We start from the raw sequence: 115,343 nt of genomic DNA on the forward strand, positions 1-115,343 counted from the left end.
GTCGCGGACACTTCCTTCGCCCGTGAAGCGTTTTGTATCGAGCTCCTTGCGCTGCATGCTCAGCACGCCCAGGCGATATAGCTCCTTGTCGTCAGAGCCGGCATGCGGTGATTCGACGATGTATTCCTGCACTCCGCCAGCTAACTGGTTGCCGGATGGGCCTTGATTGGCCTGGCCTGGTATTTCAGCGGCCATCCCAGGAATGCTTCCCGGCCGCTTGTAGTCCCAGCTGAAAACGCGGACGCTGCCCGCCTGTAGCTTGCGTACCGCGCTCCAACGTGTGACCGAATCACGCTGCTCGGTGGCGTTGTCGCGGTGGTAGCGTACGACGCCGGCCGCGTTCTGCTTCAGGTCACGCTGGTTGTCGAAGAGAACGAGCGTATGTGCCGGCGATTCCGTATCGTGAGCTGCTTGCTGGTGTGCTGAGTTAAAGCCGGGGCGAAAGAACCAGGCAACTCCGGAACGCGCCAACAGACGACGGATAAAGGCTGCATCCGATTCATTGAACTGTATCGTCTGTTCGTGCTCGGGATACTTCTCCAGGCGGAATCCAGGTGCAAGTTCGAAGTCGAAGTAGCCACTCAATGCGCTGTTCAATTGCAGCCATTCCCGCAACACGACAGTCACGATCCGCGGCCAGCTCATTTTCCTGAATACGCGGGTGTTGACGCGTTGCTCCATGATCGCCATGGCGTCGCGAATGACGAGTTGGTAGCTGGCAATCGCGCCGTCGCACTCGCCCGAGCTTGCCTCCGTTACCAGGCCACATACCTTGCGCAACTGGCCTCGGTCGTTGACGAACTCAAGGGCGGCAGGCACGCCGATAAATTCCTTCAGTGGCAAAGTGTTGGAAGTGGCAACGCAATTGATCTGATACTCGAATCCACCGCAAATGGATTCTGTACCGCTGACAAACTGAGGAAGCAGGACGTCGGCGATCTGTTTCTTTTGATAGACAAGTGTCAGGCGGATGGGACGGTTGGTGGTGATCAGCTTCTTTTCCGTCAGCATGAAATTGACGAATTCATTACCATTCTGCATAGCGTGCTCCCTCAGTTTCCAACCGGAACAATCCATTTTGGCATTTTCAGGCAAGCGCGGAATTGAGGATCGATAAGCTCGACCGTCATGAACAATGGGATAGAGATTCCTTGGACGGCCCTCCGCGCGCTGCGGTAGATTGGCGATCTTCGGACGCTCCGGTTCGTAAACTGACCAGAGGGCGTCATTATGGGCAGAGGGGAGGACTGGATGGTGCGGCGGACGCGCACCTGACACGGGCGCAAGTTGCATGTCGCGCGGCGGTAGTGGCCAGGCTGCTGCGCGCCACAAGCACGGCACAGTAGGTAGAAGAGGGGGCTGCCGCAGATACAAAAAAGGCGCCACGATTACTCGTAACGCCTAGATTTGAGTATATGCCGCAAGTTCTCCAGCAACTTTGGATAGGCTAATGCCTACGTTGCATCGGTTTCGCTCGGAAAGAACTCGGCGATGTTACCCCAAGGTTCCATCGGGTTCACTGCGGCGTTGATGACCCGGTAGGGAACTTCGACAACGTCGGGGTTATACATAGGCGGCCGGCTCGATGAAACGAACGGGTTGCAGTCGAGGGCAGTGTCGCTGAGCGAGTGATGGACCCTGCAGACCAGCGGCCGGTCCTCGTACACCGAGCATCTGCTTTTCACCAGGAAGGGACACGGTTGAAAGTTGTACTTGTTACCTTCCGCGATTCAGCTCATGAGGCTTTTTATCACTCTCGCCTGCGCTCGCTATCTGGCTGACTGCAACGAAAATTAACAGAACCAGTTTACACATATTTATCCTATTAAAGCTACGTGGAAGTGGTCATCGTGCCGTCTGGCCGCCTGGACAAACGGAATGCTTAGATCGTTGAAAAGAACGAAATCAACCGGCGCGAACGTGCGGAACAATTCGATCACCTTGGCTGTTGCCTCCTTGTCATAATGGCGGGTATCTTGCCAAACAATAGGCAGTTCAGCCCCGTCCTTTCGTATCGGTCGGATGTCCACTTGAAGGCCGTCCTGGTGGGAGCGGTGAGGTACGCTGATTTTTTCGGACACTCTTGTTTGGTAAAGTTCACCAACAGGAGCCTTTATGAAGACATTGAAGAAGACGTACACCCCGGAACTCAAGGAAGAAGCCGTGAAGCTGGTGCTGGCGCAGGGTTTGTCCATTGAGCAGGCAGCAGCACGAGTAAGTATCCCAAAAGGGACGCTGGCCAATTGGGTAGCAGCCGCCAAACGCGGGCCGGCCGCAACAGCAGCCCCTGGAAGCCGCTCTGTGGCCGAGCTGGAAGCGGAGAACGCGAAGCTGCGCAAGCAGCTAGCCCAGGCAGAGATGGAGCGGGACATCGTAAAAAAAGCGGCGGCGTACTTTGCGCAGGAGTCGCTGCCAAGTACGCGTGGATAAAGACAATGCGACTCGATTTCCCTGGCTATCCTGTGAAGCTGATGTGCCAGGTATTGGACGTCTCGCGCAGCGGCTACTACAACTCGCTGCAGGCCAAGCCATCGACACGCGAGCAGGAAGACGCTCGGTTGAAAATCCTGATTACGGCAGTGCATCGGCAAACCCGAGAGACCTACGGGGTGCCTCGGATAAAGCACGAGCTTGCTGCACAGGGTCATGAAGTTGGTCGCGACCGTGTGCGCCGACTTCGCCAGGAGCTCAATCTGCGCTGCAAACAACGGCGCAAATTCATCGCAACGACAAACTCGAATCACAACCTTCCCATCGCTGAGAACTTGCTGGAACAGCGGTTCGCGCCGAACAGGCCTGACGAAGTGTGGGTGACCGACATCACCTATATCTCCACTGCCGAAGGCTGGCTGTATCTTGCCGGCGTAAAGGACGTTTTTACCTGCGAGATCGTCGGCTACGCGATGGGCGAGCGCATGACGCAGGAGCTGACGACGCAGGCCTTGTGGCGCGCCGTGAGCCACAAGCGGCCGGCGCCAGGGCTGATCCATCATTCGGACCGTGGAAGCCAATACTGCGCCCATGCCTACCAGGAGCTGGTGGCGCAGTTCGGCATGCGCGCGTCGATGTCGCGCCGCGGGAACTGCTATGACAACGCGCCGATGGAGAGCTTCTGGGGCACGCTGAAGAATGAGCTTGTTCATCATCGCCGCTATGCCACCCGTGCTGAGGCAAAGGCCTCGATTCAGGAATACATTGAAATTTTCTACAACCGACAGCGGCGCCATTCCCGCATCGGCTTTGTTCCGCCAGCGTTGTTCGCCGAATCCTTCAGCGAACAGCCGCAGGCGGCTTAAGACGAGCGTGTCCGTTATTGACAGTACACCTCACGGTGCTCCCCGTCGTAGAAGCCTTCAGCGCGGCTGATATTGCCAATTCCGATCCGGCGCCGATCAATGGCTTGCCACTCCAAGGCCACGCGAAGTATCGCTTGCATCATGATGGGATGCGGGTACTGGTATCCACCCCGGTCAGGCTTTTTGTCCATGGTCCCGTAGGTGTAGTAGCCTGATTCCACCGGCGACCGTGGGAGCATGAAGAAGCCGCGCGAGTCCAGGGTTAGGCCTGAGCGGGTCGTCTTTTTGATTGGCCATGGTTCAACTCCGTCACGCGCATGACTTGTTGCAGCCCAGGTCCCAGCCACCTGCAGTCTGGCCACCAGTGCCACCGCCAATGCGCTGCTGCGTGTACTTCCACTTGACCTTGGTAAAGTGGAGGGAAATGTGATCGCGCAAGATGCTCCCCTCGGCCACCATTTGTTCCATATTGCCGATCAGTACGTTTTCCAGTTCGACTTCGTAATACTTCACCCGATTGCCGTCGCCATCGGCCCGCATGAATTCCATCTTCGCCTTTGGGATGGTTTTGCCGTTCGAGTAGTGCTGCATCAGTACCGGCGATGCCAAGTCAGCGAGCTTGGCCAGCGACAGCGTGCGGTATTCGCTGCACACCGTAGTGCGGCCACCCGTAGCCGATCCGGGCGAGCTGACAGGCTGCGCCATGCCCCATTGAGCCGATGTAATCTCGATCCAATCCTTGTGTTTGTCGTCATGGGATTCGCCTTTGATGCCGTCGATTTGCAAATATACGTCGATTGCCATGTCTATTCCTCCGATGGTTAACTACACCGGCCATTCTTCATCGGCAGGTCTAGCGGCCGATTGGGAACCCGCAACAGGATGGTGTGACGGCACGCAACCTTTCTTGCGGGCGGTGGCAGCGCCGCCTTGGTGGGGCCATGGCGGTCGCCCTGGTGCCGGGGGGAGCTCACCGGACACGCGAAAGCCGCATGGATACTGGGTTGAGCGGGTTCCCCTCAACTGCTCCGGGTGTCAAAACGCACGCTCCCCCACATGGGATTCGAAGCCTCGCGCATACTTGCGCGAGGGGCGGCTCGCGGCACATGAGCGAATCCTGTCTACCGTTCCAGCAGAGGTGTACTGCCTCCCAACACGCCCCCGTCCTTGTTTCTCAGGCCGTCCGCGATGGGTCGAGCCCCCCCCTGAACCAATCAGCCCGCTGAGCACTTCCAATCCAACCCCGAAATAGTTGGAAATTTTTCATTCCTGGTTGCACACTGACCGCTAGTCCCACTCGGCCAGCAACCAACCATGTTGAAACCACTCTTCGGCATCGCCCTCCTGCTCAACCTGGCGCCCGCCGGCGCACAAACGCCGGCCGCGCCCGCGGAATCGCCCGCTCCCGGCCAGGTGGTCAAGATCACCGGTTCCAGGTCGACACCGACCGGCGAAAGCGCCAAGGTCTACGCCGTCAAGCGCCGCGTCCTGCGCGGCACGCTGGCGCAGAAATGCGCCCTCGACAGCGTCTACCTGTCGCAGCAGGACGATGAGGAAACCTATATCGAGCAGCTCGAGCAGATGCAGGAGCCGGGGGAACTCAGCGAGACCGGCACGCCCATGCCGTCGCCGACCCTGCAGAAATTCAATCCCAACGCCCCCGACGGCGACGCATCGAACGTGGTCGATTCCTCGTCGATCACGGGCGCCGCATCCAGCAATAACGTGGGCCCGTGCGGCGTTGGCGAGCGCCGCTTCGCCTCGGGCCGCGAACTCATCATCCGCAACGACAAGTCGTTCGCCCGGGCCCTGGAGCACCTCGATGCGAAGGAATACGACAAGGCGGCGGTCCAGCTGGAGGCCGCCTACGACAAGATCGGCTATCCGGAAGCGGCCGTCCTGCTGGCGAAACTGAGCCTGAATGGACTGGGCGTGCCGCAAAGTACCGACAAGGCTCTGTACTGGCTCGACCGCGCCGCGGGGCAGCGCTTCGACGCGCGACGCGACGCGCTGCGCTTCAATCCAAAGGAGCCCGACGCCCTCAACGGCATGATCGAAGCGGCGCTGCTGCTCGCGCGAATCCACCAGCATGGCATCGGCGGCGTCAGGAAGGACCAGGCGAGCGCGCGCAAGTGGTACGCCAAGGCCGCCGAGTTCGGCTTCGTGCCGGCCCTGAATACCCTGGGACTGGCGTCCCAGGCCGGCGCCGGCGGGCCGAAGGACCTGAAACAGGCGCGCGGCTATTTCCAGAAGGCGGCGGAAGAGGGCTATGTGCCGGCCCAGTTCAACCTGGCCAGGCTGTATTACGCCGGCGGAGAGGGCGTGGCGCAGGATTATGCGCAGGCGGGCGCCTGGTTCGCCGAGGCGGCCAGGTCCGGCCACGCCAGGTCGCTGTACGCGATGGCGCGCATGTATGACCTGGGCGAGGGCGTGAAGGCCGACCAGTCAAAAGCCATCGTCTACTACAAGGAGGCGGCCCTAAAGCTGGTGCCCGAGGCGCAGAGCGCCCTGGCCACGTATTTCTACACCGGCGAGCAGGTGCCGCAGAACCTGGCGACCGCGCGCCAGCTGTTCAAACAGGCGGCCGTCGGCGGCGACCCGGACGCCATGTTCAGCCTGGCCGCCATGCTGGCCAAGGGCGAGGGCGGTGACAAGGACCTGGGCATGGCCCATGTCTGGTTCAGCCTGGCCCAGGCCAGCGGCATCGAGCGCGCCGGACTGGCCCTTGCCCAGATCGCGCCGACACTGTCGGCGCAGGACCGCGCCAGGGCCGATGCGATCCTGAAGCCGCCTCCCGGGAAGTGATGAAATATTATTTCAATCTGGATCGTTCGGTGAAATATTATTCCGTTGCCTTTCAGGCGTTGATATGATGGAACAGTTTCGTCTTCCACAATCGGAAAACAGCCGCTATAATGCGGCCTCGCTGACAAGCGACCACGCAGCACCGATTTAGGAGAGGTGGCAGAGTGGTCGAATGTACCTGACTCGAAATCAGGCGTACGGGTGACCGTACCGTGGGTTCGAATCCCACCCTCTCCGCCAGTAAATAAAAAGGGCTCCCTCGGGAGCCCTTTTTATTTGCTCGCGGAGCGGAGCAAGGCCCCTGCGGGCCTTGCGTGTGGGATTCGAAGCCTAGCGCATACTTGCGCGAGGGCGGCCCGCGGCACGTGGGCGAATCCCACCGCGAACAGGGCCCTCAATGGGGCCCTGTTCGCTTTACAGCCAGCCGCCCGCAGCCGCACCCCGCAGTCCGAGCCACTTCCCAAGCGCACTTCACCGCCCCAAGCTACACTGTCGGGTGCGCACCGCCGCTCATCCCGACCCCGCTCTGATGGAGGAGTTCTTCATGGTACAGAAACGTTCTTTCCTCGCCACGCTTGCCGCGATCGCCTGGTCCTTCATCGGCCTGCGCCGCAAACGGGATTTCGACGTCGATGCGGAAGGCGCCTTCAACCCGCTGTATGTCTTCATCGCCGCCTTCCTGGCGCTGCTCGTCTTCATCGGCGCCCTGATGCTGGCGGTGCGCTTCGCGGTGTCGTGATCGTCCTTGCGGCCGCTAGCGCAGGAAGATGAAGTCATTGCCCACCCGGTGCCGCCAGGTCTGGATCAGCTCGCGGTAGGCTTCCCCGACGGGCCGCACGCGTCGCTCCAAGTCGCACAGGCCGTACTGGTTGACCATGCCCGCATCCAGGGTGAGCGCGCTGTCCCAGTCGACCTGGTCGACCAGGCTGTACCAGGTGAAGCCCAGGATCGGCACGCCGTCCGATTTCAGGCGCACCAGGTTCGACCACTGCTTGTCGAGCCAGGCGCGGGCGTCCTTTTCGCCGGTACCGGCGTCGCGGTTGTTGGTCTCGGTGTGCATCACCGGGATGCGGTAGCGGTGGTAGTACTGCTGGGTGATCACGTAGTAGCCGAACAGCTCGCAGGAGGTGGTGCTGCCGTCCGGCTTGATCACGTGTTCGTTGGTGGCGTAGTAGTCGTTGCCCATGATGCAGACGGGCTTGACGCTGCGGTTGAGGAAGAAGTGGTAGTCCTTGCGCGTCATGCCGTGGTCGAACAGGTACTCGTACATCCTGCCGCTGACGTCGTGGCCGTAGGTCAGGTCCAGCGCCAGGAAGCGCAGCTCGTTCATGTGGCGCGCGATCTCGGTGGCGTCCGGGCCGGCCGGGTGGTAGTACTCGGAGGACTCGCTCTGGATGAACTTGGCGTCCGGGCGCACCATCATGATCGCTTCGGTGGCCAGGATGTTGGCGCGCGCCAGGTTGCGCATGGCGGTGACAAAAGCCCGGTCCGAGCGCAGGCGCTCGTTCCACAGGCCTTCATGGGCCGAGAACTTGGCGGTGATGTAGATCTCGTTGATCGGCGTATACAGGTCGACCCAGGGGTAGCGCCTGGCGAAGGCGGCCGCATATTCGGTGAAGTAGGGCACGAACTCCGGATTCTGGAAGTTGCCGAGCCAGTCGGGCACACCGAAGTGGCACAGGTCGACGATCGGCTTGATGCCGCGCCGCTGGATTTCGGCGAACACCTCGTCGGTGAAATCCCAGTCGTAGCGCCCCGGGCCCTGGTGCACGCGGTAGTAGGGCGGTCCATAGCGCAGCGCGTCGATGCCGAGCGCGCTGACCAGGGCCAGGTCTTCCTTCCAGTGCCGGTAATGACCGGTCTTTTCCATCTCGTCGACGCGCAGCCCGGCGCCGTTGCGTCCGGCGACGACCGGGTAGCTGCCTTCGATCCCGGTCGCAAACATGAAGCCTTGCATGGCGCGCGCTCCTTAATGAATCGCCCCTTCACTGGCGAATCCATCATCTCGCCAAATCGGGGCGTCATGCAAGCGCCAAGCCGTAACAATTGGTGTCCGCGGGCGTCCGCGCAACACTCGCCAAGCTGCCCGCAAGCCCGGCTCAGCGGGCGTAGCTCGGCCGTTTCGGATCGTAGGTCCAGCCCGGGAACAGGCAGCGCATCGCGACCGCGTCGTCGCGCGCGCCCTGCGCCACCTGCTGGTACAGGGCGTGCGCCGCCGCGATGCGCTCCAGGTCCGGCTCGATGCCCAGACCCGGCCGGCTCGGTACGGCGACCGCGCCGTCGACGATCTGCAAGGGCGCGCGGGTCAGGCGCTCCTCGCCCTCCTGCCAGATCCAGTGGGTGTCGATCGCCGTGATGCGTCCCGGCGCGGCCGCCGCCGCATGGGTGAACATGGCCAGCGAGACGTCGAAGTGGTTGTTCGAATGCGAGCCCCAGGTCAGGCCCCAGTCGTGGCACAGCTGGGCCAGGCGCACCGACCCCTGCATTGTCCAGAAGTGCGGATCGGCCAGCGGGATGTCGACCGCACCCAGCAGGTGCGAATGGCCCATCTGGCGCCAGTCGGTGGCGACCATGTTGGTGGCGGTGCGCACGCTTGTTGCGCGCTTGAACTCGGCCATGATCTCGCGGCCCGAATAGCCCTGTTCCGGGCCGCAGGGGTCTTCGGCATAGGCCAGCAGGTGGCCGTATTGCTTGCCGAGCGCGATCGCATCACGCAGCGGCCAGGCGCCGTTCGGGTCGACCGTGCAGCGCGCATCGGGACGGCGCCGCTTGATGGCGGCGATCGCCGCCAGCTCGTCCTGCAGCGCCATCACGCCGCCCTTGAGCTTGAAGTCCTGGAAGCCGTAGCGCTCGGCGGCCGCGTCGGCCAGGTCGGCGATCGCCTCGGGCGTCAAGGCTTCGCGCCCGCGCATGGCGTACCAGTCGTCGCCGGCGCGCTGGGCGGCGTAGCGGAGGCCGGTGCGCCGGCTGTCGCCGACATAGAACAGGTAGGCCAGCATCGGCACGTGGCTACGCTGCTGGCCGCTGCCGAGCAGTTCGCAGACCGGCACGCCGAGGTGCTGGCCCAGCAGGTCGAGCAGCGCCGCCTCGACGGCGGTGATGACGTTGTCGAGCCGCAGGTTGATCTCGTGCGGCTGGCGCAGCACGGCCGCTTCGGCGGCCGAGCTGACCTGGTGCTGCATGCTGCCCGTGTGTGCGCCGTGGCTGGCGCGGATCGCGTTCAGGGTGCGCTGGTAGCGGGCCACCTGGCTGCCTTCGACCAGCGCCACCGCCTTCTGCAGCGCCTTCAGGATGCCCTCGCCGCCGGGCACCTCGCCGATGCCCACGCGACCGTCGCTGGACTCCAGCAGCACCAGGTTGCGGATGAAGAAGGGGCCATGGGCGCCGCACAGGTTGAGCAGCATGCTGTCGCGGCCCGCCACGGGGATGACGCGCATGGCGGTGACGGTGGGGCTCGAGGAGCGAAGCAGATGGTTCATGGATCGGATGGCGGCATGCCGTAGTAGTGGGGGGCGCCGTCCATGACGACGTCGATGCGGTCGAGCACGACGCCGGGATCGAGCGCGTACACGCGCAGCCTGTGCACGCCGGGCGCGAGCCGGGCCAGCGCGCGGCTGCGCACCGCCGTGTTGGACAGGACGTTGCGCTTCCATTCGTCGCTGCGGCCGACCGTGGTGTAGTCGAGCGTCTCGATGGGCCCGTCGTCGAGCTGGACGGCGATGCGCAGCCGGTGCTCGGCGCTGAGGGCGTGCACGGGCACCGCGACGAAACGCAGCAGGGCGCCGCCTTCGCTGCGGGTCTGGAAGCGGTACTCGAGCGGGGTGGCCTTGCCGAGCGATGCGGCGCCGCGCCTGGGCAGGTCGAGGCGCGCGCGCATCGCCTTGCCTGACGTGCCCAGGCCAGGTTGCGGCTCCCAGTCGCTGCCGGCTGCGGCGGCGCCGGCGGCCAGACTCACGATGCGCTCGCGCTCGCCTGGTAGGCCCTGCGCGTGCGCGCCCTGTACCTGGGCGTTCAGCCTGAGCGGCTTGCCGCCGCATTCGAGCGCCAGCTGCGCCTTGTCCGAACCGTCGTAGTCCAGCGTGATGCGCTGCTCGTAGCCATTGGACGCGTCCAGCCTGCCGCCTTCGAGCCGGGCGCGTAGGCCTTGCGCGCCGGAGACCGACCACGCCGCCGCTTCGCCGCCATAGCTGACCAGGGTGACGGTACGGCTGGCCTGGTGGCCGGCCGGCAGCACCAGCGTGTTCGCCTCGGCCGAATGCGGCGCCGGATAGACCAGGCCGCAGCCGCGCCGCGCGGACGGCGTCCAGGACGGGTAGACCGGTTCGGCGAACACCGGAAGCCGGCGCGGCGCGATGTCCATCATGTGGGCCCACTTGCCCCCGCCGAGCGCGTTGTAGGCGGCGGCGTCGCGCAGCAGCGCCGCATGCGCCTCCCGTGCCTGGCGGGTATACAGGGCGGAGGAGGGGCGCTGCTGCAGCGCGTACTCGCCGGCCAGCTCCAGCTTCAGGATGCGTTCGTTGAGCCTGGCGCTGGAGCGCACCGGGTAGAGCACCAGCTGGAAGTAGGCGTCGCGCAGCTCGGCGGGCAGGCCCGGTTCGACCGCCTCGGCGCGCGCCACCAGCGCGGCGTACTGCGCCAGGCGCCGCTCGGCCTCGTCGCCGCCGCTGCGCACGTACTCGGTGGCGCGCACCGGCCGGGTCGGTTCGGTCTGGCTCCAGCCCATGAACTCGGGGCGGCGCTCCCAGGCCAGCCGGTAGTATTCCTGCTGGATGGCCGCGATCTCCGGACCGTGTTCGGCGCCGAAGACCTGCTCGGCCCAGGCGCCCAGGTGACGCGCAGGGTCCTGGCGCAGCACGCCCGCATCGAACGCGGCGTCGAGGAAGTACTGGGTCAGGTACTCGTTGGGCTTGATGTCGCCCACGTTCACGACCCACATGCGGCGCGCGCCCGCGCTCCAGGCGCGCTCGAGCTGGTCGCGGATCAGGGCCGGGTGGGTCGTGCCCAGCCACAGGTAGTCGTGCGGCCGGCCCCAGTACGAGAGGTGGTAGTAGATGCCGTTGCCCCCGGCCCTGGCGCGCTCCTTCGCCGTGCCAAGCTGGTGCAGGTAGCCGTAGTTATCGTCCGGCCACGCCAGGGTGACGTCGCCGGGCACCTCCAGCCCGGCGTTGTAGTAGTCCAGTACCTCCTTGTACATCGTAAACACGGTGGGGATGGTCGATGCTGGCTTGCCCAGGCTGCGGGCCAGCATGTCGCGCTGCAGCCCGATGACCTGCTGCACCGTGTCGCGTGCCTGCTGCGGGCCGGCCGCGCCTTCCATGGCCGAGTCGTGCACGCCGCGCAGGCCCAACGTATACACGTTCTCGAAACCCTTGACCTGGTCGATGCGCGCCTGCCAGTAGCCGAGCAGGCGCGCGCGGTTGCTGAAGAAGTTGAACGGGCCGTCCGACTTCTTCCATTCGCCGACGTTGTTGCGCATCATCGGCTCGGCATGCGAGGTGCCGACCAGGATCGCGTAGTCGTCCGCCACCTGGGCGTTGCCGGGCACCGTGTAGAAGGCGCGGGTGGAATCGTGCATGGCCGGCCAGACCAGGTTGGCCTTCAGGCGCCACATCAGTTCGAACACGCGCGCGTAGGTGGCCGGGCCGATGTCCCCGGCCGGGTCGTAGGTCTTGGCGGCCCAGGGCTGCAGGCCCCAGTCCTCGTCGTTGATGAAGATGCCGCGCCAGGCCACGGATGGAGCGGGGGACAGGCGGCGCGCCCCATCCAGGGACAGGCCGCTGCGGCGGCGCGGCTTGACGTCGGCCCACCATTCCCAGGGCGAGACGCCCAGTTCGCGTGTGGCGTCCACCACGCCGTACACGGCGCCGCGGCGGTCGGCGCCGGCGACCAGCAGCACGCTGCGGCCGTCCACCGTGCCGGCGGCGCGGAGATAGCGTTCCTGCTGGCCGGCGAGCGGGGCCAGGTCGACGCCCATCGCCTGCGCGACCCGCGTGACCAGGGGCGAACCGTTGGCACCGATCACGATGCAGCGGCCGCGGCACGCGTCCAGGCTGTCGCTGCGCCTGCTGGTCAGGCCGGTGAGCTGCTGCAGGTCGCGCGCGAGCAGATCGCCGGCAATGCGGAAAGTCGGTCCGGCCTCGGTGACGATGTCGGGCAGGCGCTGGCCGGCATCCAGAGGGAAGGGCGCGGCATGGAGCAGGCCGGGTGCGAGCAACAGGCTCAGGGCGAGAAGGTGTGGTGTCATGGCGGGCGCGCAGGGCGGGTCTGCACGGAGCTAATGTATTAGTGCATTGTAACGAGTTTATAATCAGGAATTCGTACGGATCGAAAACGCTCAGCGAACTGAGTGACCGCGGCGTGGGGAAGAGGATCGCTCCGTCGGCGCTCGCTGGTCCGCCCTCGTTCGACCCGTGCTAATGTGCTAGCATCTTGTCAATTCGGCAGGTGTTTTGTACATACTCTGCCGCCACGCGCCGCGTGGAGATTCGAATAACAATCATGCAGCCTTTAAAGGCTTCACCAATGGAAACAATCGCATTCAGCGGCCCGTTCACCCTCGACCGTTCGCGCCAGGCCGCGGTCCAGGTGTACGAATACCTGCGTGAGGAAATCGTCAACCTCACGCTCAAGCCCGGAACCCTCCTGTCGCGCAACGAGTTGTCGGCGCATTTCGAACTGTCCGTCACCCCGATCCGCGACGCCCTGATGCGCCTCGAGGAAGAAGGGCTGGTCGACATCTATCCGCAGCACGCCACGCGCGTGCGCGGCATCAGTATCGCCTCGGCGCGCCAGGCCCACTTCCTGCGGCTGTCGATCGAGCTCGAAGTGGTGCGCACGCTGGCCCGGAAGAACGACGCGGCCCTGGGCCAGTCCCTGCAAAGCCTGGTGCTGCAGCAGCGTGCGGCGCTCAAGGCGCGCGACCTGGAATCCTTCTACCGCGTCGACCATGCCTTTCACAAGCAGCTCTACGTCGCGGCCGAGGTCGAGGAGCTGTGGCGCCTGATGCGCCACCGCAGCGGCAACATGGACCGCCTGCGGCGCCTGCACCTGCCGCTCAACGGCAAGGCCGACCAGATCCTGAAGGACCACGCCGCCATCGCCGACGCGATCGGGCAGGGCGACGCCGCCGCGGCCGAGGCGGCGCTGCGGCGCCACCTGTCGGGCACGCTGTCGGAACTGGATGCGCTGCGCGAGCAATACCCGACCTACTGGATGCCCGGCGCGGACTGATGAGCCCTGCGCATGAATCGCCGCCCTGATTGCTGAGCTAAATTACTGAATCCCGGCTCAGGGCAGCAGCCCCGCCGCGCGCGCCGCCTCGTCCAGCGTGTCGCCGCCGAGCGCCATGTGCTGGATCGCCGCCAGGCCCCACTGCGCGGAGGCGTTGGTGCTGATGCCGCTCATCTCGTCGAGCGGACGCAGCACGGCCGGACCGTCGATGCGGCGCACGCCGTGGCGCGGGCTGCCGCGCTTGAGCCAGTCCGAGGCGAAGAACTCGCGCCAGGCCCGCAGCGCCAGCGTGCGGTCGCGCTCCTGGTAGGCGGCGTAGGCGGTCATGCGCGAATTCGTGTCGCTCATGCCGCGCCCGCCCGGAGCCTGTCCCAGCAGCGCCACCACCTCCTCGCGCGGCGCATTGTAGGTGCGGCAGTACTGCAGCCAGGTCTTGCGGTACTCGGGCACGTCGACCAGGGTCAGGAGCTCGGAATTCATCTCGACCACGCCGAACACGCCGTTCAGGTTGGAGAACGAAGGCTTGTCGCCGGGGCCGTGGAAGCGCCCGGTCGTGTGGTCGTAGGGCGCGCCGGCCGCGAACCAGCCGACCTTGAGTGCCGCGATGCTCTTCATGCCAGCCACGATCTTGTCGCGCCAGCGCACGTCGCCCGTGCGTTCCCACTCGGCCAGCCAGGCCGAGATCAGGGAACCCCAGACGGTGCCGAAGGAGGCGCCGACGAAGGCGTCCGGACGCGCGCCCGCCACCTTCAGCTTGCGCGCGATGTCGACCTTGTGCAGGTCCTTGTCCGAATCGAGCAGCTCGCGCATCAGGTCGCCGACGCGCTCGTCCGCCGTCAGGAAGTAATAGATGCGGCGGTAGGCCGCGTTCGAGACGCGCGGCTGCTTCGACGAATCGGCCCAGTGCTGCACCGCGTGGCGGGTGCCGAAGCCCTTGAAGGGGCCCAGGTGGTAGACGTCGACCTCGCCGGTATGGCGGGTCATCGCTTCGGCGTAGCGGAACAGGTCGGCGCGCCCGGTGCGCAGGTAGCTGTACCAGAGCCACAGGTCAGTCGACAGTTCCGAATTGTCCCAGGCGTAGCCGCCGATGTCGTAGCGCCACATGTGGCGATCGGGGTCGTAGCTGTGCATCACGTCGCCATAGGACCAGAAGCCGTACCAGCGGTGCTGCTCGGTTTCACGCAGGTACTGGTCCAGCTGCAGGGCCAGGCGCTCCTCGATCAGCTTGCGCGCCGGGGTCCCGGCATCGACCGGGTCCCAGTCGCCGAACACCCCGCACTGATGGATGCGCTGCGGCGTGAGCGCCAGGCGCGCCGGCCGCGCGCTTTGCTCGGCCATGTCGGACAGGGCCCCGTGCGAGGGCGTCGCGCCCAGCACCCACAGCTGCAGCTCGGAGGTGCGGGCGACGCCGGTGGCCGAATCCCAGCCGGCTTCGTAGTCCTCATACGTGATGTTCAGGCCGGCGATCTGCTTCTCGTGCGTGTCCATGCCGTCTTCGGCGCGGTAGGAGCGCACGTCCATGGCGGGCGCAGAAGGCGCCCACATCCAGGCCGTCACCTCCGCCATCGGGCTGGCCGCGTTGCGCACGTCCAGCTGCACCGGGGCGCGCTGCCAGAAATCCTTCAGGCCAAGCGCGATGCCGCCCGAGGCGCCGCCGGCGTACACCAGGCCCTTGCTGCGGGTGCCGGCGTTCGCGTCGATCCAGGCGCGCCCTGCGCGCAGGCGCTTCTGCAGGGTGAAGCCGTCCGGCGACAGCTGCGCCAGCGTGAAGTCGCCCCATTCGGGAATCCACTGCAGCCCGTCCTGCACCGGCTTGGCCATTCCGGCGAGCGGCGGCAAGGCCTGGCCGGCCACCTGGGCCGCGCGGTAGGCGTCGCCCGGGTCGCGGCGCAGGCCGGTCACCGGCCGCACCGCCTCTCCCCAGACGCCCACGCCTTCGCCCGAGAAGCGCACGTGGCGGTCGTAGGTCTGGTCGCTCATGGGCACCTGGGCCGTCACGCCCAGGCCGGCGATGAAGTCCTGTTCCGGATTGCCGTCGTAGACGAAGGAGTGCACGATGCGCACGCTGTCCGAACCGGTATAGAAGTACAGGCGCACCGAGAACGGCAGCCAGTCGCGGCTGCCGTCGCTGTGCATGCCGTCGAACTTGACCACCGCGCGCACCGGGCCGCTCTGTTCCACCGTGACGGCAAGGAGCTTGCTGGTGAAGGCCTGGCGCGCGACGCTGCCGCTGCGCTCCGGTTGGGCGCCGTCCTGGCGCAGCGCCACCAGTTTCATGTTCTGCATGCTTACCCGGCCGGCGCGGGCCGCGCTGCGCACCAGCACCTCGCCGCGGCGCGGCAGCATCCATGCCAGTTCGCCGGCCGTGACCAGGATGCCGTCCGCGCTTTCCTTCACCGAGACCGTGCCGCGCGCGGGTGCGCCGCGTTCCAGCCTGTAGCCGTCGGCAGCGCCGTTGTCCGCGACCCCGCCGGCGACCGCGTGCGCGGTCCACTTCAGCGAACCGTCCGGCCAGTAGGCCAGCGGCCAGGATTGCATGGCCGGGCCGTTCGCGCCCAGCGTGAAGTCGAGCCGTTTGTTCGCCGGCAGGCGCAGCGTGCCGCGCGGCCAGGGCACGCCCAGGGTGCAGCCCTCGAAACGGGCCGGGGCATGTCCGTCCAGCCAGCGCAGCACGGTCTCTGACACGGGGAGCGCCCTCGCGCCGGTGTTGGCCGTCACCGCGCCGGCCAGGCCGGGGAAGGAGGCAAGGAAGGGAAGGGCGCTGGCCGAGCGAAGGAAATGTCTGCGCGATGAAAGGGGCACTGTCGGTCTCCGTGCCGGCGCTGCCGCTGGGCGGCGCGCCGGTCTGTCGATGAGGTGAAAGCGAGCGCGGGCGCTGCTGATATATTAGTTGCTGACGATCATACTAGTTCGCCTCTTGCCCCTGGTCGATATGCGACGCTCAATTACTCAAGTCGATGACTGAACGCGGCCACGCCATCCGATCACCAGATTGCGTGCATCGACGGCGATACGCCCTGTACACTTATGTGGCATACTAATATATCAGCGCCCGTCAACCGACTACCCTGTCCCCATGAAAACACTTCTCGCAGCATTCTGGATCTTCATCGGCGCGCTCGCCGGCCTGCCGGCCGTGGCGGACGAGCTGCGGCCCGCGTTCCTGCTCACCGGCGCACAGCAGCGCGACGGCCAGGACCTGTCGGGCCAATGGACCTATTCGAAGGACCTGTACCGCACCGGCCTCACCGACATCAACGGCTGGGTGGCCAAGTCGCGCATGCAGCGCTACCGCGACCTCGACGTCGCCGCCATCGAGGCCAGGGGCGGAGTGGATTTCTTCGAGTTCCACCTCGACCGCGGCCCGATCATCAACGTGCCGGGCGCCTGGAACGCGGCGGCCCCGGAACTGCGCTACTACGATGGCCTGATCTGGTTCCAGCGCAAGTTCAACGCGCAGGCGCTTGGCGGCAAGCGCGCCTTCCTGCGCTTCGAGGCGGTCAACTACCGCGCCTGGGTCTACCTGAACGGCAAGGAAATCGGGCGCCACGAGGGCGGCTTCACGCCTTTCGTGCTGGAAGTGACCGAAGCCCTGCGCAGCGGCCAGAACCGCCTGGTGGTCGGCGTCGACTCGAGCCACGACGCCCAGTCGATCCCGACCTCCATCACCGACTGGGACCTGTACGGCGGCATCACCCGTCCCGTGCGTTTCATCACCACCCCGACGACTTTCATCGACGACGCCATGGTCCAGCTGCGCCCGGACGGCCGCATCGCAGGCGAAGTGCGCCTGCAGGGCCCGCATGCGGCGAACCAAGTGGTCAGCGTGGCGATCGGCGCGCTCGCCACCGCGCGCGCCACCACTGACGCCCATGGCCGCGCCAGGTTCGAGCTGGCCGCGCCCAGGGGCCTGGAGCGCTGGTCGCCCGAGAAGCCGACCCTGTACGAGGTGCGCTTTGCCGCCGCCGGCGACGCCGTGCGCGACCGTGTGGGTTTCCGCACCATCGCCGTCAAGGGCAACCAGATCCTCCTGAACGGCAAACCCATCTGGTTGCGTGGGATCTCGCTGCACGAGGAAGAGTTCGGGCCCAACCCGGCGCGCAACATGACGGAAACGGCCTCGCGCGCGCTGCTGCACGAGATCAAGCACGGCCTCGGCGCGAACTACGTGCGCCTCTCGCACTACCCGCATTCGGAAACCACGGTGCGCCTGGCCGACGAGATGGGCCTGCTGGTCTGGAGCGAGATACCGGTGTACTGGACGGTCGACTGGGACAACCCGGCCGTGCTGCGCAAGGCGCTCGCCATGCAGGCCGAGACCATCTACCGCGACCGTAACCGCGCCTCGGTGATCATGTGGAGCGTCGGGAACGAGACCCCGGTGTCGCCTTCGCGCACGCGCTTCCACAGCGCCATGGCGGACAACGTGCGCCAGCTCGATCCTTCCCGCCTGGTGAGCGCGGCCCTGCTGGTCAAGCAGGACGGCGACGCGCTGGCGATCGACGACCCGCTGGTCGGCAAGCTCGACGTGCTGGCGGTGAACATCTACGCCGGCTGGTACGGTTCCGACACGCTCGATGCGGTCGCCAAGCTCAAGTGGAAGGTGCCGGCGGACCGCCCGCTGATCCTGTCCGAGTTCGGCGCCGACGCGCTGGCCGGCTACCGCAATGACGGCATGAAGAAGTTCACCGAGGAGTACCAGGCCGAGTACTACCGCCAGACCCTGGCCATGGCCGATGCGATCCCGACCCTGCGCGGCATGTCGCCCTGGATCCTGAAGGACTTCCGTTCGCCGCGCCGCGAGCACCCGGTGTTCCAGAACGGCTGGAACCGCAAGGGCATCGTGTCCGAGCTTGGGGTACGCAAGCAGGCCTTCGGCGTGCTGGCCGATTACTACCGCGGCAAATAAACCAACACCTACCTGGAGTCATCATGAATTCGAACATCAGCGGCGCCCCGGTCATTACCGCGATGCGGGTCGTCCCCGTCGCCGGCCAGGACAGCATGCTCATGAACCTGAGCGGCGCCCACGGCCCCTGGTTCACCCGCAACGTCTTGGTGCTGCTCGATAGCGCCGGCAACACCGGCCTGGGCGAAGTGCCGGGCGGCGAATCGATCCGCCAGACCCTGGAAGACGCGGGTCCGCTCATCATCGGCAAGTCGCTGGGCGACTACAACGCCGTCCTGAACGCCATGCGTACCAGCTTCGCCAGCCGCGACGCCGGCGGACGCGGCCTGCAGACGTTTGACTTGCGCACCACCATCCACGCGGTCACCGCGGTGGAGTCGGCCTTCCTCGACCTGCTGGGCCAGTTCATGAACGTGCCGGTCGCCGCCCTGCTGGGCGAGGGCCAGCAGCGCGCCGCGGTGCCGATGCTGGGCTACCTGTTCTATGTCGGCGACCGCACGCGCACCGAACTGCCCTACCGTAGCGAGGCGGACGCGGACGATGCCTGGTTCCGGCTGCGCAATGAAGCGGCCATGACGCCCGAGGCGGTGGTGGCCCTGGCCGAAGCGGCGCAGGCGCGCTACGGCTTCCAGGACTTCAAGCTCAAGGGTGGCGTTCTGTCCGGCGACGCCGAGATGGAAGCGGCCGTGGCCCTGCACGAGCGCTTCCCGCAGGCGCGCGTCACGCTCGACCCGAACGGCGCCTGGTCGCTGCGCGAGGCGGTGCGCCTGTGCCGCGACAAGCACGCGGTGCTGGCCTATGCCGAAGACCCCTGCGGCGCCGAGAACGGCTTCTCGGGCCGCGAGGTGATGGCCGAGTTCCGCCGCGCCACCGGATTGATGACGGCCACCAACATGGTCGCCACCGACTGGCGCCAGATGGCCCATTCGATCCAGCTGCAGTCGGTCGACATCCCGTTGGCCGACCCGCACTTCTGGACCATGCGGGGTTCGGTCCGGGTGGCCCAGCTGTGCGAGATGTTCGGCCTGACCTGGGGCTCGCACTCGAACAACCACTTCGACATCTCGCTGGCCATGTTCACCCACGTCGGCGCCGCGGCGCCGGGCCGGGTGACGGCGATCGACACCCACTGGATCTGGCAGGACGGCCAGCGCCTGACCAGGGAGCCGCTGCGCATCGAAGGGGGAGAGGTCAAGGTGCCGCGGCGTCCGGGCCTGGGCATCGAGCTGGACGTCGATGCGCTGGAGGCGGCGCACCAGGCCTACAGGAACATGGGCCTGGGCGCGCGCGACGACGCGGTGGCGATGCAGTACCTGATTCCGGGCTGGAAGTTCGACAACAAGCGGCCTTGCATGCTGCGTTGACGACACGTTGTGGTAACGCATGCTTTAGTCGAACGCGCGGACGGCGAAGCCGTCCACCCTACGAGGATCACAAGGACGGCGGATTCTTCGGAATCGGGTGTTCCGAACGGAAGGGGACGGCGGGCAGCCCGGCCCCATTGACCAGGTTGGGCGTGGCCGCCTCGTGCCAGCCGAAACGCACCGAGGTCGGTTCGTTCACGAGCGGACTGCCGACCAGCACCTCGCTGCCCCGGATCGTGGCCGTCGCCGGATGGTAGCGGCCATCGCTGCCGGCGATCTCGAACCAGTCCAGCGGCTTGCCGTCGCGCGCGGCCAGCCCCTGCGCATGGTCGAAAGCGAGGATCGCCTGGCTGCCGGCGAAGCGGATCGCGCGGTAGCTTGGTCCGTCGGCTTCGATACCGGGGCGCTCATAGGTGCGTGCCAGTGCCAGGCTGGCCAGGCGCAGCCCGACGCTCTGCTTGTCGCGCGGATGGATGTCGCGCAGGTCGTCGGCCAGGTCGGTGGTGACGATCATGCCCGTATGCGCGATGCGCAGCGCGCCTGCCTGGGCTTCGCGCAGGCGCGGCAGGGACTCCGGCCCCCCGACGCCCTGGTCCGCGCGCAGCACCGAATACAGGTGCGGCGCCAGCTGCACGTAGTAGAAGGGCAGCTTCGCCCCGAAGGCGCGGCGCCAGCCGCCGATCAAGGCTTCCATCTTTGCCGTGTAGGCGGGACCGTCGTCGGTATGCAGGATGTTCGATTCGCCCTGGTACCACAGCGCGCCCTTGAGTCTGAAGGGCGCCAGGCCGGCGATCATGCCGTTGTACAGCGAGGCCGGCTTGTCCTTGACCGCGGGCGGCAGGTTCACTTGCCCGAGCAGGTCGGATGGCGTCCACGATTCGATGCGGGTGCCGCCCCAGGTGGCGTCGATCAGGCCGACCGGCGTTCCCAGTTCCTGCCGCAGACGCCGCCCGAAGCTGTAGGCGGCCGCCGAGAACTGGGTGGCAAGGAGGGCGGCAGGCGTGCTGCGCACCCAGGCCCCGCCGACGTCCTCGCCCGGCTGCGCGGCCTTGCGCCTGGCCACCTTGAACAGGCGAATGTCGGGCTGCTCGGCGCCGGCAAGCGCTTCCTCCGAGCCGAAGGTGGGCAGCTGGCCCTTCTTGTCGCCGAAGGGCTTCTCCATGTTCGACTGGCCCGAGGCCAGCCATACTTCGCCGACCAGCACGTCCTGGACGACGATCTCCTTGCTGGTGCCGCGCACCGACAGCACGCCCGGCGTCGGCGGCGCCTGGCTCAGGTCGAGGTGGAGGCGCCAGCGCCCCTCGCTGTCCGCGACCGTGCTCAGCGCCTGGTTCCCGAAGCGCACCGAGACCGTCTCGTTGGGCGCCGCCCAGCCCCAGACCGGCACCCAGGCCGCGCGCTGCAGCACCATGTGGTCGGACAGGATGCCGGGCAGGCGCACCTCGGCCCAGGCGGGGAGCGCCAGCAGCGCGAACGCGGCCAGGCCGGCCGCGCGGGCATGAAGGGAGTTCATGCGGGGTACTTCGGTCCGATGTTCAGGAAGGGACCGCCCTGCAGGTAGGTGGTGAGATCGTCCGCCGGCGGATACGCGACTTCAAGGGGCAGCTTGTCCTGGAATTGCGCCGAGCTGTCCTTGGCGACGAAGGCCAGGTGGCGCGAATGGCGCGCGTCCCACCAGCTGCCCGGGTTGCTTGAAACGCCGAAGGCGATGGTGTGGCCGACGCGCGGCGTCACCAGGGAGCGGCGCAGCAGTTCGACCAGGTCGTCCAGGCTGAGCCAGGTGACCATCTGGCGGTGGGTGGCGGGCTCCGGGAAGCAGAAGCCGATGCGCAGGCACACGGTCTCGATGCCGAAACGGTCCCAGTAGTAGCGCGACAGGTTCTCGCCCCAGACCTTGGACAGGCCGTAGTAGCCGTCGGCGCGCGGCAGCATGCCGGCGTCGACCCGCTCGCTGGTCGGGTACATGCCCATCGTGTGGTTGCTGCTGGCGAAGACCACGCGCCGAATGCCCAGCTTGTGCACGGCTTCGTACAGGTTGACCATGCCGAGGATGTTGGCCTGCATGATCGGCGCGAATTCGACTTCGGTCGAGACGCCGCCGAAGTGCAGGATCGCGTCCACGCCTTCGCACATGCGCATCACCTGCTCGCGGTCGGCCAGGTCGCACTGCACCACTTCCTCGTTCGGGCCGGCTGGACCGATGTCGGCCACGTCGGCCAGGCGCACGATGTCGGCGAATGCATGCAGGCGTTCGCGCAGGCGACGGCCTAGGTTGCCGCCGGCGCCGGTGAAGAGGATGCGTTTGAATGGTTTGCTCATGGTGCTCGAGACCCTATTGGACTGGTTGAAACGGATGCGCCATTACCGGCGCATTCGCGGCGGGTGTCAATGTCCGGTCGCCGAACGCTCACGATCTTGAGTAATTGGGCGAATGCGGAACAAGGGCGCGCTAAGCTACTAATATATTAGTGTCATCTGCACCGCCTTCCACCCTGGAGACCTCCGATGTTCCGTTTCGCTCCGCCGAGCCTGTGCGCTTTCGCGCTGGCCGCGTTCTGCGCTGCCGCCCCGGCCCACGCCGCCCGCGCCGCATACGATTTCAACCCCGGCTGGAAACTGATGGTCGGCGACCCCGCGGGCGCGTCCGGGGTCGGGTTCGACGACAAGGCCTGGAAACCCGTGACCCTGCCGCGCGCCTGGAACGAGGACGACGCCTTTGCCAAGGACATCGTCGACCATTCAACGGGCATCGCCTGGTACCGTAAGCGCTTCAGCATCAAGGACCTCAAGCCGGGCCAGAAGGTCTTCCTCGAATTCGAAGGCGCGCGCCAGGCGGCGGAAGTGTTCGTCAACGGCCGCCGCATCGGCCTGCACGAGAACGGCGTCACCGCCTTCGGCTTCGAGATCGGGGCCGCACTGGTCAAGGGCGAGAACCTGATCGCGGTGCGCACCGACAACCGCTGGGACTACAAGGAGCAGGCTAGCGGCCAGCGCTACCAGTGGGCCGACCGCAATTTCAACGCCAACTACGGCGGCCTGCCGAAGAACGTGCGCCTGCACGTGACCGGGCCGCTGTACCAGACCCTGCCCCTGTATTCGAACCTGGGCACCACCGGGGTCTACGTGTATGCGCGCGACTTCGACATCGCGGGACGCACGGCGACGATTGCCGCCGAATCCGAGGTACGCAACGACGGCGGGCAAGCGCGCAGCTTTACCTACGAGGTCGAAGTACGCGACAAGGACGGCAAGACCGTGGCGCGCTTCGCCGCGCCGGCCCAGACCCTGGCGCCCGGCGCCACCACGGTCGCCAGGGCCAGCGCGCGGGTAAAGAACCTGCACTTCTGGAGCTGGGGCTACGGCTACCTGTACGACGTGGTCACAATCCTGAAGGTCGACGGCAAGCCGCTCGACCGCGTCACCACGCGCACGGGTTTTCGCAAGACCGAGTTCGGCCGGGGCATGATCAAGCTGAACGAGCGCGTGCTGCAGATGAAGGGTTATGCCCAGCGCACCTCGAACGAATGGCCGGCGATCGGCTTGTCGGTCCCGAGTTGGTTGAGCGACTACAGCAATGGCCTGGCGCTCGAGAGCAACGCCAACCTGATCCGCTGGATGCACATCGCGCCGTGGAAGCAGGACGTCGAGTCGCTCGACCGCATCGGCCTGATGCAGGCCATGCCCGCCGGCGACTCGGAGAAGGATGTCGACGGGCGCCGCTGGGGCCAGCGCGTGGAAACGATGCGCGACGCCATCGTCTACTACCGCAACAACCCGAGCATCCTGTTCTACGAGTCCGGCAACAAGGGCGTGAGCGCCGAACACATGGCGGAGATGAAAGCACTGCGCGACCGCTACGACCCGCATGGCGGGCGCGCAGCCGGCAGCCGCGAGATGCTGAGCAGCGCGCTGCAGCAGGTGTCCGAGTACGGCGGCGAGATGTTGTACATCAATAAGAGCGCGCGCATGCCGATGTGGGCCATGGAGTACGCGCGCGACGAGGGTGCGCGCAAGTTCTGGGACGAGCTCAGTCCGCCTTTCCACAAGAACGGCGACGGCCCGCCGCACAAGGGCCAGCCGGCGCCCGGGTACAACCACAACCAGGACAGCTTCGCGATCGAGGCCGTGCGCCGCTGGTACGACTACTGGCGCGAGCGCCCGGGCACCGGAACGCGGGTCTCGAGCGGCGGCGTCAACATCATCTTCTCGGACAGTAATACCCACCACCGCGGCGCCGAGAACTACCGCCGCAGCGGCGAGGTCGACGCCATGCGCATCCCCAAGGATGCCTTCTACGCCCACCAGGTGATGTGGGACGGCTGGGTCGACGTCGAGCGCCCGCGCGCCCACATCGTCGGCCACTGGAACTACACGCCCGGCACGGTCAAGCCGGTGCACGTGATCTCGAGCGCCGAGACGGTCAAGCTGACCCTGAACGGCAGGGAGGTCGGCAGCGCACGCCAAAGCGAGCGCTTCCTGTTCACGTTCGACAAGGTGAGCTGGGAAGAGGGCGAGCTGAAGGCGGTTGGCTACGACGCCAAGGGCAGGCAGGTCTGCGCGACCAGCATCGTCACCGCCGGCAAGCCGGTGGCGCTGCGCCTGAAGCGCATCGCGTCGCCGCACGCGCTGCGCGCCGACGGCGCCGACCTGGCGCTGGTCGAGGTCGAGGCGGTCGATGCGAAGGGCCGCCGCAACCCGGTCGCGCTGGGCACCGTGCACTTCGACCTGGACGGCCCGGCCGAGTGGCGCGGCGGTATCGCGCAGGGGCCCGGCAACCACGTGCTGGCGCGTTCGCTGCCGGTCGAGGGCGGCGTCAACCGTGTCCTGGTGCGCAGCAGCACCCAGCCGGGTCAAATCACCCTGCGTGCCCGCGCCGATGGCCTGGCGCCGGCGACGCTGCGCTTCGCGTCAACGGCGGTGCAGGTCGAGGGCGGCCTGGCGGCGCTGCCGGCGCCGCCGCCGTTGCGCCTGGACCGCGGCCCGACCCCGGCTACGGCGTCCTTCACGGTCTCGCGCATCGCGGTGCCGGTGGCCTCGGCGCAGGCGGCCAGCAACGCCGAACAGGCCGCGCGATCCTTCGACGACGATGAAGCCACCGGCTGGACCAGCAAGGCCGGCGAAGCGGCGGAGATCACCTACCAGTTGGCGCGCCCGGCGCTGCTGCGCGAAGTGACGCTCAAGCTGGCCGGCTGGCGCGAACGCAGCTATCCGCTGCGCGTGTTCGTGGACGGCGTCGAGGTCTGGCGCGGCACCACGCCGAAGAGCCTCGGCTACGTCACGCTGCCATTCGAGGCGCAGCGCGGCAGCCGGGTACGGATCGCGCTAGATGGCCAGGCGAGTGATGCCGGTGCGATCCAGCTGACCGAGGTGGCGGACCAGGCCAATACCGACACCGGCGCCCAGCGCGTCGCGCGCTCGCTGCTGTCGATCGTCGAAGCCGAGTTCTACGAGTTTCCGGAATCCTGATCGGGGTAGTGGCGGCGCTGAAGCGTGCGATCGCGCGCGAGCGATAACCTGGCGTGGCCTTGCGATGTCGGAAACGGCATCGGTCGCCATCGAGGAATGTCGCGCATTCGCACCAACCGCTCAAGCCCATGAGTGTTTGGCGCAATCGGTTCGAACCTGGTTGTTGTATTGATTTCATTCAATAACAATCGGCTTCGTTCAGCACCCCGGGCAACACGATTCCGGTCATAAAGATCACATAAGACAGACAACAAGGAGGAGAGATGGCACCGTATTCCAAGCATGGGTTCCCCGTAAAACGCATCAGTCAGGCAGTCGCCATGGCACTGGCTTCGCTGGTCGCCAGCGGCGCGTACGCGCAACAAGCCACAGGTTCGCAGGCGGGCGCGCCCGCATCGTCGACCTCGTCCACGGCGCCGGCCGCCGTGGCCGATGGCGCCGTCGAGACGGTGCTGGTGGTCGGCTCGCGCGAATCGCAGCGCAGCGCGATCGCCCGCAAGAAGAACGCCGCCACGGCGCAGGATTCGATCATCGCCGAAGACGTCGGCGCCTTCCCGGACCGTAACGTCGCCGACGCGATTTCGCGCATCGCCGGCGTGGCGGTCGACCGCGGCGAGTTCGGCGAAGGCATCAGCGTCTCGATCCGCGGCAACGGCCCGGAACTGACCCGCGTGGAACTGGACGGCATGGGTGTGCAGCAGGCCGGCGGCGCCGACATGTTGGGCGGCATCAGTGCCGGCGCCGACACCTCGGGCGGACGCGCGGTCGAGATGCGCCAGCTCTCCTCGGACCTGATCAAGAGCGTGGACGTGGTCAAGGGCTCGACCGCCGACATGACCGAAGGCTCGCTCGGCGGCGGCGTGCGCATCCAGACCCGCAACGGCCTCGACTTCAAGAAGGACTACCTGTCCTTCCGCGTGGCGGCCCAGCAGAATTCGCTCAACAAGAAGAAGAACCCCAACCTCAACCTGATCGGCGCCAAGAAGTTCATGAACGACCGCCTGGGCGTGCTGGTCAACCTCTCGAAGAGCAAGGTCAACCAGGAAGCCCACTCGATCAACCAGGGCGGCAACAGCGGCGTGGTCGGCCAGTACCGCCCGATGGACTTCGACAATTCGCCGGAGAAGACGGTCGCGCTGCGCCCCGACACCCTGAACCTGAACGACGCGGCCTCGACCACGCCGTTCTACACCGTCCCGTACAGCAATGCGGCGCTGGGCAACTGGACCAGCATGACGCCGAAGGATGTGCTGGAAGGTTCGGCCGCCGCCCAGACCAAGGCCGAGTGCTACCAGAAGTTCCCGCTGCTGCCGGCCAACGTGGCCAGCCAGCTCAGTACCGGCAACAACGGCCGCACCAATGCCCAGAACATCACCCAGCTGGCGCTGCTGAGCTGCCTGGGCCAGTGGAACGACTGGGTGCCGAGCAATACCCGCTACTTCGTCAACCGCTGGAACGACGACCGCACCAGCGGCGACATTCGCCTCGACTTCAAGGTCAACGATGCGCTCACCGTGTATGCCAAGCATAGCCGCAGCAAGGGCGACGTCATCTCCTACAGCACCAACCTCGGCTACGGCGGCGTTGCCGTGAATCCGGCCACCGTGCGTGGACCGAACGGCTTCAGCGGCGCACCCTTCGTCGACACCATCTCGACCACCCAGCTGGCCAACGGCGCCTGGGGCACCCGCGCCCTGAACCCGGCCTCCGGCTACTACCTCTATCCGGGCGAGCTGACCTACCGCAGCACCGGCGCCCTGAACGGCGCGGTGTCCAACGTCAACCCGAACTCGGTGACCGTCGACGGCAACCACCACGTCACCGGCTTCGAGTTCTCGGACGGCGTCTACGGCGTCGACAACACCACGATCACCACCGGCACCAAGTCCAGCTATACCCAGGCCGGCGGTACCTACAAGAAGGGCATCGTGCGCGCCGAGTTCCTGATCGGCGATTCGAAGTCCGATTTCTACCGCTACGAAAAGCGCATGGGCCAGAGCGCCTACCTGGGCACCACCAAGGCCACCGTGCTGCCGAACGGCATCTGGAACTACACGCCGTCCGGCTCGGTGAACCTGAACGACCCGAACAGCTGGCTAACGCTCGCCAACCAGGCTGCGACGGCCGCGGTCGCACCGAGCTTCACCACCCCGGGCGCACCGGCCTATACCGCGGCCCAGCTGCCGCGCGTGAACGGCGCCACCACCCTGGCGTTCCAGAACCCGCGCATCAACGAGTCGTTCGAAAAGACGGCCAAGCTGGACCTGGATGTGTACACCGACGAGTACATCCCCTTCGTCCCCTCGATCAAGGTCGGCTACAGCCGCCGCAAGAGCGGCTACGACCACTGGGGCACCGGCGGCCCGACGGTGCAGGACGCCGTCGGCACCTTCGGCACGGCCGGCTACATTCCGGGCATTTACGTCTCCACCAACAACCTGCGCACCACCTTCCAGGTCTGCGAGAACACGCCGGGTTCGCTGGCGCCGGGCGGCCGCCCCTGCCAGTACGGCTACAACCCGAGCACCGACCCGCGCAACGCGCGCCAGGGCACGATCGTCATCTCGCCGGACCAGTACCGCGCGCTGTTCAACCAGGGCTACACCAAGGAGCCGACCGCGCAGTTCTATGCGGGTGATCCGGACCGTCCAGGCACCCTGACCAATGGCTGGACCGAGTTCGACATCGACAAGGTCTACGCGCTGCTGGGCGTGCCGAACTACAACCTCGACTGCATCAAGGAGTGCATCGGCAGCGACGGCCAGATGTACCAGCAGCCGGTGAACTCGATCGTGGAAACCGTCGATGCGGGCTACATGATGGCCAACTTCGAGGTCGACCGCGTGCCGTTCACCCAGCGCGCGCTGCCCTTCGGCATCGTCTTCGACGGCAACGTCGGCGTGCGCGCCGTGCGCACCAAGGTGATCGGCAGCGGCCAGCTGACCTTCCGCTCGATCGTGCCGACCGCCGCCTACAACCCGCTCGACCCGAACAACGCGAACGGCATCAGCACCCGCGTGTACCGCAAGGACACCGCGATCAATGCGACCACCACCGACTACCTGCCGTCGGCCAACCTGAACACCTGGCTGATTCCCGACAAGCTGGTCCTGCGCTACAACTGGGGCAAGACCATCGCGCGTCCGGCCGCCGGCCGCCTGATCCCGAACGGCACCTGCGAATATGACGGCCGCAAGCTGGTGGACCTCGATTCCGAGGGCAACGAAACGTCGATGCGCTGCACCGACGTCATGGGCAACCCGGAGATCAAGCCGCTGACCAACCATAACCAGAACCTGTCGCTGGAATGGTATGCCAACCGCGACATCATGCTGGCCGGCGCCGTCTACAAGCAGGAAGGCGTGACCGGCGCCCCGACCCTGATCGAGACCGTCGACGACATCAAGCCCTTCGCCGGCTCCAACGCGGTCGACCCGCAGACCGGCAAGCCGCTGTCCGACCTGGTGTTCACCCAGCGCCGCTGGACCAACCAGATCCCGTTCACCCGCAAGGGTTTCGAAGTCTCGGCCAAGGTCGCTTTCACGGTCCTGCCGTGGTACCTGCGCTATACCGGCGTGGACGCGAACTACACCCGCAACAAGGCGACCCTGAACGGCGGCGGCCTGCGCGACCTGATCACCGGCGAACTGCTGCCGGTGGCCGGCGAGCCGCGCCACTCCTGGAACGCCTCGGTGTGGTACGACGACGGCGCCCTGTCGATGCGCGTCGGCCTGCAGGTGAAGGCGGATACCTTCTCGTGCACTTCGGGCTGCAACACCAACTCGGTGAACAACTACCCGGTGGTCGGCATGACCAACGTGCGCTTCCCGACCTACAGCCCGGGTGCGCCGCTGTTCCGTCTCGGCACCCGCTACGTGGACGCCAAGATCGCGTACCGCTTCAACAAGAACATCGAGTTCTTCCTGGAAGGGCGCAACCTGGGCAAGACCCACACCGGTTCCAACACCGGCGGCTATTCGGTGTTCGCGGATGGCACCCCGAACGTGTACACCGACTCGTACGCGGGCAGCACCTACATGGCGGGCCTGAACTTCAAGTTCGGCGGTTGATCGCCGCGTAGCGGCAGCACGCAGCAAGGCCGAAGGCCGCCGCACTCGCGGCGGCCTTCGGTGTTTACGGGCGCCGAAACCGAAACGATCAGCCGCCTGATCGTTTGCCGCTACAATTTTGCCGCTTCGATCAGTTCGGTGATTCTTTCGATGCAAGGTGGATCGGCGCGCGCATCCGCACATAGAATGTTTTCAAGGCCAAGCCGTACTTCGAACTACAGAGCCCATGGAGACACCGATGAATCGAACCAAGACCGGCACCCGCGTGCTGACCCCGACCCGCTGCGCCCACGCAGTGGCCGCAGTGATCACCCTCCTGGCGGCACAAGCCGCCGTGGCGCAGGAAAGCGCGCAGCAGCAGGCGCCCGCCGCATCCGCATCCGCCGGCGACGCGCCCGCGCCGCAGGTCGTGCACATCGCCGGCACCCGCCAGTCGGTGGCCTCGGCCATTACCCGCAAGAAGAACGCCGGCACGGTGTCGGATTCGATCGTGGCCGAGGACATCGGCCAGTTCCCCGACAAGAACGTGGGCGAAGCCCTGTCGCGCGTGACCGGCGTGCAGCTGTCGCGCGATTTCGGCGAGGGCACGCAGGTGGCGATCCGCGGCGTGGAGCCGGACCTGAACCGCGTCGAAGTCAACGGCATGTCGGTGCTCGGCACCAACGGCGGCGCCGGCCGCGGCGCCGAACTGCGCGAGCTGGCCTCTGAGCTGATCGGTTCGATCGACGTCTACAAGGGCCTGACCGCCGACATGACCGAAGGCGGCGTGGGCGGCACCGTGCAGATCACCACCCGCAAGCCGCTCGACTTCAAGAAGCCGACCATCGGCACCAGCATCGCGGCCGAGCACTCGACCTCGCGCGGCGGCGTCCAGCCGCGCGGCAACCTGTACATGGCCGACAAATACTTCGACGGCAAGCTGGGCCTGATGGCCAACTTCGTCTACGACAAGGTGCTGACCCAGAACGACTACGCCCGCAACACCTCGTGGCGCTTCCTGCAGGACTGGGACAACTCGCCGGAAAAGACCGTCAACAGCATCGACCCGAAGGTCGCCGCCGTGGGTAGCGCCGCCGCCTGCGCCACCTCGGGTCTCACCGCCGCCCAGCAGACCGCCTGCCGCAGCCAGTGGTTCGATTATTCGCCGGGCATCGCCCGCTACGGCCTCTGGACCCGCGACCACAAGCGCTCCTCGGGCGAGGTCACCGCGCAGTACGCGTTCAGCAAGGAATTCAATGCGTATGCGACCTACCAGGCCAACACCCAGCGCCAGCGCCTGAACGACCGCAACTTCGGCACCGACTTCGCCAACGCGGGCCGCCTGGCCAATACCGGCCGCGCTCCGGTCTACGGCGCCAACGGTGTGCCGACCGCCGCCGGCGCCTGCACCGCGCCGACCAGCGCGACCCCGGGCATGGTGGTCAGCAATCACCACGTGACCGAATACGTGGTCGGCTCCTGCCTGTTCGGCGCGGGCGTGGGCGGGCAGGGCGCCTTCAGCACCTCGGCGCGCGACTTCCAGCTCGACATCGACTCGCGCTACCTGTCCTCGGGCTTCAGCTTCAAGCGCGACCGCCTCGAAGTGACCGGTCTGGTCGGCACCTCGAAATCGCTGTACGACAGCGACAGCAACAGCATCGTGCTGACCCAGAACGCGCCCGGCCTGAAGGTGGCGCTCGGTCCGGACAGCATTCCGCGCTTCACTTTCCCTGCCGGCTACAGCCCGGACAATCCGGCATCCTATGTCCAGGCCCAGCTCCAGTACCGTCCGAGCGAAACCGAGAACAAGGAACACCAGGCCAAGATCGACTTCAAGTACAAGCTCGACACGCCGTTCTTCAACAAGGTCTGGTTCGGCGCCCAGGCGCGCAAGTCGTCCTCCGAGCAGTTCAACGGCGGCGGCTACCTGGCCAGCAACGGCGCCAACCTGAGCTCGACCGCCGACGACATCAACGTGCGCGGCGCCAACGTCAACCAGACCGCGGTCTACGACCCGCTCTACACCGGCTCGGCGCAGCGTCCGAACGATACCCAGACCTTCATCAACTCGGGCTTCGCCACCCGCTACCTGAACGCGGCCCAGATGGCCGCCCTGGTCGGCGCCGTGCAGGGCCGTTCGCCCGGCACCTTCTTCGACGGCTACGACAAGGTCTCCGGCCTGCCGGCCAACTGGATGTCGCCGGTCTACGCCAACGCGACCCAGTTCTTCGACACCTCGAGCTTCAACCACGCCTACCTGCGCAACGCGCCTGGCAGCGACGGCAACATATACCCGCAGATCCCGGCCTTCATGATCGACGAGCGCATCGCCGCGACCTACCTGCGCCTGGACTACGCCACCCAGATCCTGGGCAAGGAAGTCGAAGGCAACGTCGGCGTGCGCTACACCCGCACCCGCGACCGCTCGACCGGCCTGGCGCGCTACTCGATCCGCCAGGCGACCGCGCCGGGCGCGTCGACCTTCAGCGACATCGTCGTGAGCAACTCGGTGGCGACCGTCGAGAACACCTACAACGACGTGCTGCCGAGCTTTAACGGCGCGGCCTGGCTGATCGACAACAAGCTGGTGACCCGTGTCGGCTGGTCCAAGGCCATGGCGCGTCCGCGGATGGACCTGCTGGCCCCGAACGCTACCTGCATCCGCGGCAGCGGCAATCCGCAGTTCGGCGGCGATGGCACCGACGACTGCACTGCCGGCAATCCGGACCTGAAGCCTTACCGCTCGACCAATACCGACCTGAGTATCGAGTACTACCCGGGCGCAGACAGCCAGCTGTCCGTGGCCTTCTTCAAGAAGGACATCACCAGCTACGTGATGGAGCGCGTGCTGACCCGCGGCGTGGACCTGTTCAAGAACGGCGAGCTGTTCGACGTCACCCAGGCCGTGAACGGCGAGGGCGCCACCACCAAGGGTGTCGAGATCGCCGGCCGTACCGCGCTGACCTTCCTGCCGGGCTGGCTGAGCGGCTTCGGCGTCGACGCCAACTACACCCGCATGAACTACAAGTATGCGGCCGGCACCGAGCGCCTGAATGTCCTCGACAACACCGTGCTGCCTTACCCGGGCATGTCGAAGAACGCGTACAACCTGTCGCTGTGGTACGACAAGGGCCCGATCAATGCGCGCCTGGCATACAGCTACCGCGACCGCTTCTTCACCGGCGGTAACGACGTCTCGGGCAACCCGGTGTTCGAAGCGGCGACCGGCTACCTGGATGCGAAGATCCAGTATCGCTACAACGACAACATCACCTTCGCGCTGGAAGGCAAGAACCTGACCGACGAAGTGAAGCGCCTCGACGCCGGCGACAGTTTCCGCCTGAACGAGCTGGCCTGGGCGGGCCGCCGCTACTACTTCACGGTGTCGATGAAGCTGTGATCGCCTTGTAACGACTCCTGTTCCGATTTGCCAGTCATCTCGCGATGACTGGCTTTTTTACTTGTCGAGGTCCCGATGAACCGTCCTGCCGTTTTCGCCGCCGCCGCCATGCTGGCGTTGTTCGCCCTCCAGCCGATCGCCGCTGCGGAAATCAGCTTCGCCAACCCGCTGGTGCGCCAGCGCGCCGATCCCCACGTCACCCTGCAGCCGGATGGCTGGTACTACTACACTGCCACGGTGCCCGAATACGACCGCATCGAGGTGCGCCGCGCGCGCAGCCTGAACGAACTGGGCGCCGCCGACGCCAAGGTGGTGTGGCGCAAGCACGCCAGCGGCGAGATGGGCGCGCACATCTGGGCGCCCGAGATGCACCGCATCGACGGCAAGTGGTACATCTATTTCACCGCCGGGCGCAGCGACAAGATCTGGGAGATCCGCCTGTACGTGCTGGAGAACGCGTCCGCCAATCCGCTCGAAGGCGAGTGGCTGGAGCGCGGCCAGCTGAAAACCGGCTGGGAAAGCTTCTCGCTGGACGCGACCACCTTCGAGCACCGCGGCCAGCGCTACCTGAGCTGGACCCAGCGCGCCCCCGACGGCAGCTAGGGCACCAACATCTACCTGGCGAAGATGGACGGGCCGCTGGCGATCCGCCAGCCGGCGGTGCTCCTCACGCGGCCGGAGCACGCGTGGGAGAAGATCGGCCACGAGGTCAACGAGGCGTCGTCCTTCCTGGTGAAGAACGGGAGGGTATGGATGACCTACTCGGCCAGTGCGACCGACGCCAACTACGCGCTCGGTCTGCTCAGCGCGCCCGCCGACGCCGATCTGCTGGATGCGCGCGCGTGGACCAAGTCGCCGGTGCCCGTGATGCGCAGCAGCGCGGCCAACGGCCAGTACGGGCCGGGGCACAACAGCTTCACGACGACGCCGGACGGCAAGACCGACATCCTGGTCTACCATGCACGCAATTACCGCGACATCGTGGGCGAGCCGCTGCGCGATCCGAACCGGCATACGCGGGCGCAGGTGATTCGCTGGAAGGCGGATGGGTCGCCGGATTTCGGGGAGCCGGTGGCGGACTGAGGACGCTTGCGACAGCCCTGACTTGTTCTCCGCATGTTGGCGGCCATAAATTCGTAGGGTGGGCGGGTTTCCCGCCCACGCGGTCGGGCAAGGTTTCCGAAGCCCGCCTCGTGCTCTAACGGACCTTGGCCGCGTGGGCAGGGGACCTGCCCACCCTACAAAAGCGCCCGTTATCGCTTAACTGAACGGCATTGAAGGCTCGTAGAGAGTCTTGCGCCCCTTTGTGACATTTGAAGGATATTCAGGAAAATTTTACCGGTAAGATCGACCGGTTTGGTTTCGGATCTTTCGGATGCACCGTCGCTTCGCCTGCCTGTTAGCCGTCTATTGCACCGGTACGCATGCCCAGATCGAGGCGTCTGCGGCGCCCCAGCAAGTCGTCATCAGTGGCGCCCGGACCGACCTTGAAGCAAGCCAGGATTTCGTCGCCGGTAAGATCATCATCGGTCAGAAGAAGATCGCCGACAGCGGCCTGCAGAATACCGGCGAACTGCTCCGGCGCGAGCCCGCCATCAGCGTCGACAAGAGCGGTCGCATTGGCCTGCTCGGTCTGCCGGGCTACACCCAGGTGCTGGTGGACGGCCAGGCTCCGGCGGGCGACAGCATGAACATCGACCTCGTGCGCGTCGAGCGCATCGAGATCACCAAGACCACCACTGCCGCCATCGGGCCGTTCGGGGTTGCCGGTACCATCAACATCGTCCTGCGAAAAAAGCAGCGCAAGACCTCGTCCCGCTTGCACGGCAATGCGCGGACCGAGGGTGGCAAGAAGGGCATGGACCTGACCTGGGCGGCCACCGGCGTCAACGATGGCTCGTTCAGCCATACCTTCACGCTGTCACGGTGGCGCCGCTTGTCCAGCGCGCACAGTGAATATGTCCAGACCAGCGAGCGACCGGGCCGGGGTGCCGTCCGCGAGTACGAGGGCGAGGCCCATGTGCCGGGCCTGTTCGAGTCTCTCAATGCGAACGGCGTGCTGGCCTGGACCCTGGATGCCAGTCATTCGCTCACCTTCAGCCCGGAGATCGCCCGCTACAGCTCCGACAATCACAGCGATGAACAACGGCGCTGGATGTCGGGCCTCAGTGCATCGTCGAACCAGAGCAGCAAGACACCGACGAAGAATCTGTACCTGCCCTTGCTGTGGAACTGGAGGATCGACCCGGACAGCAGCCTGGCCCTCAAGCTGGTCGCGAGCGGCTCGCGCTCGGAGAGCCGACTGCGCAGGGACGAGCTGTGGTCGCCGGGCGGCCCGCGCCAACGTATGCATGAGCAGGACAGCAGCACGCGCAACTACTTCCTCGACCTCGACTACGCGCTTGACACCGAGGATGGTCACCGGATCAGTGCCGGCGCCAAGTTCGCGCGCAACGACAGCGATAGCAGCTATACCGACCTGGTCGACGGCCGTCCGGACTCCAGCCTGGCCGTGCTGGGGCCGGAAACGGCATCCCACCTGACCAGCGCACGGCTGTTCATCCAGGACGAATGGCGGATCAACCGCCGCTGGGCCGTCAACCTGGGCGCGTCCGGCGAACGGCGCCGCTACCGGCTGGTCGAGGGCCCGGCCACCAGCCGCCCCCGATTCAAGCTGTGGTCGCCGTCGGCGCACGTGTCGCACCGCATCGGCGGCAATCGCAAGCGCCAGCTCAGGGCCTCGCTGGCGCGCAGCTACCGCACGCCCTTCTTCGACGAAATGCTGCTGCGTCCCACGATCAATCCGTATGCGCCATGCCCGGCCTTGGGTTTGTGCGGCGCCAATGGGATCGACCTGGCGGACAGCAGCGGCAATCCCGCCCTGCGACCGGAACGTTCGCTCGGCCTGAACCTGTCATATGCGCACGGCTTCGGCCGCGACAGCGAGGTCAGCCTGGAATTCTACACACGCGACATCCGCGACAAGAACGGCCTGGACGTTGCACTGGTGGAGGTGCCCTGGGCGAGTGTTCCGCGTTACGTGGCTCGCCAAGCCAACCTGGGCCAGGCGCGGGTGCGCGGCCTGGACCTGGAAGCTCGCCTGGCGGGCAAGGATTTTTCGCCGACGCTGGCGAACCTGGAGCTGAGCGGCAGCATTGGCCTGGCCGATTCGACGCTGAGCGAGCTGCTTGGCCCCGACAACCATATCCCGGGGCAGTCGCCCTGGCGCGCCAAGCTGGGCGGCAGCTACTCGCTGCAGTCGCTGCCGGTCAAGCTCGGTTTCGATGCCAGCTACCTGCCCGAGGACTGGGTTCGCAGCAGTGCCAGCCAGCGCGTCTACGAATCGAGCCGACGCACGCTGAACCTGAACGCGAGCTGGAACGCCAGCAAGACCACGGTCCTGCGGCTCAACCTGGATAACCTGCTACACCGGCGCACTTCCCGCATCGACGAATACCTGGAGCAGGGCAGCCTGGTCCGCCTGTCGACCTGGAACACGCACCATGCGCGTGTCGTGGTGCGCTTCGAGACCAGTCTATGACCACGAAAGCAAGCATATGAAGAAGATTCTCGCCCTTTGCGCACTGGCCTGCGCGTTCACCCATACTGTCTCGGCCCAGATCAGGGAGCGGCCCAAGAGCGAGTGTCTGAAGGCCTGCAATGAGCTGGACGGATTCAAGGGAATGGAGCGGATCGAGCGCCGGCTGGCCGAAGTGCGCGACAAGAAGAAAAGCGAAACCGACCCGCGCAAGCTGGAGCAGCTGGTCGAGCAGGAGCAGGAACTCGTTGACGAGCGCAATGACCGGCGCCAGGACGTGTGCAGGTACATCTGCGAACACAATCCGGCGGGTTGATATGTGAAAAAGTCGGGGCTCGCAGCGCTGGCCTGCTTGCCGGCAGCCTCCGGCCCGGGAACCAGGCGCAGGCTGCTCGCCATCTCAGATCACCACCAGGCCGCGTAGACGATCACCAGGATCGCGCACACCACCGCCGAGCCGAAGGCGAAGCCCGGCTCCACCTTGAACATGCGGCGGTCGACCTCGACGATGGTCGAGTCGGGCTGGCGTCCCAGCAGACTGATGATGCCCATGCCGATCACGATCATCAGGAACACGAGCAGGGTGCGGTCCAGGAACGGAATCTCGTACACGCCGGCGGCGTTGGGGACCGCGAAGCCGATCGGTGCCAGGAAGGACAGATTCACGAAGTCCGGCAGGAACTTCAGTACGATCGACAGGCCCACGCTGGCAATGGCCGCGAACATCGCGGCAGCACCGTTGGTGCGGCGCCAGAAGAAGCCCAGCAGGAACATGGCGAAGATGCCGGGCGAAACGAAGCCGGTGTATTCCTGGATGTACTGGAAGCCGCCTTTCTTGTCGATGCCCATCAGCGGCGCGATCGCCACCGCGATCGCCATCGCGACCACCACCGTCATGCGGCCGATCCAGACCATGTGACGCTCGCTGGCGTCGGGACGGAACTTGGGGCGATAGATGTCGAGCGTGAAGATGGTGGCGATGCTGTTCGCCTTGCCGGCCAGCGAAGCGACCACGGCCGCGGTCAAGGCGGCAAAGGCGACGCCTTTCAGGCCTTCCGGCAGCAGGGTCAGCAGGGTAGGGTAGGCGCGGTCGGGGTTGAGTTCACCACCCGGGCGCAGCGAGTCGCCCAGCATGCCGCCCTGGTCGAGCGCATAGGCGGCGATGCCCGGCAGGACCACGATCAGCGGCATCAGGAGCTTGAGGAAGGCAGCGAACAGCAGGCCCTTGCGTGCCACCGGCAGGCTGGCACCGAGGGCACGCTGGGTGATGTACTGGTTGCAGCCCCAGTAGCTCAGGTTGACGATCCACATGCCGCCGATCAGGGTCGACAGGCCCGGCAGGTCCATGTAGTTCGGGTTGTCGCGCGAGAGCACCATGTCGAAGTGGCCGCCGGCGCGCGCGAACAGCTCGCGGATGCCGACCATGGCGCCTTCGTTGCCCGACAGGCGCGCCACCAGGTCGAGTGCGATCCAGGTGGTGACCAGGCCGCCGATCACCAGGCAGAACACCTGGATCACGTCGGTGTAGCCGATCACCTTCATGCCGCCCAGGGTGATGATGGTAGCGAACACTGCCAGGAACAGCATGCAGGGCAGCACCCCGATGCCGACCATGCTGTTGATCGCCAGTGCGCCCAGGTACAGGATCGCGGTCAGGTTGACCACGATGTACAGGGCCAGCCAGAACACGGCCATGACCATGGCCACCTTGGGCCCGTAGCGCTGCTCGAGGAACTGGGGCATGGTGTAGATGCGGTTCTTCAGGTAGATCGGCATGAAGAACACCGCCACGATGATCAGGGTGGCGGCCGCCATCAGCTCGTAGACCGCAATGGCCATGCCGATCCGGAAGCCCGAGCCGCTCATGCCGATGAACTGCTCGGCCGAGATGTTCGAGGCGATCAGCGAGGCGCCGATTGCCCACCAGGTGAGCGAGCCCTCGGCCAGGAAGTAGTCGTGCGATTCCTTGCCGGAGCCGTTGCGCCGCCGGTAGATCCAGATGCCGTAGCCGGCGACGATGACGAAATAAATGAGGAAGACGAAGGTGTCGAGTGAGGAGAACGAATTCATTGGGTAGCGGTGTCTCGTCTTGGCAGTGCGGGGCACGTCCTTGTTATCCGGCCGGCGTCGCGGCGGGCGAAGCGCCAGGGACGGGCTCCGCGGCCCCAATCTTTGCATAAGCAGCAAGATGTGCGTGCCCCCGCACGAAATACTCATCCGCTTGAGCGAATGATTGCAGGCGTCCTTACGTCCGATCACTCGCCTGATTCTTTCGCCACTGCGTTGATCGGTATTCGGAAGAGCACCTAGAATGTCCCGCATAGAATAAGTATGGAGACAGCAATGACGTGGTTCGATTCCGGCAGTGACAGGCAGGCGGGGCGCATGCGCGCTTTCGCATTCGCGGTGGCGGCAACGCTTGGCGGGGCGGCCGCGGCCCAGGAGCTCGGCATCCCGCAAGGATCCGGGCAGCAGGCCGGGACGGCCAGCGCCCAGGCGGCGAAGTCCGGCCAGGTAGTATTGATGCCCGCGCTCACCGCCGGCGCCGCCAATACGCTCAGCCTGCTGTCGTCGACCGACGGCGCCAATTTCGTCTCGCTCGCCTCCGAGACCTGGACGCCGCCTTCCGGCAAGCTGCAGGACCCGAGCCTCGCGCGCCATGCGGACGGCCCTTACGTGCTGGCCTATGCCGGCGCGGCGCCCGGTTCGATCGGGCTGGCCAGTTCGCCCGACCTGCGCAGCTGGGAAGGGACGCGCGAGCTGCGGGTCGCCTCGGGCCAGGTGCGCGCGCCCAATTGGGTGCGCGGCGCCGGCGGGCAACTCCACCTGGTCGCCACCATCGGGCGCGGCAGCCACGTATCGAGCCTCGATGCGGACCTGGCCAATCTGTCGACGCCCGTGCCGATGCGCGGTCTCGAGGACGGCTACACCGACACTGTCGTCGCCCCCGAGGGCGACGGCTTCGTCGCGGTTACGCGCGAAGCGGCCAGCGGACGCCTGGTGCTCGCGCGCGCGCCCGAGCTCACAGGACCATGGCGCATCGAGCAGGCGGCAAGCCTCAGCGGCCTGGGCACCGACATCAAGGCGGCCGGACTGGTGCGCCTGGGCGCGACGCTGCGCCTGTACACCCGCGCCGGAGACGGCCAGCGCGCCTGGTTCGCCGACAGCCAGGATGGCGGCCGCAGCTGGGGCGCGCCAAGTCGCCTGCTGGGGACTGCCGCGATGGCGTCCTCGTTCGGCGTCATGGGCGAAGACGCCAGGGCCTTCGAGAAAATCGCCGCACCCAAGGGGAAGCCGAAGACGATCGCCTGGGACGCGTATTCGCTGAAGGTCGACGGCAAGCGTGTCGTGGTCTGGTCGGGCGAGATCCACCCGTTCCGTCTGCCCAATCCTTCGCTGTGGCGCGACGTGATCCAGAAGATGAAGGCGCTTGGCTTCAACGGCGTGGCCTTCTACTTCGACTGGGGCTACCATTCGCCGGCCCCGGGCGTGTACGACTTCTCGGGGATCCGCAGCGTCGAGCGCGCGCTGCAGATCGCGAAGGAGGAGGGCATGTACGTGATCGCCCGCACCGGCCCCTACGTCAATGCCGAGCTGACCGGCGGCGGCTATCCGGGCTGGATGTTCCGCAGCCGCGCCGAAGCGCGCACCGACGATCCGGTTTACCTGTCCGCCGTCGACGAGTGGATGACCCAGATTAACGCGATCATCGCGCGCCACCAGGCCACCGACGGCGGCGGCAACGTGATCGCCTACCAGCTTGAGAACGAGCTGGGCAAGGTCGAGCCGAAGCACGTGCGCCAGATGGAGCACCTGGCGCGCAAGGCGCGGCTCGATGGCATTACCGTTCCCTTCTTCCACAACGCCGCCGGCCGCCTGCCGGACTGGGCGCCGAAGAACTCGAGCGCGCCCTGGGCCAACCAGGGCCCGACCGACATCTACGCTTTCGATGGCTACCCGGGCGGCAGCTGCGACGTGTTCGCCAACCCGGCGGGCGCCAACAAGGCGCCGGACTGGGGCATCTACGCGACTGGCAGCGGCAAGGTCGGTTCGCTCACCTCGCCGGGTACGCCCGGCTTCGCCGCGGAACTGGGCGGCGGCTGGTTCGACTACTGGGGCTCGAACGGCACCTACCACTGCACCGCCGAGCGCCAGGGCACCGGCTACCAGCGCGTGTTCTACGGCACCAACCTGATCAACCGGATCACGATCCACAACGTCTACATGACCTTCGGCGGCACCTCGTGGGGCTGGCTGGCCGGCCCGGTGGTGTACACCTCCTACGACTACGGCGCCGCGATCTCCGAAGACCGCGGCCTGCGCCCGAAAGCCTATGCGCTCAAGCAGCAGGGCATGTTCGTGCAGGCGGCCGAGCAGGTGCTGGCCGAGATGGACAAGGGCCCGGAACTCGCACCAAGCGACGCCAAGGTCAAGGTCTACCACAACGTCAACCGGCGCCTGGGCAGCCACGTGATCTTCGCCGCCCACAATCCGACCGACGGCAAGGGCGAGGAGCTTTTTAGCGTCAAGCTGGCCACCCGCGATGGCGAATATACCTTCGGCACCACGCTGCGCGGCCAGGATGCGCGCATGCTGCTGGCCTCCTACGACATGGAACGCCAGCGCCTGGTGTATTCGACCTCGGAACTGCAGACCCACTTCCGCAACGGCGAACGCGACATCGTGCTGCTGCACGGGCGCGACCGCCAGGCCGGCCAGACCGTACTGCGCTATACGGGCGCGCCGACGGTCGAGGTGCTGGCCGGGCAGGTGAGGTCGCGCTGGGATGCCGCCAGGGGCGACCTGGTGCTGGACTACGTGCACGACGGCCTGGCGCGGGTGCGCATCTCGGGCGGCGGCAGGGCGCCGATGCTGCTCCTGCTGGCCGATGAACAGACCAGCCTGCGCTTCTGGACCCAGGAAACCGGCCTTGGGCGCGCGCTGCAGCTCAGCCCCGCACTGGTGCGCTCGGCCCGGATCGAAGGCGGCAAGCTCGCCATGCGCGGAGACGCCGGCGAGGACAGCAGCTTCGAGATCTGGGGGCCGGCGTTCGAAGCGGCCAGCTTCAACGGCCAGGAACTGGTCTTGACGCGCCAGCCGGACGGCAGCGTGCGCGCCGGCACCGTCAAGGGTCCGGAGGCGGTGACGCTGCCCGACCTGGCACGCCTGGCCTGGACCCGCCGCATGGACAGCCTGGAAAGCGCGCCGCGCTTCGACGACAGCGCCTGGGTGCAGGCCGACCGCCGTCCGTCGGCGGCCCAGACCTGGACCATGCCGGAACGCGACCAGCCGACCCTGTCGATGAGCGACTACGGCTTCCACCACGGCGACGTCTGGTACCGCGGACGCTTCACCGTCACCAGCCCGAAGGCGAACCAGCTGGAACTGTTCTACGGCGCCGGCGGCGCGGGCCTGATCCAGGTCTGGATCGACGGCCGCTTCGTCGGCCAGCACGAACTCGACACCGGCCGTTCCTTCCCGGAGACCACCGACAGCATCAAGCTCTCGCTGGGCGATATCAAGCCCGGCGAGCACGTCATCTCGGTCATGGTGCGCAACAACGCCCACAACTGGAACCTGATGGCCGACGACTACCACCGTGAGGCGCGCGGCCTGATTTCGGCCTCGCTCACGGAGCGCGGCGGCCAGCGCTTCGGCGTGCCGATCGCCTGGCGCATCCAGGGCCGCCAGGGCGGCGAGGAGATCGTCGACCGCCTGCGCGGCCCGATGAACAACGGCGGCCTGTTCGGCGAGCGCCAGGGCTGGCACCTGCCGCTGGCCTCGCCCAAGGGCTGGCAGGCCGCGCGCACCACCGATGCGCCGCCCGCCGCGGGCACCTACTGGCTGCGCACCAGCTTCAGGCTCGACCTGCCGAAAGGGCACGACGTGCAGCTGGGCCTGGCCTTCGGCGACACCACCAAGCCGCGTTCGGATCGCGAGAACCGGGCCCTGATTTTCGTGAACGGCTGGAACATGGGGCAGTTCATCGCCCACATCGGCCCGCAGCGCACCTTCGTGATCCCGCCGGGTATCCTGAACCCGAACGGCGAGAACACCATTGCGCTGGCGGTGACGACCGACGGGCGCAAGGAAAACGCGCTGGAACCGCTCAAGCTGGTCAAGCTGCGCGCGGTGCGCGGCGGCGTGGACCTGGAAATCATGCAGTAGAACATAGGGGAGGGCAGGAACAATGTCACTGTTGCGCATGATGCCGGCGGTGCTTGCCGCGAGCCTGGGCCTGTCGGCCAGCGCCCAAGCGGGCTCGGACCTGACCCTTCACTACGACAAGCCGGCCGCCGTCTGGACCGAAGCCCTGCCGGTCGGGAACGGCCGGCTGGGGGCGATGGTCTTTGGCCGGCCGGGCGAGGAACTGATCCAGCTGAACGAAGCCACGCTCTGGAGCGGCGGACCGGTCGGCAAGAACGTCAATCCCGGCGCCTACGCTGCGCTCGGCAAGGTGCGGGAGGCGCTGGCCAGGGAGGATTACGCCCAGGCCTACGCGCTGTCGCGCCAGATGCAGGGGCGGTATACGCAAAGCTTCCTGCCGCTGGGCGCCCTGCAGCTGCGGCAGGATTTCAATGGAGGCGAGGTCACCGGCTACCGGCGCGCGCTGGATATCCGTGACGGCATCCAGACCACGCGCTTCACGGCGAACGGCGTACGCTACCGGCGCGAGGTGTTCGCATCGAACCCCGACCAGGTCATCGTCGTGCGCCTGCAGGCGGACCAGCCGCGCCGGATCAGCCTCGACCTGGGGGCCGCGAGCCCGCTGCGTTCCAGCAGCACCGTGGAGCAGGGCGTGCTGCGCCTGGGCGGCAAGGCGCCCGCGCAGGTGGACCCGAACTATGTGCGCGACAACCCTGAACCGATCGTGCAGGACGACCCGACCGGTTGCCGCGGCATGCGCTTCGCGCTGCTGGTCAAGCCGGTGGTGCGCGACGGCACCGTGACCCAGCAGGACGGGCGCATCCGCATCCGCGACGCGTCCGAGGTGACCCTGCTGCTGTCGGCGGCGACCAGCTTCAACGGCTTCGACAAGTGCCCCGACAGCGCCGGCAAGGACGAGGCGGCATTGGCGCGCGCCCACCTGGAGCGGGCAGCCCGGCGTGACGCCGCCGCCCTGCGCGCGGCCCACGTGGCGGACTTCCGCCGGCTGTTCGACCGCATGTCCCTGGTCATCAATCCCGGCGCCGAGGACCGCAGCAGCCTTCCCACCGTCCGTCGCCTGCAGGAATATACGCTTGGCACGCCCGACCCGGGACTGGAAGCCCTGTACGTGCAGTTTGGCCGCTACCTCCTGATCTCGTCCTCGCGCACGCGCGGCGCGCCGGCCAACCTGCAGGGCATCTGGAACGCCTCGGTCAGACCGCCCTGGAGCAGCAACTACACCACCAACATCAACGTGCAGATGAACTACTGGCCGGTGGAGAGCGCGAACCTGGGCGAGCTGTTCACGCCGCTGGACGACCTGATCCGCAACCTGGCCATCACCGGCAAGGAGACCGCGGCGTCGTATTACCGCGCGCCCGGCTGGGCGCTGCACCACAATTCCGACATCTGGGCCACCAGCAATCCGGTCGGGAACCTGGGCAAGGGCGATCCCAAGTGGGCCAACTGGGCCATGGGCAGCCCCTGGCTCGCGCGCCACCTGTGGGAGCACTACCAGTTCACGGGCGACCGCCGCTACCTGGCGAGCGCCTATCCGGTCATGAAGGACGCCGCGCGCTTCCTGCTGGCCTGGCTGCAGCCGGACGCGAATGGCCGCCTGGTCACCGCGCCCTCGACCTCGCCCGAGAACGATTTCTACTTTGGCGAGGGCCGCAAGGGCAACGTGACCGTCGCCTCCACCATGGACCTGGGGATCGCCCACGACCTGTTCGAGAACGTGGCGGACGCCAGCCAGGTGCTCGGGGTCGATGCCGTGTTCCGCAGCCAGTTGCGGGAGGCGCGCGCGAAACTGTTGCCGTTCCAGGTCGGCGCCAGGGGCCAGCTGCAGGAGTGGCACAAGGACTTCGAGGAGGTCGAGCCGCAGCACCGCCACGTATCGCACCTGTACGCGCTGCATCCGGCGCGCGTGATCTCGCCGCTGTCGACGCCGGAACTGGCCGCGGCCGCGCGCCGCACCCTGGAGCTGCGCGGCGACGACGGCACCGGTTGGAGCCTGGCCTGGAAGGTGAATTTCTGGGCCCGCCTGTACGACGGCAACCACGCCTACCAGCTGTTCCGCAATCTGCTGCGCCTGACCAAACCGGGCGACAAGCACGGCGGCGCCTATGCCAACCTGTTCGACGCCCACCCGCTGTTCCAGATCGACGGCAACTTCGCCGGCACGGCCGGCGTCATCGAGATGCTGCTGCAGAGCCAGAACGGCGAGCTGCACCTGCTGCCGGCGCTGCCGGACGAGTGGCGCGACGGCCGGGTGAGCGGCATGGTCGGGCGCGGCAACCATGTGGTCGACATCGACTGGGAAGCCGGGCGCTTGAGGTCGGCCCGCGTGACCGCGCGCGTGGGCGGACCGACGACGATCCGCACGCCGCTGCCGGTGATGCTCGAAGGACTGGGTTTAAGCAGCACGCCGGGGAACATCGGGCACACCCTGTCCTTCACTGCGGTCAAGGGCCGGACCTACGTGCTGCGTCCGCGCTGAGCGCTCAGCGCTGCGCCAGCCGCGACTCCAGCACCACACGCTGGCCGAGGCGCAGGTCGGGCACATAGCTCATCCGCATGTCCGCGCCATCGGCGCCGCGGTGGAAGTCCATGGTGATGTTGCCGTCTCCCGAGACGAAGCGGTAAGGCGCGATCGCGGCCAGGCGAATCGGCTTTTCATCGTCGATGATGGCATCGATGTAATGCGCGGACGTGATCACACGCAGATACCAGCCATTCGACATCTCGTAGGCGCCGGATATGTTTTCCGCCTCGGCGACGCGGATCCGCGCCGCATTGGTGGGAGCACGCACCTGGACCGAGGCGATCGGCGCCGTGTCCGCAGGCGGGTAGGGCATGGTTTGGGCATCCGCGCCGGTGGCCGACAGCAGCAGGGATGCGGCAAGGAGAATGGGGGAGCGCATGGTGCTTCCTTCACGAAGCGGGAGTGAACCCTGGGACGCCGGGATGCGTCCATGCGCATCCCGGATGATTCAGTCTAGGGCGCCCTCCGCGGCCTGCAAGCAATAAGACGGATACATCACCAAACAATCTGTACCGGCGCAAAGCAAGACAGGCGCGACATGATTCAAAAGCCGGGGCCGGTACTCGCGTTTTGCATCATGATGGGCGTTCAGGCATTCACTTGCGGTGTCGACGCCGTTCTTTTCTGCTGCAAGGCCTGGTACTCGGTTTTCAGGGCCTGATAAATGGCGTCCAGCTCCGCGATCTGTTGCTGGTAAAGATGCAGGTTCTCCTTGTTCTCAAAGGCCGATTTCGCGTGTCCGGACAAGGACGTGATCGCGGCAACCCATTTATTCCAGGAGGGGAGCCGCGACAGTTCCCGGTTGTAGACCCGGTCGAACTGATCCACCATGTAATAGACGGAACGGTTTTCCGCCATCAGGTCCTTGTTGTCGCCGCTGACGAACACGGCGAACGGGGCGATCATGTCGTCGGAAATGGCCGGATCGATCGTGATGCGTTGTTCGAATCCGAGCCGCGCCTTGACCCATTGCTCGACCCCGATCACGTTCATGGTCGGATCGACCGGCAACTAGGTGCCGGTGGTCTCGTCATACACCTCCAGCCAGCGGTGGTCGTTATGGCGGGCGCCGAACACGGAGGCGCGGGCGCCCTTGTCGGCCACCAGTTGTGCGGCCCGCTCCTGGCGCCCGGGATTGAGCCGCGACAGGTTGATTTCGGCGATCGGGCGGGTCTTGATGTTCATGGCCTTCACGATCTCCACGTACACCTGGGCCAGGTCATAGCAATTGCCACCCCCGCGTTCCAGGATCTCCTTGACGCTGCGCCGCTGGTAATCGGTCGTCATCCATTCCAGGCGATTGCTGACCCAGTTCAGCAAGGTGGTGGCTTTGCGGTAATCGGTGCCATCCTGGGCGGTGATCGCTTCGCCCAGGGTCTTCAGGTTCAGGTTGGTGGTATCGATGTGTTCCGTCAGATGGGTGCGGCCGGACTGGGCAAACGCCAGAACAGGCTGGGCCGCGAGAAGAAGAAGGACAAGGAGTGTTTTCATCGGCGTTGTCAGCAAGTTTTCGTGTAGAAATAAATGCTACTATGAAAACATTGCCAGCTGAACATCTGTATCCCCTTCGTGGGAGGCGCGCGTTCAGCGTTGCGCAAGTCGCGAGCCGATCACCACGCGCTGGGCCAGGCGCCGATCGGGGCGGTAGCTCATCTCCATCTCGTCACCCGATCCGCCGCGCTTGAACTGCATGCGCACGTTGCCGTCGCCGGAGACGAAGCGATACGGCCCGGCCGGGACCAGGCGCATGGGCGGCTGGTCGTCGATGATGGTGTCGATGTAGCGGCGGCAGGGATGCACGCGCAGGTACCAGCCGTTCGACATCTCGTAGCCGCCCGAAATCTGCCGTGCTTCACGGGTCGGGATGGGCGCGGCCGTGGAGGGCGCCGTCACCTGCACCCGCGAGATCGGCGCCGTGTCGGGCGGTGGATAGGCCATGGCCTGGGCACCCGCGCCGGCGGCGGGCAGGAGCAGGGAGACGGACAGGAGGAAAGGGAGGGCACGCATGATCGTTCCTTCACGAAGGGGAGGCGGCCTTCGGAACAGGCGTCGCGCGCGGGGCGCGGTGTCGACCGTCGGGATGCCGCGCTGCGCAGGGCGCAGCGCGGATGATTCAGTCTAGGATGAGCCCCGCGGCGCGCAAGGGCGCGCGGCGACCCATCACGAATCAATCTCAGTGCCGGTCAAACCAGAACGCTGCGAAATGATTCATATTCCGCGGAGTGGCACAGATTTATGAATCATATTTTAGGGTGTCGCTCAGCCGGCAGCAGCGACCGGAACCCCGGCCTGCTGCAGCGCCTCGCGCCACTTCGCGCGATAGGCATCCAGCCCGGCCAGCGCGCGCGGCGGCTTGGGCACGCTGGCCCCGGGCGGCGTCGCATCGCGGTAGCGCAGCAGCCAGCCGCCGCAGGTGGTGCCGCTGGCGTCGTCCGAATAGCTCAGCGCCTGCCGCGGGCGCAGGCCGGCGAGCAGGGGGCCGAACCAGGGATTGGCGGTGAAGCTGCCCTCCACCGTGATGGGGCCGCGGGCGCCCAGCGCGTCGAGGCAGTAGTCGGTCATCAACACGCAGTACAGCGTGGCCAGCGCGAAGCGTTCGCCGGCGTCGCCGGGTGCCGGGCCTTCGATGCGCCCGACCCGTCCCGCGAACGGGCCGCCGCTCTCGGCAAAGCAGGGCAGCGCCATGCTGCCGCGCGCCACCATCTGCTCGAGCTGCAGGTAGGAACAGGTGGCCGGCTGCCCGCCCGCCAATGCCGCGAACTCGCGTCCGCCCATGAAGCGCATGCAGGCCACCGGCTGGCCCAGCGCACTGGTATTGGCCAGCATGTCGGCGTCTTCGCGCAGCCCGTCCAGGGCGCTGCCGAAGGCGGCGGCGATGACCCAGGTGCCGGTCGAGAGCACCGTGCGCGGCGCGCCGGCATCGAGGCCGAGGTAGCGCACCAGCGAGGCGTTGCTGTCGTGGATGCCGCACAGGACCTGGCACGCCGGCGGCAGGCCGGTCGCCTGCGCGACGTCCGGCCGCAGGGTGCCGAGCGAGGCGGAAGGCGCGGCGAGCGGCGGCAGCTTGTCCAGCCAGCCCATGCGCGCGGGCAGCGACGAATACGCCTGGCGCACCGGATCCCACAGGTCGGTGTGGCAGCCGAGCGAGGTCGCTTCGCCCGCCGCCACGCCGCACAAGCGCCAGGCCCAGTATTGCGGATACATCAGGATGTGGCGGCTGCGCGCGAACGCCTCCGGATGGCGCGCCTGCAGCCAGGCCAGCTGGCGGCCCAGGTTCAGGCCGGCGGGCAGCAGGGGCGAATAGGTTTCGGCGTAGGCAGGGCGCAGGGACGCGTAGTCCAGGCCGGGCAGGGCGGCTTCGTAGTCGAGCACCGGCAGCACCAGGCCGGCGTCATCGACCAGGGCGGCGGTGGCGCCGTGGGTCACCGGGACGATCGCGGACACCTGCGCCTGCGTCGCAAAACTGCGGCAGGTCGCCAGCAGCCACTGCCAGATGCCCTCGACGTCATGGTGCGGGTAGGGGCCGTCGTTCAGGATGGCGTTCGGGCGGCGCTGCTCGGCGATGCAGCGGCCACTTGCGTCGACCAGGGCCAGTTTGACGTTGGTCTTTCCAATGTCGAGAACGATGAGGGCGTCGCCCGTCCTTGCTTGCATTGCGTGCTTCCCTGGGTCAGTGGCGGGTCGGCTTGCCGCGCACCAGGCGCGAGACGGCGATGGTGGCCAGCAGCAGCACGCCCACCACGATGGTCATGTAGATGCCGGGGACGTTGGCCAGGGCCAGGCCGTAGGTCACGGCGCCCATGGTCAGCACAGCCAGCAGCACGCCGCCGATGGTGCCGGCGCCGCCGGCGATGCTCACGCCGCCCAGGATCACCATGGTGATGATCTCGAGTTCCCAGCCGGTGGCGATGTTCGGGCGGGTGCTGCCGATGCGGCCGGTGAGGAGGAAGGCGGCCAGGCCCGCCATGGCGCCGGTGAGCATGAACAGGCCGAGGCGGTAGCGGTCCACCGCGATGCCGGAGAAGCGCGCCGCATCCGGGTTGTTGCCGATCGCGTAGATGCGCCGGCCCGTCGAGGTCCAGTGCAGCACCATCGCGAACAGCAGGGCGAAACCGAGCAGGATCACGAAGGAGCGCGGCACCATGCCGAAGAACACGCCCTGGCCCCAGTCGGTCATCGCTTCCGGATAGTTGGTGAAAGCCTGGTCGCCCAGCACCACGCTGCCCAGGCCGCGGTACAGCGAGAAGGTGCCGATGGTGACCACGATCGAGGGCAGCATGAATTTCGTCACCAGGAAGCCGTTGAGCCAGCCGCACACCAGGCCGGTGCCCAGGGCCACGAACAGCAGGCTGCCGGCCGGCGCGCCGGCCTGGTGGGCCAGGCCCATCGCCACCGAGGACAGCGCCAGCGTGCCGGCCACCGAGATGTCGATCTCGCGGCAGATGATCAGGTAGGCCATCGGCAGCGCGATCAGGGCCTTCTCGCTGAAGTTGGCGGTGCCGTCCAGCAGGTTGTAGGGATCGAGGAAGTGCGGCAGGGTGACGCCGCCCACCACGAAGACCGCCAGCAGCAGCAGGGCCAGCAGGGTCTCCCAGCGCGCGAGCACGTGGCGCAGCGCCGGCTTTTCGCGGTCCAGGATGGTGTAGCGCGAGGTGCTGGCCGCGGCTTGGCTGGCCGCCTCGGTTTGGGCAATGGTGGTGGCGTTCACGCGGCGCTCCTCAGGTTGTCAAGCTTGTGCAGCGGCAGGATCTGGCGGCTGCGGTTGCGGTTGCCTCTAGCATTCATCAGCACGGCGACCAGGATCACCGCGCCGGTCAGCGCGCTTTGCCAGAAGGGCGAGACCTGCAGCACCGGCAGGGCATTGCCGATTACCGACAGGAACAGCGCGCCCAGCATGGCGCCCACTACCGAGCCGACGCCGCCGGCGATGCTCACGCCCCCGATCACGCAGGCGGCGATCACGGTCAGTTCGAAGCCGTAGGCGATCTCGGTGTAGGCGACGGCATAGCGCGCCACCCACAGGTAGCCGCACAGGCCGGCGGCGGTGCCCGACAGGCCATAGGTCCACAACAGGCGTTTCGCAGTCGGGATGCCGATGTAGGCGGCGCAGTGCGGCGCGTTGCCGATCGCGTACAGGTCGCGCCCGAAGCGCGTGTAGCGGGCCACGAACACCATCAGCAGCACGACGGCCGCGGCGATCCACACCAGGTGCGGCAGGCCGAGCAGGCGCTGCAAGGGGAAGGCGACGAAGCCGGCCGGCATCTGGTGGGCCGAGACCCAGGCGCCGCCCGAGATGACGAACACCAGGCCGCGGTAGACGCTCATGGTGCCCAGCGTGACGACGATCGGCGGCAGTTGCAAGTAGCCGATCAGCCAGCCGTTGAGCAGACCGGCGGCCAGGCCGGTGGCGGTGGCGGCCAGCATCACGAAGGGCAAGGGCAGGCCCGGGTTGGCGCTGGCCAGCATGGCCGCGACCATGCCCGCCAGGGCCAGGGTCGAGGCGATCGACAGGTCGATGCCGCGCGTGACGATCACCAGCATCTGGGTCAGCGCCAGCATCACGAGCAAGGTGCTGTCGGTAAGCAGGTTGGCGAGCGAAGCCGCGCTCACGAACACCGGTGCGCGCATGCCGACCAGCAGCACCAGCGCGACCACCATCATGGCGAGCAGGGGCTCGCGTTGTTTGAGGAGATGTTTGCTCATGTTCTTCATGCCGCCGCCTCGCTGGCGGCGTGGAGGTCGACGCCGGATGCCGCCGCGACCACGGTTTCGGGGGTGGCGTCCTGGCGCGCGAACTCGCGCACCACCCGGCCCTGGCGCATCACCACCACGCGGTCGGCCAGGCCCAGCACTTCGGGCAGTTCGGAGGACACCAGAATCACGGACAGGCCGCGCTCCACCAGCTCGCTGATGAAGCGGTGCACCGCGGCCTTGGAGCCGATGTCGATGCCCTTGGTCGGCTCATCCAGGATGATGACTTTCGGATCGGTCGCCAGCCACTTGCCGAGCACCACCTTCTGCTGGTTGCCGCCCGAGAGTTCGGCGACGTGCTGCTGCAGGTGGTGGGCCTTCAGTTCGAGCTGTTCGGCGAAGCGCCGCGCCACCCGGGTTTCACGCTTGGCGCGGGTGAAGAAGCCGAAGCGCGACAGGATCGGCAGCGTGATGTTGTGGGCGATCGGCTGGTTCAGGTGCGCGCCGTGCTGCTGGCGGTCTTCCGGCACGTAGGCCAGGCCGGCGGCGATGGCCTCGCGCGGGGCGCCGAAGCGCGCGTCCTTGCCCTCCAGGCGCACGCTGCCGCGCACATTGGATGTCAGGCCGAACAGGGCCTGCATCACTTCCGAGCGGCCGGCGCCCACCAGGCCATAAAAGCCGAGGATCTCGCCGCGGCGCAAGGCGAAGCTGACGTTCTGGAATTCGGTCGGGTGGCACAGGTCCCGCACTTCCAGCAGCGGCGTGCCGATCTCGACCTGGGCCTTGGGGTAGGCCTGGTGCACGGCGCGGCCCACCATCAGGGCCACCAGCTCGGGCTCGCCGATGTCGGCCAGGCGCCCTTCGGCGACGAACTGGCCGTCGCGCAGCACGGTGTAGCAGTCGGCCACCTCGTAGATCTCGTCGAACTTGTGCGAGATGAAGATGACGGCGGTGCCGGCGACTTTCAGCTGGTCGATGATGCGGTACAGCTCGCGGATCTCGCGCTGCGACAGGGCGGCGGTCGGCTCGTCCATGATCACCACGCGCGCATCCTGCGACAGGGCGCGCGCGATCTCCACGAAGTGGCGCTGCGCCACCGACAGGTCGCGCACGCGGGCGCGCACTGGCAGGGCGACCTCCAGGCGCGCGAACAGGCGCTCGGCCTCGGCCTCGATATGCTGCCAGTCGATGCGCCCGGCGGGGCCGCGGGTCGGGTGGCGGCCCACGTAGATGTTCTCGGCCACGGTCAGTTCGTCGAACATGACCGTCTCCTGGTGCACCGCCGTGATCCCGGCCGCCATCGCCTCCTGCGGGCTGCCGAAGACGACTTCCTTCCCGTCGAGCAGGATGCTGCCGGCGTCGGGGCGGTGGATGCCGGTCAGGGTCTTGACCAGGGTCGACTTGCCGGCGCCGTTCTCGCCGATCAGGGCCATGACTTCGCCCGGGCGGATCGAGAGGCGCACGCCATTGAGGGCATGGACGCCGTTGAAGCGCTTGGTGATGCCGCTCAGCTGGAGGACCGGCGCGTCCGATACTGCGTTTTCGCCGGGTAGGGGAGGGCTTGTCAGTTGGGTCACTGGCATACGGGTGTCGCTAAAGGTAAAAGGCGCCGCGCGGAACAGACATCGCGCGCGGCGGCGGAGCCGCTTAGAACAGCTTGGCGAACTGCTCGACGTTCTCGGCGTTGTAGGTGAACGGCGGGCCGAGGGCCGCTTCGCCGTTGGCATCCAGGGTCACGTTGCCGAGGCGGCCGACCGAGACGCTGGCGCCGTCCTCCGCCTTGGCCTTGCCGGTCACGAACTGGTGGGCGGCATAGGTGGCGGCGTAGCCGAGGTCGATCGGGTTCCAGATCGCGAACTCGCGCACCGCGCCGCTCTTGACGTGGCCGGCCATCTCGGACGGCAGGCCCAGGCCGGTGACGAACACCTTGCCTACCAGGCCCTCGTCGGCCACCGCCTTGCTGGCGGCGACGATGCCGACCGTGGTCGGGGCGATGATCGCCTTCAGGTTCGGGTGGCTGCGCAGCAGGCCGATGGCTTCGCGGTAGCTCTTGTCGGACTGGTCGTCGCCGTAGACGGTGGCCACCAGCTTCAGGTCCTTGTATTCGGGTTTTTCCAGGGTCTTCTTCATGACGCCGATCCAGAGGTTCTGGTTGGTCGCCTGGGCCGAGGCCGACAGGATGGCCAGCTCACCCTTGCCTTTCAGCTCCTTGGCCGCCATCTGGATCTGCTTCTCGCCGATCAGCTCCGCATTGGACGGATTCAGCTGCATCTGGCGCCCGCCGGGAGCCAGGCCGCTGTCGAAGGAGATCACCTTGATCCCGCGCTGCATCGCCTTCTTGGCGATCGGCACCAGGGCGTTCGGATCGTTGGCCGAGACCACGATGGCGTCGACCTTCTGGCTGATCAGGGAGTTGATGATCTCGATCTGGCCTTCGGCGCTGGGCGTGGTCGGGCCGGTGTAGATCACCTCGACGCCGCCGATCTGGCTGGCGGCTTCCTTGGCGCCGGTGTGGGCGGCGTCGAAGAAGCCGTTGCCCAGGCTTTTCACGACCATGGCAATCCTGGTCTGTTGCGGCGCTGCCGGATCGGCCTTCTTTTCACCGCAGCCGGCCAGGCCGGCAAGGATGCCGACGGCGGCGGCCGCGAGCAGGAAGTGTTTGAACGGCTTGATCTTCAATGGGAAAGCTCCATCAGGGCAGCGGACTGCAAGTCATAGGGCGCGCTGTAGCGCGGTGCGTTTTGAGCGATTGGTTCGTCGTCGGGTTCGACGGTGACCACCTTCACGCCGTACTGCTCGAGCAGCTGCACGGCCTTGTCGGAGGCATTGGTATCGGTGACAACCGTGGACACGCGGTCCAGCCCGCACAGGATCAGGCCGGCCTTGCGCGCGAACTTCGAGCTGTCGACCAGCACGACCAGCTCCTCGGCCTGGCTGATCAGGCGCTTCTCGGCCTGGATCAGGAGCGGGTCGGCTTCCATCAGGCCCAGCAGCGACAGGCCATACACGCTCATGAACATCTTGGTGGCGTAGTGGTGCTGGGTGATGTCGTTGTCGAAGGGCGAAAGGATGACGTTCTGCTCGCGGTAGACCCGGCCGCCCGGCACGATGATCTCGTTCTCGCTCGAGACCAGGAGGCGCTCGGCCATCAGGAAGGAATTCGTGAGGATCTTCAGGTGCTTGTCGGTCAGGAACTCGGCCATCATGAAGGTGGTGGTGCCACCGTTGATGATGATCGTTTCGCCGTCGCTGCACATGCCGGCCGCATGGCGGGCGATGGCGCGCTTGCGCGCCGCGAAGCACTGGATGTTGTTCTGGAAGGTCTCGCTGGTCAGCGAGAACTGGCGCGTCTTCGGCAGCAGGTTCTCGGCGCCGCCGCGGGTGCGGGTGAGCAGGTTGCGCCCCGCCAGCCAGCTGATGTCGCGCCGGACCGTCGCCGGCGAAGCGTTGAGCCATTCGACAAGCTGCTGGACCGTTGCCGTCTGATGCTCGGCAAGCAGCTTCAGCAAACGCTTGCGGCGTTTGTGATTCACCATGTTGTCTCCTCCAAAAGCCGTCTGTTTTGAATGCGGCATCTATGTCGAGCGCCTGTGGCGCCCGGCCGTCGTTCCTGCTGGAATCGCGGTGTGTAACAAAAGTATCAATCAAGCACTGCCGTAACGTCAATCACCAAATGATCAACGGGCTGATTATTTGCCTTCGCTGCAACGCACAAACGCGCAATTCGATCAAGCGGATGATTGATTGAGACTTGGTCAGCAAGTTGATCGTTTGCGCGTTGACACCCCTTGCCCCGCTGATTTCTACTGTCTGCCGATGCCGCGAAACGTGGTGGCTGCAGGACATTGGAAGAGAGACGCATCGTCAGCTCGGACGATGACAAAACAATCAACTTGGAGAATATCTTGATGGGCGCAATGAGCGAAACGAAACAACGCGAAGCAATCACTTCGCGCTGGGACGACGGTGTGGCCGCGAACATGAGCGAGCCGGAACTGTTGCTGTACCGTTCGAACCTGCTGGGTTCGGACCTGCGCATTACCAATTTCGGCGGCGGCAATACCTCGGCCAAGGTCACCATGCTCGACCCGCTCTCGGGCGAGCAGGTCGAGGTGCTGTGGGTGAAGGGCTCGGGCGGCGACCTGGGTTCGATCAAGATGGACGGTTTCTCGACCCTCTACATGGACAAGCTGCAGGCCCTGAAAGGGCGCTACCGCGGCCTGGAGCACGAAGACGAGATGGTCGGCTACCTGCCGCACTGCACCTTCAACCTGAATCCGCGCGCGGCCAGCATCGACACCCCGCTGCACGCCTACATCGCCCACAAGCACGTCGACCACATGCACCCGGATTCGTGCATCGCGATCGCCGCCTGCAAGAACAGCCGCGAGCTCACCGCCAGGATCTTCGAGGGTGAACTGGGCTGGCTGCCATGGCAGCGCCCCGGCTACGACCTGGGCCTGAAGCTGGAAGCCGTCTCGCGCGACAATCCGCAACTGAAGGGCATCATCCTGGAAGGCCACGGCCTGTTCACCTGGGGCGACACCGCGAAGTCGTGCTACGAAACCACGCTGGCGATCATCAAGCGCGCCGAGGACTGGCTGGCGGCGAACATCCAGCAGCCGGTATTCGGCGGCCAGGCTACGGGGGCCCTGCCGGCGGGCGAGCGCGCCGCCCTGGTGGCGCGCCTGATGCCCCTCCTGCGCGGCAAGATCAGCCAGGAAGAATACAAGCTGGGTCACTTCGACGACAGCGACGCGGTGCTGGAATTCGTCTGCAGCGCCGACCTCAGGCCGCTGGCCGCCCTCGGCACCTCGTGCCCGGACCACTTCCTGCGCACCAAGATCCGCCCGCTGGTGCTGGACTTCGACCCGGCCACTCCCGACTTCGAGCGCCTGGTGGCCGGCCTGGACCAGGCCCTGGTGGACTACCGCGCCGACTACACCGCCTACTACGAGCGCTGCAAGCGCGCCACCAGCCCGAAGATCCGCGACGCCAACCCGATCATCTACCTGATCCCGGGCGTGGGCATGCTTTCCTTCGCCAAGGACAAGGCGACCGCGCGCATCGCCGGCGAGTTCTACGTCAATGCGATCAATGTGATGCGCGGCGCGAACGGCGTTGACAGCTACGTCGGCCTGCCGGAACAGGAAGCCTTCGACATCGAATACTGGCTGCTCGAGGAAGCGAAACTGCAGCGCATGCCCAAGCCGAAGAGCCTGGCCGGCCGCATCGCCCTGGTGACCGGCGGCGCCGGCGGCATTGGCCAGGCGGTCGCGCGCCAGCTGCTGCAGGAGGGCGCCTGCGTGATGGTGACCGACATCGACAGCGAAGCGCTGGCCGCGACCCAGGCGGCGCTGGCCAAGGTGGCCGGCAAGGACAATATCGCGACCGTGCGCGGCAACATCACCAGCGAAGAGGAAGTCGCCCAGGTCCTGCTTGAAACGGCGCTGCGCTTCGGCGGCGTCGACCTGCTGGTGTCGAACGCCGGCATCGCCTCGGCGGCGCCGCTGGACGAGACCACGCTCGACATCTGGCGCCGCAACCAGGACATCCTGGTGACCGGCTACTTCCTGGTGAGCCGCAGCGCCTTCCAGATCATGAAGCAGCAGAAGCTGGGCGGCAGCATGGTCTTCGTGGGCAGCAAGAACGGCCTGGTGGCGTCGAGCGGCGCATCGGCCTACTGCACCGCCAAGGCGGCCGAACTGCACCTGGCCCGCTGCGTTGCGCTGGAAGGCGCCGAGCACGGCATCCGCGTCAACGTCGTCAATCCGGACGCGGTCATCAAGGGCTCGCGCATCTGGGACGGCAAGTGGAAGGAAGAGCGCGCCGCATCGAACAAGATCGGCCTGGATGACATCGAAGAGTTCTACCGCAAGCGCTCCATGCTGAAACTGAGCGTGCTGCCGGAAGACATCGCCGAAGCCGTCTACTTCTTCGCCAGCGACAAGTCGGGCAAGAGCACCGGCAACATCCTGAATGTGGACGCCGGCAACGCCGGGGCATTCACCCGCTAAAATAGAACGCTGCGCAGCCGGCAGATCGCCGGCTAGCGCGGCATGAAGGAGACAAGTATGAAAAGCGTGATCGACGCAGGCCTGGTGCAAGACCAGAACGCCAAACTGGACGCCAATCTGCAGGCCGACTACGACGCCCTGGGCGGCGTGCTGTCGCGCCGCGGCGTGGACATCGACAAACTGACCGCACTGGCCCAGACCTTCGCCGTGGCGGTCCCGAGCTGGGGCGCCGGCACCGGCGGCACGCGCTTCGCGCGCTTCCCGGGCCGTGGCGAGCCGCGCAACGTGTTCGAGAAGATGGAAGACTGCGCCGTGATCAACCAGTTGACCCGCGCCACCCCGGCCGTGTCGCTGCACTTCCCGTGGGACAAGCCGAGCGACGTGCAGGAACTGCGCGGCAGCGCCGAGGAACTCGGCCTGGGCTTCGACGCCGTCAACTCGAACACCTTCCAGGACCAGGTCGGCCAGGAACACACGTATAAATACGGCAGCCTGACCTCGATGAACGCCGCTGCACGCGCCCAGGCGGTGGCGCACAACATCGAATGCATCGAACTGGGTCAGGCGCTCGGTTCCAAGGCGCTGACGGTGTGGGTCGGCGACGGCGCCAACTTCCCGGGCCAGAGCAACCTGCGCGGCGCGCTGGAGCGCTACCTGGACAGCATGCGCAGCATCTACGCCGCACTGCCGGATGACTGGAACATCTTCATCGAACATAAACTGTTCGAGCCGGCCTTCTACGCCACCACCATCGCCGACTGGGGCACCAGCTTCGCCTGCGCCACCACCCTCGGCCCGAAGGCCAAGTGCCTGGTCGACCTCGGCCACCACGCACCGAACACCAACATCGAGATGATCGTGGCGCGCCTGGCGCAGTTCGGCAAGCTCGGCGGCTTCCACTTCAACGACAGCAAGTACGGCGACGACGACCTGGATTCGGGCTCGATCAATCCGTTCCAGCTGTTCCTGGTCTTCAACGAGCTGGCCGACGCGGCCCTGCGCGAAGGCGCGGCCTTCAAGCCGGCCTACATGCTGGACCAGTCGCACAACGTGACCGATCCGATCGAAAGCCTGATGAGCAGCGCGGTGGAAGTGCAGCGCGCCTTCGTGCAGTCGGCCCTGGTCGACCGCGCCGAACTGGCCTCGCTGCAGGAGCAGAACGACGTGCTGCAGGCCGCCCAGTGCCTGAAGCGCGCCTTCCGTACCGACGTCGGTCCGATCCTGGCCATGGCCCGCGTGCGCTCGGGCGGCGCCGCCGATCCGGTGGCCGCCTACCGCGCCAGCGGCTACCGCGACCGCGTCGCCAGCGTGCGTCCGGCCAAGGCCGGCGCAAGCAGCAGCGGCATCGTCTGATCCCGAAGAGATGAGCATGACGACTCGCGCATTCCGGATGAAGCTCAAGCCGGGCAACGAGGAGGAATACCGGCGCCGCCACGACGAGATCTGGCCGGAGCTGGCCGCGCTGCTGCACGGGGCGGGGATCCACGATTATTCGATCTTCCTGGACGAAGCGACGCTGGACCTGTTCGCTGTCATGAAGCTGCACCCGGGGCACGATCTCGGGCCGCTGCCGGAGCATCCGGTGATGAAGCGCTGGTGGGACTACATGGCGGACCTGATGGAGGTCGAGCCGGGCAACCGGCCGAAGGAGTGGCCGCTGACCCAAGTGTTCCACATGGCGTAGGGTGGTCGGCTTCGCCGACCGCGCGTCCAAATTACGGTGCTGCTGCCCGCGCGGCCATTCTATCGCTGGTTGAACGCGCGGCCGGCAGAGCCGGCCACCCTACGATCATCTGGCCTTGTCGAGCAGCCCGCGCATCTTGAGCCACTCCTCCGCCCGCCGCGGCCAGCTCGACGCCGTCCCCAGCCCATCCCGCATCCCCATCCCGTGCGATCCCTGCTCGAACAAAACCATCTCCGCCGGCACCTTGTGCCGCGTGAGCGCCTGGTAGAACAAGATGCTGTTCTCGACCGGCACCGCCTGGTCGGCCTGGGTATGGATCAGGAGGGTAGGCGGGGTCGAGGCCGTCACCTGGCGCTCGGGCGACATCAAGGCCACCTCGGCCTCCTTGGGCGATGCGCCCAGCAGCGCCTTGCGCGAGCCGGCATGCACGGCAGGGCCTTCCATCGCGATCACCGGGTACATCAGCATCAGGAAGTCGGGCCGTGCGCTGACCTTGTCCAGCTCCGCGCCCGTACGTCCGAGCGGATGCTCGTACAGGGTGCCGGCGGTGGCCGCCAGGTGCCCGCCGGCCGAGCTGCCCATCACGCCGATGCGGTCCGGCTGGACCTTGAAGCGCGCCGCCTGCGCGCGCACCAGGCGCACCGCGCGCAGCACGTCGCGCAGCGGCGCCGGGTGGCCGAATTCCTGCTGGCGGTAGGTCAACACGAAACTGGCGATGCCCAGGGTGCTCAGCCAGTAGGCGTACTGCTCGCCTTCGCGGCGGGTCGACTGGCGCACGTAGCCGCCGCCCGGGCAGATGATGACCGCGGTGCCGTTGGGGCGGTCCACCGCCGCCGGGTACACGGTCAGGCTCGGCTCGGTGATGTTGGTAGTGCGGCCGTCCTCGTCGACCTTGTTCGGCCCGAGTTCGGCTTTGGCGTCGGGCACGCCTTCCGGCCACAAGGGCAGGACCAGCGGGCCAGCGGAAGTGGCGGCGCCTGCGGCTGGCAGGGCTCCAAACGTCGTGAGCGCGAGACCGGCAGCCAGCTGCGTCATCGTGCGTCTCCTGTTTTCATTCATGGAAGTTCCTCTTATGGTAAAGCACACTGAACTTTGCAGTATTCTCGCATCCGTGGCCGTGCTGGCCGGCTGCGCCACCCAGGGCGTGCGCCCCTTCGACGCCGCGGACGGGCTCGAGCTGGTCGCCAGCCCGAGCGTCGATCCGGCCACCGTCTGGTCGCGCGGCGCCGATGGCGTGGTTGCGGTATCCGGCAAGCCGCCGGGCTACATCGCCACCCGCGCCAGCTATACCAACTACCGCATGCACGTCGAATGGCGCTGGCCGGGTAAACCGGGCAACGCCGGCGTGCTGCTGCATGTCGCCTCGGGGCCGAAGGATGGCGCCTGGCCGCTCAGCGTGCAGGTGCAGACCAAGCATGGATACGCCGGCGACATCCTGCCGATGGCGGGCGCCGGGTTTGCCGAGCCGCTCACCACGGCGCCGGGCGCCTACCCGGCCATCAAGGGGCATACGGCGCCAGACAGCGAACGCCCGCCCGGGGAATGGAACAGCGCCGAGATCCTGGCGCGCGACGGCGTCATCGAGGTGGCAATCAACGGCGTGGCGCAGAACCGCGTCAGCGCCGTGAAGCCAGCTCAAGGCCGGATCGGCTTCCAGCTCGAGGGCGCGCCCTACGAGCTGCGCAACATCGCGATCACGCCGCTGCCGTAACTTACTTGCGCTTCAGCCAGGCGTCCGGCACCGGCACCACGACGATGTTCATCGAGCGGCCGTCTTCCGACAGCATGGCCGACTGGATCTGGATCCTGGTGCCGTCGGCGCTGAAGGTCGGGTGCGGGTGGTCGGCCGCGGTGGTCTTGTGGCCGGTGGTAAGCATCATCATCTCGCGGGTCTTGCGGTCGATCAGGTAGACGCTGCGGCTGAAGTCGTCGCCCACGGCGAAGCGGCCGTCGCTGGAGCCGTGCACGTGCCACAGGCCGCTGCCGGACGGGGTTTGTCCGACGATCTGCATCTGGCGGGTGCGCAGGTTGACGATCGCCAGGCCGGTTGGTTTCTCGCGGGTGCCGGTCTGGCCCCAGCCGTCGTCCTGCCCCGGATTGGCGCCGCCGACGTCGGTGGCGGGGCCTTCCACGGCCTTGGCCGCGCCCGGGATCGGACGGTGGCCCATGATCGCCATCGCCACTTCATCCTTCGAGATCACCGCCTCGTGCGTCACCCATTCGTAAGGCGCTTCCGGGTAGAGCGGGCGCAGGCCGCTGCCGTCCGCCATCACGGTCCAGGTGCGCTGCGGCGACTTGCCGCCGGTCTCCCAGCAGAACACGATCTCGCCCGGCTTGTACAGGTTGGCCTGGATGTGGCCGACCTGGAAGGGCACCGAGACCACGTGCCTGACTTCGCCGGTCTTCACGTTCAGGCGTGCGATGCCCTGCGGGCCGGCGCCCATCTTGCGCGGGCCGAAGGCCGGCTCGATCTTGGTGCCGGGCGCCAGGTGCTTGGCGGCCTGGCCCGGCCCGACCTTGAAGTAGACCCATTCCTCGTCCGCGTCCAGGGCCAGGTCGCCGCCGGCTTCCAGTTCCGGCGGCAGGTTGGCGGTCACGCGCTGGTAGCTGGCTGCCGGCTGCATGCGGCCGGCGGCGCTGTCGGCGAAGACGCGCGCCAGGTCGGTCTCGACGATCTGCAGGATCTTGTCGTCGTCGGGCGCCTTGCGCATGTAGTACAGCTTCATCGACTTCTGCGCGAGATTGAGCATGCCGGTGTAGCCGCCTTCGGTGACCTGCACCAGGTCGCCGGTCGTTTCGTTCACCGCCACCGCCTCGTTGCCGGCCAGGCGCGAGCGGAACACCAGCCACTTGCCGTCCGAGGTCCATTGCGGGTGGGTCGGGTAGATCTTGGCGTCGCCGTGCGGCTTGCTGGTCAGGAAGGTGAGCATGGTGCCGGTCACCGGGTCCTTGACGAGCTTGCGCTCGGACGGGAAGCGCTTGCCGATCTGGGCGGAGGCGTCGAGGCTCAGCGTGAGCGCGGCGGAAAGGCAGAGGAAGGCGGCGAAGCGGGATGGCATGGTGGGGGTCTCCATATTGTGATGTTGTCCGCTCATTCTCCCAGCAGGAGTTGCTCAGATCTAATCATTCTGGTGATTCTTTCTGCGTCTTTACTGCCGGTTTGAGCAGTGGCGCATAGAATCGGGGCAAAGCGATAACACATGGAGACCCGTCGATGTCCTTCTTGAGCACCTTGATCCGTGCCGGCGCGATGCTGTTGCTGGCCTGCGGCGTGGCGCATGCACAAGCCCCGGCGGCCGCCGTCAATACCGACCCGGCGCGCGCCCAGGTCAAGCTGCCCGAGCCGGCCAACCCCGCGCTACCGTCGATCATCCTGATCGGCGACTCCACCGTGCGCAACGGCCATGACGACGGCCAGGGCCAGGGCGCGCAAGGGCAGTGGGGGTGGGGCAATCCGCTCGCCGCCTGGTTCGATTCCACCAAGGTCAACGTCGTGAACCGCGCGGTCGGCGGCCTGTCCAGCCGCACCTACGCTACCTCCGGCCACTGGGAGCGCACGCTGGCTTTCGTGAAGCCGGGCGACATCGTCCTCATGCAGTTCGGCCACAACGACGCTTCCCCGATCAACGACGACAAGCGCGCCCGCGGCACGATCCGCGGCATCGGCAGCGAGTCCCAGGAGATCGACAACATCCTGACGGGCAAGCGCGAGACCGTCTACAGCTATGGCGGCTACCTGCGCAAGTACATTCTTGAAACCCGCGCCAAGGGCGCCACGCCGGTGGTGGTGTCGCTCATTCCGCGCAAGGCCTGGGTCGAGGAAGGCCCGGATGCCGGGAAGGTCCGCCGCAACAAGGGCGACTACGCCGGCTGGGCCGAGCAGGTCGCGCGCATGGAGAAGGTCGGCTTCATCGACCTGAACGAGCTGGCGGCGCGCCGCTATGATGAGATGGGCCGCGAGGGCGTGATGAAGATGTTCCCGGTCACCGTGCCGGACGAACGCATCCACACCAACTGGGCCGGCGCCGCGCTCAATGCGCAGCTGGTGGTGGACGGCCTGAAGGCGCTGGGCGACCCGCGCATGGCCTCGTTCCTGAAACCGGTCGAGGACGTGCGCCCGGTGGTCGACGCGCGCACCGTGCGCGAGGAAGCGCCCTTGCATGCTGGGCTGCCGACCCTGTTCCTGGTGGGCGACTCCACCGTCAAGAGCGGTGGCCAGAACGGCGCCATCGGCTGGGGCGAGCGCCTCGCCCAGTACTTCGACACCCGTCGAATCAATGTGGTCAACGCCGCCATCGGCGGACGCAGCAGCCGCACCTTCTTCACTGAAGGCCGCTGGGACCGCGTGCTCGGGCAGATGAAGCAGGGCGACATGGTCGTGATCCAGTTCGGCCACAACGACGGCGGCCGCATCGGCGACCCGGCCAACAAGAACCGGGCATCAAGCCCCGGCACCGGTCCCGAGACGGTCGAGGACACCCGGCCCGACGGCAGCAAGGAGCAGGTGCACAGCTTCGGCTGGTACACCGCCCGCTACATCGCCGACGCCAGGGGCAAGGGCGTGACCGCGGTGATCGCTTCGCCCATCCCGCACCGCGACAAGTGGCAGCAGGAGCGCGACTTCGCCAACTTCGCCGACTGGGGCCGCCAGGTCGCCCAGGCGGGCGGCGCGCACTTCATGGACCTGACCCTCCTGGTCACCGACGGCTACCGCAAGATCGGCGCGGAGCGCGTCGACACCTTCTTTTCCGACGCACGCACCCACACCAATGCCGCCGGCGCCGAATTCAACGCCCAGCGCGTGGTGGCCGGCCTGAAGGCACTGCCGGGCAATCCGCTGCGTCCGTACTTCTCCGACAAGGCGACGGGCATCCAGTGATGAAAGCATTGTTCGCGACCTTGCTGCTCCTTGCGGGCGGCGCGCAGGCGGCCTGCGAGAACTGGGGCACCAAGGGCAAGCTGCTGCACCAGGACAGCTTTGACGGGCCGCTGGAAGGCTATGTGAGCGAGTATGCGCGCAAGCCGGGCAACAGCATCGCCAACCGCGACGGCCGCCTTGTCATCGACGTCGACTCGGGCGCCACCGTCTGGCTGGACAAGCCCCTGTCCGGCGACATCCTGATCGCCTACACGCGCCGCGTGGTGATGGCGGGCGGCCCGAACGATCGCCTGTCCGACCTGAACCACTTCTGGATGGCGCGCGACCCGGCCAACGAGAACCTGTTCACCCGCTCGGGCAAGTTCGAGGACTACGACGACCTCGACATGTATTATGCCGGCGTCGGCGGCAACCACAACGAGACCACCCGCCTGCGCCGCTATGCCGGCGGCCAGCGCGTGATGGTGGCCGAGCGCTCGGGTGCCGACTGGATGCTCGCGCCCAACCGCGACTACCGCGTGGAGATCGCGGTCTACCGCGGCTGCACCCGCATGCTGCTCGACGGCCGCGAGGTCTTTTCCTATCGCGACCCGCATCCCTTCACCCAGGGCTACATGGGATTTCGCACGACCTGGTCGCGCCACACCATCGACAACCTGACGATTCACCAGCTGAAATAAAAGGAGACACCCAAGATGACCCACCCCATGCCGCGCCGTGCCCTGATCGGCCTGCTCGTTGCGAGCCTGTTCCCGGCCATGAGCGCGATCGCGCAGGACGCGCCGGCGGCCCAGGAAAAAGGCCCGGCCGCGGCCGACGCCATGCTGCACGCCCTGGACGTCAAGTACCCGACCCGCTACCAGCCGATGGAAGCGAACGAGGTCAAGGCCGTGCTCGACCGCGTGTTCGCCTACCTGGACCGCAGCACGCCGGCCGAGCTGATCCACAAGGTCGACAGTTCGCCGATCACCGACCTGGGCAAGCCGGAACAGGACGCCGTATTGAAACCCGGCGACTTCCGGCTGACCAGCTACGAATGGGGCGTCACCTACCTGGGCATGCTGGCCGCGGGCCAGGCCACCGGCGACCAGCGCTACACCGACTACACCCAAAAGCGCCATGCGCTGCTGTCGCAGCTGACCAAAACCTACCTGCCGGTGGTGCAGGCCGACCGCGCCAACTCGCACGCGCCGATCAAGAGCTTCCTGAACCCGCACGCGCTGGACGACGCCGGTGCCCTGTGCCACAGCTTCCTGAAGGCCCAGGTGGGCGGCTCGAAGGTCGACTACAGCCAGATGGTCGGCATCTGCGGCGACTTCGTCACCAAGCACGAGTACCGCCTGAAGGACGGCACGCTGGCGCGCGGCGGCCCGGACGGCAAGGGCGGCCGCAAGATGCGTCCGCTGCCGGACACCCTGTGGCTGGACGACATGTTCATGGGCGTGCCGACCATGGCCTACCTGGGCAAGGTCACGGGCAACCGCAAGCACTACGACGACGCCGTCAACCAGGTGCTGCAGTTCTCGAAGCGCATGTTCAACCCGAAGCTGGGCATCTACATGCACGGCTACGTCGAAGGCATGCGCGACCATCCGGAACTGCGCTGGGCGCGCGCCAACGGCTGGGCGGTGATGGCCATGGTCGAGGTGCTGGAAGTGCTGCCGAAGGACCACAAGGGCTACAAGCAGGTGCTGGACCAGCTGCGCGCCCACATCAAGGGCCTGGCCGGCTACCAGACCAAGGAAGGCTTCTGGCACCAGCTGATCGACCGCAACGACACCTACCAGGAGACCTCGGCGACTGCGATCTACACCTACGCGATCGCACGCGCGGTCAACCGCGGCTACGTCGACGCCCAGATGTACGGCCCGATGGCGAACCTGGCCTGGAACGCGGTGGCCAGCAAGGTCACGGCGGCCGGCCAGATCGAAGGCATCTGCGTGGGCACCGGCATGGCCTTCGACCCGGCCTTCTACGCTTATCGTCCGACCAGCGTGAAGGCGGCGCACGGCTACGGCCCGACGCTGCTGGCCGGGGCGGAGATCATCGAGATGAACAAGAAGTACAAGTTCGGCTTGAATGACAGCGGCTTGATGTTCCAGGGCGCGCGTCAGTAATCCGGAACTTTTGTAGGGTGGACGGCTTTGCCGTCCGCGCGTTCAAACAGTGCGTGAATGGCCGACGCAGCATCCATTCACGCGGGCGTTGAACGCGCGGTCGGCGGAGCCGACCACCCTACGGGATCACGGCCTTGCCGCCCTGATTTTTTCCACCAGGCTGGCCGGCACCGCAAACGCCGTCCCATGCCGCACCCGCTGCTTGGTGCCGGCGTTCGGAAAGCGCAGCTTCGCCGTCACGTCCTCCCAGTTCACCATGTCGCGCGTGCGCAGCGCGCCATAGTGCCCCGCCGTGTAGGCGTCGTAATACACGATCACCTCGTCGCCCACCTGCAGCACGCTCGGCCCTTCGCTCCACAGGCCGGACGGCGTGATCGGCGCACCCAGCGCCCCGAAGGGACCGGCGAAGCCCGACGCCTGGGCCACCCGCAGGTGTTTCATCGGCGGGTAACGGGTCTCGTCCTTCACCAAGAGCCAATCCTTGCCGAAAGCCTGCGCCAGCGTGGCGTCGATCACCGAGAAGCCCGGGTCGTAATACAGGCGGATCGGCGTGAAGCTGACGAAGTCCCTGGTGCTGGTGGCGTAGATGCGGTGGTTGTACTTCTCTTCGCTCTTGCCCTCGGTTTCCGGGAAGCGCCCCGGCACCGTGGACGACCACAGGATCAGGTAGTGGCCCTGTTTCGCGTCGTAGAACAGCTCGGGCGCCCAGGCGTTCAGCGCGGTCGGCTCGTGGCCCATCACCGGGATCTCGCGCTGGGTCGACCAGTTCAGCAGGTCGGGCGAGGAGGCGTAGCCGATGCTGCGGTCGTTCCAGCCGCTGGTCCAGACCATGTGGTACAGGCCGTCCGGCCCGCGCACCAGGCTCGGGTCGCGCATCAGCCTGGCGCCGCCCACGGTGGGCGTGAGGAAGCTGGCGCCGCCGTGCAAGGCCTCCCACGCGTAGCCGTCGGTGCTGGCGGCCAGGTGCAGGCCGTCGGCGCCGTTGCCGATGAAGTAGGCGAACAGGTAGGCTTGGCTTTCCCTGCTGCGGACAAGGGGAGCGCAGCCGGCCAGCAGGGCGGCGCCGGCCAGCGCGCCGAGGGCGGTGCGGCGCTTCATTGCGCGCTCCCGGTGCTTGGTGCGCGCAGCTCGCGGCTGCCCTCGTCGCCGGCCGGACGCTCCGCCTTGAGGCCCGGGCTCGGCGGCACCGCGAAGGACGACACCGGGTCCGGGTGGGCCGGGTCGAAGGCGAAGTCGTCGACCACGTGGGAGGCCACCGGCAGCTTCGCCTGGCGCATGCCGAGCACGATGGCCTTGGCCAGCACGTAGCTGCCATAGTTGTTGTGGTGGGTATTGTCGAGGCGGCCCGGCGCGGGCAGGGCGAACGCGGCCTTCGAGCCTTCCACGCCGAGCGCCGCGTACATGGTCTGGCTCATCGCATGCAGGTCGATGAAGGGCACGTCCAGTTCCCGGGCCGACTGGCGCGCCGCTTCGGCGTAGTCGCTCAGGGTGAGCTGGACCTTGCCCGCCGGGTCGAAGCGGCGCCGTTCCATCGACGAGACGATCACCGGCAGGCCACCTCGGGCGCGCACCATCTCGACGTGGGTCTTGATCTCGGCCTTGTAGGTGGTGAAGGGGCCGCCCTTGCCGGAGGCGATCTGCTTCTGGTCGTTGTGCCCGTACTGCATCAGGAGCGTGTCGCCCGGCTTCATCTGGCTCAGGATCTTGTCGAGGCGGCGCTTGGACAGCGAATCGCGGTAGGTCTCGCCCGACTGCGCATAATTGGCCACCGCCACCGAGGGCTTCAGGAAGCGCGGCAGCATCTGGCCCCAGCTGTTGTAGGGCTCGCCCGGCTGGTCGCTGACGGTCGAGTCGCCCAGCAGGAACAGGGTCGACACCTGTACCGGCGCGATCTCCACGGTACGCACCGCCGGGCGGGCGCCGCTGAATTCGAGCGTCAGGCGCTGGTCCCAGTTCCAGGCTTCGCTCACGGTCTCGCGCGGGACGTTGAGCTTGACTTCGCCGGCCGCGACGCCGTTGGCAGCCGGGATCCGCGGGTTACGCACGTTCACGATGAAGCTGCGCTCGCGCTTCTGGCCGGGCGCGGTCTCTACGTTCTCGAGCGCCAGGCGGCGCAGTTCGGACTTGATGGTGGTGGTGGACGGCTGGGTGTCGTCGCCCAGGGTGACCGTCACGCGGTAGTTCCCCTCCGGGAGATCGACCGAAAAATAGCTGCCCAGCGCCGCGCCCGGCTCGAAGCCGTAGCCGCGGCCGGCCTCGTAGGTGGTGCCGGCGGCCACCTGGGTGTAGCCGGCCGGGGCCGCGCCGCCGAAAGCGAAGCGCTTCACGTGCTCCGCCTGGGGCTGGGACGCGCAGCCCGCCAGCAGGAGGGCGCCGATGGCGGCGCCGAGGATGGTCAATCGCATGTTGTCCTTTCAAGACGCCGGCAGGGCGTCGCCGACCAGGGCCAGGTTCTGGATCGCGGCCAGCCCCCACTGGGCGGTTTCGTTGGTGGTCACCCAGGGGACTTCGTTCACCGGATTGAGCACGGCGGGACCCGCCACGCGACGTGGCGCGAAAGGCGGATACGGCCGGTTGGCGCCCGCGAACTCCTTCCAGGCGCGCCGCGCCAGCTCGGGATCCTTGCGCTTCCAGGCCGCGTAGGCCGTCATGCGCGAATTGCCCTGGTAGATGGCATCGGTGCCGCCATGGGTCTTGCCCAGGCGGCGGCGCTGCTCCTCGGCGGGTGCGTTGTACAGTTCGCAGTACTCGAGCCAGGCCTTCTCGAACGCCTGGTCGCCGGTAAGGTTGATCAGCTCGTCGAAAATCTCGATGGCGCCGAACACCGCGTTCAGGTGCGAGGCTTTCACATCGGTCCCGATCATGTTGTGCAGGCGCCCGGTTTTCAGTTCATAGCCCATGCGCTCGGCGTTGAAGAAGCCGTGCGGCATGGCGGCGATGTCGCGCATGCCGTTCAGGATGCGGTCGCGGTACTCCGTGCTGCCGCTGCGTTCCCATTCGGTGAGCCAGTTGGCCACCAACGAGGCCCAGTCGGTGCCGAAGCTGGCGCGCACCGGGAATTGTCCCTTGGGCGGCTGGTTGGGGAGCTTGCGCACCGGGTCGACCGCTTCCAGGCGCTGGTCGGCGTCGAGCGTCTCGCGCATGACGTCGCCGATGCGTTCGTCGGCCGTCAGGAAGTAATACATGCGGCGGTAGACCGCGGTGCTGATGCGCACCTGCTTGGCGCTGCAGCCCCAGTGCTGGACGTTGTGGCGCGTGCCCAGTCCGGCGAAGCGGCCCAGGTGGTAGGTGTCGACGTCGCTGGTATGGCGCACCATGGCCTCGCCGACGCGGAAGATGTCGGCGCGGCCGGTGCGCAGGAAGGAATACCACAGCCACAGGTCGGGCGAGAGTTCCGAATTGGCCCAGGCGTAGCCGCCGACGTCGTAGCGCCATTCGTGGCGGTCAAGATCGTAGGTGTGGCGGAAGTCGCCGTGGTCCCAGAAGCCGTACCAGCGGCGCTGCTCGACCTCGTTGCGGTAGAAATCGAAGTGGGCGTCGAGCCGGTCCTCGATGTGCGCCTTGGCCGGGGTGGAACGGTCGGGCAGAGACCACATGTTGCCGAACACATGGGTGGCGAGGATGTGGCCTGGCGCCGCCACCAGCTGCGGCGGCGTCTGGACCTGGGCCGCCATCTGCACCAGGCGCTCGCGCGCCGGGGTTGCGCCAAGGGCCCACAGGGTCAGCTCGCTGCTGCGCGCGACGCCGACCGGGGTGCCGAAGCCTTTTTCGTAGTCCTCGTAGGTGATGTCGAGGGCCTGCAGTTCTTCGGCGTGGGTGTCCATGCCCATGCCGTCGTGGTAGAAGCGCAGGTCCATGGCCGGCGCGTCGGGCGACCACATCCAGAGCGTGACCTGGGCCGCGTCGGTATGCGCGTTGCGGATGTCGAGCTGGGTCGGGTGGCGCTGCCAGAAGTCGCGCATGCCGAAGGCGACACCGCCGGAGGCGCCGCCGATGTAGCCCAGTCCCGGCGCGCGCCGGCCCCAGGCTGCGTCGATCCAGCCGTGGCCGGCCTTGGTGCGCTTGCGGATGCGGAAGCTGTCGGCGGACAGTTGCGACAGGCTGTAGTCGCCCCAGGCCGGCACGTACTGCATGTTCTTGCGCACGCGCTCGGCGATCTCGGAGACCGCCACGCCCTGGCCGGCCAGTTGGGCCTTGCGCACGGCCGCGCCCGGGTCGCGGCGTAAGCCCGTCAGGTTGCGCACGCCTTCGGCCCACAGGCCGCCGCTGTTATCCTGCAATTCGCCGCCGAAGCGCACGTGGCGGTTGTGTTCTTCGTCCGTCATCGGCACGTCGAAGCGCAGGCCGATGCCGCGCACGAAGTCCTTCTGCTCGTCGCCGTCGAAGACGAAGGTGTGCATGATGCGCACCGACTCGGCGCCGGCGTAGAAATACAGGCGCACGCTGAAGGGCAGCCAGGCGCGGCTGCCCTTGAGGTCGCGGTGCATGCCCTCGAGCTTGACCACGCTGCGCACCGGGCCGCGCTGTTCGAGGGTGACGCGGGTGAGCTGGCTTTCGTAGGCGGTCTGGCGCGTGCTGCCGCTCGTGCCGTCAGGCTGGTCGTCGCTCAGCGCGACCAGCTTGCCGGCGCGCGCAATGTCGGTCTTGCCGCGCCGGATGCTGCGGATGATGTCGGCGCCCTGGCGCGGCACGATGCATTCGATGACGCCGGTGTCGATCACGATGGCGTTCGGCGATTCCTTGACGGTCAGTGCCCGGGCCGGCAGACGCGCCTTGCCGGGCTTGAGCTGCAGGCGGCCCGGCATCGCGCCCTGCGCCGGCAGGGCGTGGGCGGTCCATTTTAGGGAGCCGTCCGGCCAGTAGGCGAGCGGCCAGCTCTGGCAGGCCAGGTCGCCGCCAGGGCTGGACAGGGCAAAAGCCTGGTCCTTGCGCAGCGCGCCGCGCGGCCAGGGCACGCCGAAGGTGGTGCCGGTCAGAAGTGCCGGGGCACCCTCCAGCCAGGACAGGTCGGCGATGGTCGGGGACGCGGATGCGGCTGGCGCCGCGACGGCGCCGGCGGCGCGCATGCCGAAGGGCAGCGCCGCCGCCAGCGCGCCGGTCTTGAAGAAATTCCGGCGGGACAGCGGGGCCATCGTCAATTCCCTTTGGTGATGGTGACGGTAACCGGCGCGCGCAGGCGCGCCGCTTCCTCGGCCACGTGGCGCTGCCAGTCGGCCTGGGTGGCGAAGGGGCTGCCGCGGGTCCAGGCCGCGCCCACGTGGTAGCTCAGCGGCTGGCCGGAGGCGACCTTGGCGATCACCAGGCCGTTGCGTTCGTCGGCGGCAAAGCTTGATGCGCTCGGGACGATCACCGCGACGCCGAAGTCGCCGAAGCTGCGCTGGGTGACCCACTGCACCAGGCTGCCGTCGCCCTTGTTCTCGCTGAAGTCGACCTTGACTTCCTGGCCCTTGTCGCTGGGGCGCTTGTTCAGGCCCACGGCCGCGTCCAGGCTGGCCGGCCCGGCGAAGGTGAAGGTGCTGTCGATGCGGTCGAAGTAGCGGCCGGCGTCGACGGTGAAGCGCTTGACCTCCGAGACCTTGGTGCCCAGCGCGTCCCAGCCGTCGTAGTGCAGCTCGAACACGGTGCGTACCGGGCCGTTGGCCAGGATCTTCCAACTTCTGTAATTGGCGCCGACGAAGAGCTTTTGACCGTCCCAGATGCCGGTGCCGCCGGCGCCGCGGGTCGGGCCGACGTTGTACATGTCGATGCCTTCGCCTTCGTCGACATGGTAGTGGTCGTGGCCGATGTTGTACCAGCGGTCGACGATCGGATAGGGCACGCGCTTGAACCAGATGTCCATGCCGCTCGTGACCAGCACTTCCTTGCCGCTCCCTGCCGGGGCGGGGGCGGCGAGGGCCGGGCCGTAGGCGCGGTGCGCCAGCTTGTCGTTCTCCCAGGCGAAGTCGTCCAGACGCTCCTGCACGAAGCGGGCGTAGGTCTTGGCCGGGAAAGGCGGATTGGTGGCGCTGCCCTTTTCGATGGTGACCGTGGTGCGCTTCTCGCCCGGCTTGAAGGCGACCTGGAACAGCAGTTCGCCGTAGCCGGCGCCGATCATTTGCGGGTCCTTGCCGGTGGGAGCGATATTCGTCACCTGGTAGGGCAGCACGCGTCCGGCGGCGTCCTTGAGCACCAGTTGCTGGTTCTTGGCCTGCGGCAGGGCTTCGTTGACTTTCGTCCAGGGGATGGCGATGGTCTCGGCCGGGCGCGCGATGTCCAGCGTGTGGCTGACGGTCACGGTGAGGCGTTCGGCGGCGTGGGCGCCGGTGGCGAACAGGCTTGCGAGGGCGATGGCGGACAGGGAGAAGCGAGTAGTCATGTCGGAATGCGCTTATCGAGATTGGTTGGTTGCCTGCGGCGGCATGCCTTCGCCGAGGAAGAAGCTGGGGTGGGGCGGCTGGTTGTAGCCGGCGTTCTGGGCCGCCACCTGCACCCGGTACTGGGCGTCGTGCATCAGGGTCGGCAGGCGGTGCGTGGTCGGCACGGTGGTGCTGAACACCAGCAGGGCGTCGTCGGTGTTGCTGCGCCAGACGACTTCCTCGCGCCAGTCGCCGAACAGGTCGGCCGACAGCACCGGGTTGGCCTTGGTGCCGTTGTTCGAGGCGGCGTGCAGCGGGGCGGCGTCGAGCAGCAGGTCGAGGCGCTGGGTCTGCGGATTCCACTTCTCGATCCTGGTGCCGTCGAGCGATTCGCGCAGCAGGTCGCCGTCCCACCAGAGGCCGAAGTTGTAGGCGCGCGGGCGCACCGCGGAGATCTGCTGGCCCTTGGCGTTGTACAGGCCGCCGGCCGGGTTGGTGATGCCGCCGATCGCGGCCCAGCATTCGTTGCCCGGATGGGCGGCGTCGATGTCCATGCAGATGCCGCGGCCGACGTCGATGCTGCTCGGGATGCCCCACAGGACCTTGCCGGTGGCGGCGTCGCGCATCGCGGCGCCGTTGCCCCGGTAGCACTTGGGCGACTCGTGCACCATGAAGACCTGCAGGCCGGGCAGGCTCGGGTCGTGCTTGCCGACATGCAGGGCGTCGCCGTGGCACAGGTTCGACGAGTACATCAGCTTGCCGTCGCTGGCGATCGTGGCGGCGCCGTAGACGATGTCGTCGCGGCCGTCGCCGTTCGCGTCGGCCACTGCCAACCAGTGCGCGCCCTGGCCGGCCGCCTCGCCGTTGCCGGGGGTGTCGCTGTCGAACACCCAGCGCTGGGTCAGCTTGCCGTCGCGCCAGTCCCAGGCCGCCAGCACGGCGCGCGTGTAGTAGCCGCGCGCGAACACCGCGCTCGGCCGCTTGCCGTCGAGGTAGGCCACGCCGCCGAGGAAGCGGTCGACCCGGTTGCCGCGATTGTCGCCCCAGGCGGCGCCATCGCCGCCGCGCGCCGGAGAATAGCCGGTGGTGGCCAGCGCGGCGCCGCTGCGGCCGTCGAACACGGTCAGGAACTCGGGGCCATCCAGGATGAAGCCGTTCTTGTTGCGGTAGTCGGCCTTGGCATCGCCGATGGCCTTGCCCTGGCCGTCGACGCTGCCGTCGGCGGTCTTCATCATCACCTCGGCGCGGCCGTCGCCGTCGAAGTCGTAGGCGAGGAAGGTGGTGTAGTGGGCGCCGGCGCGGATGTTCCTGCCCAGGTCGATGCGCCACATGAAGCTGCCGTCGAGGCGGTAGGCGTCGATGTAGGTCGAGCCGGTGTGGCCGCTGTGCGAATTGTCCTTGGCATTGGTCGGCTGCCACTTGACCAGCAGCTCGTAGCGGCCGTCGCCATCGAGGTCGGCCGCGGAGCCGTCATTCACCTGGTAGCTGTAGGCCACGCCGTCCGGGGTGACGCCGTCGGCCGGTTTGCGCAGGGGGATGCTCAGGAAAGCCTGCTGCCAGGCGGCGACCGGTTTGGCGTCGTCGCCGGCTTCGGCATTGCCGCGCACGGCCCGCACGTTATAGCTTGCGCCCGCTGCGGCGCCCTGGTCGACGAAGTTGGTGGCGGCCAGCGGCGCATCGTTGAGGCGCTTGCCGTCGCGGTAGAGGTTGAAGCTGGTGGCCGCGTCTTCCTGGCCCAGCGCGCGCCAGCTGACGAAGTTGCCGTCCTGGGTGTGGATCGCGACCACGCCGCGGTCGAGTCGTTCGAGCTGCTTGCCACCAAACTGGGTGACGGCGGGCGTCGTGCCCGTGGTGGCGCAGGCGGTACAGGCAAGGGCCAGCATGCCGAGGGCGATGCTGCGCTTGCGGGTGTCGTTACAGGTCTTGGGTGCCATGGTGTCCGGGGTTGGGCGTCGAGGGTAGCGCATTCGAGTATTGGATGCCATGCGCACAGTGTCAACAATCGGGGTCTGCGATGGGACATTTAGTCAAGCGCTTGAGCGGATCGTGCGCCCTGTGAATACAGCGCAGCGCTCAAGGCGCTGATCGAAGCATCGCCTGAGCAGGGCGGGATATGGACGCTCATGCGCATGGCGGCGTAGACTGTGCGGATTCGTCCTCTACCAGCCAGACCATGATCATCTCGTCCGCCCTAGATTACCGCGAAGCGGCCCGCCGCCGGCTGCCGCCTTTCCTGTTCCATTATCTCGATGGCGGCGCCGGCGCCGAGCAGACGCTGCGCAGCAACGTCGACGACCTGCAGGCGGTCAAGCTGCGCCAGCGCGTGCTGCGCGGCTCCGAGCAGCTGGACCTGGGCGTGCGATATTTCGGCCAGGATTACGGGCTGCCGATCGCATTGGCGCCGGTCGGCCTGACCGGCATGTATGCGCGCCGCGGCGAAGTGCAGGCGGTGCGCGCGGCTTGCCAGCGCAACATCCCCTTCATCCAGTCCACCGTCTCGGTATGCCCGCTGGCCGAAGTGGCGGCCCAGGCCGACAAACCGATCTGGTTCCAGCTGTACGTCCTGAAGGACCGCGGCTTCATGCGCGACGTGATGCGGCGCGCCTGGGAGCTGGGCGCCACCAACCTGGTGTTCACGGTCGACATGCCGGTGCCGGGCGCGCGCTACCGCGACGCCCACAGCGGCATGAGCGGCCCGAACGGCCCGCTGCGGCGCGTGCTGCAGGCAATGACGCATCCGCGCTGGGCCTTGGATGTCGGCGTGTTCGGACGTCCGCACGACCTCGGGAACATCTCGGCCTACCGCGGCAGCGCGACCGGCCTGGCCGACTACATCGGCTGGCTCGGCGCCAACTTCGATCCGGGCATCGCCTGGCATGACTTGCAGTGGATTCGCGACGAGTGGAAGGGCAAGTTCATCGTCAAGGGCATCCTCGATCCGGAAGACGCGCGCGATGCGCTGGCCTTCGGCGCCGACGGCATCGTCGTGTCCAACCACGGCGGGCGCCAGCTGGACGGGGCGCTGTCCTCGGCCCAGGCATTGCCGGCGATCGCGGCGGAAGTGAAGGGCAAGCTGGCGATCTTTGCCGATGGCGGGGTGCGCACCGGGACCGACGTGTTCCGCATGCTGGCGCTGGGTGCAGATGGGGTGCTGATTGGACGGGCGTTTGTCTATGCGCTGGCCACGCAAGGGCAGGCGGGGGTGGAGCGGCTGCTGGCGATCATGGAGAAGGATTTGCGGACCAATATGGTGCTGACCGGGGTGCAGTCGGTCGCCGAGATCGGGCCGCACCTGCTGGCGAAGTGAGGCGTATCATAGCGTCCGCAGTCACATCATTTGCAGGAGCGCCTTTTGCCGAGTTCTTCAATCTGCTTCGTTGTCGTGGTACGCGGCATCGGTTCATCGACAGGAAAACCGTTGGGGCCCAACATCGTTCGCTTGGGTGGCGGCGCGTTAGGACAGGCGGGGATGGAAATGGGAAGCGAACCGGCAAGCTCGAACAAACGAGCCCGCAATGGATTGCGCGCCGCGTTGGCTTCGAGCCAGATTTCGTAATAACGTCGTCCCTGGAGCCACGAGAGAACCGAGACTGATCTGCCGGAATTGGCCTGGAAGACGGACAACCGGGCCGGCAAGCCGTTGACACGTTCGGGCTCGTCCTTCGGGTCACGCCAGAGACTGGAACCGTCTGCGGACATGTCGTGCTCGAAAAGCGTCAAGGTATCGCCCTCGGCAGTTTGAAATCCGCGATACAAACGCGACTGAGTGTCCGTCACGTTCTCCGCACGGCCACCAAGGCTGACAAGCCTGGCGAAAGGAGTATTGCGCAAGTCGACCGGCTCGAAGTCCAAGCCAAGCGTTGCCACATCCATCGAGACAAATGCGGCTGCATAGCGCTGCAGGTCCGCTTCACACACGCGCAAGAATCCATGGGTTTTTTCCTCAAACGCACGCTGTGCTTCCTGCTTTTCAAAGCCGGCGGCATTGGGGGGAAGTCCAAGGCCACAGGATTCAGTACCGCCTGACTGCGTATTCGGAACGGCTTGAGCAGCTATAACAAGGCTGCTTGCGCAGGCGATCGATGCCCAAGATACAGTCAGTAGCGAATGCATTTTCATGTGAGTCCAGTTGAGTCGTGCAGCGGAATCAATCGCCCTGCGTCGTGTAGCTCGGTTCGGTCATAGGCTAGAGTCGAATGTCGCCTTCCAACCGTCGGTCAACGGGCGCAGTCGGGAAACCTTGGTTTTGCATCAGGCGGCGCGCCACATTGTTTGACGCTGGTGGGCAGGTCTTCCATCGTGCGCGACTCTCCGACTTTCAACGAGAACTCGGCAAGGAACTCATGCGTGCAAAGCAGTACGGCGTGACCGTTCTTCAAGGGGCCATCCAGGCATGTCGATGAGTACAGGAGAAACGCGCATTCGCCTGATGGACTACGATCGCAGCGATATGTCGCGCTGGTCTTTTTGATGACCGGCGTCGATCCTGCTTGCGCCAAAACGACAGGACTTGCCATCACGGCTGCTGACGTTAGCAAAAACAATGCGGCGTTGCGGACGATTTTCATGTTTCGTAGCGTGCGGTAAATGCGGCAGTCTAGCAGTGTGATGAGCCAAAAAGACGCGCACATTCTCACCAGCGGTCCTAGTGCCCGCGCCGCCCGATCCGCCGATGCACTATAGCCGCAACTGCTGTGCCGGATGCGCATTCATCGATTCCAGGGCGCGGCGGTTCTGCAGTTCCTGCACGATGCCGACCCGGGTGCGCAGCAAGTCGTTGATATCAGCGATGCGGCGCGCCAGTGCGTCCTGGCGCGCGCTGACCGCGGCGCAGGTCTGCATGGCCGGCGCCAGGCGGCGCTCCATGAATTCCTCCACCGTGGGCGTGCTCTCGATCCGCGCCTTGAAGTCAAGGGCAAGCCGGCGATCTTTGCCGATGGCGGCGTGCGTACCGGGACCGACGTGTTCCGCATGCTGGCGCTGGGCGCGGGGTGCTAGCCGGGCGGGCGTTTACTTACCAGCGGCGGATATCAGTGCATGGCGCTGCGACTCATCAAATAGATAACCAACCAGATAAACAGCATATATAAAACAACGCAGACATTGATTACCAGGCTGAACGCGACAAGCGGGCTGACCGAGCGCCCGGCATGTGAACGCGCGTAACACACAATCCCCGCCAGCATGCCGAGGAGGCCCGACACGCCTGGGTAAAGTATGGAGTGATGGGTTGCCAACACCGGGGGCAAGACCAATACGACGCTGATCACAGTGATGCCTGCGGCAATCCAGCTTACACCCCATTGGTGCGTGCTTTTGCTGTCAAGAGGTAATTCGTCGGGTTGGCTCATGTCTTAGCGTTTTACATGCAGTCGTTTCTCGGGAAGTGGCGCTACGGTTCCTCGGACCGCTCCTCGCAACGCACCCAAGCAGTCGACCCATGGTGGACCTGCACGTTCGCCCGTTCAGTGGGAAAGGGCGTAAAACATGTGGCAGATGACGAAGACGACAAAGGCAATCCCGACGTAGGTGGACCACATCATGAATCTTCCTTCCCAGTTGCCTTCCCTGCTCAGTTGCGCGTAATACGCCCATGCGTTGCCAGGCTGATACGCCTTTCTTCTTCGATGCCTGTGATCGATGATCTGGTTAGGGATCCCCAGAACGAGGATAAGGACAAGCGCAATCGCTTCTATGGTGAGCATTTCACCCTTCCCGAAATCAGAATCATGGTCCAAGCTTGCCGTTCGGCCCGATAGCGGGCATCAGAATGGCTCAGTGTACGATCTTGTTGCACTTGCAACAAGAAGGAGTGGGCTCCTAGTGCCCGCGCCGCCCAATGCGCTGATGCACCCGCCGCTGCGCCACCCACACCCCAATCGCCACCACCGGCACCAGCATCCCCAGCGCCAGGTCCGGATTGATCGGCACCCCGGCCGCCTTGGCCGCCTTGCCCGCATAGCCGAGCAGCCCCACAAGATAGTAGGAGATCGCCGCCACCGACAGTCCTTCGACCGCCAGCTGCAGCCGCAGCTGCTGCGCCGCCCGCGCATTCATCGATTCCAGGATGCGGCGGTTCTGCAGCTCCTGCACGATGCCGACCCGGGTGCGCAGCAGGTCGTTGGTGTCGGCGATGCGGCGTGCCAGCGCGTCCTGGCGCGCGCTGACCGCGGCGCAGGTCTGCATGGCCGGCGCCAGCCGGCGTTCCATGAATTCCTCCACCGTGGGCGTGCCCTCGATGCGCACTTCGCGCAGCTCCTCGATGCGCGCCTTGACCAGGCTGAAATAGGCCTTCGAGGCCGAGAAGCGGTAGCCGTTGTCGAGCACCAGCTTTTCCAGGCGCGCCGCCAGGCGCGTGATCTGCGCCAGCAGGCGCTGCTCGTCCTGCGCGCCATGCTCGACGGGCGCCATGTCGCTTGCCACCATGGCGCTGGCCAACGAGGACAGCTCCGCTTCGATCGCGTCCAGGTCCATGCCTACCGTGCGCGCGGCGGGCAGGCCGAGCAGGGCCATCATGCGATAGGTCTCGATCTCCAGCACGCGCTGCACCAGGCGTCCGCCCTGCAGGTGACGCATGCCGAGGTCGCGGATCACGAAGCGGCTGAAGCCGTCGGACTGGATCGCGAAATCGGTCCACAGCTCGGCGCCCTGCATGACCGAGGAGCCGGCCAGCCCGCTGCGCTCGAACACCGCGCTCAAGCGCGAGGCGTCGGCCGCGCCCTTGACCAGTGCCACGTGGGCCGCCGCCATCAGGCTGCCCTCCAGGCTGGCCAGCCAGCTGGCGGGCAGGAAGGACAGGGGCACGTGCGAGAAGGCCTCGTACGCTCCCATGTCGGGCGGGAGCGGCGTGGTCACGGTATAGGTGGCGAACTCGGTATGGCATTCCCACTTCAGGCGGAAGCTGCCGAAGTCGTGGAAGAAGTGGTTGCTGCCCGGGCTGGGGGCGGCGACGCCGAAGTGGCCGCACAGGGCGCCCAGCAGCTGGTGCTGGGAGTGGCGGCCCGGCGGACCGGCCTGGCCGCCGTGGTAGACCGCCAGGTGGGTGATCGCCTCGGGAGCGTCGAGCCGCATGAAAGGGCGCGAGTGGAGTTCGGCCGCGAGTGGCACCCGCAGGGGATGGTTCAGCGATACGTTGGAGTCTCTCACTTAGCGCTTCCCTTGTAGTTAAGTATTCCTTTTCTCTATTGTGTCATTACTTACGGTTTTGTGCACTGCGTCATTTGATTAATGAAGAACACTCAGGAGCGTGAGCGGAAAGCGTTGGAAATGATCATCAGACATAGCTTTTACTCACCCGACTCAGTTTCACGGGTTACGTTCCTGCACAAGCGTTGAGCACGATCAGGTGGCATGCGTTTAGCCGCGCTTTCATTTCTAGGCGAACTCATCTGTCAGCATTTCGTCAGACGTCCGGCCGAGGATCGATCTGTCAAGCCCGCACCATTCTGGTGCATTTTGGCAATCCATCCAGGAGGAAAACATGACTACCCGCAGCTTTCTGCGCCGCAGTTTTCACCACCCCTGCCGGCTCCGCCAACCCCGACTCTCCCTGCTCGCGTTCGCGGTCGGCGCGGCCCTGCTGTCCGCCTGCCAGTTCCCCGGTGGCGGCCGGATCGACGAGCTGAACAATCTGCGCGGTCCTACGCAAGACCTCACGGTCGAGCTGCGCGAAGGGACCAACATGGCGGCGGCGCCATCGCCCGACGGCCGCCACATCGTGTTCTCGGCCCAGGGCGCGCTGTGGTTCATTGCGCGCGAAGGCGGACAGGCGCGCCGCATCACCGACTGGCGCCTCGAGCCGACCGCACCGGTGTGGTCGCCGGACGGCAAGCGCATCGCCTTCCAGAATTACGCGCCGGAAGGGAACTACCATATCTGGACGATCTCGCCGGATGGGCGCAATCTGCGCGAGCACACCACCGGCCCGTTTGACGACCGCGAACCGGCCTGGCTGCCGGACGGCAGCGGCCTGGTGTTTTCCTCGGACCGCAGCGGCGACGGCCAGTACAAGATCTGGCGGGTGGGCGTGAACGGCGGCGCGCCGGTGCAGCTCACCACCGGGCCCGGGGCCGAGAGCAATCCGGCGGTGTCGCCGGACGGCAGCCGCCTGGCCTATGTCGACGGCGCGAACGTGGTCACCGCCCCGATCGGCGGCGGCGCCCCGACCGTCGTGGCGCCCGGCACCGCCCCGGCCTGGACCCCGGACGGCGGCGCGCTGGTCTACCAGAACGCCGCGCGCCAGCTGGTGGTGGGCGGCGCGGCGGTGACGGCCGACGAGGACATCTTCCCGTTCCCGGTGCGCTTTCTGCCCGATGGGCGCTTCCTGTACACGGCCGATGGCCGCATCCGCATCCGCGACGCCGGCGGCGCCAATCCAACCGATGTGGCTTTCCGCGCCGAGCTGCGGCTGCGCCGCCCCGCCATCCGTGAAGGCAAGGACCGCAACTTCGACAACTTCCGGCCGCGCCAGGTGAAAGGCATCAGCGCCCCGGTCCTGTCGCCGGACGGGCGCAGCATCGCCTTCGTGGCCCTGAACGACGTCTGGGCCATGCGCATCGGCGAAGCGCCGGTGCGGCTGACAAACGATCCGGACCGCGACGTCAACCCGCAGTGGACCGCGGACGGACGGGCGGTGTACTTCTCGTCCGAGCGCAACAACGCCGGCCAGCTGGCGGTCGACCAGGTCGAGGTGGCGACGCGCGCCCGCACGCGGCTGGCCGCCATCCCGGGGCGCTCGATGGCGCTGCCCAAGCTGTCGCCGGACGGCGGGCGCATCGCCTACATCACCTTGTCGGGCCAGCTGGAAATCTGGAACCGCGCCACCGGCACTTTTGAAGTGGTCCTGTCTTCGGTGAGCACCCAGGTCAGCACGCCGCAATGGACGCCAGACGGCCAGCGCATCCTGGTGGTGGACAACGAGCGCATCAACAACCGCTTCCGCGAGGGCTACAACAAGCTGCGCGTGATCGACCTGGCCGCGCGCACCGGCACCTTCTACGCGGTGGCGCCGCCGCCGCGCCAGATCGCCGAGCGCGACGAGGGCGCGGCCGTGCTCTCGCCCGACGGCACCCGCGTGGCCTTCATCATGGATTCGCGCCTGTACGTGATCCCCGTCGGTCCGAACGGTGCGCCGACCGGGCAAGCGCGCCGGGTGAGCGACGACATCGCCGACCTGCCGTCCTGGGGCGGCGACTCGCGCACCATCCTGTACAAGTCGGCCGAGCGGGTACGCACCGTGCGGGTGGACGGCAGCGGCACGCGCGAGATTCCAATCAAGCTGGAATACCGCCAGGCCGTGCCGGAAGGGCGCACCGTGATCCGTGCGGGCGCGCTGTGGGATGGCGTGGCTGGCTCCCTGCGCCAGAACGTCGACATCCTCATCCAGGGCAACCGCATCGTGTCGGTCGGGCCGCAGACCGACCATGGGGCCGGGGTGCGCGTGGTCGACGCCAGCGGCCTGACCGTGATGCCGGGCCTGATCGAAACCCACCTGCACCCGCTGACCCTGTACCAGGGCGGCCAGTTCGGCCAGATCGCCCAGCTGATGCTGTCCTACGGGATCACGACGGCGCAGTCGGTGGGCGGCCCGCTGCACCAGAGCGTGGAGATGCGCGAGTCGCTCGAGGCGGGGAACCTGCTGGGGCCGCGCCTGTTCGTCTCGCCGCCGCTGTGGGAGGGCAACCGCCAGTTCTACCACTTCGCGCGCACGCTGCGCACGCCCTTCATCGCCGAGCTCGAGATCGGCAAGGCCAAGCGCTTCGACACCGACTTCCTGAAGAGCTACGTGCGCGCGCCGATCCCGGTCATGGAGCGGATCGCGCAAGGGGCGCTCGACCTGCGCGTGCCGAGCGGCACCCACCTGGTGCAGCCGGGCGCGGCGACGGGGATTTCCGGCACCACCCATCTGTCGGCGACCCAGCGCATGGGCTATGGCTGGTCGAAGTCCTTCGTGCGCGCGATCACCTACCAGGATGCGGCCGACATCTACGGCAAGGGCGACTTCCACCTGATCGACACCCTGTTCTCGGCCTCCGCGCTGGCCGGACTGGATCCGGGCATCGTCCTCGATCCGCGCTTCATCCTGGTGCCGCCGAACTTCGTGCCCGGCCTGCAGAACGCGCAGCCGCCTACCTCCACCCAGCTGGCCAGCATCATCAACGACGCCACCCAGCAGGCCAAGGTGCGCGCCGCCGGGGCGCTGGTGGCCAACGGCACCGACTCGCCGCTGGTGGTGCCCGGCATCTCGCTGCACCTGAACATGCGCGGGGCGGCGATCGTGCAGGGCAACCTGACGGCGCTGTATTCGGTGACGCGCGACGCGGCGCGCATCGCGCTGGTGGGTGACGAGCTCGGGACGGTGGAAAGCGGCAAGCTGGCCGACCTGATCGCCGTGAGCGGCAATCCGCTGCTCGACCTGCGCGCCGCCGCCGACGTGCGCTTCGTGGTGAAGAACGGCCGGGTGATCACGGTGCCGGAGATCCTGGCGCCGGCGCAGACGCCGGAACAGCTGGAGGCGCGCCGGCAGGCCCTGGCGGCCCGGGAGACGCTGTGCCGCGAGGAGCCGCATCACTGCGAGGAGCCCGGCGGGGGCCACGCGCACTAGTGCTCGTAGAGTGGTCGGCTCCGCCGGCCGCGCGTCCAGGCAGCTCATGGATAGTCGCTGCGTCTGCTCAAGCTGTATGTGAACGCGCGCACGGCAAAGCCGTGCACCCTACGAGCCGGCCTCCTTGGGTGAAGCTCCCATGACGCCGGCCAGCACGTCGATCGGCAAGGGAAACACGATCGTGGACGACTTGTCGCCCGCGATCGTGCTCAGCGTCTGCAGGTAGCGCAGCTGCATCGCGCCGGACTGCTGCGCCAGCACGAAGGCGGCCTGCTGCAGCTTTTCCGAGGCCTGCAGCTCGCCCTCCGCGTGGATCACCTTGGCGCGCCGCTCGCGCTCGGCCTCGGCCTGGCGCGCAATCGCCCGTATCATCGATTCGTCGAGGTCGACGTGCTTGATCTCGACGTTGGCCACCTTGATGCCCCAGGCGTCGGTCTGGGCGTCGAGCACCTGCTGGATGTCCAGGTTGAGGCGCTCGCGTTCGGCCAGCATCTCGTCGAGCTCGTACTTGCCGAGCACCGCGCGCAGCGTGGTCTGGGCCAGCTGGCTGGTGGCTTCCATGAAGTTGGCGACCTGGATGATGGCGCGCTCCGGGTCCACCACCCGGAAGTAGAGGACGGCATTGACCTTGACCGAGACGTTGTCGCGCGAGATCACGTCCTGGGTCGGCACGTCGAGCACGATGGTGCGCAGGTCGACCCGCACCATCTGCTGCAACACCGGGATCAGGATGATCAGCCCCGGTCCCTTCACGCCCCAGAAGCGGCCGAGCTGGAAGACGACGCCGCGTTCGTATTCGCGCAGGACCCGGATCGAGGTGACCAGCAGCGCCAGCACCAGGAAGAACAGGACGCCGACGCCCAGACCAATACCGGTAATCATCGCCTTCTCCTAGATGGGCTCGGCCGGGACCACGTCGAGCCGCAGGCCGCTGCGGCCGACGATGCGCACGGTTTGCGCCTCGCGCAGGGGCGTGCTGCTGACGGCGCGCGCAGACGATGCATCGTCTGCTCACCCTCGACCTTGACCCAGGCCTCGTTGGCGCGCCGCGCGCCCACCTGTTCGACCGTGCACAGGGTGCCGATCAGGCTCGCGGCGCCGCTCCGGACCGGGCGCCGGCGCGTCCTGAGCGCTAGGCGCACGGTGCCGAACAGCAGCAGGGCACTGGCGGTGGCGAGGGTGCCGACCAGGCCGGGCGGGATGCCGTAGCCGGGCAGGTCGGTATCGATCAGCATCAGCGCGCCGGCCACGAAGGCAGCGATCCCGCCCAGCCCGAGGATGCCGAAGCTGGGCAGGAAGGCTTCCGCGCCCATGAAGGCCAGGCCCAGCACGATCAGGGCCAGGCCGGCATAGTTCACCGGCAGCAGCTGCAGGGCGTACAGGCCCAGCAGCAGGCAGATCGCCCCGATCACGCCCGGGGCCACCGCGCCCGGGCTCATGAACTCGAACACCAGGCCGTACAGCCCGACGGTCATGAGGAGCAGGGCGACGCTGGGATTGGCGATCGCGGCCAGCGCATTGGTGCGCCAGTCGGGCGCAAATTCGACCGGCAGCGCGCCTGCCGTCTGCAGCCCGCGCGGCTGGCCCAGCACGTTGACGGTGCGGCCGTCCAGCCGTGCCAGCAGGGCGGGGACGTCGGGCGCCACGACGTCGATGACCTTCAGCCGCAGCGCCTCCTCGGAGGTGAGGCTGACGGATTCGCACACGGCGCGCTCGGCCCAGTCGGCGTTGCGGCCGCGCAGCTGGGCCAGGCCGCGCAGGTAGGCGGCGGCATCGTTGAGCGCCTTGGCCTGCATGGGCGAGGCCGGCGCTTTCTGGCCGGCCTTGGGCGCGTCCTTGCGGCTGCCGCCTGACGAAGGCTGGCCCGGCCCGATGCCGAGCTCGACCGGAGTCGCGGCGCCGACGTTGGTGCCGGGCGCCATTGCCGCGACGTGGCTGGCGTACAGCAGATAGGTGCCGGCGCTGGCGGCGCGTGCGCCGCTGGGGGCGACGTAGACGGCGACCGGCACCGGTGCGGCGAGGATGGCCTTGATCGCGGTGCGCATCGAGGTGTCGAGCCCGCCCGGGGTGTCCAGCCGGATGACCAGCAGGGCGTGCCCGAGCGAGGCGGAGCGTTCGATGCCGCGCACGACCTGGTCGGCGCTGGCCGGGCCGATGGCGCCGTCGATGGTCAGGAGGCCGACGGCGGCGGGCCTGGCGGCGGCAGCGGACGGGGGCAGGAAGGCGAACAGGAACAAGGCCAGCAACGCGGCCCCGAGCAAGCGCGGGAGCGCGGCTGGCGCGGAAGCGAGCATGTGCCGCAACGTAGTGGCCTCCCAAGCAAACGGGCGCCGGCCGCGAACACGGCCGGTCAAGGATTTGGACCGCGAACCCGGCCGGGTGTTCCCCGGCGGCCGCGCTGCCACGCGTGCTAAGATGGGGCGCTACCCTTTGCCTCAGCGGATGACAGCAGTGAAACACCGATTATTCCTGTTCGACCTGGACGACACGCTCCTCGACTTCAAGGCTTCCGAACGCCTCTCCTTCGTGCGGGCGATGGGCGAACTCGGCCTGCATGGCGACATCGAACCCTTGTTCGAACAGTACCAGGCGATCAACCTGGCGCTCTGGCGCGCCTTCGAGGCCGGCACCGTGTCGAAAGACGCGCTGAAGGTCGAGCGCTTCCGCCGGACCTTTCTCAGGAATGGCCTCGAGCTGGACCCGGAGCAGGCGAGCAGCCTGTACCTGCAATCCCTGTCCGAGACGGTGGTGCTGGTCGAGGGCGCCCGGCAGCTGTGCGAGAACCTGGCCGCCATCGGCGAGGTCGGCATCATCACCAACGGCGTGCACCACATCCAGCACCGGCGCATCGCCAGCTCGGGGCTGGGCGGGCACATCTCGTTCGTGGCCACCTCGGAAGCCTGCGGCCACGCCAAGCCGGACAGCCGCTTCTTCGAATTCAGCGCCCGGATGGCGCGCGCGCGGCCCTTCGCCAGGCACGAGACCGTGATCGTCGGCGACCGCCTGGACGCCGATATCCTCGGCGCCAACCGCTTCGGCATCGACAGCTGCTGGTTCAATCCGGGCGGTCTGGCCAACGAGACCCTGGCGCTGCCCAGCTGCGAAGTCGCCAGGCTGGACCAGGTCGTTCCTGCGCTGAGGCAGCTGGCCCTGGCTGCCTGATTACCTTTCGGCACTACACTACGCCGGCCTCGGTGCCGGCGATTTTTTTGCCTGTACGGACTTGTAATACTCCCGCTATACTCCACGTGGAGTACAAGGAGAGGATATGCACCCAACATTACGTGTTCCGGACAGCGAGAAAGTCACCGTCAACGTCGGCCTGGTCGACCTGGCCCAGGTCGATCTATTGATTAACGAGGGCTTTTATTCGAACCGGACCGACTTCGTCCGTACCGCCCTGCGCAACCAGCTGCTGGCCCATGCCGATGCGTTGCGCCAGATCGTGGTGCGCAAGCGCTACGTGCTCGGGCAGCACCGCTATACGCGCAAGGAACTGGAGGAAGTGGTCGCCAGCGGCCAGCGCCTCGAGGTCCACGTGCTGGGACTGGCCGTGATCGAAGACGACGTGACGCCGGAACTGGCCAGCGCCGCCATCGCCTCGGTCCAGGTTCTGGGCGCCTTCATCGCCTCGCCCGCCGTCCGGCAGGCGCTGGCCGACCGTATTCACACATAGAACAGGATTCCCATGAAACCCATCGACGAATTCGTGCGCCAGATGATGGCCTCGGCCGAGCGCGTCCGCGCCGGCGACCCCGGCGCCGCTACCGACGTCATCCAGCGCGCTCTGCAGCAGGCGGGGTTGATGAACGCCGCGCCGGGCGCCGAGGCGCCGGATGCGCCCACCGTCATCGACATCAATCCGCCGCCCGGCGCGGCCCAGGCGCGGCCCAGGCCGAAGGCACGCAGCGGCTGGAAGCGCCAGCCGCATGCCCCCGCCGACCTCGGCCCGGGCCGCTTCATCGACGGCAGCTTCGCCTGCCCCGAAGGCCGGCGCCGCTACAAGCTGTACGTGCCGGCCCGCGCCGCCGAGAAGCCGCGCCCGCTGGTGGTGATGCTGCACGGCTGCACCCAGAATGCCGGCGACTTCGCGGCCGGCACCGCGATGAACACGCTGGCCGAGGAGCACGGCTGTTTGGTGCTGTATCCGGAACAGGACCGCGCCGCCAACCATAACGGCTGCTGGAACTGGTTCGAGCCGGGGCAGCAGCGGCGCGGCCGCGGCGAGCCGGCGATCCTGGCGGCCATGACGCGCGAGATCGTCGCTGAACACGGCGGCGACCCGCGGCGCATCTATGCGGCGGGCCTGTCGGCCGGCGGCGCGATGGCGGCCATCCTCGGCGCCGAGTATCCGGAGCTGTTCGCGGCGGTCGGCATCCATTCCGGCCTGGCGGCCGGCACCGGCAAGGACATGATCTCGGGCCTGCATGCGATGAAGCACCCGAAAGCCGCGGCGCCGGCCGCGCAGGGCGTGCCGGTCATCGTCTTCCATGGCGATGCGGACCACGTGGTCCATCCGGGGAACGGGGATGCGGCCTTGCTGCAGTTCAGCGGCGCGCAGGCGGGCGGCTTGCAGCGCGAGCGCCAGGAAGGCAATGCCGGCGGGCGGCGCTTCACCCGCAGCAGCTGGCGCGATGCCCAGGGCCGGCGCGTGGCCGAGCACTGGCTGGTGCATGGGGCGGGACACGCCTGGGCCGGCGGCAAGCCGGCCGGCTCGCACACGGACGCGACCGGGCCGGACGCATCAAAAGAAATGCTGGCCTTCTTCCTCGAGCACCCGTAGGGTGGTCGGCTTCGCCGACCGCGCGTTCAACAAGCGCAAGCGCAGCCGTATCGCATGCCGGAGCCGGACGCGCGGTCGGCAGAGCCGGCCACCCTACGTGCACTGGCAAGTATGTCGCGGTATGCGCGATGAACTCAGTCAGATCGACCCTGGCGTGCTCTAGCGTCAGCGTTTGATCGCGTGCAGCCACACCGCCGCGATCCGCTCCGCGTCTTCGTAGCCGGGCTCTCCCAGCTGGCCGCCGAAGATGTCCGGGTCCAGCTCTTCGTAGCTCCAGTGGTCGCACTGGGCCTCCAGCTCGGTGCGGATCGCTTCCAGGAATTCGTCCTGGGCGCCAGCGATCGCCACGCCGGTGTACAGCATCAGGTTGCCGCCGCGGCGCAGCCGTCCCAGGCTTTCCTTGACGATGCGCACCGACAGCTCGGCGCCGCGCATGCCGCCGCCGTGGCGGTAGGGCAGTTCGCTGGGGTCGAGCACGTAGGGCGGATTCGACACGATCAGGTCGAAGTCGCCCTCCAGGCTGTCGAACAGATTGCTGTGGCAGGCATGCAGGTTGGGCAGCTCCGCCAGCCGGGCATTGACCATCGTCAGCGCCAGCGCGCGCGTATTGATGTCGGCGCCGGTCACCTCGGCGTGCGGGAAGTGGCGCGCGATCGCCAGCGCGCCGGCCCCGCCGCCGCAGCCGATGTCGAGCGCCCGCACCGGCCCCGAACCGAGCCAGGGGAAGGCGCGTCCCATGGTGCCGACGAAGCGGTAGGTGTCGGGACCGAAGAACACGGCGTCCTCGTCCTCGGTCGGATAGGCCGAGTGGAACACCAGCAGCTCGCCCAGGCTCGAGGCGCGCAGCGTCGAACGCAGCAGGGCGCCGTCGGGCTCGACGATGCCGGCCTCGCGCATCAGGGCCAGCAGTTCCGGCGCCACGTCCTCCGCGGCGAACGGCCGGCTCCAGCCGAAGATGCCGCGCAGGTCGCGCGCACGTTCGTTCCCGGGACGGCGGTTGATGCGGCGGTGCGTGGACGGGGTCACCGTGATGAAACGGTAGTCGTACTCGCGCAGGTAGCGGCCCAGCGCGACGAGGGCATTGGCGTGTGGACTTGTCATGCCTGGCAGCGTCGCATACCGTATGCCGTGGCGCTGTGCGCCAGCTAACGCTGTCGGCGGGCTTGGCAAGGGGAAATTGCCGCGCATATGTGAACATGCGAACAGTCCAATACGGCAGGGGTGGCCATACTCGATCACACGGGGGCGGCGCGGCCGCCTGGCCTCACTACAGGGAGGGAAAGATGGCAAGCAGGGACGGGATCGAAGGGCCGCTCGGCCGCGTGGAACGTGAAGTCGCCCGCGAACGCCACGAGCGCGCCTTGCACGACGAGGCGCGCAGCGGGTTGGCGCCGCTGGAAGAGGAGTTCCGCTTGAAGGATGCGCGCGAACGCGCCGACAGCAGCAACTTGAAACGGCATCAGGGGCGCTGATGGCGCCGCCACTGGCCATGAGGAGAACAGGCGATGAAATGGGAAGGTGATCGACAGAGCGACAATGTAGAGGACCGCCGCGGCGCCGGCGGCGGGGGCTTCGGCTTCGGCGGCAAGACCGTGGGCATCGGCACCCTGGTCATTGCGCTGATCGGCAGTGTGTTTTTCGGCATCGATCCGAGCGTGATCCTCGGTGGCGGCGGCGCTCCGGTGCAGGTGCAGCAGGCGCCCCAGGGACCCCAGGGCGCCCCGGCGAACGACCGGGAGAGCCAGTTCGTGCGCACCACCCTGGCGTATACCGAAGACGCCTGGGCCCAGATTTTCGCCGAGCAGGGCGCGCAGTACCGCCCGGCAAGGCTGGTGCTGTTCGAGGGCGCCACCCCCACCGCCTGCGGCACCGGCCGCAGCGCCACCGGCCCCTTCTATTGCCCGGCCGACGGCAAGGTCTACATCGACCTGAGCTTCTTCCGCCTGATGCAGCAGCGCTTCAACGTGGCCGGCGAGTTTGCCCAGGCCTACGTCATCGCGCACGAAGTCGGTCATCATGTGCAGAACCTGCTGGGCCTGTCCGACAAGGTCCACAACGCGCAGCAACGGGTTTCCGAACGGGAAGGCAATGCCCTGTCGGTGCGCCTCGAACTGCAGGCCGACTGCTTCGCCGGCGTCTGGGCTAACCGCACCAACAAGCGCGAGCAGATCCTGGAAGCGGGCGACGTCGAAACCGCCCTGGCCGCGGCCACCGCCATCGGCGACGACGCCCTGCAGCGCCAGTCGCAGGGCACGGTGGTGCCGGATTCGTTTACCCACGGCAGCTCGGCCCAGCGGGTGCGCTGGTTCACGCGCGGCCTCGAGACCGGCAGCGTGGAACAGTGCAATACCTTCGAGGCGCGCCAGCTGTAAGGGCGCGCCGCCTGCGGCCATCGGCGAACAGCGGGTCGCTTGTAGGACAAGCTCTCGTCGAGCGGCCCGCCGCACGGAAAATTCGCAAAACGTCCCGTTCGTTTCCGTGCGCGTATCGCCATCCTTGATGTTTTGACATAACGTGTTTGCACAAGCCCGCTGAGCTGGCGGGCGCTTGGTTTCCCGTTGCGAACAACCATCGAGGAGGAGTTATGCTGGCAATGAATTACCGCGGGCCCTACCGCGTCCGCGCCGATCACAAGCCCGACCCCGTCATCGAGCACCCGGGCGACGCCATCGTGCGCGTCACCCGGTCCTGCATCTGCGGCTCGGACCTGCACCTATACCATGGCCTGGTGCCCGACACCCGCGTCGGCCACACCTTCGGCCACGAGTTCATCGGCGTGGTGGAAGAGGTCGGCTCCGGTGTGCAGCACCTGAAGGTCGGCGACAAGGTGCTGGTGCCCTTCAACGTGTTCTGCGGTTCCTGTTTCTTCTGCGACCGCGAACTGTTCGGCAATTGCCACAACATGAATGCGCAATCGACCGCGGTCGGTTCCATCTACGGCTACTCGCACACGGCCGGCGGCTACGACGGCGGCCAGGCCGAACTGGTGCGCGTGCCGATGGCCGACGTCGGCCCCATGGTGATCCCCGACGACATCGACGACGACGACGCCGTCCTGCTCACCGACGCGGTGCCGACCGGCTACCAGGCGGCCGAGATGGGCGACATCAAGGAAGGCGACACGGTCGTCGTGTTCGGTGCCGGCCCGGTCGGCATCTTCGCCGCCAAATCGGCCTGGCTGATGGGGGCAGGGCGCGTGATCGTGGTCGACCACGTCGAATACCGGCTCGAGTTCGTCAAGCGCTACGCCCAGTGCGAGGTGGTCAACTTCAAGGAGGTGCGCGACATGGCCGAGCACATCAAGAAGATGACCGACTGGATGGGCGCCGACGTGTGCATCGACGCGGTCGGCTGCGAGGCCTCGGGCAATGCGATGCAGTCGCTCACCGGCCGCTACACCATGATGCAGGCCGGCTCGGCCACGGCGCTACACTGGTGCATCAACTCGGTGCGCAAGGGCGGCAACGTGTCGATCGTCGGCGTGTATGGGCCGACCTTCAACTTCGTGCCAATCGGCAACGCGCTGAACAAGGGCCTGACCCTGCGCATGAACCAGGCCAGCGTCAAGCGCCACCTGCCGCGCCTGATCGAGCACATCCGCGCAGGGCGCCTGAATCCGAAGGAAATCATCACCCACCGGGTGCCGCTGGAAGAGGTGTCGGATGCCTATCACATCTTCTCGGGCAAGCTCGACAACTGCATCAAGACCATCCTGATCCCGCCGAACGCCAATCAGGTCAAGGCGGTCTCGGCCAGCGTACAGCATTGAGGAGCGACCATGGAACCACGCAGCGACATCAAGGAACACCAGCACCACGGCCACGCACACGAACATGAGCACGGCCACCTGCAGCAGCACCCCGGCCAGGGCCACATCGCGCCGCGCCGCCCTTCGCGCGAGGAACTGCAGCATATTCAGGGCTGGGGCGCCGACCTCGACCGCAAGAACCGCCCCGGCGTGCCGATGGAACGCACCCCGCCGCGCTTCATCCACCAGCCGGAAGGCGACCCGCCGCAGCAGCAGGAAAATGTCGAGATCCTGGTCTCGAGCGAGCGTCCCGGCATCACCCAGGTGTTCGGCACCGTGCAGCCGCCCTCGGGCCTGTCGGGCATGATCCGGCGCCTGGCCTTCAAGGCCAGCGAGAACGACATCCGCCACTGGCTGCTGTTGCTGCTGGCCGACCGCGTCAACGTGGTCGAAGGCATTGCCGACGACCTGGCGCATGGAAAGGTCCCGAACGTGCTGGGCGAGATGGGCATCAAGGCCGAGATGAAGCACAACCCGGCCGGGCTGGCCAAGAAGGCGGCGATTACCGCCGCCGTGGTGGGCACGGCGGTCTACCTGATGAAGCGGCGCGATCGCGATGACGATCGCTACGAGCGCGACCGCTACGAGGGTGACCGTTACGGCAAGCGTTACTACCGCTAAGCCTCAACCGTAGCGTGGATCCTTGAATGCGTGCGACGCCTCGGCCTGCGCCAGCACCGGTGCTGGCCGGGGCGTCGCCGCGTTCACGGGCGCCTTGCGCTTGGCCGGCTTGCGGCGGAACTTGATCCAGACCACCAGGCCGGTGATGAAGAACAGCAGGGGCGTGAATCCCACCACGGTGATCAGGATGCGCCCGGCCACGCCGAACGCTTCGCCCGTGTGCAGCGGGTACAGGGTGCTGACGAACCAGTCGCCGCCGCGCGCGGTGAGCGGATCGATGGCGCGTAGCACCGCGCCGCTGCCGGCATCCACGCTCACGCGGGTCACGCCGGCGCCGTGGCGCAGTTCGCCGGGCTGGCGCACCCGCACTTCATAGGGCTGCTCGGCCTTGGCCGGGATGCCGATGCGCGACACCCGGCCTTGCGGGTAGCGCGCCTGCGCCGCCGCCATCGCCGCGCCGGCATCGATGCGTGGGGTCGCCGATGGGCTGGCATTGACCGCCTTGTCGTTCTTGGCCAGCGGCGCGACGGCGCGGATGGCCGGCGTCACCCAGTCCGGCGCATTGAAATAGACGCCCGAAAAAGCCAGCACCAGCAGCACCGGCGCCACGTAGAAACCGGCCGCGCGGTGCAGCTGGAAATTGAATTTGGGCCAGTTGCTGCCGCGCCGCACCGAGATCGCATGCCAGAAGGCCGACGGGGTCATCTTCGGCCACCACACCACGATGCCGGTGAGCGTCAGCAGCATCAGGGCCAGGCCCTGCACGGCGATGACGATCTTGCCCGCTTCGCCCGCCATCAGGTAGCGGTGCAGGTGAAACAGGGTCGGCATCAGGAGCGGCCGCGACAGGCCGGCTTCGCCCCAGTTGCGCTCGCCCAGGATCGCCAGGCTGCTCGGATCGACCATGACCTGGCGCGTCACGCCCTGCGTCCAGCTGGAATCCGGCTTCTGCGGCCGGTACCAGGCCACGTACACGTCCCCATGCACTTCCGGCAGGAACAGGGTGTCGGGCCGTCCATAGCCTGGCGCCTCTTGTAGTCGCGCCATCACCGCCGCCACCTGGGCCGGGGCAGGGCGCGCTTCCTGGCCGGCCACCGCGCCCGCCGGCGGGGCGACCCGCAGCAATCCCGGATTGAGCCAGGCGTCGAGTTCGTGACGCCAGCCGATGACGGTGCCGGTAAGCCCTTGCAGGACCAGGATGGTGCCGAAAATCAGGCCGGCCCAGAGGTGAACGGTGCGGATGAGCGGTTTCATGTCCGGAATGATAACCGAAATGAGAATGATTCTCGATCTTGCGTCCTTACATGATAACGATTATCATTTCGAACATTCCTGCTGAGTAAGCGTATCGCATGTCCATGAATAAGAACAAGTCGCTCAACCCCATTTCCGCCGCCGTCGCCAGCGCATGCATGCTGATGGCCGTCTCCCATGCCAGCGCCCAGGAAGGGACGCGGCAGGACGAAGAACTCGCCTCGGTGGTCGTCACCGCCACCCGCACTGCCAAGGCGGTCGACAAGATCCCGGGCGCGGTCTCGGTCATCACCCAGCAGGAACTGGCGACCCAGTACCTGATTGCCGACGATCCCTCGCAGGCGCTGGCCACCTATGTGCCGGGCTATGCCCCGAGCCGCCAGAAGATGACTTCCACCGGCGAATCGCTGCGCGGCCGCCAGCCCCTGATCCTGTTCGACGGCATCCCGCAATCGAACCCGCTGCGCGCCGGCATGCGCGAAGGTTATTTTGCCGACAGCGCCATCATCGAGCGCATCGAAGTCATCAACGGCGCCTCGGCCATGCAGGGCATGGGCGCGACCGGCGGCATCATCAACTACATCACCAAGACCCCGCGGAAGGAAGGAACAAGCTATAGCGTCAACACGCGCTTCGCCAGCCAGTTCGAGTCCGACAGCCTGGACTGGAAGACCGGCTTGACGGTCAGCCACAAGTCGGGCGACTTCGACATGCTCGCCTTTGCCAGCGTGCAGCGCCGCGGCATGGGCTACGACGGCCGCGGGCGCCGCCTGGGCGTCGACGCGGTGCAGGGCGACACCATGGATTCGCACGGCAACGACCTGTTCCTGAAGCTCGGCAGGAACTTCGGCGACCAGCGCCTGCAATTGACCCTGAACCGTTTCGATCTGGCCGGCGACGGCGACTATCGCAGCGTGCCGGGCAACCTGGCCCAGGGACTGCCGACCAGCTCGGCGCCCGGAACGCCGATCGGCATGCCGCCGCGTAACAAGGTGCGCAGCGCCAGCCTCGACTACCGCCACAACGACCTCGGCGGCGGCTACCTGAGCATGCAGCTGTTCGGCCACGAGTTTTCGGCGCTGTACGGCGCCACCAATACCTCCACCTTCCAGGATCCGGCGATCGCCCCGCGCGGCACGCTGTGGGACCAGTCGCAGGTGGTGACCGACAAGCGCGGTGCGCGCATCACCTGGGTCCGCCCGGACCTGCTGGTACAGGGCCTGGAACTGACGGCCGGCCTCGATTGGCTGCAGGACAATCCGCAGCAGCGCCTGGCGGGCACTGGCCGCACCTGGGTGCCGGAGCTGAAGTTCCGCTCGCTGGCGCCATTCACCCAGCTCGAATACGAGTTCGGCCCGGTGACGGTGCGCGGCGGCGTGCGCTTCGAGGACGCCAAGCTCGACGTCGACACCTACACCACGCTGGCCGCCTATGGCAGCCGCCGGGTGGAAGGCGGTTCGGCAGAGTTCTCGAAAGCGGTCAAGAACGTCGGCGCCGTATGGCGTTTCGCGCCGGGCTGGTCGGCCTTCGCGGGCAGTTCGGAAGGCTTCGGCCTGCCCGACGCCGGCCTGGTGCTGCGCGGCGTGGCCGTGCCCAACCAGTCGGTGTCGAACCTGATCAGCCTGCAGCCCATCGTCACCCGCAACAACGAAGTCGGCATCAACTGGCGCGGTCCCAAGGGCCAGTTCGGCCTGTCGCGCTACGACTCGCGTTCCAAGCTCGGCAGCGTGATCCGTATCACCTCGGCAGGTATCGGCCTGGTCGAGCGGGTGCCGACCACGGTCAAGGGCTGGGAAGCGAATGCCGAATGGCGCCCGACCAGGGAGTGGAGCGTGTTCGGCACCTGGGCCAGGCTCGACGGCAAGACCGCCGCCACGCAGGGCGCGCCGATGGACCTCGACCTGGGCGCGCGTTCGCAGGGACCGGACAAGTCGGTACTGGGCGCCAACTGGACATTCCGTCCCCAGGCCCAGCTGCGCCTGCAGGCGACCCACCTGCGCGACCGCGACATCAACATCGGCCGCCGCGTCGGCACCAGCAACCTGGAAGAGCATTTCAAGGGCTACACCCTGGTCGACGCCGCCGCCACCTGGGATACCCGTTACGGACGCTTCGGCCTGAGCCTCGAGAACCTGTTCGACAAGTACTACGTCGGCTACTACGCGCAGTCGGCGTCGAGCGTGGACGTGAATGCCACCTACGCCGGTCGCGGCCGTACCCTGGCCCTGAGCTGGAACCGCAGCTTCTAAGAAGGCCCGCTCATGGGCAGGCCGGCCCGGCGCCAGCCTGCCCGCATGAGCGTTGCGCTCAAGCAAATACTTTCTGCTGAGCTCATTCAAACTGTCCGGTGGGCGGTCCATCCCAGGGCCGCGTTTCCACGTGGGGACCAGAATGAGAACGCACACCACCTTCCCGGCAGCGCTGCTCGGCGCCGCCCTGCTGTTCCTGCCGCCGGCGCAGCCCCTCCATGCGGCGCCGATGATGAGCCCACCGACCACCCTGAGTCCCAAGCTGAAGTCCGCGCTGCTGGCCCAGCTGGCGGCCCAGCGCCAGGCCAAGGGCCTGGACGCCGACCACCATTACCGGATCACCGCCCAGCATCCGGGCGTGGGCGGCACCCAGATCGTGCGCGCGGCCCATACCTGGAAGGGCCTGCGCGTGTTCGGCTCCGACTCCGTGGTGGTGCTCGACAAGTCCATGAAGATCCTGTCCGAGTCCAGCTCGGCGCGCCGCCAGCACCTCGGCACGGGCAGCGCCAACCGCCTGGGCGCGCTCACCGCGAGCTTCAGCGTCCAGCCGCAGATCAACAGCCGGGCGGCGATCGCGGCGGCCATGGCCTCGCTGGCGCCCGCGTTCGGGCAGAACCCGGTGACCGTGGCCAAGCCGACCGCCGAACTGCTGATCTATCCGGTGATGCGCATGCAGCGCGTGGTCGGCGCCGGCGCCAAGGAGGAAGCGGAGCTGAACGCCCTCGACGTGCAGGACGTGGTCGAGCGCTACGAGCTGGCCTACCTGGTGCGCACCCGCCTGCGCGTGGGCGACCAGCCGGTCTACCACGACAGCATCGTGAGCGCCAGGGACGGCGCCATCCTTGACCAGTGGAGCATGGTGCAGACCGTGATCGGCGTGGGGAAAAGCCAGTACAACGGCGAGGTCTCGCTGAGCACCACCCTCAGCAACGGCGTCTACCAGATGCTCGACCCCGAGCGCGGCAAGGGCGGCACCTTCGGCGCGATGGCGATCACCAACGCCAACAACGGCAGCAGCGCCGGCAAGGTCTACACCAATGCCACCAACGTCTGGGGCGACGGCAAGCAATTCGAAGGCGGCAGCACGACCGGGCCGAACGGCCAGACCGCGGCCGTGAATGCGATGTGGGGCCTGATGAACACCTACGACGCCCACAAGAACGTGCTGGGCTGGCTGTCTCTCGACGGCAAGAATACCGCCACCACCATCGCCGTGCATGTGAATAGGGGCTACGACAACGCCTATTACAGCGACACCTGCAAGTGCATGTTCATCGGCGACGGCAGCTATTTCACCAGCCTGGGGGCGATCGACGTGGTCGGCCACGAGATGGGGCACGGCATCACCGCCTCGACATCAAGCCTGATCTACAGCGGCGAATCGGGCGGCCTGAACGAATCGAGCTCGGACATCTCGGGCGAGGTGGTGGAAGCCTATGCGCGCGCCGGCGGCAAGGGCGATAAGTTTCCGGAAGAGGGCAACGACTGGCAACTGGGCACGGAGATCAGCCGCAACGCCACGCCGCTGCGCTGGATGTACCGTCCGAGCAAGGACGGCAGCAGCCCGGATGCCTGGAGCACCTCGCTGCGCCGCCTCGACGTCCACTACAGCAGCGGGCCGAACAACCGCATGTTCTACTTCCTGTCACGCGGCTCGCGGCTTGATGCCGCCGGCGACTACTTCAGCAAATACCTGGTGAAGCAGCCGAGTGCGATGACCGGCATCGGCATGGACAAGGCCTTCCGCATCTGGTTCCATGCGAATACCACCAAATTCACGTCCTCGACCAACTACGCCGATGCGCGCGCCAAGATGATCGAGGCGGCCGAGGAACTGTACGGCAAGGCCAGCGTCGAGTCGGTGGCGGTGCAGCGTGCCTATGCGGCCATCAACGTCGGCGCCGACGTGGACGAACCCGGCGCCGTGGCCACGCCTCACTGAGCCGCGACGGTCTGCTGTTCCGTCATCAGGGGGAAGGGATTGATCGGCGTCCCTTTCCACCATTGCTTCTCGGGCGTGAGCTCGAACACGGCGAAGTGCAGGTGCGGCGCGTTCGGGTCGGAATTGCCGGTCACGCCCACATAGCCGATCACGTCGCCGCGCTTGACGTCCATGCCTTCCTGGATGCCGTCGGCGTAGCGGTCCAGGTGCGCATAGTAATACGCGTATTGTTCGCTGGGGTCGAACTGGTACAGCGTGGTGCCGCCGGGCTTGCTGGTGAACAGCTTGGCCACCTTGCCGTCGGCGGCTGCCAGCACCGGCGTGCCTTTCGGCGCCATGATGTCGAGCGCCTCATGGTGGCGCTGGGTGCCGCGCGGCTGGTCATAGGTGTCGCTGAGCTTGGCGAGCCCGATGCCCTGCACCGGCACCAGCAGCTTGCCATGGACGGCGGCGGCTGCCGCATCGGCCGGCGCTTGCGGGCCGGCGGCGCTCCTGGCGGGGGAGGGAGGACGCAGCGGCAGGTCGAATTCGCTCAGGTCGGCCTGGATGCTTGGCGGACCGGGCAGCTGGGGATCGATCTGCGCCGCCGACACGCCGGCCGCCGGGGCAGCCGCCACGCTTGGCGCCGGCTCGTCGGGCACGGCGCGCAACATCACGAACAGGCCGCCGGCGCCGACCAGCACGCCGAGCAGGAAGCTCATCAACCATTTCATGTCATCCTCCGTCAGGGGTTAAGCGAATCAGCTCTCCAGCACGACCTCCAGGCCCGCGCTGACCGCGCCCGCCACCTCGGCGGCGCTCCAGTTGGTCAGGCGGATGCAGCCGTGCGACTCGGTCTTGCCGACGTGGCCCGGCACCGGCGTGCCATGGATGCCGTAGTGCTCCTTCGACAGGTCGATCCAGACCACGCCGACCGGGTTGTTCGGGCCCGGTGCGATCTTGGCTTTCTTGTCGCCCGGCTCGGCGTCCCAGAACAGCTTCGGGTTGTAATGGTAGGTCGGGTTGGCGTGCACCCCATTGATCTTCCAGGTGCCGATCGGCAGCGGATCGTTGGCGCTGCCGGTGGAGACCGGATATTGCGCGATCAGGCCGCCTGCGGCATCGTACAGCTGCAGCACCTTCGGCCCTTCCTTGACCACGACTTTCGCGGCCTTCGGCAGCGGCTGCTTGCCATGGACGTTGGGGACGACGATCTGCTCGCCGGCGCGGCCGAAGTCCTTGCCTGGATTCAGGCGTTCCAGCATGGCGGGCTTGGCGTGGAATTTCTCGCCCAGGCCTTCGAGCACGTTGGCATAGCCCAGTGCGGGCAGCTTGGCCTTTTCCATCATGTCGCTCGGCACCGGGCGGAAGGGCCCGGCCACGTCGGCCTCGACCAGGGTGTAGGTGACCAGGTGCGGGCTGTTGTCGGCATTGAGCGCATCCCAGGTGGCGGCATCGAGCTTGCCGGTGACCGGCAGCTTGCGCTGCGACTGGAAGGTGCTCAAGGCCTGGCGCATGTTGGAGCCGTAGGCGCCGTCGATCTCGCCGGGCGACAGGTTGGCGCGGTCCAGCAGGACCTGGGCGCGCAGGTTGCGTTCGAATTCGGCCTTTTTCGCGGCGGCCGGATCCACCGGTGCGCCCGCCTGGACGGGGGCTGGCGCCGGCTGCTGTTGCGCGGCGGCGGGCGCCTGCGGCGTTTGCTGTGCATGGGCCAGGGAGAGGCTGCCCAGCAGGGCAGCGGCGACAAGGGAGAGGGCGTACGATTTGCTCATTTTGGTTTCCTGCAATGCTTGCTTTTGGAAACCTTAGCTTAGGCATGCACCCGCACCGGGTCTGTGCGAGAACGAACTCAAGCGGCTGGGGCCGGCCGGCGCCGAGGCAGGCTACAATCCTGGCCATGAGCACTTACACAATCGTGCTGCAGCCCAGCGGGCTCGCCTGCGAGGCGGACGGGGACAGCAGCATTCTCCACGCTTTCGAAGCGGCCGGTATCGAGCTGCCCAATTCATGCCGCAACGGCACCTGCCGCACCTGCATCTGCCGGGTGCGCAGCGGCGCGGCCGCGCACCGGATCGAGTGGCCGGGGCTGTCCTTCGACGAGAAGCGCGACGGCTACATCCTGCCTTGCGTGGCGGTGGCGCGCAGCGACCTGGTGCTTGAGGCGCCGGTGGCGCGCCGCGTCGTGTGGGACGATTGAGGGCGCGCGTCTTCCCTGTCGTCAGTCATCGATCCTGAGGCTGGGGGCGGCCCAAGGCGCGCTCGATCACGTGCACTACCCGCGGCCAAGCGTGCGATGTGGCCGCCACCTCGTCGTAATGGCTGGCGCCGGGCAGGATCACCACCTCGGCGGCATCGCCGGCCTTGCGCGCCCGCGCCGCGTAGTCGTGCGCCACGCGCGGCGGGGAGATCGTGTCGAGTTCGCCCGTGACCAGCCAGGTGCGGCTGCCGTTCGGCATGAGTTGCGCCGCATTGGTGTCCACGAAGACGTCCGGCCGACCCGGCCCTGGGCTGCCGGCCAGTTCGGCGGTGTCGCGGCCGCAGCTGGACTTGATCAGGGAAGCCTCGTTGCGCAGGTCGGCCAGGCCGCCCAGGCTGACCACCGCCGGCACCTTCAATGATGGCTGCGCGCGATGCAGCGGACTGCCGGACGGGATGCGCCCGCGCCCGGCCATCCACTGCACCAGCTGGCCGCCGGCCGAATGGCCGACCGCGACCAGGCGCCCTAGGTCGAGCGGATAGCGCCCGGCCTGCGCAGCGAGCAGATCGAGCGCAGCATGCATGTCCTGGTAGGTGCCGGGATAGCCGCCGCCGGCTTCGTCGCTGCGCCGGTATTCGACGTTCCACACGGCAATGCCGCGCGCCGCCAGCGCTCCCGCCATGTTGCGCAGCTGGGTGATGCCGCCGAACTTGCTGGTCCAGCAGCCGCCGTGCACCAGTACCGCGACCGGGAAAGGGCCGCTGCCGGCGGGCAGGAACAGTTCCGCATACTGCGAGGGCGCCTCGCCATAGGGAATATGCGCGGTGGGCGCCGGTCCGCTCAGGGCCAGGTAGTCGGCCAGCTTCATCGGCGTGGCCGCATGGGCAGCGTGGATACTGCCGGCAAACAAGAGGGTGGACAGGAGGAGGCAAAGATTCATGGTCGGCGCGGAAAGTGTTGAGCATTCACTATAGCCGAGGAAGGGCGCTCTCCACCAGGCCTGCCCGCACGATTGAAAAACCCGGCTTCGGCATCCATGCTAGGCTGCATCCAAAGCCAACCACGTCATAAGGAGGAGTGCGATGAGCCAATCGACATCCGGCGGCAGCCAGACCAACAAGCAGTCGGACAAGATGTCCGAGGAAGACATGGCGAAGCAGCGCGCGGGTCAGAACACGCAGAAAAGCAGCCACGATCACATGTCGGACGTCAAGGCCGGCAAGGGCGAGGGCGCCGGCGGCGGGGCCAAGCAGAAGCATCAACGCTGATTGACACCGTCCTGCCGCACGGCGCGGCCAGCATGCGCCGTGCGGCGGGCTTCACCCTTCGAGAGGCTGACCATGACCATGCTTGATCAAGAACCCAAGCTGCACGGATCATCCCCCGTGTATGCCCACAGTACCCCGGAACCGGACGTGCCGGATCCGATGCCGACGCCCGACCCGCGCCCGCCCGTGCCCGACGACGTCCCCGATCCGACCAATGCGCCGGTCGAGGACCCGCGCTTCCCGGAGCCGCCGATCCGGGCCGCTTGACCCCGGCGTTCAGGCCGGACAGGGTCGTCAAGACCCTGTATTCCCCAAGATGATGCGATGGATGTGATGGCCACCCTGGCGGCGGCCCGTGGACCTGCCACATCTGGACAGGACGACGCCGGCCTGCCGCAAGCAGGTTGGCGGTCGTGAGGTCGTCGGGCGGGGAGAGGATGCCGGCCGCGCAGGCCGGCCGGGAAGTTTCAGTTGCGCGGCTTGTCCTGGCTTCCGGACGAGCCCTGGCCGGCCTGGCTGCCCGATGGCGGCAGTGGCGGAATCTGGCGGATCATTTCTTCGGTTTCCAGCTCTCCAGGGGATTTCTCACCGCTGCCGATATCCGATTCGTGTAGCACGTTCGGGCCTTTTGCCGCGGGATCGACTTGGCGGGTTGCGTTGCTCATGGTGCACTCCAGTTGGTTGTTCGACAGGACGATCCTAACAGGGCTACTGCGCGCTCGGCGCGCGCTACGCCGCAGTGCAGCATCGCTGCGGCCCGCCGCTGTCCCGATCCATGTCATGTTGCCGACATCGTCGCTTGCCTATAATGGATCGGAGAAATGGAGCACAACCAACAACAAGCACCGCCTGCCGGAGGAGACCATGGGCCGTACCCTGCACAACACCATCTACCTGGGCCGCGGCCCGCTGTATTACTCGCGCCGGGCCCAGCTGGCGCTGGCGCTCGGCGTCGCGGCCGGCGCCGGCCTGGGCTGGCTGGCCTTCCGGGCGCTGCGCTGAGGCTTGCCCTCGGCGGGCGCGCCGGTTACCATGGCGCGCCCTGGCCGAATAGAAGACAGCATGAAGAACGAACAACTGACGACGGACGAATACGACGCCCTTGAACTGGTACGCCGCGGCGTGAAGCGCGACACGGCGGGTGCCTGCGTGGGACGCAATGCCAAGCGCCTGTCGGGATTGAAGATGCTCGAGCACACCCGCGACGGGCGTATCGTGCTGACCGAAAAGGGGCAGCAGGTATTGTTCCTGCGCCGCTGCATCACATCGCTGAGCGCGCTGGCGAATGACCCGCAGGCCCCGCTCGATGCCGACGTGGTCCGCTTCCTGAGCCTCAAGTCGCACATCGCCGCGCTCGACGGCGGCGGCTATGCCCTGACCGACAAGGGCCGCGAATCGCTGGACGACATCACGCGCCAGCAACAACAGCAGCGCCGCTAGGCGCTTGTGGCCAGCACCGGCGCACGAGGCGCCGGGATAGGTTCTTAGTTGATCCGGCGGCGGTGCGGGTAGACCAGCACCCGCACGGCCACCTCGGCCGGCACGTTCATGGTCGCCAGGAACTCGGCGGCGCGCTGCAAGCCAAGCGTCGGGATCGATGCCACGGCCTGATTGATCAGGTCGCGGGTGCGGATGTCGGTGCGCTGGCGGCGTACGCCAGTGGCTTGGTCCGCTGCGGCGGCGACCGGAGTCAACTCGCCGGTGTCATTCATCATGATAGATATCCGTTATGTCTGAGGTTGCTAAAGAGACACGGCTATTCTACGGCCAACAATGTTGTTTAGGCTACAAATAAATAGCTCTCAAGCAGCTTAGCGGATAAATGACGGTGGGAAACTTGAGCAGGATCAAGCTTCGACGATTTCCGGTGCCAGTTCGGGCTTGGTCTGGCGTGGCGGTGGCAGTGCCTTACGCTGGATCAGCAGCATCTGGAAATCCTCGGCCGCCAGAGGTTTGCTGAAGAAATAGCCCTGCATTTCGTCGCAGCCATGGCTGCGCAGGTAGTCGAGCTGCTCGAGCGTTTCGACGCCTTCCGCGATCACGGCCAGTTTTAGGTTGTGGGCCAGGGCGATGATCGAGGTGACAATCGCGGCGTCGTTGGCGTCATTGGTGATGTCGGCAACGAAGGAGCGGTCGATCTTGAGCACGTCGATCGGGAAGCGCGACAGGTAGGACAGGCTCGAATAGCCGGTGCCGAAGTCGTCGATCGACAGGTTCACGCCGAGCGACTTCATGCGATGCAGCAGTTCCACCGCCGGCGTCACGTCGCTCATGAACAGGCTTTCGGTCAGCTCGATCTCGAGGCAGTCCGGGTCGAGTCCGGTGTCGCGCAGCACCGATTCCAGGCTGGCGACCAGGTCGGCGGCGCCGAACTGGCGCGCCGACAGGTTGACGGCCACGCGCAGCCGGCCCAGGCCGGCATCCTGCCAGGCCTTGTTCTGGGCGCAGGCGGTGCGCATCACCCAGGCGCCGATCTGGACGATCAGGCCGGTCTCCTCGGCGATGCCGATGAAGCGGCCAGGCGGCACCATGCCCAGTTCCGGATGCTTCCAGCGCAGCAGCGCTTCCATGCCGACGATCTGGCCGGTCTTCAGGTCGACCTGGGGCTGGTAGTGCAGCACGAACTCGTTGCGCTCGAGGGCGTTGCGCAGCGCGCCTTCGATGCGCACCCGCTCCAGCGATTCCTCGTTCATGGCCGGCGTATAGAACTGGAAGTTGTTGCGCCCCATCTTCTTGGCGCTGTACATCGCGATGTCCGCGTGTTCGATCAGGCTGTCGGCCGGCGTGCCCTCGCTCGGGTAGACCGCCACCCCGATCGAGCAGGTGACGAAAAATTCCTTGGTGCCCAGCATGACCGGCTGAGCCACCGAATCCATCACGCGCTGCACGATCTCGGGCGAGAGCGGCTCGTCGTGGTGCTCGGACAGGATCACCACGAATTCGTCGCCCGACAGGCGCGCCACGGTGTCGGTGTCGCGCAGCGAGCCGGTCAGCCGCGCCGCAACCGTCATCAGGAGCACGTCGCCGGCCTTGTGGCCCATCGAGTCGTTGACGAACTTGAAGCGGTCGAGGTCGATCAGCATCACCCACATCGGGCGGCCGCTGCGGTTGGCATAGGCGATCGCCTGGCCGAGGCGGTCCTGCAGCAGCGAGCGGTTGGGCAGGCCGGTCAGCACGTCGTGCTGGGCCACGTGGTGCACGCGCTGCTCGGTGAGCTTGCGTTCGGTGATGTCGCTGCCGGTGCCGCGGTAGCCCAGCAGCTCGCCGTGCTCGTCGAACATCGGCTGGCCGTTGACGCAGAACCAGCGGGTGTCGCCGTGCTCGTCGACGCACTTGTATTCGAGGTTGGCGAAGGGTTCGTGCGCCTTCACCTGGGCGATGTGGGCGCGCCCGGCCTCGGTCTCGAGCAGGGAGGGCACGTATTCCCAGCGCGTCTTTCCGAGCACCTTTTCCACGGCGACGCCGGCCTTTTCGGTGAAGCCGCCGGTGACCATGGTGAAACGCAGGTCGCGGTCCTGTTCCCAGTACCAGTCCGAGGACATCGACACCAGCTGGCGGAAGCGCTGCTCGCTCTGCTGCAGGGCACGCTCGGCGCGTTCGCGCGCGGCCATGTCCTCGATCAGGCGGCGGTTGGTGCGGCGCAGGTCGGCGGTGCGCTGGCGCACCAGGCGCTGGACCTTGCGCGCGCGCTGCCCGGAAGCCTGCACGAAGGCGGTGCCGAGCAGGGTCATGAGGATGCCGCCCACCAGCAGGGCGGTCGAGGCCATGTGGTCGTGCAGGAAGGGGCGCGGCGCGCTGGCCACCTCGATGCGCCAGGGCTTGCCGGCAATGCGCAGCAGCTTGCTGGCATGGCCGGGCTGGCCGGGGGCGAGGGAGGCGGCCAGCCATCCCTGTTGCGGTTTGCCGGTGTCGCCGGTGGAAAACAGCAGGTTCGCCGGGCTGGGCGCGTCGCCGGCATAGACCGACACGAAGATCTCGCTGGAACCCTCGCGCGGGTCGAGCAGGCCGGTGGCGGCCAGCGAGGCGCGTACCAGTTCCGGGCCGCGGATGACGATGGCGGTGTCGCCGGCCAGCATGCCGTCGCGGTCGAGCACCGGCATGACCAGGCTGAAGGCCGGCTGCTTGCGCTCGTCCTGGGCCAGCTGGAACAGGTCGGTGGCGGCGGCGCGGCCGTCGCCGCGCGCGGTCGCCAGCGCGCTCATCACCTGCAGGTTCTCGCCGGCGTTCAGGCCGAAGGCACGTTCGTTGCCGGCCATCGGCTCGATGAAATCGACGATGTGGTAGCGCGCGCGCGCCGGCGCCGGCACCAGGCCCTGGGCCTGCAGTTCGGTGAACACGGTGCCCGGAACGATGGTCTGCAGTTCGCGTTCCACCTGCGCGCGCTGATCGCCCGGCACCGTGCGGTGGACGTTGAAGGCCTGGATGTAGCGGTGACGCTCGAGCAGAGCGGCGGTGAAGTCGCGGAAATGGGCGCGGTCGACCGGCTCTCCGCGCGCAAACAGCTGGTTGGTCACGGTCAGCACTTCGACCGCCTGGTCGATACCCTGGCGCACCGCCGCCACGCGCTCGTCGGCGCGCTGGGCAAAGGCGAGCGCCATGTTCTCGTACTCGAGCTGACTCACCCCCAGGAACAGGGCGCCGGATGCAGCCAGGCCGCCCCCGAGCGTGAGGGCTGCCGCGAGCGTCAGCGACAAGGGCAGGCGAGGCGCCATGATGTGTCCAGAAGGTCCGTGAAAACAGGGTGCACGAAGCTGCCTAAAGGCTTGCCACTAGGCATCAATACGTGAGTGTGTCACATCCGGGCAGCTTTCGGCAAACGAAATGTCGCACGCGCGTTTCATCCCGGATGGGGCCGCCATGACAGCCACGCCAGGAGCAGGCGCGCCAGCAGGCGATTGGGGAGGGCGGCCCCGAGCCCGCGGTTGCGCATGGTGTCGCGCAGAAAACGCAGGGTGCGGCCCGGCGCGGCCTTGCCATGCGCCGCGCGCTGGGCAAGCAGGATCTGGTTGTTGCCGGCGATGCCGGACAGCCAACAGACCTGGCCATCGAAGGCCGCCTGCAGGCGTTGCACCGCGGTCACATAGCCGGGGTCGTAGGTAAAGATGTTTGCCGCCAGCACGCCGCCGGGCCGCAGCGCGCGCCGGCAATGCGCATAGAAGCTGGCGCTGGCCAGCGCCGGGGGCAGTCCGGCGGCGTCGAAGCCGTCGACCAGCAGCACGTCGGCCTCGCCGGTGCCGGCCCGCGCCAGCCAGTCGGCGGCATCGCAATGCAGCACGCACAGCCGCGCGTCGTCGGGCGGGACCTGGAACTGCGTGCGCAGGGCGATCACGTCGGCACGTACTTCGAGCACCGTGATGCGCGCGTGTGGGAAGTGGCGGTGGCAGAACTTCACCAGCGAACCGCCCCCCAGGCCCACCATGAGGATGTGGCGCGGGCGCGGCGCCAGCAGGGCGAAGCACATCATGGCGCGCGCATAGGGCAGCACCAGGGCGTCCGGGCGCGACAGCCGCATTTCGCTCTGGATGTCGCCCGGGGTGAACTCGAGCGTGCGGCGGTCGCCCCGGGTGGAGACGATCGGCGGAGGAAGCGGGGGCGGCTGGTCGGGCGCTGCGGACATGGCGCCAGTATAGGATAGCGCACCCCGCGGAGGGTTTCGGCTTGTTCTGCGGCATCGCTTTCTGATAAGCTGGCCGTCCGAACCAAGACCGATCCCCCGTGTTTCCGGACCATCCCTCCATCACCGCCACAGGCGTCGCCCTGGTCGGATCCGGGACCTGACAGTAGAACCGACACATGACGAACCTGGACGCGACCACGATGGTGCTGGTGCTGGCCCTGGGCAACCTGGCCCTGTGCGCGCTGCTGACCTTCTTCGACCACGGCCCCGTACGCCAGGGTTTCGCCCAGACCGCGCTCAGCGCATGGGCGCTGGCCAAGCAGGTGCAGGCCGGCGCCTGGACCCTGCTGGCGCTGGGCGGGGCCGGCGTGGTGCCCGAAGCGCTGGCGCTGCCGGGCGGCTATGCGCTGCTGTTCGCCGGCGTCGCCCTCGAGGGCGGCGCGTCCTGGCAGGAAGCGGGCCGCGACGGCTGGCGCCGCCCGACGCTGGCGGCGGGCGGGGCGGCGATCCTGGTCTTCCTCCTGTGCTACCTGGTCGACGAGCATGGACTTCGCAGCCTGGCCGCGTCGCTGCTGCTCGGCGCCCTCTACCTGAACTGTGCGGCGGCGCTGGCCGCCGGCTGGCGCGAGGCCAGCCTGCTGCAGCGCTTCCTGGCCCTGGCCACCGCCGTGCTGGCGCTGCTGGTGGCGGCGCGCGGCCTGTCGGTGCTGCTGCTGCCGGGCGGCTGGCGCTGGCTCTCGAGCGAGCTGCTGCGCCAGCTCTCCAGCGCCGCGCTGTATCTCCTGATGCTGGCCAATGCCTTCGGCGTGCTGCTGCTGGCACGCGAGCGCCTGGGGCGCGAACTGGCGCGCCTCGAGGTGGTGGACCCGCTCACCGGCGTGCCGAACCGGCGCGGCTTCTTCCACGCATTGGCGCCCTGGATGGCGCTGGCGCGCCGCCCCGGTCTGCCGACCGCCCTGGTGGTGCTCGACCTCGACCAGTTCAAGCGCGTCAACGACGGCTACGGCCATCCAGCCGGCGACGCCGTGCTGCGCCACGTGGTGGAACTGTGCAAGCGCCAGCTGCGCGACTCCGACCTGGTGGGGCGCCTGGTGGGTGTGGAGTTCGCCATCCTGCTGCCGCGCACCAACCTCGACGAAGCCCTGCTCGTGGCCGAGCGCATCCGCGCGGCGATCGCCAGTTCGCCGGTCAAGAGCGAGCGCGCGATGATCGCCATGACGGCCAGCTTCGGCGTCACCGTGATCCGTCCCGAAGACAGCACCGTGACCCTGTTCCAGCGTGCCGACGACGCCCTGCGCGCCGCCAAACAGGCCGGGCGCAACCGGGTCAGCCAGGCGAACGGCGCGCCCGTCGAGGCCTGAGCGGAAGGCTCGGACCGGCGTAGGGGCCGGACAACAACAGGCTGATGTTTTGTTCTGGACATCTTTGTTTCGAACTGACAAGATATCGACTCCAGCACATCCCTCACCAGCGCGCCCTCACCCCGTGACCCCCATTCAGCCAGTCAGCGAATCCGACCTCGCGCTTGCGCGTGCGACGGGTATCTCGGAATGTGCGATCGCGCTGCGCCGCGCATTGAGCACCACGCCGGCCGGATGGCTGCTCGCCTTGTGGTTTTGCCGCGACCATGTCCCCATGCAGTCGATCGCGCTGTGGCTGGGGAGCGCCGCCGCGATCTGGGCCGGCAGCCTGTGGGTGCTGCAACGGATGATCGGCGCCGGCGCGACGCTGGCAAGCCGCCACGTCCAGCTGCGCTGGATCGCCGGACTCGACGGCTTCGCCTGGGGGCTGCTGACCTGGTTCCTGATCGGCTATGATGCGGCGCTCGACGCCATCCTGATGGCGCTGCTGTGCGGCGTCACCTCGATCAACGCTCAGGTGTACGGCACCTATGTCGTGGCCTATTACGGGCAGATCGGCATCCTGTGGGCGGTAGCGGTGTCGGGATTGCTGCTGGTGGGCGGCGGGCCGGGCGCGCTCGACTACGCCGCCGGCCTGAGCGTGTTCATCGCCCTGACCGCCTACTACACGCGCGCGATTTCCCAGCGCTTGATCGAGGGGATACGTTTACAGCATGCCAATGCCTCGCTGGCGGCGCAACTGCGTGTCGCGCTGCAGAAGGTGGAGATCGACGCGGCAACCGATGCCCTGACCGGTCAATGGAGCCGCCGCGCGCTCGACGACGTCCTCAAGCGCCAGCAGGCGCATTTCGCCGCCACGGGCCGGCCGTTCTCCATCCTGATGCTCGACATCGACTTCTTCAAGCACATCAACGACGAATACGGTCACATGGTGGGCGACGACGTCCTGCGCGCGTTCGCCCAGGCCCTGCGCTCCTTCCTGCGCGGCGCCGACGTGTGCGCGCGTTTCGGCGGCGAGGAATTCGTCGTCGTCCTGCCGGACACGTCCCTGGCTGCCGCGCTGGAAATCGGGGAGCGCATCCGCCATGGCATCGCCCAGGCGCCCCTGCTCGGCAAGCCGAAAGTGCAGGCGACGGTGTCGATCGGCGTGGCAGCCATGACGCAGGGGCAGAGCATCAAGGACTTGTTTGCCGCGGCCGATGCGGCGGTCTATCTGGCCAAGAACGAAGGGCGCAACCAGGTGCGTGCGCAGATGCTGGTGGTGCCGGCATAAGGCCTGCGTGAGGGCGGCCATCCGCCCGCGTCACCATCCCGTCACATGGCGGACGTATCCTGCGGCATCGCCCTTGCCGGACCGCCCATGATCCATCACGCCACCGATTGTCCCCGCTACGCCGCCGTCGAACTGGGTTCCGACAGCTTCCGCCTGCACGTCGGACGCATCGAGCACGGCGAACTGGCGCTCGAGGCCAGCCTGTCGGAGCGGGTGGCGCTGGCCGCCTCGTTCGAGGAGGACGGCAGCCTGTGCGAGGCGGCCATGCGGCGCGCCCTGCATTGCCTGCGCGGCTTCGCCGAGGCCCTGGACGCCTGGCGCCCGCGGGCGGTGCGGGCGGTGGCAACGGTGGCGCTGCGCATGGCGCGCAACGGTCCGGTGTTCCTGCCGGCCGCCGAGCGAGCGCTGCGCCGCCCGATCGAGCCGATCGCCGGCGACGAAGCCGGCCGCCTGGTCTACCTGGGCGTGGCCAGCACGCTCGCCCGCGCCGCGCGGCAGGAGGATGGGCCGCGCCTGGTGGTGGACATCGGCGGCGCCTCGACCGAACTGGTGCTGGGCCGCGGCCCGACGATCGAGCGCATCGAGTCCTTCAAGGTGGGCGCGGTGCGCCAGAGCCTGAGCTTCTTCGCCGACGGCCGCATCGACGCGGCCGGTTTCGACGCCGCGGTCGGTTCCGGGCGCAGCCGCTTCGCCGAGACCGCACTGGCCGGACGCCGCTGGGGCCAGGCCTACGGCGCCTGCGGCACCGTGCGCGCGCTCGGCGAGATCGCCCGGGAGGACGGGCTCGGCGCCTTGACGCCGGAAGTCCTGCACGCGCTGCGCGAGCGCTTCCTGCGCGCCGGCCATGTGGCGCGGATACGCCTGGCCTGGCCGGCCGCCACGCGGGCGCCCTACCTGGCCGGCGGACTGGCCTTGCTGATCGCCCTGGTGGAAGAGTGCGGCGTCGCCGAGGTGGTGCCGGTGCACGCCGGCCTGCGCGTGGGCGCGCTGTGGGACCTGCACCGGCGCGCCGACCTCACCTTGTAGGTCCGCGGCTTGGCGCTGCGCGGGCACATCGACTATATTGTTTAGCTTGTTGAATGATGGAGTCAGGAATGCCCAGGAAGTCCGCTGCCGTCCCGGCGGCAGCCAAGCCAGGCGCGCGAGCGAAAGCCGTGCCTGCCAAAGCGGCGAACTCCGCCGTGAAGGCCGCCGCAAAACCCGCCGCAAAACCCGCCGCAAAACCCGCCGCCGCCAAGGCCGCCGCGAAACCGGCGCCAGTGAAAGCCGCCAAACCCGGCGTCAAGGCGGCCGCGAAGGCGGCGGCGAAGGCGCTCGCCGCCCCGGCGGCCAAACGCGCCCCGCGCAAGGCCCCGGCCCCGGTGCGCGAGGCCGACCTCGCGCGTCCGGTGCTGGTGCGCGACAGCTTCACCATGCCCGAGCAGGAATACGCGGTGCTTGCCGAGGTTAAGGGGGCCTGCCTGCGCGCCGGCATCGAGGTCAAGAAGAGCGAACTGCTGCGCATCGGCGTGGCGCTGCTGGGCCAGGTCGACATCGCGACCCTCAAGTCGGTGCTGGCGGCGCTCCCGCAGCTCAAGACCGGGCGGCCGCCGGCCAGCCAGGAATAAGCGCTACTAGTGGACCGAGGCGCTGGTGAGTTCCTTGAGTTCGCGGATCGGGATGTTCGATTTCTCGTGCATGCGCAGCAGGATCGTGGCGCCGACGTTGAGCTTGCGGTGGCGGATCTTGCTGATGATCGGCGGCTGCACCTCCAGTACGCGGCACAGCTCGGCATCATTCTTGAGTTGCATGCGCTCGATCAGGGTGTCGAGCAGTTTATTGGGCACGAAGCTCGACGGCTCCAGGGCGCGGGCCCGGTGCATCGCGGCGAGCATTTCCTGTTTTTTCTGTCGTACGCTCATGGTGCTTCTCCGAATATAAAAACGATAATTCGGGACGGATCGACTTGTTCTGGAAATAGCCCCTGCTTTTTGTCACAGCTGGTGGTGGGGTCGTTGTGATATTACTACGATTACGCCACACGCGTTTCACGAATTGAACGTAACAGACCGCAACATGCGTCTTTCTTCAGGGAATTTACGCTAATTTCAATCCGGAACGTGTCAGGAGCAGCACTTGGTCGGCCATGGCGGCCGCGGCGTGGGAATGGGTGACCATGATGGCGCCGGCGCCGCTGCTACGGGTTTCGCGGCGCAGCAGGTCGAGGATGCCGCCGGCGGTCTCGGGGTCGAGGTTGCCGGTCGGTTCATCCGCCAGCAGCAGGGCGGGGCGATGCACCAGCGCGCGGGCGATCGCGACCCGCTGCAGCTCGCCCCCCGACAGCTGGCGCGGGAAGTCGTTGCCGCGCCCGGCCAGGCCGACCGCGTCCAGCATCTCGTCGGCGCGGGTATCCGGCGTGCGGTTCAGCAGCAGCGGCAGCGCCACGTTCTGGCGCAGCGTCAGGTGCGGCAGCACATGGAAGGCCTGGAAGATGAAGCCCATGCGGGTGCGCCGCAGGCGCGTCGCCGCGCCGTCGTCGAGCGCCGACATCGGCGTGCCGTCCACGATCACCTGGCCCGCATCCGGCGCGTCCAGGCCCGCGATGATGTTCAGCAGGGTCGACTTGCCGACCCCCGATTCGCCCATGATGGCGACGAACTCGCCGGCGCGAAACGCATGCGACAGCTGCGACAGCACGGTGCGGCCGCCGTAGGATTTGGTCAGGTTGTCGAGGACGAGCATGGCGCTCCTAGCGGGTGAGGGTACGGCGCAGCGCGAAGCTGAGGGCATCGACGCTGGCCACCAGCAGCAGCATCGCGATCACGGCCGTGGCCGCGCTCTGCATCTGGAACAGCGACAGGTGGTATTTCAGCATCTGGCCCAGCCCGCCGGCGCCGACCACGCCCAGCACGGCGGCGGCGCGGATGTTGTTCTCCCAGCGGTACAGGGTATAGGACAGCATCTGCGGCAGGGCCTGCGGCAGCGTCGCGTACAGGAAGGCGGCAAGCGGCGCGGCGCCGTTGCTGCGCAGGCTCGCTTCCGGCAGCGGCTCGACGTTTTCCAGGGCGTCGGCGAACAGCCGTCCCAGCACGCCGCTGGTGTGCGCGGCCAGCGCCAGGGTGCCGGCAAAGGGACCGAGGCCGGCCGCGACCAGCAGCAGCGCGGCCCACACCAGTTCCGGGATCGAGCGCAGGATGTTGAGCAGCACCCGGGTCAGGCCGCGCAGCGACTGCCCGAGCCGTCCCGCCGCCGGCAGGGCCAGCAGCATGCCGCCAATGACCGCCAGCAGGGTGCCGACCAGGGACATCGCCAGCGTCTCCCACAGGGCAGCGGCGGTCTTCATGAGAAACGGCCGGGCGGTCTCGGGCGGCGTGAAGCCGGCCAGGAATTCGGCGCTTGACGCCAGCGCCTCGGGCGTGAAGAAGGCCGACCATTGCAGCGGCAGCGAGGCGAAGCTCGCCGTCACCAGGGCGACGAGCGCCAGCAGCAGGAGCAGGGTGCCCCACTGGCGCGGCGGTGGCGGCGGCAGCCCGGGCTTCAACCCAGCCTCCGGCGCAGCAGTTTGGAGACCAGGTCGGCCAGCGCCACCAGCAGCACGAACATGATCAGCATGGTGGACACTTCGCCGCCCGCCATCATCTTGGTGGATTCCTCCATGCGCTGGCCCAGGCCGCCGGCGCCGACGAAACCCATCACCGCCGAGCCGCGGATCGCGCACTCCCAGCGGTACACGGTGTAGGACACCAGTTCGGCGCTCGATTCCGGCAGGGCGCCGTACAGCAGGCTGGGAATGCGTCCGCTGCCGTTGGCCAGCAGGATGTCCGTCGCATGGGCATCGGACGATTCCAGGATCTCGGCGTAGACCTTGGCCAGCATGCCCGAATAGGCCAGCGCGATGGCCAGCACCCCGGCGGTCGGCCCGAGGCCGGCGAGGCGCACGAACAGCAGCGCCCATACCAGTTCCGGCACGCTGCGCAGCAGCACCAGCACCCAGCGCAGCAGCTGGCGCACCAGGCTGGCGAGCGGGCGCATGCGCCCGGTGCCGAGGCGCGAGATCGACAGGCGCTCGCTGATCAGGACCGTGGCCGGGATCGCGCCCAGCAGGGCCAGGGACAGGCCGGCGGTGGCGATCGCCACCGTCTGCCAGGTCTCGCGCAGCACCATGGCCAGGAATTCGCCCTCCAGCGAGGGACGCAGGAAATCGCCCAGGAAGTGGCCGGCCGCGGCCAGGCTTTGCGCGTCGAACAGCAGCCAGGGCTTGAACTCGCTCGCCGACAGCATCGGCCACAGCAGCAGCAGGCAGACGAAGGTCGCGGTGACGCGGCCGCGCCAGGCCGGGTCCGGATGGGCGGCCTTCATCAGAAACAGGCGCCGACGGCGATCCGCTCGGGCGACTCGTGCGGGTGCTGCGGGGGCGCTTCGACGGTCTCGTTCTCGTACAGCGCGGCGATCATGGCGTCGCTCACCGCGCTGGTGGCCGCGTCGAACACGATCCGCCCCGCGCGCAGGCCGACCAGGCGCGGGAAGTGCGCGCGCGCCATCTCGACCTGGTGCAGGCTGCATACCAGGCTGGCCTTGCGCTCGCTCGCTTCCTGCTGCAGCGTGGCCAGGGTGTGGCGGGCCAGCGCCGGGTCGAGCGCGGAGATCGGTTCGTCGACCAGGAAGGCTTCGGCGCTGGAGAGCAGCAGGCGCGCCAGGCCGCAGCGCTGGCGCTCGCCGCCCGACAGGCGGTCGACGCGCGCATACAGCTTGTCGCCCAGGCCGAAGCGCGCCAGCGCCGCATGCGCCGCGTCCGGGTCGCTCGGGCGCACCAGCGAGGCAAAGGCCTGCCACAGGCTCATGTGGGGCAGGCGCGCGGCCAGCACCGCGGTGACCACGCGCTGGCGCGGCGGCAGCGGCGGCGTCTGCGGCGCCAGGAACAGGCGCGCGCGCAGGCGGTGGCGCGCCGCTTGCGGCAAGGCCCAGGGATCTTGCCCGAACACGGAGAAGCCGCCCACGTCCGAGGGCTGCGGGCGGTGGGCGCAGCCGAGGGTGGCGAGCAGGGTGGTCTTGCCGGCCCCCGAAGGGCCGATCAGGGCCAGCTGCTCGCCGGGCGCGACCTCCAGGTCGAGTTCATGCAGGGCGGCGCTCGCCTGCGCCGTGGCCGCCAGGTGGCGTACCGTGAGTTGCTCGAGCCGAAAAGTCATCGCGCTGGTTCTACCTTGCAGTGCTCCCGGATTACTTCAGCAGGCCGGCGTTGCGCGCCGCGGCTTCGATCGCCTGGTAGTTCGCGGTCTTGGTCGGGACGAACCTGGTGGCGCGCTGCAGGTCCAGGATCTGCTTGCCTTCCGGGGTCGAGGCGTCCAGCGCCAGGAAGGCGTCGGTGATCTTCTTCTGCAGGGCCGGGCTCATGTCGCTGCGCACGGTCCAGTTGTAGTCATAGTAGCCGGGCGTGGTGTAGAACACGCGCACCACCTTGGGGTCGACCTTCTTCGCTTCCACCAGCTTGTCCCACACCGAGATGTTGAGTGCGCCGGCGTCGACCTTGCCGCCCGCGACCGCGGCCACGGTGGCGTCATGCGCGCCCGAGAAGGCGACGCGCTTCAGGTCGGTGTCCGGGTTGATCTTCGCGCCCAGCAGGAAGGAGCGCGGCATCAGGTGGCCCGAGGTCGACGATTCGGAACCGAAGGACAGGGTCTTGCCTTTCAGGTCTTCCAGCTTGTTGATGTCGGGCTTGGTCGTGATGAAGACCGAGCGGAATTTCTCGTCCTCGGCGCGCTGCACCAGCGGCACGACCTGGCCCTTGCTGCGCACGTTGGCCTGCACGAAGGTGAAGCCGCCGAACCAGACCATGTCGATCTTGCGGTTGATCAGGCCTTCGACCGAGGCCGCGTAGTCAGTCACCGGGGTGAACTCGACCTTCAGGCCGGTGGCCTTGGACAGGTACTTGCCCAGCGGCTCGAACTTGCGCTGCAGCTCGGTCGGCGCTTCGTCGGGGATGGCCGAGACGCGCAGCACGCCCGGCGTGTTCTGAGCATAGGCCCCACCGGCGGCGGCGAAGCTCAGGCCTGCCGTGGCGGCGACGAGGAAGGTTTTCAGGACACGCGAAGACGAGAACGAGGTCATGGTTGGCATTCTTGTTAAGTATTGGAAAGTGGTGAACCGGGGACGTCACGGCAGCACGGCTGCGGGAAGCGGCGAAAATCGGGAATCCGCTATTATGGTAAAAACAGCAACTCAACCCTAGGCCATGGCGCATCCGGCGGTGTGGCGGCACGAATGATAACGCTTATGCACATCTCCTGCACGCAAGACCGCCCGCGCGCCGCCAATGCCCATGTGGCGGACGAGCTGCATGCCGGTCTCCAGGCCCCTGGCGCCTGGATCTCGCCCAAGTTCCTCTACGATGCGCTCGGCTCGAAGCTGTTCGAAGCCATCTGCGAACTGCCCGAGTATTACCCGACCCGCACCGAGGCCGCGATCTTCGCCCGCCACGGCGCCGAGATCGCGCGCGTGGCCGGCCTTGGTGCGACCCTGGTCGACCTGGGCGCGGGCAACTGCGCCAAGGCGGCCGCGCTGTTCCCGGTGCTGGCGCCTTCCCAGTACGTGGCGGTCGACATCTCGACCGGCTTCCTGCGCGAGGCCCTCGAACGCCTGCGCCAGCGCTTCCCGCAGATCGCCATGGAAGCCCTCGGCATGGACTTTTCCAGCCGCTTCGAGCTGCCCCCGCAGGTGCGCGCGGCGCGCCGCCTGTTCTTCTACCCCGGCTCCTCGATTGGCAACTTCACCCCGGACGAAGCGCTGGCTTTTCTCGGCCGCCTGCGCCTTCAATGCGGCGACGATGGCGGGGTCCTGATCGGCGTCGACCTGGCCAAGGACAAGGCCACGCTCGACGCCGCCTACGACGACGCCCTCGGGGTCACCGCGGCCTTTAACCTGAACGTGCTGCGCCACGTGA

91 protein-coding genes, 1 tRNA gene and 3 pseudogenes (2 of these 95 running past the window's edge) are annotated in these 115,343 nt (G+C 67.3%); 44 read left to right on the forward strand and 51 right to left on the reverse strand.

Features of this window, described 5'->3' with window-relative positions:
* Positions 1–1,041: the 5' portion of a type VI secretion system Vgr family protein gene (locus MasN3_RS10290; RefSeq protein WP_281913940.1), read on the reverse strand. It extends 369 nt beyond the left edge of the window; the window shows 1,041 of its 1,410 coding nt (coding positions 1–1,041); its start codon is at positions 1,039–1,041; the stop codon falls past the left edge of the window.
* 413 nt (positions 1,042–1,454) lie between these two features.
* The gene (locus MasN3_RS25275) at positions 1,455–1,730 is read right to left on the reverse strand and encodes a YkgJ family cysteine cluster protein (protein ID WP_370662357.1); all 276 of its coding nucleotides are present in this window, start codon (positions 1,728–1,730) and stop codon (positions 1,455–1,457) included.
* A gap of 385 nt (positions 1,731–2,115) precedes the next feature.
* Between MasN3_RS25275 and MasN3_RS10295 the strand changes: the two genes are divergently transcribed.
* Positions 2,116–3,296 (forward strand): IS3 family transposase gene (locus tag MasN3_RS10295; protein ID WP_281907664.1). Its coding sequence is split into 2 segments (ribosomal slippage): positions 2,116–2,383 and positions 2,383–3,296, totalling 1,182 coding nucleotides; the frame shifts between segments, so codons are not numbered across the junction.
* Between the two features lie 309 nt (positions 3,297–3,605).
* Here MasN3_RS10295 and MasN3_RS10300 read toward each other — a convergent pair.
* Complete coding sequence (locus tag MasN3_RS10300; RefSeq protein WP_281913941.1) at positions 3,606–4,100, reverse strand: Hcp family type VI secretion system effector; 495 nt, start codon at positions 4,098–4,100, stop codon at positions 3,606–3,608.
* A gap of 510 nt (positions 4,101–4,610) precedes the next feature.
* Here MasN3_RS10300 and MasN3_RS10305 point away from each other — a divergent pair.
* The 3 genes from MasN3_RS10305 (at position 4,611) to MasN3_RS10315 (ending at position 6,840) form a co-directional block, all read left to right on the forward strand.
* Entirely contained in the window at positions 4,611–6,101 is a 1,491-nt protein-coding gene (locus MasN3_RS10305; protein WP_281913942.1) for an SEL1-like repeat protein, read from the forward strand.
* Positions 6,102–6,251: 150 nt separating this feature from the next.
* Positions 6,252–6,341: transfer RNA gene (locus tag MasN3_RS10310), tRNA-Ser, on the forward strand.
* 304 nt (positions 6,342–6,645) lie between these two features.
* Positions 6,646–6,840 (forward strand): DUF2970 domain-containing protein, encoded by a 195-nt coding sequence (locus tag MasN3_RS10315; protein ID WP_281913943.1) that lies wholly within the window; start codon positions 6,646–6,648, stop codon positions 6,838–6,840.
* Between the two features lie 15 nt (positions 6,841–6,855).
* On the opposite strand, the gene MasN3_RS10320 is transcribed toward MasN3_RS10315, so the two are convergent.
* The 3 genes from MasN3_RS10320 to MasN3_RS10330 form a co-directional block, all read right to left on the reverse strand.
* Positions 6,856–8,058, reverse strand: a complete 1,203-nt coding sequence (locus MasN3_RS10320) for a family 1 glycosylhydrolase (RefSeq protein ID WP_281913944.1) — start codon at positions 8,056–8,058, stop codon at positions 6,856–6,858.
* Positions 8,059–8,200: 142 nt separating this feature from the next.
* Complete coding sequence (locus MasN3_RS10325) at positions 8,201–9,580, reverse strand: enolase C-terminal domain-like protein (protein WP_281913945.1); 1,380 nt, start codon at positions 9,578–9,580, stop codon at positions 8,201–8,203.
* Positions 9,577–12,345 carry a glycosyl hydrolase 115 family protein gene (locus MasN3_RS10330; RefSeq protein WP_281913946.1) on the reverse strand — a complete coding sequence of 923 codons (2,769 nt, stop codon included), beginning with the start codon at positions 12,343–12,345 and terminating at the stop codon, positions 9,577–9,579. The genes MasN3_RS10325 and MasN3_RS10330 overlap by 4 nt, the downstream gene beginning before the upstream one ends.
* Positions 12,346–12,623: 278 nt before the next feature.
* On the opposite strand from MasN3_RS10330, the gene MasN3_RS10335 reads away from it, so the two are divergent.
* On the forward strand, positions 12,624–13,331 hold the full coding sequence (locus tag MasN3_RS10335) for a GntR family transcriptional regulator (protein ID WP_281913947.1): 708 nt from the start codon (positions 12,624–12,626) through the stop codon (positions 13,329–13,331).
* A 57-nt stretch (positions 13,332–13,388) separates the two neighbouring features.
* Here the strand turns inward: MasN3_RS10335 and MasN3_RS10340 are convergent, their stop codons facing one another.
* Positions 13,389–16,133, reverse strand: a complete 2,745-nt coding sequence (locus MasN3_RS10340; protein WP_281913948.1) for an exo-rhamnogalacturonan lyase family protein — start codon at positions 16,131–16,133, stop codon at positions 13,389–13,391.
* A 274-nt stretch (positions 16,134–16,407) separates the two neighbouring features.
* Between MasN3_RS10340 and MasN3_RS10345 the strand changes: the two genes are divergently transcribed.
* Positions 16,408–18,240, forward strand: coding sequence for a glycoside hydrolase family 2 protein (locus tag MasN3_RS10345; protein ID WP_281913949.1), 1,833 nt, complete (start codon positions 16,408–16,410; stop codon positions 18,238–18,240).
* Between the two features lie 23 nt (positions 18,241–18,263).
* Positions 18,264–19,604: a glucarate dehydratase gene (gene gudD / locus MasN3_RS10350; RefSeq protein ID WP_281913951.1), complete on the forward strand. Its 1,341-nt coding sequence runs from the start codon at positions 18,264–18,266 to the stop codon at positions 19,602–19,604.
* A gap of 67 nt (positions 19,605–19,671) precedes the next feature.
* Here gudD and MasN3_RS10355 read toward each other — a convergent pair whose 3' ends face one another.
* Complete coding sequence (locus MasN3_RS10355; RefSeq protein WP_281913953.1) at positions 19,672–21,117, reverse strand: sialate O-acetylesterase; 1,446 nt, start codon at positions 21,115–21,117, stop codon at positions 19,672–19,674.
* Positions 21,114–21,923, reverse strand: coding sequence for an NAD-dependent epimerase/dehydratase family protein (locus MasN3_RS10360; protein ID WP_281913955.1), 810 nt, complete (start codon positions 21,921–21,923; stop codon positions 21,114–21,116). The genes MasN3_RS10355 and MasN3_RS10360 overlap by 4 nt, the downstream gene beginning before the upstream one ends.
* 186 nt (positions 21,924–22,109) lie before the next feature.
* Here MasN3_RS10360 and MasN3_RS10365 point away from each other — a divergent pair, with 186 nt between their 5' ends.
* The 6 genes and pseudogenes from MasN3_RS10365 to MasN3_RS10390 all read left to right on the forward strand — a co-directional run bounded on the left by MasN3_RS10365 (position 22,110) and on the right by MasN3_RS10390 (position 36,373).
* Complete coding sequence (locus tag MasN3_RS10365) at positions 22,110–25,070, forward strand: glycoside hydrolase family 2 protein (RefSeq protein ID WP_281913956.1); 2,961 nt, start codon at positions 22,110–22,112, stop codon at positions 25,068–25,070.
* 320 nt (positions 25,071–25,390) lie between these two features.
* Positions 25,391–29,140: a TonB-dependent receptor gene (locus MasN3_RS10370; protein ID WP_281913957.1), complete on the forward strand. Its 3,750-nt coding sequence runs from the start codon at positions 25,391–25,393 to the stop codon at positions 29,138–29,140.
* A gap of 238 nt (positions 29,141–29,378) precedes the next feature.
* The gene (locus MasN3_RS10375) at positions 29,379–32,519 is read left to right on the forward strand and encodes a TonB-dependent receptor (protein ID WP_281913959.1); all 3,141 of its coding nucleotides are present in this window, start codon (positions 29,379–29,381) and stop codon (positions 32,517–32,519) included.
* 108 nt (positions 32,520–32,627) lie between these two features.
* A pseudogene (locus tag MasN3_RS10380) lies at positions 32,628–33,602 on the forward strand (glycoside hydrolase family 43 protein).
* Positions 33,603–33,894: 292 nt separating this feature from the next.
* Entirely contained in the window at positions 33,895–36,060 is a 2,166-nt protein-coding gene (locus MasN3_RS10385) for a TonB-dependent receptor plug domain-containing protein (RefSeq protein WP_281913960.1), read from the forward strand.
* Positions 36,061–36,076: 16 nt separating this feature from the next.
* Positions 36,077–36,373 (forward strand): hypothetical protein, encoded by a 297-nt coding sequence (locus tag MasN3_RS10390; protein ID WP_281913961.1) that lies wholly within the window; start codon positions 36,077–36,079, stop codon positions 36,371–36,373.
* A gap of 89 nt (positions 36,374–36,462) precedes the next feature.
* Here the strand turns inward: MasN3_RS10390 and MasN3_RS10395 are convergent, their stop codons facing one another.
* Entirely contained in the window at positions 36,463–38,127 is a 1,665-nt protein-coding gene (locus tag MasN3_RS10395; RefSeq protein WP_281913963.1) for a sodium:solute symporter family transporter, read from the reverse strand.
* Positions 38,128–38,442: 315 nt separating this feature from the next.
* On the opposite strand from MasN3_RS10395, the gene MasN3_RS10400 reads away from it, so the two are divergent.
* Positions 38,443–42,225, forward strand: coding sequence for a beta-galactosidase (locus MasN3_RS10400; RefSeq protein WP_281913965.1), 3,783 nt, complete (start codon positions 38,443–38,445; stop codon positions 42,223–42,225).
* Positions 42,226–42,247: 22 nt separating this feature from the next.
* The gene (locus MasN3_RS10405; protein ID WP_281913966.1) at positions 42,248–44,704 is read left to right on the forward strand and encodes a glycoside hydrolase family 95 protein; all 2,457 of its coding nucleotides are present in this window, start codon (positions 42,248–42,250) and stop codon (positions 44,702–44,704) included.
* Between the two features lie 4 nt (positions 44,705–44,708).
* Here the strand turns inward: MasN3_RS10405 and MasN3_RS10410 are convergent, their stop codons facing one another.
* The 11 genes from MasN3_RS10410 to MasN3_RS10460 form a co-directional block, all read right to left on the reverse strand.
* The gene (locus tag MasN3_RS10410) at positions 44,709–45,128 is read right to left on the reverse strand and encodes a hypothetical protein (protein WP_281913967.1); all 420 of its coding nucleotides are present in this window, start codon (positions 45,126–45,128) and stop codon (positions 44,709–44,711) included.
* Positions 45,129–45,337: 209 nt separating this feature from the next.
* Entirely contained in the window at positions 45,338–45,742 is a 405-nt protein-coding gene (locus tag MasN3_RS10415; protein WP_281913968.1) for a hypothetical protein, read from the reverse strand.
* Between the two features lie 18 nt (positions 45,743–45,760).
* On the reverse strand, positions 45,761–46,240 hold the full coding sequence (locus MasN3_RS10420; RefSeq protein ID WP_281913969.1) for a transglutaminase domain-containing protein: 480 nt from the start codon (positions 46,238–46,240) through the stop codon (positions 45,761–45,763).
* Positions 46,241–46,333: 93 nt separating this feature from the next.
* Positions 46,334–46,756, reverse strand: a complete 423-nt coding sequence (locus MasN3_RS10425; RefSeq protein WP_281913970.1) for a hypothetical protein — start codon at positions 46,754–46,756, stop codon at positions 46,334–46,336.
* Between the two features lie 252 nt (positions 46,757–47,008).
* Complete coding sequence (locus tag MasN3_RS10430; protein WP_281913971.1) at positions 47,009–48,403, reverse strand: FGGY-family carbohydrate kinase; 1,395 nt, start codon at positions 48,401–48,403, stop codon at positions 47,009–47,011.
* Between the two features lie 16 nt (positions 48,404–48,419).
* Positions 48,420–49,457 carry an ABC transporter permease gene (locus MasN3_RS10435; protein ID WP_281913972.1) on the reverse strand — a complete coding sequence of 346 codons (1,038 nt, stop codon included), beginning with the start codon at positions 49,455–49,457 and terminating at the stop codon, positions 48,420–48,422.
* Positions 49,454–50,452 (reverse strand): ABC transporter permease, encoded by a 999-nt coding sequence (locus MasN3_RS10440; protein ID WP_370662338.1) that lies wholly within the window; start codon positions 50,450–50,452, stop codon positions 49,454–49,456. Before MasN3_RS10440 ends, MasN3_RS10435 begins: the two co-directional genes overlap by 4 nt.
* Positions 50,453–50,457: 5 nt before the next feature.
* Positions 50,458–52,023: a sugar ABC transporter ATP-binding protein gene (locus MasN3_RS10445; RefSeq protein ID WP_281913975.1), complete on the reverse strand. Its 1,566-nt coding sequence runs from the start codon at positions 52,021–52,023 to the stop codon at positions 50,458–50,460.
* Positions 52,024–52,087: 64 nt separating this feature from the next.
* Complete coding sequence (rhaS, locus tag MasN3_RS10450; protein WP_370662339.1) at positions 52,088–53,119, reverse strand: rhamnose ABC transporter substrate-binding protein; 1,032 nt, start codon at positions 53,117–53,119, stop codon at positions 52,088–52,090.
* Positions 53,116–53,976, reverse strand: a complete 861-nt coding sequence (locus tag MasN3_RS10455) for a DeoR/GlpR family DNA-binding transcription regulator (protein WP_281913976.1) — start codon at positions 53,974–53,976, stop codon at positions 53,116–53,118. Before MasN3_RS10455 ends, rhaS begins: the two co-directional genes overlap by 4 nt.
* Positions 53,977–54,080: 104 nt before the next feature.
* A complete protein-coding gene (locus MasN3_RS10460; protein WP_281914638.1) occupies positions 54,081–54,422 on the reverse strand; it encodes a hypothetical protein in 342 nt (113 codons plus the stop codon).
* Here MasN3_RS10460 and MasN3_RS10465 point away from each other — a divergent pair.
* The 3 genes from MasN3_RS10465 to MasN3_RS10475 are packed head-to-tail and all read left to right on the forward strand — an operon-like array spanning position 54,349 to position 58,141.
* Positions 54,349–56,457, forward strand: a complete 2,109-nt coding sequence (locus MasN3_RS10465; RefSeq protein ID WP_281914474.1) for a bifunctional rhamnulose-1-phosphate aldolase/short-chain dehydrogenase — start codon at positions 54,349–54,351, stop codon at positions 56,455–56,457. The two genes, MasN3_RS10460 and MasN3_RS10465, sit on opposite strands and share 74 nt — an antisense overlap.
* 57 nt (positions 56,458–56,514) lie before the next feature.
* Positions 56,515–57,810, forward strand: coding sequence for an L-rhamnose catabolism isomerase (gene rhaI / locus MasN3_RS10470; protein ID WP_281913978.1), 1,296 nt, complete (start codon positions 56,515–56,517; stop codon positions 57,808–57,810).
* A 16-nt stretch (positions 57,811–57,826) separates the two neighbouring features.
* The gene (locus MasN3_RS10475) at positions 57,827–58,141 is read left to right on the forward strand and encodes an L-rhamnose mutarotase (protein ID WP_281913980.1); all 315 of its coding nucleotides are present in this window, start codon (positions 57,827–57,829) and stop codon (positions 58,139–58,141) included.
* Between the two features lie 105 nt (positions 58,142–58,246).
* Here the strand turns inward: MasN3_RS10475 and MasN3_RS10480 are convergent, their stop codons facing one another.
* A complete protein-coding gene (locus tag MasN3_RS10480) occupies positions 58,247–59,176 on the reverse strand; it encodes an alpha/beta hydrolase (protein WP_281913981.1) in 930 nt (309 codons plus the stop codon).
* A 37-nt stretch (positions 59,177–59,213) separates the two neighbouring features.
* Between MasN3_RS10480 and MasN3_RS10485 the strand changes: the two genes are divergently transcribed.
* Complete coding sequence (locus MasN3_RS10485; protein WP_281913982.1) at positions 59,214–59,852, forward strand: 3-keto-disaccharide hydrolase; 639 nt, start codon at positions 59,214–59,216, stop codon at positions 59,850–59,852.
* A gap of 1 nt (position 59,853) precedes the next feature.
* Here MasN3_RS10485 and MasN3_RS10490 read toward each other — a convergent pair whose 3' ends face one another.
* Positions 59,854–61,200, reverse strand: coding sequence for a hypothetical protein (locus tag MasN3_RS10490; protein WP_281913983.1), 1,347 nt, complete (start codon positions 61,198–61,200; stop codon positions 59,854–59,856).
* 155 nt (positions 61,201–61,355) lie between these two features.
* Here MasN3_RS10490 and MasN3_RS10495 point away from each other — a divergent pair, with 155 nt between their 5' ends.
* The 3 genes from MasN3_RS10495 to MasN3_RS10505 are packed head-to-tail and all read left to right on the forward strand — an operon-like array spanning position 61,356 to position 65,137.
* The gene (locus MasN3_RS10495) at positions 61,356–63,020 is read left to right on the forward strand and encodes a rhamnogalacturonan acetylesterase (RefSeq protein WP_281913985.1); all 1,665 of its coding nucleotides are present in this window, start codon (positions 61,356–61,358) and stop codon (positions 63,018–63,020) included.
* A complete protein-coding gene (locus tag MasN3_RS10500) occupies positions 63,020–63,700 on the forward strand; it encodes a DUF6250 domain-containing protein (protein WP_281913986.1) in 681 nt (226 codons plus the stop codon). Before MasN3_RS10495 ends, MasN3_RS10500 begins: the two co-directional genes overlap by 1 nt.
* Before the next feature lie 15 nt (positions 63,701–63,715).
* A complete protein-coding gene (locus MasN3_RS10505; protein ID WP_281913987.1) occupies positions 63,716–65,137 on the forward strand; it encodes a glycoside hydrolase family 88/105 protein in 1,422 nt (473 codons plus the stop codon).
* Positions 65,138–65,263: 126 nt separating this feature from the next.
* Here the strand turns inward: MasN3_RS10505 and MasN3_RS10510 are convergent, their stop codons facing one another.
* The 5 genes from MasN3_RS10510 to MasN3_RS10530 are packed head-to-tail and all read right to left on the reverse strand — an operon-like array spanning position 65,264 to position 73,406.
* Complete coding sequence (locus MasN3_RS10510; RefSeq protein WP_281913989.1) at positions 65,264–66,235, reverse strand: glycoside hydrolase family 43 protein; 972 nt, start codon at positions 66,233–66,235, stop codon at positions 65,264–65,266.
* Positions 66,232–67,542 carry a rhamnogalacturonan acetylesterase gene (locus tag MasN3_RS10515; protein WP_281913990.1) on the reverse strand — a complete coding sequence of 437 codons (1,311 nt, stop codon included), beginning with the start codon at positions 67,540–67,542 and terminating at the stop codon, positions 66,232–66,234. The genes MasN3_RS10510 and MasN3_RS10515 overlap by 4 nt, the downstream gene beginning before the upstream one ends.
* Before the next feature lie 9 nt (positions 67,543–67,551).
* Positions 67,552–70,269: an exo-rhamnogalacturonan lyase family protein gene (locus tag MasN3_RS10520; RefSeq protein WP_281913991.1), complete on the reverse strand. Its 2,718-nt coding sequence runs from the start codon at positions 70,267–70,269 to the stop codon at positions 67,552–67,554.
* A gap of 2 nt (positions 70,270–70,271) precedes the next feature.
* A complete protein-coding gene (locus MasN3_RS10525) occupies positions 70,272–71,492 on the reverse strand; it encodes a DUF4861 family protein (protein WP_281913992.1) in 1,221 nt (406 codons plus the stop codon).
* Between the two features lie 12 nt (positions 71,493–71,504).
* Positions 71,505–73,406 (reverse strand): rhamnogalacturonan lyase, encoded by a 1,902-nt coding sequence (locus MasN3_RS10530; RefSeq protein ID WP_281913993.1) that lies wholly within the window; start codon positions 73,404–73,406, stop codon positions 71,505–71,507.
* A 239-nt stretch (positions 73,407–73,645) separates the two neighbouring features.
* On the opposite strand from MasN3_RS10530, the gene lldD reads away from it, so the two are divergent.
* Positions 73,646–74,779, forward strand: coding sequence for an FMN-dependent L-lactate dehydrogenase LldD (gene lldD / locus MasN3_RS10535; RefSeq protein WP_281913994.1), 1,134 nt, complete (start codon positions 73,646–73,648; stop codon positions 74,777–74,779).
* A 26-nt stretch (positions 74,780–74,805) separates the two neighbouring features.
* Here the strand turns inward: lldD and MasN3_RS10540 are convergent, their stop codons facing one another.
* The 3 genes and pseudogenes from MasN3_RS10540 to MasN3_RS10550 all read right to left on the reverse strand — a co-directional run.
* Positions 74,806–75,591 carry a hypothetical protein gene (locus MasN3_RS10540; RefSeq protein ID WP_281913995.1) on the reverse strand — a complete coding sequence of 262 codons (786 nt, stop codon included), beginning with the start codon at positions 75,589–75,591 and terminating at the stop codon, positions 74,806–74,808.
* A 98-nt stretch (positions 75,592–75,689) separates the two neighbouring features.
* Positions 75,690–76,040, reverse strand: a complete 351-nt coding sequence (locus MasN3_RS10545; protein ID WP_281913996.1) for a hypothetical protein — start codon at positions 76,038–76,040, stop codon at positions 75,690–75,692.
* A gap of 112 nt (positions 76,041–76,152) precedes the next feature.
* Positions 76,153–76,371: pseudogene (locus tag MasN3_RS10550) on the reverse strand (DUF3422 family protein); the annotation flags it as partial.
* A gap of 45 nt (positions 76,372–76,416) precedes the next feature.
* Here MasN3_RS10550 and MasN3_RS10555 point away from each other — a divergent pair.
* Positions 76,417–76,470: a hypothetical protein gene (locus MasN3_RS10555; RefSeq protein ID WP_281914475.1), complete on the forward strand. Its 54-nt coding sequence runs from the start codon at positions 76,417–76,419 to the stop codon at positions 76,468–76,470.
* A gap of 32 nt (positions 76,471–76,502) precedes the next feature.
* Here the strand turns inward: MasN3_RS10555 and MasN3_RS10560 are convergent, their stop codons facing one another.
* From MasN3_RS10560 to MasN3_RS10570, 3 genes are all read right to left on the reverse strand, one after another.
* Entirely contained in the window at positions 76,503–76,823 is a 321-nt protein-coding gene (locus MasN3_RS10560) for a hypothetical protein (protein WP_281913997.1), read from the reverse strand.
* 114 nt (positions 76,824–76,937) lie between these two features.
* Entirely contained in the window at positions 76,938–77,177 is a 240-nt protein-coding gene (locus MasN3_RS10565; RefSeq protein WP_281913999.1) for a hypothetical protein, read from the reverse strand.
* A gap of 115 nt (positions 77,178–77,292) precedes the next feature.
* On the reverse strand, positions 77,293–78,618 hold the full coding sequence (locus MasN3_RS10570) for a DUF3422 family protein (protein ID WP_281914000.1): 1,326 nt from the start codon (positions 78,616–78,618) through the stop codon (positions 77,293–77,295).
* 334 nt (positions 78,619–78,952) lie between these two features.
* On the opposite strand from MasN3_RS10570, the gene MasN3_RS10575 reads away from it, so the two are divergent.
* On the forward strand, positions 78,953–82,075 hold the full coding sequence (locus MasN3_RS10575) for an amidohydrolase family protein (RefSeq protein WP_281914001.1): 3,123 nt from the start codon (positions 78,953–78,955) through the stop codon (positions 82,073–82,075).
* A gap of 108 nt (positions 82,076–82,183) precedes the next feature.
* On the opposite strand, the gene MasN3_RS10580 is transcribed toward MasN3_RS10575, so the two are convergent.
* Entirely contained in the window at positions 82,184–82,957 is a 774-nt protein-coding gene (locus MasN3_RS10580) for a slipin family protein (protein ID WP_281914002.1), read from the reverse strand.
* Between the two features lie 9 nt (positions 82,958–82,966).
* A pseudogene (locus MasN3_RS10585) lies at positions 82,967–84,369 on the reverse strand (NfeD family protein).
* A gap of 157 nt (positions 84,370–84,526) precedes the next feature.
* Here MasN3_RS10585 and MasN3_RS10590 point away from each other — a divergent pair.
* The 3 genes from MasN3_RS10590 to MasN3_RS10600 all read left to right on the forward strand — a co-directional run bounded on the left by MasN3_RS10590 (position 84,527) and on the right by MasN3_RS10600 (position 86,858).
* Positions 84,527–85,237, forward strand: coding sequence for a YjjG family noncanonical pyrimidine nucleotidase (locus tag MasN3_RS10590; RefSeq protein ID WP_281914004.1), 711 nt, complete (start codon positions 84,527–84,529; stop codon positions 85,235–85,237).
* A 106-nt stretch (positions 85,238–85,343) separates the two neighbouring features.
* Positions 85,344–85,751, forward strand: a complete 408-nt coding sequence (locus MasN3_RS10595) for a CopG family transcriptional regulator (protein WP_281914005.1) — start codon at positions 85,344–85,346, stop codon at positions 85,749–85,751.
* Between the two features lie 12 nt (positions 85,752–85,763).
* Positions 85,764–86,858: an extracellular catalytic domain type 1 short-chain-length polyhydroxyalkanoate depolymerase gene (locus tag MasN3_RS10600; RefSeq protein WP_281914006.1), complete on the forward strand. Its 1,095-nt coding sequence runs from the start codon at positions 85,764–85,766 to the stop codon at positions 86,856–86,858.
* Between the two features lie 165 nt (positions 86,859–87,023).
* Here the strand turns inward: MasN3_RS10600 and MasN3_RS10605 are convergent, their stop codons facing one another.
* Positions 87,024–87,959 carry a N5-glutamine methyltransferase family protein gene (locus MasN3_RS10605; protein WP_281914008.1) on the reverse strand — a complete coding sequence of 312 codons (936 nt, stop codon included), beginning with the start codon at positions 87,957–87,959 and terminating at the stop codon, positions 87,024–87,026.
* Between the two features lie 182 nt (positions 87,960–88,141).
* Here MasN3_RS10605 and MasN3_RS10610 point away from each other — a divergent pair, with 182 nt between their 5' ends.
* The 4 genes from MasN3_RS10610 to MasN3_RS10625 all read left to right on the forward strand — a co-directional run bounded on the left by MasN3_RS10610 (position 88,142) and on the right by MasN3_RS10625 (position 91,287).
* Complete coding sequence (locus MasN3_RS10610; protein ID WP_281914009.1) at positions 88,142–88,330, forward strand: hypothetical protein; 189 nt, start codon at positions 88,142–88,144, stop codon at positions 88,328–88,330.
* A gap of 33 nt (positions 88,331–88,363) precedes the next feature.
* The gene (gene ypfJ, locus MasN3_RS10615) at positions 88,364–89,230 is read left to right on the forward strand and encodes a KPN_02809 family neutral zinc metallopeptidase (protein WP_281914010.1); all 867 of its coding nucleotides are present in this window, start codon (positions 88,364–88,366) and stop codon (positions 89,228–89,230) included.
* Between the two features lie 212 nt (positions 89,231–89,442).
* Positions 89,443–90,627, forward strand: a complete 1,185-nt coding sequence (locus MasN3_RS10620; protein ID WP_281914011.1) for a zinc-dependent alcohol dehydrogenase — start codon at positions 89,443–89,445, stop codon at positions 90,625–90,627.
* A 9-nt stretch (positions 90,628–90,636) separates the two neighbouring features.
* Complete coding sequence (locus tag MasN3_RS10625) at positions 90,637–91,287, forward strand: hypothetical protein (protein WP_281914013.1); 651 nt, start codon at positions 90,637–90,639, stop codon at positions 91,285–91,287.
* Positions 91,288–91,290: 3 nt separating this feature from the next.
* Here the strand turns inward: MasN3_RS10625 and MasN3_RS10630 are convergent, their stop codons facing one another.
* Complete coding sequence (locus tag MasN3_RS10630) at positions 91,291–92,541, reverse strand: PepSY-associated TM helix domain-containing protein (RefSeq protein ID WP_281914015.1); 1,251 nt, start codon at positions 92,539–92,541, stop codon at positions 91,291–91,293.
* A gap of 104 nt (positions 92,542–92,645) precedes the next feature.
* Between MasN3_RS10630 and MasN3_RS10635 the strand changes: the two genes are divergently transcribed.
* Entirely contained in the window at positions 92,646–94,790 is a 2,145-nt protein-coding gene (locus MasN3_RS10635) for a TonB-dependent receptor (RefSeq protein ID WP_281914016.1), read from the forward strand.
* 142 nt (positions 94,791–94,932) lie between these two features.
* Entirely contained in the window at positions 94,933–96,732 is a 1,800-nt protein-coding gene (locus tag MasN3_RS10640) for a M4 family metallopeptidase (RefSeq protein ID WP_370662340.1), read from the forward strand.
* Here MasN3_RS10640 and MasN3_RS10645 read toward each other — a convergent pair.
* Together MasN3_RS10645 and MasN3_RS10650 are read right to left on the reverse strand one after the other, a co-directional pair.
* Positions 96,726–97,445 (reverse strand): M23 family metallopeptidase, encoded by a 720-nt coding sequence (locus MasN3_RS10645; protein ID WP_281914017.1) that lies wholly within the window; start codon positions 97,443–97,445, stop codon positions 96,726–96,728. The two genes, MasN3_RS10640 and MasN3_RS10645, sit on opposite strands and share 7 nt — an antisense overlap.
* Before the next feature lie 27 nt (positions 97,446–97,472).
* Complete coding sequence (locus MasN3_RS10650) at positions 97,473–98,483, reverse strand: L,D-transpeptidase family protein (protein WP_281914019.1); 1,011 nt, start codon at positions 98,481–98,483, stop codon at positions 97,473–97,475.
* 125 nt (positions 98,484–98,608) lie between these two features.
* On the opposite strand from MasN3_RS10650, the gene MasN3_RS10655 reads away from it, so the two are divergent.
* Positions 98,609–98,908: a 2Fe-2S iron-sulfur cluster-binding protein gene (locus tag MasN3_RS10655; RefSeq protein WP_281914020.1), complete on the forward strand. Its 300-nt coding sequence runs from the start codon at positions 98,609–98,611 to the stop codon at positions 98,906–98,908.
* A gap of 25 nt (positions 98,909–98,933) precedes the next feature.
* On the opposite strand, the gene MasN3_RS10660 is transcribed toward MasN3_RS10655, so the two are convergent.
* Positions 98,934–99,848, reverse strand: a complete 915-nt coding sequence (locus tag MasN3_RS10660) for an alpha/beta hydrolase (protein WP_281914021.1) — start codon at positions 99,846–99,848, stop codon at positions 98,934–98,936.
* 142 nt (positions 99,849–99,990) lie between these two features.
* On the opposite strand from MasN3_RS10660, the gene MasN3_RS10665 reads away from it, so the two are divergent.
* Positions 99,991–100,176 (forward strand): hypothetical protein, encoded by a 186-nt coding sequence (locus MasN3_RS10665; RefSeq protein ID WP_281914022.1) that lies wholly within the window; start codon positions 99,991–99,993, stop codon positions 100,174–100,176.
* A gap of 78 nt (positions 100,177–100,254) precedes the next feature.
* Entirely contained in the window at positions 100,255–100,443 is a 189-nt protein-coding gene (locus tag MasN3_RS10670) for a hypothetical protein (RefSeq protein ID WP_281914023.1), read from the forward strand.
* Positions 100,444–100,643: 200 nt separating this feature from the next.
* Here MasN3_RS10670 and MasN3_RS10675 read toward each other — a convergent pair whose 3' ends face one another.
* The gene (locus MasN3_RS10675) at positions 100,644–100,841 is read right to left on the reverse strand and encodes a hypothetical protein (protein ID WP_036213744.1); all 198 of its coding nucleotides are present in this window, start codon (positions 100,839–100,841) and stop codon (positions 100,644–100,646) included.
* 199 nt (positions 100,842–101,040) lie between these two features.
* On the opposite strand from MasN3_RS10675, the gene MasN3_RS10680 reads away from it, so the two are divergent.
* Positions 101,041–101,178, forward strand: a complete 138-nt coding sequence (locus MasN3_RS10680) for a hypothetical protein (RefSeq protein WP_281914024.1) — start codon at positions 101,041–101,043, stop codon at positions 101,176–101,178.
* A gap of 60 nt (positions 101,179–101,238) precedes the next feature.
* The gene (locus tag MasN3_RS10685; RefSeq protein ID WP_281914026.1) at positions 101,239–101,616 is read left to right on the forward strand and encodes a hypothetical protein; all 378 of its coding nucleotides are present in this window, start codon (positions 101,239–101,241) and stop codon (positions 101,614–101,616) included.
* A 44-nt stretch (positions 101,617–101,660) separates the two neighbouring features.
* On the opposite strand, the gene MasN3_RS10690 is transcribed toward MasN3_RS10685, so the two are convergent.
* From MasN3_RS10690 to MasN3_RS10700, 3 genes are all read right to left on the reverse strand, one after another.
* Complete coding sequence (locus tag MasN3_RS10690; protein ID WP_281914027.1) at positions 101,661–101,891, reverse strand: hypothetical protein; 231 nt, start codon at positions 101,889–101,891, stop codon at positions 101,661–101,663.
* Between the two features lie 132 nt (positions 101,892–102,023).
* Positions 102,024–104,888: a bifunctional diguanylate cyclase/phosphodiesterase gene (locus MasN3_RS10695; RefSeq protein WP_281914028.1), complete on the reverse strand. Its 2,865-nt coding sequence runs from the start codon at positions 104,886–104,888 to the stop codon at positions 102,024–102,026.
* A gap of 125 nt (positions 104,889–105,013) precedes the next feature.
* Positions 105,014–105,793: a transferase spermidine synthase gene (locus MasN3_RS10700; RefSeq protein WP_281914029.1), complete on the reverse strand. Its 780-nt coding sequence runs from the start codon at positions 105,791–105,793 to the stop codon at positions 105,014–105,016.
* A gap of 176 nt (positions 105,794–105,969) precedes the next feature.
* Here MasN3_RS10700 and MasN3_RS10705 point away from each other — a divergent pair, with 176 nt between their 5' ends.
* From MasN3_RS10705 to MasN3_RS10720, 4 genes are all read left to right on the forward strand, one after another.
* Positions 105,970–107,154, forward strand: a complete 1,185-nt coding sequence (locus MasN3_RS10705; protein WP_281914030.1) for a GGDEF domain-containing protein — start codon at positions 105,970–105,972, stop codon at positions 107,152–107,154.
* A 124-nt stretch (positions 107,155–107,278) separates the two neighbouring features.
* Positions 107,279–108,427, forward strand: coding sequence for a GGDEF domain-containing protein (locus tag MasN3_RS10710; protein ID WP_281914031.1), 1,149 nt, complete (start codon positions 107,279–107,281; stop codon positions 108,425–108,427).
* Between the two features lie 87 nt (positions 108,428–108,514).
* Entirely contained in the window at positions 108,515–109,453 is a 939-nt protein-coding gene (locus tag MasN3_RS10715) for a Ppx/GppA phosphatase family protein (protein WP_281914032.1), read from the forward strand.
* 68 nt (positions 109,454–109,521) lie between these two features.
* Positions 109,522–110,034, forward strand: a complete 513-nt coding sequence (locus MasN3_RS10720) for a hypothetical protein (protein WP_281914034.1) — start codon at positions 109,522–109,524, stop codon at positions 110,032–110,034.
* A gap of 6 nt (positions 110,035–110,040) precedes the next feature.
* Here the strand turns inward: MasN3_RS10720 and MasN3_RS10725 are convergent, their stop codons facing one another.
* The 6 genes from MasN3_RS10725 to MasN3_RS10750 form a co-directional block, all read right to left on the reverse strand.
* On the reverse strand, positions 110,041–110,328 hold the full coding sequence (locus MasN3_RS10725; protein WP_027864977.1) for a hypothetical protein: 288 nt from the start codon (positions 110,326–110,328) through the stop codon (positions 110,041–110,043).
* A gap of 175 nt (positions 110,329–110,503) precedes the next feature.
* On the reverse strand, positions 110,504–111,148 hold the full coding sequence (locus tag MasN3_RS10730; RefSeq protein ID WP_281914037.1) for an ABC transporter ATP-binding protein: 645 nt from the start codon (positions 111,146–111,148) through the stop codon (positions 110,504–110,506).
* Positions 111,149–111,155: 7 nt separating this feature from the next.
* A complete protein-coding gene (phnE, locus tag MasN3_RS10735) occupies positions 111,156–111,947 on the reverse strand; it encodes a phosphonate ABC transporter, permease protein PhnE (protein ID WP_281914039.1) in 792 nt (263 codons plus the stop codon).
* Complete coding sequence (locus MasN3_RS10740; RefSeq protein ID WP_281914040.1) at positions 111,944–112,765, reverse strand: PhnE/PtxC family ABC transporter permease; 822 nt, start codon at positions 112,763–112,765, stop codon at positions 111,944–111,946. Before MasN3_RS10740 ends, phnE begins: the two co-directional genes overlap by 4 nt.
* Positions 112,765–113,592, reverse strand: a complete 828-nt coding sequence (locus MasN3_RS10745; RefSeq protein WP_281914041.1) for a phosphonate ABC transporter ATP-binding protein — start codon at positions 113,590–113,592, stop codon at positions 112,765–112,767. Before MasN3_RS10745 ends, MasN3_RS10740 begins: the two co-directional genes overlap by 1 nt.
* Before the next feature lie 31 nt (positions 113,593–113,623).
* Positions 113,624–114,511, reverse strand: a complete 888-nt coding sequence (locus MasN3_RS10750) for a putative selenate ABC transporter substrate-binding protein (RefSeq protein WP_281914043.1) — start codon at positions 114,509–114,511, stop codon at positions 113,624–113,626.
* A gap of 165 nt (positions 114,512–114,676) precedes the next feature.
* On the opposite strand from MasN3_RS10750, the gene egtD reads away from it, so the two are divergent.
* Positions 114,677–115,343, forward strand: partial view of an L-histidine N(alpha)-methyltransferase gene (gene egtD, locus MasN3_RS10755; protein ID WP_281914044.1) — the 5' portion only. 305 nt of this gene lie beyond the right edge of the window; the window shows 667 of its 972 coding nt (coding positions 1–667); the start codon lies at positions 114,677–114,679; its stop codon lies off the right edge, out of view.

This window comes from Massilia varians, from assembly GCF_027923905.1.
Classification (GTDB): Bacteria; Pseudomonadota; Gammaproteobacteria; order Burkholderiales; family Burkholderiaceae_D; genus Telluria; species Telluria varians_B.

Bases quoted from the DNA above. Each gene is read 5' to 3' on its own strand.
- MasN3_RS10300 (WP_281913941.1), bottom strand. From the start codon at position 4,100: ATGGCAATCGACGTATATTTGCAAATCGACGGCATCAAAGGCGAATCC.
- MasN3_RS10305 (WP_281913942.1), top strand. From the start codon at position 4,611: ATGTTGAAACCACTCTTCGGCATCGCCCTCCTGCTCAACCTGGCGCCC.
- MasN3_RS10315 (WP_281913943.1), top strand. From the start codon at position 6,646: ATGGTACAGAAACGTTCTTTCCTCGCCACGCTTGCCGCGATCGCCTGG.
- MasN3_RS10320 (WP_281913944.1), bottom strand. From the start codon at position 8,058: ATGCAAGGCTTCATGTTTGCGACCGGGATCGAAGGCAGCTACCCGGTC.
- MasN3_RS10325 (WP_281913945.1), bottom strand. From the start codon at position 9,580: ATGAACCATCTGCTTCGCTCCTCGAGCCCCACCGTCACCGCCATGCGC.
- MasN3_RS10330 (WP_281913946.1), bottom strand. From the start codon at position 12,345: ATGACACCACACCTTCTCGCCCTGAGCCTGTTGCTCGCACCCGGCCTG.
- MasN3_RS10335 (WP_281913947.1), top strand. From the start codon at position 12,624: ATGGAAACAATCGCATTCAGCGGCCCGTTCACCCTCGACCGTTCGCGC.
- MasN3_RS10345 (WP_281913949.1), top strand. From the start codon at position 16,408: ATGAAAACACTTCTCGCAGCATTCTGGATCTTCATCGGCGCGCTCGCC.
- gudD (WP_281913951.1), top strand. From the start codon at position 18,264: ATGAATTCGAACATCAGCGGCGCCCCGGTCATTACCGCGATGCGGGTC.
- MasN3_RS10355 (WP_281913953.1), bottom strand. From the start codon at position 21,117: ATGAACTCCCTTCATGCCCGCGCGGCCGGCCTGGCCGCGTTCGCGCTG.
- MasN3_RS10360 (WP_281913955.1), bottom strand. From the start codon at position 21,923: ATGAGCAAACCATTCAAACGCATCCTCTTCACCGGCGCCGGCGGCAAC.
- MasN3_RS10365 (WP_281913956.1), top strand. From the start codon at position 22,110: ATGTTCCGTTTCGCTCCGCCGAGCCTGTGCGCTTTCGCGCTGGCCGCG.
- MasN3_RS10370 (WP_281913957.1), top strand. From the start codon at position 25,391: ATGGCACTGGCTTCGCTGGTCGCCAGCGGCGCGTACGCGCAACAAGCC.
- MasN3_RS10375 (WP_281913959.1), top strand. From the start codon at position 29,379: ATGAATCGAACCAAGACCGGCACCCGCGTGCTGACCCCGACCCGCTGC.
- MasN3_RS10385 (WP_281913960.1), top strand. From the start codon at position 33,895: ATGCACCGTCGCTTCGCCTGCCTGTTAGCCGTCTATTGCACCGGTACG.
- MasN3_RS10390 (WP_281913961.1), top strand. From the start codon at position 36,077: ATGAAGAAGATTCTCGCCCTTTGCGCACTGGCCTGCGCGTTCACCCAT.
- MasN3_RS10395 (WP_281913963.1), bottom strand. From the start codon at position 38,127: ATGAATTCGTTCTCCTCACTCGACACCTTCGTCTTCCTCATTTATTTC.
- MasN3_RS10400 (WP_281913965.1), top strand. From the start codon at position 38,443: ATGCGCGCTTTCGCATTCGCGGTGGCGGCAACGCTTGGCGGGGCGGCC.
- MasN3_RS10405 (WP_281913966.1), top strand. From the start codon at position 42,248: ATGTCACTGTTGCGCATGATGCCGGCGGTGCTTGCCGCGAGCCTGGGC.
- MasN3_RS10410 (WP_281913967.1), bottom strand. From the start codon at position 45,128: ATGCGCTCCCCCATTCTCCTTGCCGCATCCCTGCTGCTGTCGGCCACC.
- MasN3_RS10415 (WP_281913968.1), bottom strand. From the start codon at position 45,742: ATGAACGTGATCGGGGTCGAGCAATGGGTCAAGGCGCGGCTCGGATTC.
- MasN3_RS10420 (WP_281913969.1), bottom strand. From the start codon at position 46,240: ATGAAAACACTCCTTGTCCTTCTTCTTCTCGCGGCCCAGCCTGTTCTG.
- MasN3_RS10425 (WP_281913970.1), bottom strand. From the start codon at position 46,756: ATGCGTGCCCTCCCTTTCCTCCTGTCCGTCTCCCTGCTCCTGCCCGCC.
- MasN3_RS10430 (WP_281913971.1), bottom strand. From the start codon at position 48,403: ATGCAAGCAAGGACGGGCGACGCCCTCATCGTTCTCGACATTGGAAAG.
- MasN3_RS10440 (WP_370662338.1), bottom strand. From the start codon at position 50,452: ATGAGCAAACATCTCCTCAAACAACGCGAGCCCCTGCTCGCCATGATG.
- MasN3_RS10445 (WP_281913975.1), bottom strand. From the start codon at position 52,023: ATGCCAGTGACCCAACTGACAAGCCCTCCCCTACCCGGCGAAAACGCA.
- MasN3_RS10455 (WP_281913976.1), bottom strand. From the start codon at position 53,976: ATGGTGAATCACAAACGCCGCAAGCGTTTGCTGAAGCTGCTTGCCGAG.
- MasN3_RS10465 (WP_281914474.1), top strand. From the start codon at position 54,349: ATGGGCGCAATGAGCGAAACGAAACAACGCGAAGCAATCACTTCGCGC.
- MasN3_RS10460 (WP_281914638.1), bottom strand. From the start codon at position 54,422: ATGTTCGCGGCCACACCGTCGTCCCAGCGCGAAGTGATTGCTTCGCGT.
- rhaI (WP_281913978.1), top strand. From the start codon at position 56,515: ATGAAAAGCGTGATCGACGCAGGCCTGGTGCAAGACCAGAACGCCAAA.
- MasN3_RS10475 (WP_281913980.1), top strand. From the start codon at position 57,827: ATGACGACTCGCGCATTCCGGATGAAGCTCAAGCCGGGCAACGAGGAG.
- MasN3_RS10480 (WP_281913981.1), bottom strand. From the start codon at position 59,176: ATGACGCAGCTGGCTGCCGGTCTCGCGCTCACGACGTTTGGAGCCCTG.
- MasN3_RS10485 (WP_281913982.1), top strand. From the start codon at position 59,214: ATGGTAAAGCACACTGAACTTTGCAGTATTCTCGCATCCGTGGCCGTG.
- MasN3_RS10490 (WP_281913983.1), bottom strand. From the start codon at position 61,200: ATGCCATCCCGCTTCGCCGCCTTCCTCTGCCTTTCCGCCGCGCTCACG.
- MasN3_RS10495 (WP_281913985.1), top strand. From the start codon at position 61,356: ATGTCCTTCTTGAGCACCTTGATCCGTGCCGGCGCGATGCTGTTGCTG.
- MasN3_RS10500 (WP_281913986.1), top strand. From the start codon at position 63,020: ATGAAAGCATTGTTCGCGACCTTGCTGCTCCTTGCGGGCGGCGCGCAG.
- MasN3_RS10505 (WP_281913987.1), top strand. From the start codon at position 63,716: ATGACCCACCCCATGCCGCGCCGTGCCCTGATCGGCCTGCTCGTTGCG.
- MasN3_RS10510 (WP_281913989.1), bottom strand. From the start codon at position 66,235: ATGAAGCGCCGCACCGCCCTCGGCGCGCTGGCCGGCGCCGCCCTGCTG.
- MasN3_RS10515 (WP_281913990.1), bottom strand. From the start codon at position 67,542: ATGCGATTGACCATCCTCGGCGCCGCCATCGGCGCCCTCCTGCTGGCG.
- MasN3_RS10520 (WP_281913991.1), bottom strand. From the start codon at position 70,269: ATGGCCCCGCTGTCCCGCCGGAATTTCTTCAAGACCGGCGCGCTGGCG.
- MasN3_RS10525 (WP_281913992.1), bottom strand. From the start codon at position 71,492: ATGACTACTCGCTTCTCCCTGTCCGCCATCGCCCTCGCAAGCCTGTTC.
- MasN3_RS10530 (WP_281913993.1), bottom strand. From the start codon at position 73,406: ATGGCACCCAAGACCTGTAACGACACCCGCAAGCGCAGCATCGCCCTC.
- lldD (WP_281913994.1), top strand. From the start codon at position 73,646: ATGATCATCTCGTCCGCCCTAGATTACCGCGAAGCGGCCCGCCGCCGG.
- MasN3_RS10540 (WP_281913995.1), bottom strand. From the start codon at position 75,591: ATGAAAATGCATTCGCTACTGACTGTATCTTGGGCATCGATCGCCTGC.
- MasN3_RS10545 (WP_281913996.1), bottom strand. From the start codon at position 76,040: ATGAAAATCGTCCGCAACGCCGCATTGTTTTTGCTAACGTCAGCAGCC.
- MasN3_RS10560 (WP_281913997.1), bottom strand. From the start codon at position 76,823: ATGAGCCAACCCGACGAATTACCTCTTGACAGCAAAAGCACGCACCAA.
- MasN3_RS10565 (WP_281913999.1), bottom strand. From the start codon at position 77,177: ATGCTCACCATAGAAGCGATTGCGCTTGTCCTTATCCTCGTTCTGGGG.
- MasN3_RS10575 (WP_281914001.1), top strand. From the start codon at position 78,953: ATGACTACCCGCAGCTTTCTGCGCCGCAGTTTTCACCACCCCTGCCGG.
- MasN3_RS10580 (WP_281914002.1), bottom strand. From the start codon at position 82,957: ATGATTACCGGTATTGGTCTGGGCGTCGGCGTCCTGTTCTTCCTGGTG.
- MasN3_RS10595 (WP_281914005.1), top strand. From the start codon at position 85,344: ATGCACCCAACATTACGTGTTCCGGACAGCGAGAAAGTCACCGTCAAC.
- MasN3_RS10600 (WP_281914006.1), top strand. From the start codon at position 85,764: ATGAAACCCATCGACGAATTCGTGCGCCAGATGATGGCCTCGGCCGAG.
- MasN3_RS10605 (WP_281914008.1), bottom strand. From the start codon at position 87,959: ATGACAAGTCCACACGCCAATGCCCTCGTCGCGCTGGGCCGCTACCTG.
- MasN3_RS10610 (WP_281914009.1), top strand. From the start codon at position 88,142: ATGGCAAGCAGGGACGGGATCGAAGGGCCGCTCGGCCGCGTGGAACGT.
- ypfJ (WP_281914010.1), top strand. From the start codon at position 88,364: ATGAAATGGGAAGGTGATCGACAGAGCGACAATGTAGAGGACCGCCGC.
- MasN3_RS10620 (WP_281914011.1), top strand. From the start codon at position 89,443: ATGCTGGCAATGAATTACCGCGGGCCCTACCGCGTCCGCGCCGATCAC.
- MasN3_RS10625 (WP_281914013.1), top strand. From the start codon at position 90,637: ATGGAACCACGCAGCGACATCAAGGAACACCAGCACCACGGCCACGCA.
- MasN3_RS10630 (WP_281914015.1), bottom strand. From the start codon at position 92,541: ATGAAACCGCTCATCCGCACCGTTCACCTCTGGGCCGGCCTGATTTTC.
- MasN3_RS10635 (WP_281914016.1), top strand. From the start codon at position 92,646: ATGAATAAGAACAAGTCGCTCAACCCCATTTCCGCCGCCGTCGCCAGC.
- MasN3_RS10640 (WP_370662340.1), top strand. From the start codon at position 94,933: ATGAGAACGCACACCACCTTCCCGGCAGCGCTGCTCGGCGCCGCCCTG.
- MasN3_RS10645 (WP_281914017.1), bottom strand. From the start codon at position 97,445: ATGAAATGGTTGATGAGCTTCCTGCTCGGCGTGCTGGTCGGCGCCGGC.
- MasN3_RS10650 (WP_281914019.1), bottom strand. From the start codon at position 98,483: ATGAGCAAATCGTACGCCCTCTCCCTTGTCGCCGCTGCCCTGCTGGGC.
- MasN3_RS10655 (WP_281914020.1), top strand. From the start codon at position 98,609: ATGAGCACTTACACAATCGTGCTGCAGCCCAGCGGGCTCGCCTGCGAG.
- MasN3_RS10660 (WP_281914021.1), bottom strand. From the start codon at position 99,848: ATGAATCTTTGCCTCCTCCTGTCCACCCTCTTGTTTGCCGGCAGTATC.
- MasN3_RS10665 (WP_281914022.1), top strand. From the start codon at position 99,991: ATGAGCCAATCGACATCCGGCGGCAGCCAGACCAACAAGCAGTCGGAC.
- MasN3_RS10670 (WP_281914023.1), top strand. From the start codon at position 100,255: ATGCTTGATCAAGAACCCAAGCTGCACGGATCATCCCCCGTGTATGCC.
- MasN3_RS10675 (WP_036213744.1), bottom strand. From the start codon at position 100,841: ATGAGCAACGCAACCCGCCAAGTCGATCCCGCGGCAAAAGGCCCGAAC.
- MasN3_RS10680 (WP_281914024.1), top strand. From the start codon at position 101,041: ATGGGCCGTACCCTGCACAACACCATCTACCTGGGCCGCGGCCCGCTG.
- MasN3_RS10685 (WP_281914026.1), top strand. From the start codon at position 101,239: ATGAAGAACGAACAACTGACGACGGACGAATACGACGCCCTTGAACTG.
- MasN3_RS10690 (WP_281914027.1), bottom strand. From the start codon at position 101,891: ATGATGAATGACACCGGCGAGTTGACTCCGGTCGCCGCCGCAGCGGAC.
- MasN3_RS10695 (WP_281914028.1), bottom strand. From the start codon at position 104,888: ATGGCGCCTCGCCTGCCCTTGTCGCTGACGCTCGCGGCAGCCCTCACG.
- MasN3_RS10700 (WP_281914029.1), bottom strand. From the start codon at position 105,793: ATGTCCGCAGCGCCCGACCAGCCGCCCCCGCTTCCTCCGCCGATCGTC.
- MasN3_RS10705 (WP_281914030.1), top strand. From the start codon at position 105,970: ATGACGAACCTGGACGCGACCACGATGGTGCTGGTGCTGGCCCTGGGC.
- MasN3_RS10715 (WP_281914032.1), top strand. From the start codon at position 108,515: ATGATCCATCACGCCACCGATTGTCCCCGCTACGCCGCCGTCGAACTG.
- MasN3_RS10720 (WP_281914034.1), top strand. From the start codon at position 109,522: ATGCCCAGGAAGTCCGCTGCCGTCCCGGCGGCAGCCAAGCCAGGCGCG.
- MasN3_RS10725 (WP_027864977.1), bottom strand. From the start codon at position 110,328: ATGAGCGTACGACAGAAAAAACAGGAAATGCTCGCCGCGATGCACCGG.
- MasN3_RS10730 (WP_281914037.1), bottom strand. From the start codon at position 111,148: ATGCTCGTCCTCGACAACCTGACCAAATCCTACGGCGGCCGCACCGTG.
- MasN3_RS10740 (WP_281914040.1), bottom strand. From the start codon at position 112,765: ATGAAGGCCGCCCATCCGGACCCGGCCTGGCGCGGCCGCGTCACCGCG.
- MasN3_RS10745 (WP_281914041.1), bottom strand. From the start codon at position 113,592: ATGACTTTTCGGCTCGAGCAACTCACGGTACGCCACCTGGCGGCCACG.
- MasN3_RS10750 (WP_281914043.1), bottom strand. From the start codon at position 114,511: ATGACCTCGTTCTCGTCTTCGCGTGTCCTGAAAACCTTCCTCGTCGCC.